This window comes from Kitasatospora sp. NPDC086801 (assembly GCF_044745805.1).
In the GTDB taxonomy this organism is placed as follows: Bacteria; Actinomycetota; Actinomycetes; order Streptomycetales; family Streptomycetaceae; genus Kitasatospora.
Genome location: NZ_JBIVAX010000011.1, coordinates 1 through 113,535 on the forward strand (window position 1 = coordinate 1; position 113,535 = coordinate 113,535).

Below are 113,535 nucleotides of genomic sequence, written 5' to 3' on the forward strand. Positions count from 1 at the left end.
GTGACGACCGTCCGTCCGGTGGTGGCGGTTTCCGTCGTGATGACCGCCCGGGTGGCTTCAACCGTGACCGTGACGACCGTCCGCGTCGTGACGACGGCCCCTCCGGCGGCTTCAACCGCGACGACCGTGGCGACCGCGGTGGCTTCCGTCGTGACGACCGCCCCTCCGGTGGCGGTTTCAACCGTGACCGTGGCGACCGCCCCTCGGGCGGCTTCAACCGCGATGACCGCGGCGACCGCGGCGGCTACCGGGGCAACCGCGACGACCGCCGTGACGACCGTGGCGGCTACGACGACCGTCGTGGCAACTACGAGCCCGTCAAGCGCCTGCCGATCCCGGAGGACGTCACCGGTTTCGAGATCGACGCGGACGTGCGTCAGGAGCTCAAGAGCCTGCCCAAGACGCTCGCCGACGACGTCGCCCGCAACCTGGTGATGGTGGCCAGCCTGCTCGACAGCGAGCCGGAGGAGGCGTACCAGTACTCGCGCGTCGCGCTCCGTCTGGCCTCCCGCGTGCCCGCCGTCCGCGAGGCGGCCGGTTTCGCCTCGTACATGACGCAGCGGTACTCCGAGGCGCTGACCGAGTTCCGTGCCGCCCGTCGGATGACCGGCCGGGCGGACCTGTGGCCGGTGATGGCCGACTGCGAGCGCGGTCTGGGCCGTCCGGAGCGGGCGCTGGCGATGGCCGGTGAGCCCGAGGTGAAGCAGCTGGACAAGGCCGGCCAGGTCGAGATGCGCCTGGTCTCCGCCGGCGCCCGCTCCGACATGGAGCAGTTCGACGCGGCCGTGGTGACCCTCCAGAGCCCGGAGCTGGCCTCCAGCGCGGTGCACCCGTGGACCGCACGCCTTCGGTACGCCTACGGCGAGGCGCTGATCGCGGCCGGCCGTGGCGACGAGGCCCGTGAGTGGTTCGCGAAGGCGGCCGAGGCGGACACCGACGGCACGACCAACGCGGCGGAGCGCCTGGCCGAGATCGACGGAGTGGAGTTCGTGGACGCGCTCGACCCGGAGATGGCGGAGGAGGAGTCCGAGCAGGCCGACGCCCCGGCGAAGAAGCGTGGCGGCGAGGCCTCCGACGACCGCGTGATCTTCGAGGACGAGGAGGACGTCGAGGAGTACTACGACGAGGACGACCTCGAGATCGACGAGGAGTTCGACGGCGTGGCGCCCGCACGTTCCACCGAGGCCAAGGACGAGGCCAAGACCGCGGCCAAGGCTGACGCCGAGGCCGACGGCGGCGAGACCGAGGCCAAGGGCGGCGCCCGCAGCTGAGCGGCTCCGACCGACGAGTGAGGCCCTGCCCGCTTCCCCCGGGAATTCCCGGGGGAAGCGGGCAGGGCCTCTTCGCGTTTGGGGGCGGGGGCCTAGCCCAGTTCGAGGTTGCGCAGCACCAGTCCGGTGGCCGGTTTCGGCCCGAAGGAGGTGGACTTGCGCGGCATGGTGACGCCCTGTTCGGCGAGTCTGCGGACCACGCTCTCCCGGACCGGGTGCAGCAGGACGGCGGTGCCGCCGGTGCGCGCGGCCTCCTGTTCGGCGGCTGCGGCGGTGTGCAGGTAGCCGATGTCGTCCGGGCCGTCGGGGACGTGCCAGGTGCGGTCGAGCAGGGTGGCGTGCAGGACGGTGGCGTCCAGGTGGCGCCACTCCTCGGGCCGGTCGTGCGGCACGGTGGCGTCGAGCAGCGCCTCCTCGGGCTCGCCGAGCAGCCAGTACACGCCGTCCCCGCCGGTCAGTATGAAGCCGTTGCCGCCGTGCCGTTTCTGCTCGGCGAGGGCCTGGAGGGCGGCGGTCAGCGGGCCGGGGACCTCCTTGACCTTCCACTGGTCGCCGAGCTTCTCCAGCGCCTCGGCCGTCGGCAGCCGGTACAGCACGCGGTGGATGGCCCTGACCCGCAGCGGGTAGCGGGCGGTGTCCACCAGGAGCACCAGGCCGCGGTCCCACGGGCTGCGCGGCAGGTGGCGGTGCTCGCGCTGGAGGCGGAGGTACATCTCCCAGCGGTGGTGGCCGTCGGCGATCAGGGCCCGGCAGGTGGCGAGGTCGCGGCCGATCTCGGCGATCTCGGCGGGGTCGGCGACGGCCCAGAGGCGGTGGTGGGTGCCGTCGCTGGTGGCCGTGGAGAGCAGCGGCTCGCCCTGGACGGTCCGCTCGATGACGCCGGAGGCGCCGCCGTTGCCCCGGTAGGTGAGCAGCAGCGGTTCGAGGTTGGCCCGGGTGGTGCGCATCAGGCCGACCCGGTCGGCGACCGGCCGCGGCATCACGTCCTCGTGGGGGAGGACCACACCGGCCTCGCGACCGCTCACCGCGAGGGCGCCGATCAGCCCGCGTTGGAGCAGTTCGGGGGAGTCGCCGGTGGCGGGCACGCGCTGCTCGTAGACGTAGAGCGCGGGCGCCGGGTCGGCGGCGAGGATCCCCTCGCGCTGCCAGGCGGCCAGTAGCCGGGCGGCGTGCCGGTACTTGGTGTCGCGGTCGGGCCGGTCGCCGGCGTCCTCGGGTTCGGGCCTGGGCAGGATCAGCCGGACCACGTTGTGCGGGTCGGCGGTCTCCAGGTCGAGCCGACGGCCGGGGTCGACGACGTCGTACGGCGGTGACATGACCGCGGCCAGGGCGCCGACCCGGTCGGGGACGTAGCGCAGGCCTCGGAAGGGTGACAGGGACAGGCCTGCGGTGGCGACGTGCCCGGGATCGCCGGGGCCGCCCTCGGGAGTCTCGACTCCGTCTTCTGCACTGGGTGTGCTCATTCTGGGCATCGTAACCGGGTACGCGTTGTTGAGAGATCGGAATACCCGTGCTGACCTGTGGGACGGGTGTGTGACCGAGGGCGAGGTACCGCATGGACGAGGGGCAGGAACGGCTGGACGGCGGCGGCCCGGCCGAGCAGGGTGGGCTGGACGGCGCCGCCGGAGGGGGCGCTGCGGCACACGGCGGCGTGCCGGCGCAGGGGCGTCCCGGCGAGCCGACCGGGGACGTGTACGACTGGTTCCGGCGCGGTGGGAGGCTGCTGGCGCAGGGCAACCCGGCGGCCGCCGAGCAGTTGCTGGCCCGGGCGGCGGCGGCCGAGCCGCACTCGCGCAGCATCCGGGAGACGCTGGCGCGGGCCCAGTTCGACACCGGTTCGTACGCGGCGGCGCTGGAGAACTTCCGGGCCGTCGCGCTGGCCGATCCGTCGGACGACTACGCTCAGTTCGGGTGGGGCGTCGCGGCGGCCCGGCTGGGAGACTTCGAGGCGTCCGCCGAGCACCTGGCGCTGGCCGTGGCGATGCGGCCGGGCACCGAGCACTACCAGGCGGCGCTGCGGCAGACCAGGGCGACCCTGGCGGCCCGCGCCGGGGCGTTCGGCCCGCTGCTGCCCGGGGCACCCGGGTACCTGGCGGCCCCGCCGGGCCCGGACGGGGCGGCAGCGGGCGAAGCCGGTGCGGACGACGAGGTCTGACCGGCTGGGCCCACCGACTCCGGGCCCACCGACTCAAGGGCCCACCCGCTCGGGGCACCCGAGGAAGCGAACGACGCAGTGAATGAGGTAGCGCAGCCATGACCGAGACGGCCACCACCGTGCGACGGACCGCCCCCGGCGGCAGCGAGCAGCCGCTGACCGAGGCGTACGACACGGCGCTGCTGGACCTGGACGGCGTGGTCTACGCGGGCCCGCACGCGATCGAGCACGCCGTGGACGCGCTGGCCGCCGCCCGGACGGCCGGGATGCGGCTCGCGTACGTGACCAACAACGCCTCCCGCCCGCCGCGGGTGGTGGCCGAGCACCTGACCGGGCTGGGCGTGCCGGCCGAGCCGGCCGACGTGATCAACTCGGCGCAGGCGGCCGCCCGGGTGGTCGCCGAGCAGGTGCCGGCCGGGGCGAAGGTGCTGGTCGTGGGCGGCCCGGGGCTGGAGGAGGCGCTGGCCGAGCGCGGGCTGGTCGCCGTCCGCTCGCTGGCCGAGGAGCCGCTCGCGGTGGTCCAGGGATACGACCCGTCGGTCGGCTGGGCGCAGCTGGCGGAGGCCGCGTACGCGGTGCAGCAGGGGCTGCCGTGGGTGGCCTCCAACACCGATCTGACCATTCCGACCGCGCGCGGCATCGCGCCCGGCAACGGGACGCTGGTGGCGGCGGTGCGGGCGGCCGCCGGGGTGGACCCGGTGGTGGCGGGCAAGCCGCAGCCGCCGATGCACCGGGAGACCGTGCTGCGGACCGGCGCGCGGCGGCCGCTGGTGGTCGGCGACCGGCTGGACACCGACATCGAGGGCGCGTTCAACGGCGGGGTGGACAGCCTGCTGGTGTTCACCGGGGTGACCACCCCGGCGCAGCTGCTGGCGGCCCCGGCCGAGCACCGGCCGACCTACCTGTCGGCGGACCTGCGCGGGCTGCTGGAGCCGCACCCGGCGGTCACGTCCGGGGCGGACGGCTTCGGTTGCGGCGGCTGGGTCGCGGCGGCCGCCGGCGGTGTGCTGCGGCTGGGCGGCGGCGGGGACCGCTGGGACGGTCTGCGGGCGCTGTGTGCGGCGGCGTGGACGGCGCTGGACGCGGACGGCGCACCGGCCGACGGGCGCAAGGCCCTGGCCGAACTGGGGTTCTGAGCCGCCGCACAGCACTCAAGGCGAGGGCGGTCGGGTCCGGAGCACTCGGGTCCGGAGCACTCGGGTCCAGAGCGTTCGGGTTCAGAGTGTTCGGGTCCAAGAGGGAAGGACCACGGTGGCCGGGTTCAGAGCAGGGTGCGCAGCCGCAGCAGGTCGCGGAAGCCCGCCTCCAGCCGGATCCGGCCGCCCGCCCAGGCGGACGCGAAGTTGAGCCCGCCGAAGACCACGGCGACCAGGTCGTCGCTGCTCATGGTGAGCCGGATCGCCGCCTTCTCGGCCGGGGCACCGGGGGCCGAGGCGAGGTCGTGGATCCGGCCGTCGCGCAGTTGGCCGGTGAAGGTCAGGTCGAGGTCGGTGATCCGGCAGCTGAGCGAGCGGTCGAGAGCGGCCGCCTTGCGGACGTCACCGGTGGACTTCGCCATGTTCCGGCTGAGCTGTTCCAGTGCCTCGCGGCACTCCTCGGCGTTGGCCATGGCGGTGGTTCCCCTCCCTGGGTTCCCTGGTGGTCGCGGCAGGTGACGGCGATGGTCCCTGCCGGGCCACGGTACCGCAGCCGGGTTTTGGCGGTAGCGTCGTCGGTGGGGTGCCCGGATCGGCCCGGGCACCGACGGCGACGGAGCGATGCGCGTAGGCGCTAAGGAGGCACCCGGATGCTGCCGAGGACGGTGCGGGGAGTGGTGGAGGTCGCCGCCGGGCTGGCGGAGGAGGTCGGCAAGCGGGTCGTCGGGACGGCGGCCGTGATCCTGGAGCGGACCGGGGTCGACGTCACCGAGGTCGAGCGTCGGCTCGGCGGGCAGTTCCCGCCGTCGGCCAAGACGCTGCAGACGCTGGCGGAGGAGGCGGTCACCGCCGGGCGGGCCGGGGTGGACCTGGCCGTCGGGGTGGCGCGCGGCGAGGTGGAGAAGGCCTTCGAGAAGGTCGGCGACCAGGTGATGAAGGTCGGCGTGGTGCTCGCCTATCTGGAGAGCAAGCTGCGCGAGGTCGAGGAGGAGGCCGAGCCCGCGGTGCGGTCGGCCGGGTTCGACGGGGCGGCGGAGCCGGCGCCGGCGCCCCGGGCGGACGACCTGTTCGGGCGCGGCTGGGAGCGCGCGGACGAGCAGCCGGTGGCCCGGGCGGCGGGGGAGCCGATCGTGGCCGAACGGGTGGAGGTGGACGAGCCGGTCGAGGTCGACCCGCCCGTCCCGCCGGTACGGTCGTCGCTACCGGGAAAGGCCGCCGCGAAGCGGACCCCGGTGAAGAAGCCCACGGCAGCGGAGCAGACCTCGGCGGAGAAGGCCCCGGCGGCGGGCCGGGCCGGGGCGAAGAAGTCCCCGGCGAAGAAGCCGGTGGCCAAGAAGCCGGTGGCCAAGAAGACGGCCGCCAAGAAAACGGCCACCAAGAAGACGACCGTGCGCAAGACGGCCGTCAAGAAGACCGCCACCGCGCAGCAGGCCGCCGCCGAGCCGGCCGCGCAGCCCAAGGCGCCCGCGAAGCGCACGGCGACGAAGAAGACCACCGTCCGCAAGGCCACCAGCACGAAGAAGCCCGATGACCGGACCAGCTGAAGCCGTTGAACCGCTCGGCGTGGAACTGACCCCGACCGGACACCCCGTCGTGGACGCCGGGCTGGCCCGGCTGGAGGCCCTGGACGGGGTCCCGGCCGAGGCACACGTCGAGGTGTACGAAGATGTTCACCAGCGGCTCGCCGACACGCTGGCCGCGCTCGACCAGGAATGACCCTGGAACGACCCGCAGGACCGGTAGGAGCTGAAACACCAGTGGCAGTGGCACGACGCCGACTCGACGCGGAGCTGGTCCGCCGCAAGCTGGCCCGGTCGCGTGAGCACGCGTCCGAGCTGATCGCGGCCGGCCGGGTGACCGTCGGCGGCACCACCGCGACCAAGCCGGCCACCCAGGTGGAGACCTCGGCGGCGGTCGTGGTGGCCAAGGACGACAACGACCCCGACTACGTCTCGCGCGGCGGGCACAAGCTGGCCGGGGCGTTCGCCGCCTTCGTCCCGCAGGGCCTGGTGGTCGAGGGCCGCCGGGCGCTGGACGCGGGCGCCTCCACCGGCGGCTTCACCGACGTCTTGCTGCGGGCCGGCGCGGCCGGCGTGCTGGCGGTGGACGTCGGCTACGGGCAGCTCGCGTGGTCGCTGCAGAGCGACGAGCGGGTCACGGTGATGGACCGCACCAACGTCCGGGAGCTGACCCTGGACCTGATCGGCGGTACCCCGGTCGACCTGGTGGTGGGTGACCTGTCGTTCATCTCGCTGGGCCTGGTGCTGCCCGCGCTGGCCGCCTGCGCGGCCGAGGACGCGGACCTGGTGCTGATGGTCAAGCCCCAGTTCGAGATCGGCAAGGAGCGCCTGGGCAGCGGCGGGGTGGTGCGCAGCCCGCAGCTGCGCGCCGAGATGGTGCGCCAGGTCGCCGGGCAGGCGTGGGCGCTCGGGCTGGGCGTGCGCGCGGTCACCGCGAGCCCGCTGCCGGGCCCGTCCGGGAACGTGGAGTACTTCCTCTGGCTGCGCCGCGACGCCCCGCAGCTGGATCCCGCGGCGGCGGACCGGGCCGTCGAGGAGGGGCCCCGATAGGGTGCTCTGGGGGCGTCCGGTCCGTCATGCTGTGTGACGCGGCCGTACCGGGGTCGAAGGCGACCCGGCAGGCGTGAGGGAGAGGGCAGCGGCATGAGCGATGAAGAACGTACGGTCTTCCTGATCGCGCACACCGGCCGGGCGGCGGCGCTGCGCAGCGTCGAGGCCCTGGTGCACGGGCTGCTGAAGGCGGGCATCCGGATCAGGCTGCTCGCCTCCGAGGCGTTGGACCTGGACCTGCCGGACGGGGTCGAGAAGGTGGCCGGGGGGCCGGGTGCGGCGGACGGCTGCGAGCTGATCCTGGTCGCCGGCGGAGACGGGACACTGCTGCGCGGGGCGGAGCTGGCCCGCGAGCACGGGCTGCCGATGCTCGGGATCAACCTGGGCCGGGTCGGGTTCCTCGCCGAGGCCGAGCGGGACGATCTGGCCGTGGTGGTCGAGCGGGTGGTCGACGCCGACTACGAGGTCGAGGAGCGGATGACGATCGACGTCATCGTCCGCACCAACGGTGATGTGGTGCACCAGGACTGGGCGTTGAACGAGGCGTCGATAGAGAAGGCCTCCCGGGAGCGGATGTTGGAGGTGGTGACCGAGGTGGACGGCCGCCCGGTCTCCAACTTCGGCTGCGACGGCGTGGTGTGCGCGACGCCGACCGGCTCCACCGCGTACGCGTTCTCCGGCGGCGGGCCGGTGGTGTGGCCGGAGGTGGAGGCGCTGCTGATGGTGCCGATCTCCGCGCACGCGCTGTTCGCCCGCCCACTGGTGACCTCGCCGGACTCGGTGCTGGCCGTCGAGGTGCAGCCCAAGACCCCGCACGGCGTGCTCTGGTGCGACGGGCGGCGCACGGTCGAACTGCCCGCCGGTGCACGGGTGGAGGTCCGTCGGGGGCAGACCCCGGTGCGCCTGGCCAGACTGCACCGGGCGCCGTTCACCGACCGGCTGGTGGCCAAGTTCGCGCTGCCGGTGACGGGTTGGCGCGGCCGGGCGAACACGCACTGCTGACCGCCCGTCGGTTCGCCGGTCAGATCGCCAGCGGCGGGGTGTCGCCGGGCGGCCCGTACCGGCCGCCCGCCGTCGCCCGGGTGGCGGTCTCGGCGAGCCGCTGCACGGCGGCGGGGACGGCCGGGGCCGGCACGGTGAGCGGGATCCGGATGTGGTGCTCGAACGCGCCGTCCGAGCCGAACCGGTTGCCCGAGGCGATCCGCACCCCGGCGCGCTCCCCGGCCCGGGCCAGCGCCGCGCCGGACAGCCCGCCGGTGGACACCCAGAGCGAGAGCCCGCCGGGCGGCGGCGTGAACGACCAGCCCGGCAGGTGCTCGGGCAGTGCGGCGGCGAAGGCGTGCGCGGTCGCCCGCAGCCGGTCCAGCTGGTGCGCCCGGACGGCGGGCAGCGGCTCGCCCAGCAGTTCGGCGGCGATCAGCTGCTCCAGGACCGGCGTGCCGACGTCGCTGTAGACCCGGTCGGAGGCCAGCCGGCGCACCAGCGCGGGCGCGGCCCGGACCCAGCCGATCCGCAGGCCGCCCCAGAGCAGCTTGCTGGCCGAGCCGACGGTGACCACTTGGGCGGACCGGTCCAGCGCGGCCGTCGGGCGCGGCAGCGGGACGGACTCCGGTACGCCCCAGCCGAGTTCGGCGGTGGTCTCGTCGACCAGGACGACGCTGCCGGCGGCCCGGGCGGCGGCCAGCAGCTCGCGGCGCTGGTCCTCGCCGATTAGCGCGCCGGTCGGGTTGTGGAAGTCCGGGATCACGTAGGCGACCTTGGGCGTCGCCCCGCGCAGCACCCCGCGCCACTCGGCGAGGTCCCACTCGGGCTGGGGGCGGTAGCCGTACGGCACCGGCACCAGCCGGGCGCCGGTGATCCGGAGCGCCTGGAGGGTGTGGGCGTAGCTGGGCGCCTCGACGGCGACCCGGTCGCCGCGGCCGATCAGCGCCCGCTGGAGCAGGTGCAGCCCGCCCATCGCGCCGGTGGTGACGAGGATCTGGTCGGGGGTGGTGGGCAGGCCGCGCTCGGTGTAGCGGCGGGCGAGGGCCTCGCGCAGCACCGGGACGCCGGTCGGGTAGTGGCCGTGCCCGGCGGCGTAGCAGGGCAGCTGCTCGACGGCCCGGGCGGCGGCCTCGCCGAGGAAGGGCTGCGGGGCCGGCAGGGCGGCGACGCCGAGGTCCAGGGTGCGGCCCTGCTCGTCCGGCGGGACGGGGTGCAGCGCGTCGCTGGGCGGCGGGGCGCCCTCGGGCAGGGCGGTCCAGCTGCCGGCGCCGCGGCGGCTGAGCAGGTAGCCGTCGGCGCGCAGGGTCTCGTAGGCGGTGGCGACGGTGGTGCGGCTCAGCTCCAGGGCGCCGGCGAGTTCGCGTTCGGCGGGCAGCCGGGCGCCGACCGGCAGGCGGCCCTCGGTGACCAGCAGCCGGATCTGCCCGGCGAGGGTCCGGTAGGCGGGGCGGCGGGCGGTGGCCGGTTCGGGCAGCCGGGCGGCGGCGAGCAGCCGGGCGAGCGCGGGCGGGGTGACGGTGGTGTGCCAGTCGGCCAAGGCTGATCAGTCCACTTGCTCGAAATTGGCCCTGGAGTGGGCCTTATTGGCCTGGCCATCATGGCAGGGCGGCCGTCGAGTCCGCCACCACCGGGGCCGCCCGGGGTGCAGCACCACCCGCAGGAGCGCCCGATGGCCACCACGACCACGCCCACGTCCATGCCCGCGACCACGCCCGCACCCGCCCCGGAGACCGCCCCGCCGCCGTTCGCCGCCCGGGTGCTCGGCGACACCCACGCCCTGGGCCGCCGGATCCCGCAGCTCGCCGTCGGCCTCTACCTGTACGGCGCGAGCATGGCGCTGATGCTGCGCTCCGGCCTCGGCCTCGACCCGTGGGACGTCTTCCACCAGGGCCTGCAACGCGTCGCCGGCCTCTCGGTGGGCACCTGGGTGACCATCTGCGGCGCCCTGGTCCTGCTGCTGTGGATCCCGATCCGCCAGCGCCCGGGCGTCGGCACCGTCGCCAACGTGCTGGTGCTGGGCGCCTCGATGGACCTCACGCTGCGGCTGGTCGACGGCCCGGACGGGCTGCCCGCCCGGATCGCGCTGATGGTCGCCGCGATCGTGCTCAACGGCCTGGCCACCGGCCTCTACATCGGCGCCCGCCTGGGCCCCGGCCCGCGCGACGGCCTGATGACCGGCCTGCACCGGCGCACCGGGCGTTCGCTGCGGCTGATCCGCACCGGCATCGAGGTGACGGTGCTGGTCGCCGGCGTCCTGCTGGGCGGCACCGCCGGGGTCGGCACGGTCGCGTACGCACTGGCGATCGGCCCGCTGGTGCAGATCTTCCTGCCGTGGTGCACGGTGCCTGCACCCGGGCAAACGCCCCGGAAGGGATGAACTTCGGGGCGCGGAGTTGCCGCGCGCCGTTGCCGCTCGTCGCGCGCCGGGGGTGGAACCTCGTAAGGTCGTCTCCGTGTTGGACGAGATGCGGATACGGGATCTTGGGGTCATCGACGACGCGGTGGTCGAACTCGCCCCCGGCTTCACCGCCGTGACCGGTGAGACCGGCGCCGGAAAGACCATGGTCGTGACCAGCCTCGGCCTGCTGCTCGGCGGTCGCGCCGACCCGGGCCTGGTGCGCAACGGGACCGGACGCGCCGTCGTCGAGGGCCGGCTGGAGCTGCCCGCCGGCTCCCCGGCGGCGCTCCGTGCGGCCGAGGCCGGGGCCGAACTGGACGACGGCGCCCTGCTGATCAGCCGGACCGTCTCCGCCGAGGGCCGCTCCCGGGCGTACGTCGGCGGCCGGGCCGTCCCGGTCGGACTGCTCACCGAACTCGGCGAGGACCTGATCGCCGTGCACGGCCAGACCGACCAGCAGCGGCTGCTGCGCCCGGCCCGCCAGCGCGGCGCGCTGGACCGGTACGCGGGCGAGGCGGTGGCCGAGCCGCTGGTCCGCTACCGGGAGACCTACCGGAGCCTGCGCGAGGTCTCGGCGACCCTGGAGGAGCTGACCACCCGGGCCCGTGAGCGCGCCCAGGAGGCCGACCTGCTGCGCTTCGGCCTGGACGAGATCGCCGCCGCCGAGCCGGTGGCCGACGAGGACGCGGAGCTGGGCGCCGAGGCCGAGCGGCTCGGCCACGCCGACGCGCTGTCCTCCGCCGCGACCCTCGCCCACGCCGCCCTGGCCGGCGACCCGGCCGACCCGGAGGCGCTGGACGCGGGCACCCTGCTCGCGCAGTCCCGCCGCGCCCTGGACGCCGTGCGCCACCACGACGAGCGCCTCGCCGCCCTCGCCGACCGCCTCAACGAGGTCGGCTACCTGCTCGCCGACGTGGCCGGTGACCTGGCCGGCTACGCGGACGACCTGGACGCCGACCCCGTCCGGCTCGCCGCCGTCGAGGACCGCCGGGCCGTCCTGGCCCAGCTGCTGCGCAAGTACGGTGGCCCGGAGAACACCCTCGCCGAGGTGCTCGCCTGGGCCGAGGACGGCTCCGCCCGGCTCGCCGAACTCGACGGCGACGACGACCGGATCGACCGGCTCGGCGCCCAGGAGACCGCGCTGCGGGCCGAGTTGGCCGAGCTGGCGGCCGAGGTGTCGGCCGCCCGGCAGGCCGCGGCCGGACGCTTCGCCGAGGCCGTCTCCGCCGAACTCGCCGAACTGGCGATGCCGCACGCCCGGGTGACCTTCTCGATCGCCCAGGTCGACGACCTGTCGGGGATCGAGGTCGACGGCCGCACCGTCGCCTACGGCCCGCACGGCGTGGACGAGGTCGAGGTGCTGCTCGCCCCGCACCCCGGCGCCCAGCCCCGCCCGATCGCCAAGGGCGCCTCCGGCGGTGAGCTGTCCCGCGTGATGCTCGCCGTGGAGGTGGTCTTCGCGGGCGCCGACCCCGTCCCCACCTACCTGTTCGACGAGGTGGACGCGGGCGTCGGCGGCAAGGCCGCAGTCGAGATCGGCCGCCGGCTGGCCAAACTGGCCGAAAGCGCCCAGGTCGTGGTGGTCACCCACCTGCCGCAGGTCGCCGCCTTCGCGGACCGGCACCTGGTGGTGGAGAAGACCAACGACGGCACCGTGACCCGCAGTGGCGTCAAGGTGCTGAACGACGAGGAGCGGGTGCGCGAACTCTCCAGGATGCTGGCCGGTCTGGAGGACTCCGAGCTCGGCCGCGCCCACGCCGAGGAACTGCTGGCCGCCGCCCGGGCCCCGCGCCACCGCTAGGGCGGATCCGGTGATTCCCGCCGGGCGCGCCCTGCGGGACCTGCTGCGACACGCTCTGGCCGGGGTGCCCGACCCACCGACAGGGCCCGGTGGCCCTTGCGGACGGAAGGCGACGCGCCCCTGGTGGCGCCGACTGTCCAAGAGGGCCGCCGACCTGGCATGGTGGCGGCTGGAAACTGGCTTTCCAGTCCCGAGCGCCGCCGACGGGCAACCCTCGCGAAGCGGCGCGCGAACCTGATCGAGTCGGATGCGAGAGAACGTGGACCATTCCGCCGCCCGGGCCGCCGCTGCCACCCCCGAACCGGGGCAGCTGCACGTGGTACTCGTCCTGGCCGCCAGCACCGGCGGTATCGGTGCCCACGTGCGCTCCCTGGCGCAGGGCCTCGTCGCGCACGGCGTGATCGTCACGGTGTGCGCCCCGGCCGGCACGGACGCGCTGTTCGGCTTCTCCCGCACCGGCGCCAGGTTCCACACCGTCGACATCACCCCCACCGCCGGCGCCCGCAGTGACGCCACCGCGATCGGCGAGCTGCGCCGGGCCTTCACCGGCGCCGACGTGGTGCACGCGCACGGGCTGCGTGCCGGACTGCTCGCCGACCTCGCCCTGCGCACCGCCGGCCGCTTCCCGGGCCTGCGCCCGGAGACCCCGTTGGTGGTCACCTCCCACCACGCGCTGCTGGCCACCGGCATGGAGCGCCGCCTGCAGCGGCTGATGGAGCGCCGGGTCGCGCGCGCCGCCGACCTCGTCCTCGGCGCCTCCTCCGACCTGGTCGCCCGGGCCCGCGAGCTGGGCGCCACCGACGCCCGGCTCGGCCCGGTGGCCGCCCCACCGATGCCCGAGGGCCGGCTCGACCGGGCCGCGGCGCGCGCCGCGCTGCTCGGCGACGGCCCGGACCGGCCGCTGGTGCTGGCGGTCGGCCGGCTCGTCCCGCAGAAGGCCTTCGGGCTGCTGCTGGACGCCACCCGCGAGCTGTCCGTGCTGGATCCGGAGCCGCTGCTGCTGCTCGCCGGGGACGGCCCGGAGGCGGCCGGGCTGCGCGAGCGGGTCGCCGCCGAGAAGCTGCCGGTACGGCTGCTCGGCTACCGAACCGACGTGCCCGACCTGCTGGCCGCCGCCGACGTGGTGGTGGTCTCCAGCCGCTGGGAGGCCCGCTCACTGGTGGTGCAGGAGTCGATGCGGGCCGGCGTGCCGGTGGTCGCCACCGCCGTCGGCGGGATCCCCGAGCTGGTCGGCGACGCGGCCGTGCTGGTGCCGGCCGGCGACCCGGTCGCGATCGGCCGGGCGGTGCGCGGACTGCTGGTCGACCCGGCGGGCCGCGAGCGGCTGGTGGCGGCCGGCCGGCAGCAGGCCGAGACCTGGCCGGACGAGGCCGCCACCGTCGCCCAGGTGCTCAGCACCTACGACGAGCTGGTCCAGCGGGACTAGACCGCCGGACCGCCGGGCACCGGACCGCTAGACCGTCGCCTGCTCGACCCGCTCGGCCGCCAGGCCGTCCGGTTGGGTGGACAGGTAGGCGCCGCCGCAGGCGGTCAGCCGCAGTGCGGTGTCGATCAGCGGGACGTGGCTGAAGGCCTGCGGGAAGTTGCCGACCTGGCGCTTGAGCCGCGGGTCCCACTCCTCGGCGAGCAGGCCGAGGTCGTTGCGCAGCGCGAGCAGCCGGTCGAACAGCTCGCGCGCCTCCTGCACCCGGCCGATCATGGCGAGGTCGTCGGCCAGCCAGAACGAGCAGGCCAGGAAGGCGCCCTCGTGGCCGGAGAGGCCGTCCACGTTCTCGACGTGGTCGCCGCTCGAATCGTCGTGGGTCGGGTAGCGCAGGACGAAGCCGTCCTCGGTGGACAGTTCGCGCTGGATCGCCTCGATGGTGCCGATGACGCGCTTGTCGTCCGGCGGCAGGAAGCCGACCTGGGGGATGAGCAGCAGTGAGGCGTCCAGCTCCTTGCCGCCGTAGTACTGGGTGAAGGTGTTGCGCTCCGGGTCGTAGCCCTTCTCGCAGACGTCCCGGTGGATGGTCTCGCGCAGCTCGCGCCAGCGCTCCAGGTGGCCGTCGGAGGGGGCGTCCTCGGGGGTCTGCTCCAGCAGCTTGATCGTCCGGTCGACGGCGACCCAGGCCATCACCTTGGAGTGGACGAAGTGCCGGCGCGGGCCGCGGACCTCCCAGATGCCCTCGTCCGGCTCCTGCCAGTGGTCCTCCAGGTACTCGATCAGGCGCAGCTGGAGGTGGTGGGCGTGGTCGTTGCGGACGAGGCCGGTCATGTGGGCGAGGTGCAGGGCCTCGACGACCTCGCCGTAGACGTCCAGCTGGAGCTGACCGGCCGCGCCGTTGCCGACCCGGACGGGCTGCGAGCCCTCGTAGCCGGGCAGCCAGTCCAGCGAGGACTCGGTGAGTTCGCGCTCGCCGGCGATGCCGTACATGATCTGGAGGTTCTCCGGGTCGCCGGCGACGGCGCGCAGCAGCCACTCGCGCCAGGCCTTGGCCTCGTCGCGGTAGCCGGTGCGCAGCAGCGAGGAGAGGGTGATCGCGGCGTCGCGCAGCCAGGTGTAGCGGTAGTCCCAGTTGCGCTCGCCGCCGATGTCCTCGGGCAGCGAGGTGGTGGGGGCGGCGACGATGCCGCCGGTGGGGGCGTAGGTGAGGCCCTTGAGGGTGATCAGGGAGCGGATCACGGCCTCGCGGTAGGGGCCCTGGTAGGTGCACTGGGCGGCCCACTCGTGCCAGAAGTCGGCGGTGGCGTCGAGCATCTCCTCGGCGTCCGGGGCCTTCGGCGCGTCCAGGTGGGAGGCCTGCCAGGTCAGCGCGAAGGCGATCCGCTCGCCGGCGGTGACGGTGAAGTCGGCGTAGGTGGTGAGGTCGCGGCCGTAGGTCTCGGACTCGCCGTCCAGCCACACCGAGTCGGGCCCGGCCACGGCGACTGTGCGGTGGCCCCCGCCGGCCTGCTCGACCCGGTGCACCCAGGGCACGATGCGCCCGTAGGAGAAGCGCATCCGCAGGGCCGAGCGCATCCGGACGGTGCCGGACACACCTTCGACGATCCGGATCATCTGGGGGACGGCGTCGCGGCCGGCCAGCGGGCGCGGCGGCATGAAGTCGATCACCCGGACGGTGCCGCCCTGGGCGTCCCACTCCTGTTCCAGGATCAGCGAGTCGTCCCGGTAGCGGCGGCGGTCGGCGGGCACCGCCGGGGCGGCCGCGGTGGGCGGCGGGACCCTCAGGTCGCCGGTGTGGGTGAAGCGGGGGAGGCCGAGGGCGGGGGCGGCCGGGGTGGGGGGTGCCGCGGGGGTGGGGACCTCGGTCGCGACGGCTTCGGCCGGACCGATCCGCCAGAAGCCGTGTTCATCGGTGCCGAGCAGGCCGGCGAAAACGGCCGGAGAGTCGAAACGGGGCAGGCAGAGCCAGTCCACCGCTCCGTCCCTGCTGACCAGGGCAGCGGTCTGCATGTCCCCGATGAGTGCGTAGTCCTCGATACGGCCGGCCACGTGGATCTCCAGTTCGCAATGTGGTCACGACGCATCGGCGATCCGGGGGAGCGAGCGGTTTGCGGGGCCGGAGCCCACCCCGGGACGTCCGGCCCGCCGGGGGTGGTGGCGGGCCTTGCTGGAGTGTCCGCGCGGGGCTCGGTCGAGCCCCTGGAGTGGGTGGGGAGGAGCTGGAATACGGGGAGGTCCGGTCGCGCATCGGGGACCGGGAGTGTCCTGACCTCCCACGCCCTCCGCGTGCTCGTGCTGTCGGCGATGCGTCCGTGCAGCTTACGACGGACGAAAGGGGCGAAGCACGCGGGCGCAGCCTCGTGTGGCGCCACAATTCGGCGGAAATGCCGTGCATCGCGAGGACGCCGGGCAGGATGGTCCGGACGGATCAGTTCCGGCTGGTCCCAGTGGAGGGGCTGTCATGGCCCGAACGGAGTGCTCCGAAGTGGCCCGGTCCGGCCGTGGTGCGCCCGGTGTGACTGGTGCGCCTGATGATGCGCCGGTTGTGCGCCCCGCGCACGCCCCCGGTGCGCCGCGAGCGGGCCGGAAGGCGTCCCGGTCGGGTCACTGATACCCTGGTATCCCGTGGACCGGTGGGATCAAACGCCCCGGACCAGCCGAATCGACGACCCCCCGAGTGCCGTGCACCGCACCGCCTCCCGTCGTTCGGCGAGTCGAGAGCATCCCGCCCACGTCACCTTCGACACGCGACCCACGGGAGCCCCCTCTTGGCACAGCCCCATTCCGGCAAGGCAGCGAACGGCCGCGCCGTGACGACCAAGCACCTCTTCGTCACCGGGGGTGTCGCCTCTTCGCTCGGCAAGGGCCTCACCGCCTCCAGCCTCGGCGCGCTCCTCAAGGCCCGCGGCCTGCGCGTCACCATGCAGAAGCTCGACCCGTACCTCAACGTGGACCCGGGCACCATGAACCCGTTCCAGCACGGTGAGGTCTTCGTCACGGACGACGGCGCCGAGACCGACCTGGACATCGGCCACTACGAGCGGTTCCTGGACACCAACCTGCACGGTTCGGCGAACGTCACCACCGGCCAGGTCTACTCCACCGTCATCGCCAAGGAGCGACGCGGCGAGTACCTGGGCGACACCGTCCAGGTCATCCCCCACATCACCAACGAGATCAAGTCCCGGATCCGCCGGATGGCGACCGAGGACGTCGACGTGGTGATCACCGAGGTCGGCGGGACCGTCGGCGACATCGAGTCGCTGCCGTTCCTGGAGGCCGTCCGCCAGGTCCGCCACGAGGTCGGCCGGGACAACGTGTTCTTCGTGCACGTCTCCCTGCTGCCGTACATCGGCCCCTCGGGCGAGCTGAAGACCAAGCCCACCCAGCACTCCGTCGCCGCGCTGCGCAACATCGGCATCCAGCCCGACGCGATCGTGCTGCGCGCCGACCGCGAGGTCCCGCAGGCCATCAAGCGCAAGATCTCGCTGATGTGCGACGTGGACGAGGAGGCCGTGGTCGCGGCCATCGACGCCAAGTCGATCTACGACATCCCCAAGGTCCTGCACGGCGAGGGCCTGGACGCCTACGTGGTGCGCCGGCTCGACCTGCCGTTCCGCGACGTGGACTGGACCACCTGGGACGACCTGCTGCGCCGCGTCCACGAGCCGCAGCACATCGTCAAGGTCGCCCTGGTCGGCAAGTACATCGACCTGCCGGACGCCTACCTGTCGGTGACCGAGGCGCTGCGCGCCGGCGGCTTCGCCAACAATGCCCGGGTCGAGATCAAGTGGGTGACCTCGGACGACTGCGAGACCCCCGAGGGCGCCCAGGCGCAGCTCGGCGACGTGGACGCGATCTGCATCCCTGGCGGCTTCGGCGACCGCGGCGTCAACGGCAAGGTCGGCGCCATCACCTTCGCCCGCGAGAACCGCGTCCCGCTGCTCGGCCTGTGCCTGGGCCTGCAGTGCGTGGTCATCGAGGCGGCCCGCAACCTGGCCGGTCTGCCCGAGGCCAACTCCACCGAGTTCGACGCCGCCGCCAAGCACCCGGTCATCTCGACGATGGCCGAGCAGCTGGCCATCGTCGACGGCAAGGGCGACCTGGGCGGCACCATGCGTCTGGGCCTGTACCCGGCCAAGCTCGCCGAGGGTTCGATCGTCCGTGAGGTCTACGGCGGCGAGCAGTACGTCGAGGAGCGCCACCGCCACCGCTACGAGGTCAACAACGCCTACCGCGCGGACCTGGAGAAGACCGGCCTGCAGTTCTCCGGCCTCTCGCCCAAGGGCGACCTGGTCGAGTACGTCGAGTACCCGCGCGAGGTGCACCCGTACCTGGTGGCCACCCAGGCCCACCCGGAGCTGAAGTCCCGCCCGACCCGCCCGCACCCGCTGTTCGCGGGCCTGGTCAAGGCCGCCATCGAGATCAAGACCAGCGCGGCCGAGTAAGTCGTCGGTCGTTCACCGGACGGCGGCCCCGCGATTCCCGCGGGGCCGCCGTCCGGCGTTAGATTGTGTCGCACTGACGAAAAGGGGAGAGCGATGGACGAGCAGCGCGACCAGGGGATCGCCGACGTGGCCGAGGAGTGGGAGGTCCGGGAGAGCCGGACGCCGTTCCAGGGCAAGGTCACCGGCGTGCGCAGCGAGGAGGTCCGGATGCCCGACGGCAGCTGGGCCCGCCGCGACTACCAGACCCACCCCGGCTCGGTCTCCGTGCTCGCCCTGGACGACGAGCAGCGGGTGCTGGTCCTGCGGCAGTACCGCCACCCCGTCCGCCAGCGCCTGTGGGAGCTGCCCGCCGGCCTGCTCGACGTGCCCGGCGAGAACCCGTGGCACGCCGCGCAGCGCGAGCTGTACGAGGAGGCGCACTGCAAGGCCGACACCTGGCGCGTCCTCGCCGACTACTACACCTCCCCGGGCGGCACCGACGAGGCGCTGCGGATGTTCCTCGCCACCGACCTCGCGGAGGCCGAGGGCGAGCGTTACGCGGCGGAGGGCGAGGAGCAGGAGATCGAGGTCGCCTGGGTGCCGGTGTCCGAACTGATCCGGCTGATCCAGGCCGGGCGGCTGCACAACCCGACCCTGATCACCGGCACGCTCGCCGTGCACGCCGCGCTCACCGGTCCGGCCGGTCTGGACGGGCTGCGCCCGGCGGACTCGCCCTGGCCGGCCCGGCCCTTCGAGGGGTGAGCGAACGGTCCCCACGCCTCCTACGCGCCCCGCTGTTGATCCGCAGGGGTGATTTACCGGTTCGTACGACCGGATGTCACCTCGGCTGAGCCGGACGGTCGAACTACGCTTCGCAGACAGGGCGCCCGTCCCGGGCCGCCTCCGCTGAGGCCGGATGACGTCGGGAGTGGCACGGGTGGCGAGGAAGACGGCGACGATGGACCCCGGCCCCGACGCGCCCGCCGGGGCCGTTCCGGGCCTCGACAGGCTGCCGGCCGGGCCCGCCCTGTTCGTCGGGCGGCGTGCCGAACTGGCCGCGCTGCGGGCGGCCGCCGCACGCCCGGCCACCGGCCGCAGCCCGGTGCTGGTCCTGGCCGGTCGCCCCGGCTCCGGCCGCACCACGCTGGCGGTCCGCTTCGCCCGCACCGCCGCCGTGGACCACCCCGACGGCGTGCTCTTCGCGCGCCTGTCCGCCCCCGACGGCGGCCGGGTGGCGCCCGCCCGGGCCGCCCGCCTGCTGCTGGAGCAGCTCGACCCCGAGGCCCCCGTGCCGCTGCCCGGCGCCACCGAGGACGGCCGGGACGAGCCCGCCTGCGTCGCGCTGCGCGAGGCGCTCGCAGGGCGCAGGGTGCTGCTGGTGCTGGACGACGTTCGGGACGCCGGGCAGCTGTGGCCGTTGCTCGCCGACGAACCCGGCTGCCTGGTGCTCGCCACCACCGCCGGGCCGCTCACCGGCATCGAGGACATCGACCCGGTGATCCTCGGCGGGCTCGACCGGCAGGCCTCCGGCGAACTGCTCGCCGACCTCGTCGGCGGCACCCGGATCTCCTGCGACCCGGTCGGCGGCGCCGACCTGGCCGAGGCCTGCGCCGCCCGGCCGGCCGCCCTGCGGCTGATGGCCGGGTGGCTGCGCGGCGATCCGAAGGCGGCCGTCACCGAGGCGGCGCGCGAGCTCACCCGGGTGGTGGGCGAGGAGTCGGCGCGGTCGGCGGCGCCGAAGGGGGACGGGGAGAAGGCGGAGAAGCCCGCGAAGCCCGTCCAGGGGGCGAAGTCCGGGAAGCCCGGGAAGCCCGGGAAGTCCGCTCAGGGGGTGAAGAGCGCTCAGGCGGCGGTGCCCGGGAAGCCCGTCCAGGGGGTGAAGAGCGCTCAGGCGGCGGTGCCCGGGAAGCCCGTCCAGGGGGCGAAGAGCGCTCAGGCGGCGGTGCCCGCGAAGCCCGGGAAGGCCCCGAAGGCCTCGCCGCCGGGGGAGGGGCCGGCCGAGGGCCTGGCACCGGAGCCCGCCGCCGGTGAAACGGCCGGGGAGCAGGCGGCCTGGGTGAAGCCCGGCCCGGAGCCGGCCGAGCCGGTGCCCGTCCCCGACAGCGACCCGCTGATCGGCGCGTTCACCCTGCTGTACGGCACGCTCCCGGCCGCCCAGGCGCGGATGCTGCGCACCCTCACCCTGGCCCCGGCGCAGACCGCCGACCCGCGCACCGCCTCCGCCCTGGTCGGCTGCCCGGCACCGGAGGCGGCCGCGACGCTCGCCGCGCTGGCCGAACGGGAGCTGCTCGGCCAGGAGGCGCCGGCCGCCGACGGCAGCTCGCGCTACCGGGTGCCCGGCCGCCTCTACCCGAGGCTGGTCCGGCTGCGCGAGCAGGAGGACCGGCCCGCCGAGACCGAACTCGCCCGGGCCCGGCTGCTGGAGCGGCTGGTCCGGCTCACCGAGTCGGCCCGCGCCCTGCTGGACCCCGAGGCCGGCACGGCGCCGGACCCGCTGCCCGCCGCCCTGCGGCTGGGCTCGCCCGAGCACGCCCGGGAGTGGCTGCTGGGCGAGCGGGACCTGCTGCTCGGGGCGGTGGCCGACGCGATCGGCCAGGGCGACCTGGACGGCTCGGCGGGCCGGCTGGTCACCGCGCTGCTGCGGGCCCTGCCGCTGACCGGCGCGGCCGCCCCCGCCGACCTCTACCGGCTGCACGAACTGGTGCTGACCGTCGCCGAGCGGCACGGCAGACCCCGCCGGGCCTCGGCCGCGCTGCTCAACCTGGGCGACCTACAGGCCGCCGCGGGCCGCTGGGAGCAGGCCGTCACGCACTACCGGGCCGCCCTGGAGCACGCCCGCACGGCCGGCGACGAACCGCTCTGCGCCCGGGCCCTGGAGGGTGCGGCCGGCTGCCACCGGGCGCTCGGCGACGCGGTGCGAGCCGCTGACTGGTACGGGCGGGCGCTCGGCCTGCGGCAGTCGATGGGGGAGCCCGCGGCCGAGGCCCGGCTGCTCGCCCGGGTGGCCGAGGCGCACACCGCGCAGCGCCGTTTCGACGAGGCGGACCGCGAGTACCGGGCCGCGCTGGCGGTGCTGCGCAGGCTCGGCGACGAGCGCGGCCGGGAGGCCGTCGGGGCCGCCCTCGCGGACCTGCGGGAACGGGTCGACGCCGGGTGGTGAGGGGTGTTTCGGAGGTATTGTCGAAGATGCCCGGTTAACACACCTTTGGTGGGAAGATCGCAAGGGAAGCCTACGAACCTGCCAATGTGTTCGGCAGATTTATTCACTTTGGAAGGCTGACACGCCGACTGGGCTTCATTACACTCGAACTCAGTCGCGCAGCGATCCCCGCCCCGGGCTGCCCCGGAGGCTCCCCACGTGCGCGTCGCCCGCCGGTCTTCTCCGGTAGGGACCCCCATGGCAAGAGGACGTGTTTAGCCGTGAAGGTCGGCATCCCCCGCGAGGTCAAGAACCACGAGTACCGCGTGGCCATCACGCCCGCCGGCGTGCATGAGCTGGTCCGCAACGGACACGAGGTCTACATCGAGGACAACGCCGGTGTCGGCTCCTCGATCCCCAACGAGGAGTACGTGGCCGCCGGCGCCACCATCCTCCCCACCGCCGACGAGGTGTGGGCCACGGCCGACCTGCTGCTGAAGGTCAAGGAGCCCATCGCCTCCGAGTACCACCGGCTGCGCAAGGGCCAGACCCTCTTCACGTACCTGCACCTGGCGGCCGACCGCGCCGGCACCGACGCGCTGATCGCCTCGGGCACCACCGCCATCGCGTACGAGACCGTGCAGCTCGGCAACGGCGCGCTGCCGCTGCTCGCCCCGATGTCCGAGGTCGCGGGCCGTCTCGCCCCGCAGGTCGGCTCGTACCACCTGATGCGCCCGGCCGGCGGCCGCGGCGTGCTGCCCGGTGGCGTGCCCGGCACCCACCCGGCGAAGGCCGTCGTCATCGGCGGTGGCGTCTCCGGCTGGCACGCGGCCACCATCGCCATCGGCATGGGCTACGAGGTGACCCTGCTCGACCGCGACATCAACAAGCTGCGTGAGGCCGACCGCATCTTCGGCACGAAGATCAAGGCCATCGTCTCCAACACCTTCGAGCTGGAGAAGGCCGTCGTCGAGGCCGACCTGGTCATCGGCGCGGTGCTGATCCCGGGTGCCAAGGCCCCGAAGCTCGTCACCAACGAGCTGGTCTCCCGCATGAAGCCGGGCTCCGTGCTCGTCGACATCGCCATCGACCAGGGCGGCTGCTTCGAGGACTCGCACGCCACCACGCACGCCGAGCCGACCTTCCAGGTCCACAACTCGGTCTTCTACTGCGTGGCCAACATGCCGGGCGCCGTCCCGAACACCTCCACCTACGCGCTGACCAACGCGACGATGCCGTACGTCGTCGAGCTGGCCAACCGCGGTTGGAAGGAGGCGCTGCGCCGTGACCCGGCGCTCGCCAAGGGCCTGAACGTGCACGAGGGCCAGATCACCTTCCCGGCCGTGGCCGAGGCCTTCGGCCTGGAGTCGGTCTCGCTGGAGAGCGTGCTCGCCTGATCCGGTAGACCGCCCGGCGGTCGTTCGCCCCCGACCCGATCCCCTCGGGCCGGGGGCTTCGCCGTGCCCGTGAACGGGTGGTGGAGCGGGCGGGTCGCTCTGTCGTCAATTTCCGTCGGTCGTGTCACCCCACCGCAGAAACGTTAGGGTCAACGGCCTACTCATCCCTTGACATCGGCCCGCCCGATAGTCGACACATCCGGCCCACTACCGTGGATTGTGTTGCTGCGAACGCCTTGAACGGCCTAGAGTCGCAAACCGTCGGCATGCTGCCACGCTGACGAATCGACATAGAGTCCTGGATGCCCAAGGAGGTAAGACGACTTGTGAATGAGTCGACATTTGCTCCCGGGGGTGGTCAGCCAGGACTGGCGGAGCGCACCGCCGGCCAGCCGAGTGAGGAGCCCGGGGCCCGGCAGCCCTCCGTGGGCTCGGCCGAGGTCGGCTCGGTCGCACTCCGTACCTTCGAAGCACGCCAGAACACAGCACAGGTGACCACGGTGACCGATCACGACGCCGACTTGGCGGCCTACGGCCTGGCCTACGGCGAGTTCGCCTACGGCGCCTACGACGACCCGGACGCCGAGTACGAGCCGGACCCGGAGTACGCCGCCACACTGGCCCCCGACGCCGCGCGCCAGCGCCGCGAGCGGGTCGGCCCGACCGGCCGTCCGCTGCCGTACTTCCCGATCCCCGCGCCGGTCGCCGAGCACGGCCCCGCGCAGATCATCGCCATGTGCAACCAGAAGGGCGGCGTCGGCAAGACCACGTCGACCATCAACCTGGGCGCCGCGCTGGCCGAGTACGGCCGCCGGGTGCTGCTCGTCGACTTCGACCCGCAGGGCGCGCTCTCGGTCGGCCTCGGCGTCAACCCGATGGAACTCGACGTCACCGTCTACAACCTGCTCATGGAGCGGGGCCTGACGGCCGATGAGGTGCTGCTCAAGACGGCCGTGCCGGGCATGGACCTGCTGCCGTCCAACATCGACCTCTCCGCCGCCGAGGTGCAGCTGGTCAGCGAGGTGGCCCGGGAGTCCGCGCTGGCCCGCGCGCTCAGGCCGCTGCTGCCCGACTACGACTTCGTCATCATCGACTGCCAGCCCTCGCTGGGCCTGCTGACGGTCAATGCGCTGACCGCCGCTCACAGCGTCATCGTCCCGCTGGAGTGCGAGTTCTTCGCGCTGCGCGGCGTCGCGCTGCTGACCGAGACCATCGAGAAGGTGTGCGAGCGGCTCAACCCCGAGCTGCGCCTGGACGGCATCCTCGCGACCATGTACGACTCGCGCACCGTGCACAGCCGCGAGGTGCTGGCGCGCGTCGTCGAGGCGTTCGGCGAGCACGTCTTCCACACCGTCATCGGGCGGACCGTGCGCTTCCCGGAGACCACCGTCGCCGGCGAGCCCATCACCACGTACGCGACCAACTCGGTCGGTGCCGCCGCCTACCGCCAGCTCGCCAGGGAGGTGCTCGACCGGTGCCGCCCCGCCGAGTGAGTCTCCCGGGGGCCGACGAGCTGTTCCGGACCACCGGCGGGATGGCGCTGTCGCCGTCCCTCGCGCCGCGTCCGGCCGCCGAGGCAGCCAGAGCGGAGACCGCGCGGACCGTCCACGGCACGGACGGCGCCGAAGGCGCCGAGGACGCTCAGGACACCCAGCGCACCGGCGAGGCCGGGCGGCAGCCGTCCCCGGACCAGCAGCCGGCCGTCGGCGTACCGGCGCCCGCACAGCCGCCCGGCCAGCGCTCCGCCACGGCGGCGGGGCCCCAGGGGGCCGCGTCGGTCGGCCGCCAGCACCCCGGCGCCGCCGAGGACCAGGCCGGCGGCACCGGGCGTGCCCGGTCGCGCGGCCGCGCACCGCGCCGCCCCAGCGGGCGCGAGCGGCACGACGAGAAGATCACCGTGTACGTGTCCGCCGAGGAGCTCATGGACCTGGAGCACACCCGGCTGGTGCTGCGCGGTGAGCACGGCCTGGCCGTGGACCGCGGGCGGATCGTCCGGGAGGCCATCGCGGTCGTCCTGGCGGACCTGGAGCAGCGCGGTGAGGCCTCCATCCTGGTCCGGCGGTTGCGCGGCCGCTAGGCCCCCTCCCGGGCTTTGGCGGCGCCTCTGGTGCCGCTGGTGATGGTGCTGCGGCTGGCGTTGCTGGTGTTGCTGGCGTTGCGCCTTCGGTGCGGCGGTTCCGGGGTGGCATCCCTGGGGCGACGACGGCGTGTCGACGGCCTCGGGGCGGGGCGGGCGGCCGGGCCGGGTGAAGATGGACCGTCATGCCGAGCACCGCCGAACCACCTGCCACCGCCGTGAACGCGACCGAAGAACAGCCGCGGGGCGGTTTCCGGGTGCGGTTGGACAACTTCGAAGGCCCCTTCGACCTGCTGCTCGGCCTGATCGCCAAGCACAAGCTCGACGTCACCGAAGTGGCGCTGGCCACCGTCACGGACGATTTCATGGCGCACATCCGGGCGATGGGCCCGGACTGGGACCTGGACGCGGCGACCGAGTTCCTGGTCGTCGCCGCGACCCTGCTCGACCTCAAGGCCGCCCGGCTGCTGCCCGCCGCCGAGGTCGAGGACGAGGAGGACCTGGCGCTGCTGGAGGCCCGCGACCTGCTGTTCGCCCGGCTGCTGCAGTACCGGGCGTACAAGCGGGCGGCGGCTCTCTTCGGCGAGCGTTGGGCCGCCGAGCTGGCCCGGCGCCCGCGCACCGTCGGGCTGGAGCCGCGGCACGCCGAGCTGCTGCCCGAGGTGGTCATCACCATCGGGCCGGAGCGGCTCGCGCAGCTGGCGGCCAAGGCCATGGAGCCCAAGCCGAAGCCCGTCGTGTACGTCGACCACATCCACAGCCCGCCGGTCAGCGTGCGCGAGCAGGCCGGGCTGGTGGTCGGGCTGCTCACCGAGCTCGGTGAGGCGTCGTTCCAGCGGCTGGTCGCGGACGCGCCGGACGAGCTGGTGGTCGTCGCCCGCTTCCTGGCGCTGCTGGAGCTGTACCGGGAGCGGGTGCTGGCCTTCGAGCAGCCGGAGGCGCTGGGCGAGCTGCTGGTGCGCTGGGTGGCGGAGGCGGACCGGGGCGGGGTCGAGGTGACGGACGAGTTCGACCGGCCGGCGGGTGAACGGGAGCGGGAGGAGAGCCGATGAGTGGCGGGAGCGGGAGCGGGAGCGGGAGCGTCGGGGGTGGGGGTGGGGGTGGGGGCGGGGGTGGCGGGCGGCCGGCGCGGCGCCCGCTCGGGCTGCCGGGGCGGCCTCGGGCGGAGGAGTGGCTGGAACCGGCCTTCGAGCTGCTGCCAGAGCCAGCGGCGGAGTCGGTGGCGGGGCCGGTGGTGGCGTCCGTGGCGGTGTCGTCGGAGGGCGGGGCTCGGGTCGTGCACCAGAAGTCGGCCCTGTCGACTTCCGGCGTCGCTGGTTCGGTCGGGGGCGCAGATCCGGATGAGAGCGGGGGCGGGGGCGGGGGCGGGGAGGCGGTCGGGGCCGGGCTGAAGGCCGAGCTGGAGGCGATCCTGATGGTCGTCGACGAGCCCGCCGGTGAGGAGCGGCTGGCCGGCGTGCTGGAGCGGCCCCGGGCGCAGGTGGCCGCGGCGCTGCGCGAACTGTCCGCCGAGTACACCGCCCAGGGCCGCGGATTCGACCTGCGGCTGGTCGCCGGTGGGTGGAGGTTCTACAGCCGGGACACCTGCGCTCCGGCCGTCGACCGCTTCCTGCTGGACGGCCAGCAGGCCCGGCTCACACAGGCCGCATTGGAGACCCTGGCGGTCGTCGCCTACCGGCAGCCGGTGTCCAGATCCAGGGTTTCCGCCGTCCGCGGTGTGAACTGTGACGGTGTGATGCGTACCCTGGTACAGCGAGGACTGGTGGAAGAGGCCGGATCCGAGCCCGAAACAGGTGCGATCCTGTATCGGACGACGAACTACTTCCTGGAACGGATGGGGCTCCGCGGCCTGGACGAGCTGCCGGAGCTTGCTCCCTTCCTGCCCGAGGTCGACGACGTGGAAGCGGAGTCCCTGGAGGGCACGATGATCGCGGAGGCGGTCGCCGCCGCTGCCGTGCTGGCCGCGGACGGCAGTGGCGAGGCCGGTCGGGCTGCGCCTGATCGGTAGGGGGCGGTGAGGTCGGCCGAGACGACCGCACATCCCAGATGGTAACGACGTACGGACACTTTGATGCGTAGCAGTGGCAACGGCAGGAACGGCAGCGGCGGCGGCAGCGGCGGCGGTCGCGGCGGACAGGGCGGGGGCCGGGGCGGCGGCTCCTACGGCGGCAGCGGCGGCGGTCGCAGCGGCTCGGGCTCGGGATCGGGCTCCGGCTCGCGCGGGGGTTCGTACGGCGGTGGCTCGGGCTCGGGTCCGCGGGGCGGCTCCACCGGCGGCAGCGGCAGTGGTGCCGGCTCGCGCGGGGGTTCGTACGGCGGTGGCAGTGGTGCCGGTTCGCGCGGCGGTTCGTACGGCGGCGGTTCGGGTTCGGGTTCGCGGGGCGGTTCGTACGGCGGTGGCTCGGGTTCGGGTTCGCGCGGGGGTTCGTACGGCGGTGGCTCGGGTTCGGGTTCGCGCGGGGGTTCGTACGGCGGTGGCAGCGGTGCCGGTTCGCGCGGCGGCTCCGGCTCGTACGGGCGGGACGACCGGCGTGATGACCGTCGGGACGACCGCCGGGACGACCGCCGGTTCCCGGACCGCCCGCTGCGGCCCGAGGAGCGGCGCTACGACCGCCCCGAGTTCGGCGGTGGCCCCAACGCCACCCCCGCCCGCGGCGGCTACACCGGCCGGCGCCCCAGCCCGGCCCCGCGTCCGCGCCGGGAGGGCCAGGGCGCTCCGGGCGACCCGCGCCGCCAGCCGCAGCGCTCGCGCGAGCTGCAGGCCAAGATCGAGGACGCCGTCCTCGCCCGGCACGACAAGCCGGCCGTCAAGCTGCCCAAGACCTTCGGCGAGCCCGAGGGCGAGCGCCTGCAGAAGGTGCTGGCCCGGGCCGGCATCGGCAGCCGCCGCGCTTGCGAGGAACTGATCGAGCAGGGCCGGGTCGAGGTCAACGGCAAGCGCGTCACCGAGCAGGGCAAGCGGGTCGACCCGCAGAACGACGAGATCAAGGTGGACGGCCTGACCGTCGCCACCCAGTCGTACCTGTTCTTCGCGCTCAACAAGCCGGCCGGCGTGGTCTCCACCATGGAGGACCCGGACGGGCGCCAGTGCCTCGGCGACTACGTGACCAACCGGGAGACCCGGCTGTTCCACGTCGGCCGCCTGGACACCGAGACCGAGGGCATCATCCTGCTCACCAACCACGGCGAGCTGGCCCACCGCCTCACCCACCCCCGGTACGGCGTGACCAAGACCTACCTGGCCGCCATCCAGGGCCCGATCCCGCGCGACCTGGGCAAGCAGCTGGCGCAGGGCGTGGAGCTGGAGGACGGCTACGCGCGCGCCGACAGCTTCAAGGTGATCTCCAACGTCGGCAAGAACTACCTGGTCGAGGTGACCCTGCACGAGGGTCGCAAGCACATCGTCCGCCGGATGCTGGCCGAGGCCGGCTTCCCGGTCGAGAGGCTGGTGCGCACGCACTTCGGTCCGATCGCGCTGGGCGACCAGAAGTCGGGCTGGCTGCGCCGTCTGACCAACCCCGAGGTCGGTCAGCTGATGCACGAGGTCGGTCTGTAGACCGGTCGGTATATTTCTGTAGACCGGTCGGTATATTCCGGTCCGGGTATATAGACCGGTCGGTATATTCCCGCCAGGGTCTGTAGACCGGTCGGCATATTCGGGCTTCTGTTGAGGGCCTCCCCGTCGAAAGGCGGGGAGGCCCTCGGCCGTCCGGTGGGGGTGGGCGGGCTGTGAGGCAGGCCGCAACCCCTGGTCACGGCCTTGTCAGCGTCATGATCCGTGGCAGAGGATTGCCACCGGACCACCACCCGCCCAGTGGCGGGACTGCGCCAGGGTCGGCGCCGGTGGGGGGCGAACGGGGGAGACGGCGTCGTGTCGGATGCACCACTCAGCGCACTGGGACTGGCCGAGCCGGACGGACAGCTCTACGCGGCGCTGGTGGCCAATCCTCAGTCCACCGCGGAGGAACTGGCCGAGGGCTGCGGCCTGACGCTCCAGCAGAGCGTGCGCGCCCTGGACCGGCTGGCGCAGCAGGGCATGGCGACTCGGGCCCCGGTGGACCGGCAGCGCTACCTGCCGGTCGCCCCCGACGTCGCGATCGGTACCCTGATCGGCCACCGCGAGTCCGAACTGCGGCACGCCCGGGCCGAGATGCACCGCCTGATGGACGCCTTCCGGGAGGCCTCGCGGTACACCGACCCGGCGCACTCGGTGGAAGTGCTGACCGGCGGCGAGGCGATCGCGCAGCGGCTGGAGCACATCACCGAGACCAGCCAGTACCAGGTCCGCGGCTTCGACCGTCCGCCGTACATCCAGGACCCGGTGGCCCCGATCCCGTTGCAACGACGGCGGCTGCGGGAGGGGCTGCGGCTGCGGACCATCTACGACCGGGACGCGGTGGCCTGGCCGGGCCGGTTGGAGCGGAACATCCTGGCCGGTGTCGCGGACGGCGAGGAGGCCCGGGTCCGGCCGTCACTGCCGATGAAGATGATCATTTCGGACGACCGGATGGCGATCATCCCGATCAGCGTGGGCGACAGCGTCCTCGACGCCGCGTACGTCATCCACCCCTCCGCGCTGCTCCAGGCGCTGGACACGCTGTTCGAGGCGGAGTGGGAGCGCGCCGTGCAGTTGCAGGCCGCGATCGGCACCGGGGACGCGACGCTGGAGCCGGAGGCCGACCACCGCAAGCTGCTGGGCCTGCTGGCGGCCGGCCTCACCGACGAGTCGATCGCCCGGTCGCTCGGCTGGAGCGCCCGCACCACCCAGCGCCGGTTGCAGAGCCTGATGCGGTCGCTGGGTGCCACCACCCGCTTCCAGGCCGGCATGGCGGCCCGGGAGCGGGGCTGGCTCTGACCGGGGTGACTCTGGTCGGGGGTGACTCTGGCCGCGGTCGACGGTGAGCCGGGGCTGATCGTGCACCGGGGCTGATGGCGAACCGGGGCTGACGGTGAACCGGGGCTGACGGTGAACCGGGCCGGGTGGGCCGCAGGGGCCGTCAGCTCCAGGGGGTGAGGGCGGCCCAGCGGCCGTCCGGACCGCGTTCGACCTTCAGCAGGCCCTTGACGGCGGAGCGGTTGAGCCGCCCGTAGACGTGCGGGAACAGCACGCCGGGCGCGGCCCCGGGCGGCGGTGCGCCGTGCGGGGCCTCCCACTTGACCATCGGTTCCACCTCTGACTCCTCGATCAGCAGCGCCATCAGCGGGTCGGGAGTGTCGGCGAAGAAGGCGTTGGCCACCGCGAGCGCCGTCTGTTCGTCCGCCGAGCAGTGGATGAACCCGTCGGTGAGCAGTGACGCGGTGGTGTACGGCCGGCCGGGGTCGGCCAGCCAGTCGTCCAGGGGTGCGAGGTGGAGGATCATGTTCCTGTTCTACCCGGTTTGGCCCTGAGCGGTCGTCACGAGCGGACCGGTGTTCAGGAGACGGCGGAGGCCGGGCTCCTCAGAGCCCGGCGACCCTGGCGGTGGCGGAGACCTCGTACACCAGCGTGACCGTCCGACGGGCGCCGGGCCCGAGCGGGACGTCCCAGCGGAGGATGCCCTCGGAGTCGAAGGCGTCCGGCGACGGGGAGCACTCCTCCTTGCGCAGCCGCACCTCCACCGCCGACACCTCGGAGACCGGCACCCGCTCGCGGACCGTGACGACCTGCTCGTCCCGCTCCTCCGGGCCGGAGAACCGGGAGAGGTGCAACCGCACCGTCCGGGTGGTCGTCTGGCGGCCGGTGAGCCCGGCGGTGGCCTGGCGCTCCTCGGCCTCGCGGACCACCCGGTAGCCGTCCGAACTGCCGAACGCCAGCTCGGCGTCGGCCCCGGCGGCGGTGAAGCCCAGCTCGCCCCGGCCGGTGAAGCCGCTGCCGCGGACCAGTTCGACCGGACCCGCCAGCAGCGGGTGCCCGGCCGCGTTGCGGAACCGGACCACCTGGGCCACCAGCGGGGACAGCTCCGGCGCGCAGGCGTACTCGCTGCTCGCCGGCCCGGTGAAGGCGCCGAGCGGCACCCGGTGCGCCCGGCCGTCGGAGGGCACGGTGGCCGGGGCGGGCGCGGGCAGCACCCGGACCTCCCCGCCGTCGTCCACCCCCGGCACCCCGGCGGCCGGGTCGAGCGCGCTGATCGTCTCCTCGCGCAGCTCCACCTCGACCGTGCGGCGTTCCTCGGCGGTGCGCTCGCGCAGCATCAGGACGTCCTCGGCGACGGCGGGCGGGTCGGTGGCGAGGGCCGAGCGGGCGGTGGAGAAGGTGAGCCGGACGCCGCTCCAGTCCTCGCCGGTGCGCTGCCAGACCACCGCCTCCGACTCCAGCCGCAGGATTCCGCCGTCCAGGGTGGCCCGGTACGAGGGGCGCCAGAGCGCGCACGGCACCAGGTGGGTGACGGTCAGCCCGCTCGGGCCGGGCTGCGCCGCCTCGACGGTGAGCTCCAGGTGGGCGACCAGTTCGGCCGGTTCCTCCTCGGCCTGGTCGAGGGCGATCAGGGCCTGTGAGCGCTCCTGGTCCAGACGGCGCAGTCGGGAGTGGGTGGCCCGCAGTTCCTCGCCGTGGCGCTCGCGCTCGGCGTCCACCCGGTCCAGTTCGCGGGCCCAGCGGGTGCGTTCGAGCTCGCCGACCCCGGCGCCCTCGCCGACCTCGCGCAGCAGGTCGGCGGAGAGCTGGGCGAGCAGCGCCAGCCGGGCCTCCAGCCGGGCGCGGGTCTGGTCGGCGAGGCGGCTCGCGGTCTCCAGCTCGTGCAGCCGGTGGCGCAGCCGGGAGTCCTCCGGGCCGGGCGGCAGCGGGGCGCGCGGGGCCCAGTCGCGGACGATCCGGGCGTCCAGCACGCGGCTGCCGGGGGCGGTGGTCTCGGCGCGCAGGGTGCGGTCGACGGCGAGCGCGGTGAGCGGGCCCAGGCGCAGCCGCTGGACGCCCGCGGCGAGGTCGACGGTCGCGGTGCGTTCGACCTGGCCGCGGTCCTCCAGGCAGGTGACGGCGGTGACGGGGAGGGGGATGGTCGCTCCGGTCATCGTTCAGTTCCTCCGGTTTCCGCCGACGATGGCCTTTCCGGCCGGGATCTTGATCTGGTAGCCGCCGTCCAGCTCGGTGCGGCCGCCGGGCGGCAGCTCGACCCGCCAGAGCCGGGTGCTGGGCGGGCAGTCCGGCGTGGAGACCGTCGGGGCGTGCCAGTCGGCCCGCTCCTCGATCCGGATCTCGGCGTCGGAGGTGACCGGCACGCGCTCGCGGACCTCCACGGTGACGGTGCGGCCGAGCCGGTTCGCCAGCTGGACGTGCACCCGGTGGTCGAGCACGGTGCTGCTGTTCAGCATGCCCGCGGTGGACTCGTGCAGCTCGGTGCGGCGCGCCACCTCGATGCTCTCGGTGACGCCGATGCCCACGCTCCGCAGCCCGCCGGGGGCGAGGGTGGGCAGGGCGGCGGTGAGCAGGAACTCGTCGTCGACGGTGACCTCGACCGGGCCGGCCAGCACGGCGCGGTCGGTCCGGTTGGCGAGCACCAGGGTGGCGTACACCTTCTCCTCGACGGCGGGGACGGTGACGTACTCCGGGCGGACGGACACCGGGATCTCGTCGATCGTGACGGTGTGCCAGGTGCCGTCGGACGGGATGTCGGCGGGGGCGGTGGAGTCGAAGCGGTGGTCGAAGGAGCCCGCCGACTCGCGGGGCGGGACGGCGTGCCGGGGGAGCGGCAGGTAGCGCACCCGCTCGCCGCCGGTGCCGCCGGGGACCATCACCACCGGCTCCTCGTGGCCGAACCGCTCGGCCCGGGGGCGCAGGGTGCCGCGGTGGGCGGCGGGTGCGTCGGGGCCGGCCAGGACGAGGTCGGGGTAGTCGAGCAGGGTGGCGTCCGGGGCGAAACCGGTACCCGGGGCCTCGGCGCCGCCGCTGCTTCGGCGGGAGCGGCGGGCGAGCGGGCGCAGGTCCGGCGGGGGTGCCCCGCCCGGCGCCACGGGGGCGGGCGGCGGCAGCGGGGCCTGGAACATCGAGGCCTGCGGCATCGGGGCCTGCGGTAGGGGGGTTTGCGGCATCGGGGCTTGGGGCGCCGGGGCGGCGGCGGGGGCCGCGCCGTATCCGGCGAAGCCGCTCGGGGCGGGCGGGGGTGCCGGGACGGGGTCGTCGATGTCCAGGGTGCCGCCGCGCCCGCCGGGGGCGGCCAGCCGGGCGGCGTCCGCCACGAGGTCGGCGTCGGCCGGGCGGGGGCCGGAGGGCCGGGCGCCGCCGAGGTGGTTGAGCCGGGCGGCGGAGCCGTACGGGCCGGGGGCCGAGACGGGGAGCGGGGCCTTGTGGCGCGCGGCCGGGCGGGCTCCGGCGTCGGCCGCGTCGTAGCCGGTGAAGAGGTCGGCTAGGCCGGCCGGGGGCTCGCGCCAGCCGGACGGCGGCGGGGCGGGCTGGCTGCGGCCGATCCGTAGCGAGCGGAGCCGGGGCAGGTCGGTGCGGCGGTCGAGGTCGGCGGTGGAGAGGGCGAGCCGGACGCCGGTCCAGTCCTCGCCGGTCTGCTGGGCGACGGAGGCGCGCAGGACCAGTTGACCGGTGTCGGCGCCGTGGCGGTAGGACAGGCGGTAGGCGGGCACCCAGCGGGCGGCGGGGACGCCGTACTCCAGCTCGATGTCGAGCCGGGCGGGGGGCTCCTCGGGGGCTTGGACCGAGGGCTCCCGGGCGGGTGCCGTGGCGGGTGCCGTGGCGGGCGTGGTGATGGGCGCGGTGGCGGGCGTGGTGATGGGCGCGGTGGCGGGTGTGGTGGTGGGTGTGGTGGTGGGTTTTACGGCGGGTGCGGTGGTGAGGGTGAGCAGGACGGTGGCGGCGGTCTCGACCGGGCGGGTGGGGCCGGCGGTGGACGCGCGGTCCAGCCGGTCGGCGGCCAACTCGCGCTCGTGGTCGGCGAGTTCGATCTCCCGGGTGAGCTCCTCGGCGTGCTGCTGGAGCCGGGTCAGCCGCTCGTCGACGAAGTCGGCCAGCTCCAGCCAGGCGTCGGCGGGCGTACGGCGCAGCGGTTCCTCGCGCCGCCGCTGCGGCGGTACGGCGCGCAGGGCGGAGGTCTCGGCGATCGCCGTCAGGACCAGCCGGTGGCGTTCGTTGAGCGCGCCCTGGCGCTCCATGGCCTCGTCCAACTCGCGGCGGAGCCGGGGGAGTTCGGTCGGCTCGTGGAACTCGGCGAGCAGTTCCAGCCGGGCCTCGGTGACCGCCGTCCCGATCGGGCCGTCGAGCACCCGGGCGCGCAGCGAGCGGCCGTCCAGGGAGGAGGGCAGGCCGGTCAGCCGCAGCCGGCCGTCGGCCGGGAGCGGGACGCTGGCCCGGCGGCGGCACACCGCGCCCTCGGCGTAGACGACGACGGAGTCCAGGACCGACGGGTGGGCGGGGACGGCGGGGGGTTCCGACTGCCCGGCCTCGCTGGGGTGTCGGGCCTCGTCGTCGCGCCCGGCCTCGCCGTTCTGCTGATCGTCGCCGCTGTGCTGATCGTCCATGCGCAACCCCTTCGTTCGCGTGCCGTGTTCCGCGTGTCGCCCGCGCCGTGTCCGGGCGGCCAGTCTGCCCCGCTTCGGTGCGGGCGGCGCCGGATTTCGCGGGGCGCGGCGTGTGTGCCCGTTGGTGGGCCTGTCGCGTCCGCGGTGCCTGTAGTGCCTGTAGTGCCTGCAATGCCTTTGGCGCCTGCGGTGCGCGCCGTGTCCGGAGTGCGTCCGCATGGTGTGGGACGGGGGCGGGCCCGCCGCGGTTGCCCAGCGGGTGGGCGGTGGGGGCGTGGGTGTGGGGGATGCGAGAGGATGGGGCGCGGGTGCTCCCGGCCCGTGCCGGGGCGCCGGCCGGACCGAGAACCGCGAAGCCCCGCGAGGCCGGGCAGCCCGGGAAGCCCAGAACGCGAAGCCCGAGAATTGAGAATTCGAGAAGGAGCGCGACCCGCCATGCGCACTGCCGTCGTCGTCGGTACCGGACTGATCGGCACCTCCGCCGCGCTCGCCCTGGCCGGCCGCGGGCTGACCGTCCACCTGGAGGACGCCGACCCGGATGCCGCCCGGACCGCCGCCTCGCTCGGCGCCGGCACCATCGAGCCGGCCGACGGCCCGGTCGACCTGGCGATCATCGCCGTGCCGCCCGCCCTGGTCGGCAAGGTGCTCGCGGACTGCCAGCGCCGCAACCTGGCCCGCTGGTACACCGATGTCGCCAGCGTCAAGGCCGGCCCGCGCATCGAGGTCGCCGCGCTCGGCTGCGACACCGTCCACTACATCGGCAGCCACCCGATGGCCGGCCGCGAGCGCTCCGGCCCGCTGGCCGCCCGCGCCGACCTGTTCGAGGGCCGCCCCTGGGTGCTCACCCCCACCGACGACACCGACACCGAGACGCTCAACGCCGCCCTGGAACTGGTCGCGCTCTGCGGTGCGATGCCGATCGTGATGGACGCGGCCGCGCACGACCGGGCCGTCGCCCTGGTCTCGCACGCCCCGCAGCTGGTGTCCTCACTGGTCGCCGCCCGGCTGGAGCACGCCGACGAGACGGCCATAAGGCTCTCCGGGCAGGGTGTTCGGGACGTCACCCGGATCGCCGCCTCCAACCCCGGCATGTGGGTCGACATCCTCTCCGCCAACGCGGGCGCGGTCGCCGACGTCCTGGAAGACGTCGTCGCCGACCTCGGTGAGACCGTCACCGCGCTGCGCGCCCTGGACGCCCCCGAGGAGGGCGAGCGCCGGGCGGGCGCGGCCGGGATCGAGGCGGTCATGCGGCGCGGCAACACCGGCCAGGCCCGCATCCCCGGCAAGCACGGTGCGCCGCCCACCCGGTACGAGACGGTCGCCGTCGTGCTCGGCGACCAGCCCGGCGAGCTGGGCCGGCTGTTCGGAGAGGTCGGCGCGGCCGGGGTCAACATCGAGGACGTCGTCATCGAGCACTCGACCGGCCAGCAGGTGGGCTTCGTCCAGCTGTCGGTGGCGCCGGGGGCGGTCAAGCCGCTCACGGTGGCGCTGCGGGCTAGCGGGTGGAGCGTCCGGGACTGATCGGCCTGCGGGGCTGATCGGTTGAGGGGGTTCTGTCGAGGGGTTCTGCCGAGGGGCTGCGCCAAGGGGCTTCGCCGAGGGGTTCGGTTGAGGGGGAACAGGGATGATCATCGAGTTGCCGATGGGCGAGACCCGGCACGGGCCCTACGGCCGGGCGGTGGACCTGGGGAACGAGCGGTTCCTGCGGGCGGTGGTGGGCGGGGACTTCCGGATCCACCACCGCAGCGTCGAGGCGTTGGTCGAACTGCCCCGGACGACGCCGCCGGACCCGGAGTTCGCCGAGCCGGAGCCGACCTGCAGCCTGCTGGTGCGGGCGGTCCACGCCGCCTTCGCGGAGCACCTGCCGCTGAGCCTGTCGCCGGACGTGCTCTGGTACGCGGTGGTGCACGAGGTGGCCGTGCACGCGCGGATGTACGCGCCGAGGTACCGGGCGCTGTTCGGCGGCGCCGACGGGCGCCGGGAAGTGATCGTGGTCCGCGACGACACCCTGGCGGCGCCCGGGCCGGACTGGTCGCGGTCGATCCGGCTGGTGCGGGAACCGCTGGAGGCCGCGGTCGGGGCGGAACTGGTGGAACTGTTCCGGCCGGCCTTCTCGACGACCACGCCCGACGACGCCTCCTCGGCGCTGGTGGCGCTGATGGACGTGGTCAGCCCCTACTACGCCTTCTGCTGGGAGACCCGCTGCGGCATCCCTCGGATCCGGCTGGAGGGCACGGCCGAGGACTGGGCGCTGCTGGCGGCGCGGGTCGCCGGGCTGGCGGAGCGCTTCGACTGGCTCGCGCCGTGGTTCGCCGAGCTGCGCCCGGTGCTCGACGAGATCGCGGCGACGGCGGTGGGCGGGGCGGTCGACGAGGGGTTCTGGCGCTCGCTCTTCAAGTGGCGGTCGATGTCCGGCGGCCCACGGGTGACCGGCTGGCTCACCGCCTTCCTCGCCCACACCCAGACCCCCGACGGGCCCCGGCTGCGCCAGTCCTTCGGCTGGCGGGAGGCGGACGTCAACCCGTACCACCGGGACTCCTTCGCGGTGAACGACTTCCCGTCGCACGTCTCCAAGGTGCCGTTCGTCTGGGACTTCCTCGGCCGCGAGATCCCGATGGCCTTCACCGCAGGCATCCTCGGCATCGAGTGGGACGGGGAGTACCTGCGGCCCCGACTGGGCAACGCCGTCCTGCGGATCCTGGGCTCCGACCAGGCCTGATGCGGGCCCGATGCGGGCCTGATGCGGACCTGATCGGGCAGCGGAGTGGGTAGGGCGGCGGTCCATTAACCTTGAGGGAGACAATCCCCTGCCGTCTGCCTGCCCAGGCCCCGGCTTTCACGCCCAGAGAGAGGTTCGGCCCCGTGGACACTGCCGACCGAGCGCACGCCCCGGTCGTCGTCGCGATCGACGGACCCTCCGGTTCGGGCAAGTCGACCGTCTCGCGGGCGGTGGCGGCCCGGCTGGGCCTGAGCTTCCTGGACACCGGCGCCATGTACCGGGCGATGACCTGGTGGATGCTGGCCAACGACGTCGACGTGGCCGACCCGGAGGCGGTGGCCGTCGCGTGCGGCAAGCCGGTGATCGTGTCGGGCACGGACGCGGACGGCCCCACCATCACGGTGGACGGCCAGGACGTCTCCGGACCGATCCGCGGCCCCGAGGTGACGGCGCAGGTCAGCGCCGTTTCCGCGGTGCCGGCGGTGCGCTCCCGACTGGTGGAGCTGCAGCGCGGCTGCGCCGAGGTCGCCGAGCGCGGCATCGTCGCCGAGGGCCGGGACATGGGGACGGTGGTGTTCCCGAACGCCACCGTCAAGGTGTTCCTGACCGCCTCCGAGCAGGCCCGGGCGGAGCGCAGGACGGCCGAGCTGCGCGCCAAGGGCGTCGACGAGGCGACCATCACCGCGATGGCCGCCGACCTCGCCCGCCGGGACGCTGCCGACTCCTCCCGGAAGACGGCCCCGCTGGCCCAGGCCGCGGACGCCGTCCTGGTGGACACCAGTGAGCTCACCCTGGAGCAGGTGATCGACCGGATCGCCGCGCTGGTGGAGGAGCGGGCCGGGATGTCGTCGGTCTGAAAGGACGGACCGGTCTGAAAGAACGGACCGGTCCGGACGGCCGGTTCGGTCCGGACGGCTGGTTCGTCCTGAACGATCGGATCGGCCCGACGACCGGAATGGTCTGAAAGGACCTGATCAGCCGGATCGGCCGGTATGGCCGGTATGGCCGAATGAGCTGCGGTGCCGCCGAGGTGCCGTGGAGAAACCATCGCGCTGCCCCGAGCGGGGCAGGTACGCACGGCGCGCCCCTGGGAAGGGCCGGGCCGGGAAACGGAACAGACGAACATGACCGCAGAGCACTCCGACACCGGCCACGGTGGACTGGACGCCGCCGACTACGCCGAGTTCATGGCCCTCGCCGCCGAGGAGGGCTTCGACGTCGACGGCGTGGACGGCTTCGACGGCGCCGAGCACGCACCGCTGCCGGTGCTGGCCATCGTCGGCCGCCCGAACGTCGGCAAGTCGACCCTGGTGAACCGCATCATCGGCCGCCGCGAGGCCGTCGTCGAGGACAAGCCGGGCGTCACCCGCGACCGGGTCACCTACGAGGCCAACTGGAACGGCCGCCGCTTCAAGGTCGTCGACACTGGCGGCTGGGAGATCGACGTCCTCGGCCTCGACGCCATGGTGGCCGCGCAGGCCGAGCTCGGCATCGAGCAGGCCGACGCGGTGCTGTTCGTGGTCGACGCCACCGTCGGCGCCACCGACACCGACGAAGCCCTGATCAAGCTCATCCGCCGGGCCGGCAAGCCGACCGTGCTGTGCGCCAACAAGGTCGACGGCCCGTCCACCGAGGCCGAGGCCGCTTACCTGTGGTCGCTGGGCCTGGGCGAGCCGTACCCCGTCTCCGCGCTGCACGGCCGCGGCTCGGGCGACCTGCTCGACGCCGTCATGGACGCGCTGCCCGAGGCCCCGCCGCAGACCTTCGGCGACGCCGCCCCCGGCGGCCCGCGTCGCATCGCGCTGATCGGCCGCCCGAACGTCGGCAAGTCCAGCCTGCTGAACAAGGTCGCCGGCGAGGAGCGGGTGGTCGTCAACGAGCTGGCCGGCACCACCCGCGACCCGGTCGACGAGATGATCGAACTCGCCGGCAAGACCTGGAAGTTCGTCGACACCGCCGGCATCCGCCGCCGGGTCCACCTGACCGCCGGCGCCGACTTCTACGCCTCGCTGCGCACCTCCTCCGCGCTGGAGAAGGCCGAGGTCGCGGTCGTCCTGATCGACGCCAGCGAGACCCTCGCCGAGCAGGACACCCGGATCATCTCGATGGCCGTCGAGGCCGGGCGCGCCGTCGTCATCGCCTACAACAAGTGGGACCAGATGGACGAGGAGCGCCGCTTCTACCTGGAGCGCGAGATCGAGCGCGACCTCGTCCAGGTGCAGTGGGCCCCCCGGGTCAACGTCTCGGCGAAGACCGGCCGGCACATGGAGAGGCTCGTCCCGGCGATCGAGACCGCGCTGGAGGGCTGGGAGACCCGTATCCCGACCGCGCGGCTGAACGCCTTCCTCGGCGAGCTGGTGGCCGCCCACCCGCACCCGATCCGCGGTGGCAAGCAGCCGCGCGTCCTGTTCGGCACCCAGGCGGGCATCCGTCCGCCGCGGTTCGTGCTGTTCGCCTCGGGCTTCCTGGAGGCCGGCTACCGGCGCTTCATCGAGCGCCGGCTGCGCGAGGAGTTCGGCTTCGTCGGGACGCCGATCTCGATCTCGGTGCGGGTCCGGGAGAAGCGCAAGAAGAAGTAGGGCGTCGGGAGGTACCTACCGGTAGTAGTCGGTAGGTACCGGCAGTAGGTGTGGGCGAGGGCCCCGTCACGGTGGTGGCGGGGCCCTCGTCTTGTGCGCGGGTGCCGTGCAGGTTCTGTGCGGGTGCCGTGCGGGGGTGCGCCGATCGTGCGGTTCAGTGGTGGTCGCCGTTGCGGCCCGGGGGGAGGGAGAGCATCTGGCGGTGGCGGCCGCTGGCGGGTGCGGCGGTGGCGACGCCGGTGGCGGTGCCCATCACCGGGGCGGGGGCCGGGGGCGGCGCGGGCATCGAGTGCGGGATCGGGCCGAGGTAGCCGGCGGCCACCCAGCCCTGGCCGTTGGTGAACTGGTGGGCCGGGGGCGGGTTGTGCTGCGGGCTGTGCTGAGGGGCGTGCTGAGGGGTGGTGGCCGCCGGGGCGGCCTGGCCGAAGCCGTCGCTGGTCGGGGCGGCGGGCTCGGGGTGGGAGTGCTGCTGAGGGGCGCTGTGGCCGGTGTGGCCCATCGCGCCGTGGTGGGTGTGGCCGGCGGCGCCGTGGCCGGTGTGGCTGGTGTGACCGGTGTGACCGGTGGCGTGCCCGGCGGAGTGGCCGTGCTGCTGGCTCGGCATGAACTGCGGCAGACCGGGCGCTTGCCCCCCGTAGGTGTGGAAGGCCTGGTGCTGGGGCGGGTACGGGCGCGGCTCGCCGAGCATCGGGTAGCCGTCGCGGACCGCGAAGCCGGTGAACTTCAGGTCCTCCTCGCCCGAGCGGTCGCCCGGAAGCGCGCGGAACAGCCGCCGGTACTCGGAGTACAGCTCGTCGTAGATCGGCGTCGTCGAGTGCGGGTGCTCCGCGTCGTACGACGGGCGCATGCCGGGGATCGAGCGGGGGACGGTGGTGGACCGGCCGGGGGACGCGGAGACGTCGTAGCTGTACACACAGGGGCCAACGAGTGAGGGGGCACGGGGATGCGGGGTGCCGGGGCCCGGCCGGAAGGCGGCTTGTGCCGAGGGGTGAGGCCGCCTTCCGGCGGGTGCGGGGCCCGGGCGCCGACGGGTTGGGGCGCTGTTGGGTCGAAGCGCTGAGGGGTGCGGGTGACGAGGGGCCAGGTGCCGCGGGGGCGCGGCATCGAGGGCCCGGGGCGTCGAGGGGTGCGGGTGTCGGCGGGCCCGGGGCCCGGGCCCGAGCCCCGGGCGTCGGCGGTCTCGGGTGCCGAGGGGCTCAGGTACCGGTGGGCTCAGGTGCCGGCGAGGGGGAGGGAGGCGGCGACCACCTGGCCCAGTGCCACCGCCCGCTCCAGCGCCTGGCGGAGCAGGTCCTCGCGCGGCTGGCGGCCCACCATCCCGGCCGGGACGGCGTACATGGTGACCTCGGAGAGCTGGCTCGCCGCCATCCGCCAGGCGTCGGTGACCTGGAGCGGCTGGTGCGCCTGCCACCAGCCGGTGCTGCCGCCGGCGGCAGCGGGCTGCAGGATCGCGTGCAGCTTGCCCATCGCCACCAGGACCGACCAGCCGCCCAGTTGGTCCGGGGTCTCGTCGAGGTCGGTGATGGCCTGGAAGCCGGCGTCCTGGAGCAGGTCGAGGAACTCGTCCTCGCCCGAGGTGCTGCCGGGGCGCCCGACCGGGCCGGTCGGTTCGACGACCAGTGAGGCGTGCCCGACCTTGCCGTGCAGCACCAGCCCGCAGGTGATGCCGAGGATGGCGGCCTGGCCCGGCGCGCTGGGCTGGGCGGTGGGGGCGGTCGCCGGGGCCGGCGCGGGAACGGGCACCAGCGGGTGCGCGGGCGCGGCCGGGGCGCCGGTCTGGGCCTGGCTGATGCTGCGGACGGCGCCGACCAGCTGCTCCTCGGCCACCGGCACCACCTGGGACGGGATGCAGCGGGCGTGGGCGAAGGCGAGTACGGCGGTCTCGTCGCCGACGAACAGGACGGTGCTGGTGGGCTCCGCGTGGGTGTCGCCGGGCGTGCGGCAGGAGGTGCATTCGTAGCTGTCGGGTGCGCGGTCGCCGCCGAGGAGGCGGTCCGCCTCGTCGTCGCCGATCTCGGACCGGACCTCGTCGCTGACGTCGAGCATGCGCGGCACAGGGTCTCCTCGGGTGGGTGCGGTGGGTGGTTGGGGGCGGATGGGGGAGGTCGCCATGACCAACGGGCCCTTGTGTCAGGCGTCACGGGTGGTCGACGAGGCTGACGGGAATTGCCTCTGATCCGACCGCGCCGCGTGTTCTCGTGGTCGCAATGTGTCGATGTCGGTGGCAGGCCTGCCGGAATGAAACGGTGAGGTGAGTCACGCCGCCATGATGTTTGATCTACGAATTGGCGACTAAAACGGGCATTTCGGGCAAGATTGTGTGGTTATTACCGCCGGTAACCCTTGGCTGAGCTGGGCAGACCGGTGGAGTTTTGGTTTCCCCGCTGACCGGCTCGTAGCTTCATTGGCGGCGCAACGAGCGCCACCCGGGTTCACCCCCGACGCACCGCCCCTCCGGCTTCCCGCCGGGTGCGGCAGGTGCCCGCCGACGCGATCGCTCGAACAGGTCGTCGGTGAGCGGCTGGGTGGCCGGGGCGGCAAGCGGCACGTCCGACACGTGCACGGCCGTCCGATGGACGCGGCAAGCGAACGCGGCCCTCTCCAGGGTCTGGTTCCGCATGCCCGCCCGGGGCTGTCGAGAGGAACCCCATGACCTTCCGTCACGAGACCGCCGCTGCCACCACCTCCACGGTCACCAAGCGCAACCGCGTCCGGATGGCCGTCGTGGCGGGCGCCGCTGTCGCGGCTCTGCCGGTGGCCGGCCTCGTCACGGCCACCTCGGCCTCCGCCGCCTCCGTCTCCACCTGGGACTCCGTCGCCCAGTGCGAGAGCGGCGGCAACTGGGCCATCAACACCGGCAACGGTTTCTACGGCGGACTGCAGTTCACCTCCAGCACCTGGGCCGCCTTCGGTGGCACCGCCTACGCCTCGCAGGCCAACCAGGCCACCAAGGCGCAGCAGATCGCCGTCGCCGAGAAGGTCCTCGCCTCGCAGGGCCCGGGCGCCTGGCCCGTGTGCTCCGTCAAGGCCGGCCTGACCAAGGGCGGCGCCCCGGCCGCGGTCGACACCTCGGCCGCCGGTTCGACCGCCGCCAAGCCGGCCGCCCCGGCTGCCCCGGCCGCCAAGCCGGCGCAGACCCAGGCCCCGAAGGCCGCCGCCGCGCCGAAGACCGAGGTCGCGCCGAAGGTCGCCGCCCCGAAGGCCGCCGCTGCGCCGAAGGCTGACGTCGCGCCGAAGGCCGCGCCGAAGAACGACGCTGCCAAGGGTGCCAAGTCCTGGACCGGCTCGAACGACGCCAAGCCGGCCAAGGGCGACAGCTACACCGTCAAGTCCGGTGACACCCTGAGCTCGATCGCCGCCGCGCAGGGCCTGGACTGGCACGACCTGTACAAGAACAACGCCAAGGTCATCGGTGGCAACCCCGACCTGATCCTCCCGGGCCAGACCCTGAGCATCTGAGCGTCCGAGCATCTGAGCGTCTGACACCGGCTCTCCGGGGCCTGCCGCCCGATGCCGACTGCCCGGCGTCACCTGTTTGATGCTGGTTCGACGTTGCTGGTCCGAGGTCGCCGGGCTGAGGTCGGCTCGGCGGGCCTCCCGGTCCCGGCGGTGTGCTGACACCACGGCCGCTTCTCCGCTGTGCGGGGGAGCGGCCGCCGGCGCGTCCGGCGCGTCCGGCGCGTCCGGCGTGTCCGGCGTGTCCGGAGTGTCGTCGGGGAGGGCGGCGAGGCGGTCCGCCTAGGGTCGGCAGCTGTGCCGGATTCGTGTGACGAGCGTCTGTATCGGGTCGTGCTTCGGCTGGGCATCGCCGTGGTGGTGCTGGTGGGGGTGGCGGCGACGCCCGGCGGGCCGGCCGGAGCGGCGGTCCGGGTCGCGGACATGGTGTGGGACGGACTCGCCGAGTGCGAGAGCGGCGGCGACTGGCAGGCCGACACCGGCAACGGCTACTACGGCGGTCTGCAGATCTGGCCGCCCACCTGGGAGGTCGCCGGTGGCCTGCACTTCGCCGACCGGCCGGACCACGCGAGCCGCCGGGAGCAGACGACCGTCGGCGAGGAGATCCTCCGGCGGCAGGGCTGGGAGGCGTGGCCGGACTGTGCGCGGGAGCTGGGGCTGATCGGCGGAGCGCCAGCACCCGGTGGCGGCCCGGGCTCCTGAGGCCGACCGGTTCCTGAGACCGACCGGCTCCTGATGCCACCCGGCTCCTGCGGCCGCCTGGGCTTCGGCCGCGGCGGTGCGGGAGGATGGTGGGGTGATCCAGGGCGAGCTGTTCGGTGATCTGCCGGGTGACGTCCCGGGAGGCCTGTCGGGGCCCGCTGCCGCGCGCGAGCGCGCCGAGCCCGCCCCCGGTGCTGTCCTCCTCCCCGGCTGGCTGGACGCCGACGCCCAACTGCGCCTGATCGCCGCCTGCCGGGAGTGGGCCCGTCCGCCGGCCGGTCTGCACGCGGTGCGGATGCCCACCGGGGGGATGATGTCCGTACGGATGGTCAGCCTCGGATGGCACTGGTATCCGTACGGTTATCGGAGGGACGCGGAGGACGGCACGCCCGTCAAGCCGTTCCCGTCCGAACTCGACCGCCTCGCTCGCCGGGCCGTCGCCGCCGCCTACGGGACGGACGTTCGGCAGATCGCCGGCGCCGCCTCGTACGAACCCGACATCGCGATCGTCAACCACTACCCGCACGGCGCGAAGATGGGCCTCCACCAGGACCGCGACGAGCGGACCGACGCGCCCGTGGTCTCACTCTCGCTCGGCGACGCCTGCGTGTTCCGGCTCGGGAACACCGAGACCCGGACCCGCCCGTGGACCGACCTGGAGCTGTGCAGCGGGGACCTGCTGGTGTTCGGAGGCCCGGCCCGGTTCGCGTACCACGGCGTGGTGCGCACGCTGCCCGGCACGGCGGATCCGGCGCTGGGGCTGGTCGGCCGGCTCAACATCACCGTGCGGCAGTCGGGGCTGTCGGCGGGGACGGCGGGGACGGAGGGGGAAGCGGGGACGGCGGGGGAGACCGGGGCGGCTGGGGCGGTCGGGGGTGTTTGAACGGGCGGGCGGGGCCTGAACCCGGGCGGGCGGGCGGGCGTTCGTCCGGCGGTCGGTCCGACTGGTGACTGCTCTTCCCTCTCCTCGCTTACTCGTTCGAGTGAATCGGCCTCTTCGGCTCGGTGAGCGGGAATGACCCCGGTCGCCGGAGAATTCGAGTGGGTTGGAGAATTCGATCAGGACGGGCGCCGGAGCCGGGCGGAAGACCTCCGCCCGGGCCGTGGGCCCGGAGAGGAAGCGCACGCATGGGTACCCCCGTCGACGACCTTGTCGACCTGCTTGACCTGGAGCAGATCGAACTGAACATCTTCCGCGGGCGCAGCCCCGAGGAGGCGCTGCAGCGGACGTTCGGCGGCCAGGTCGCCGGGCAGGCGCTGGTCGCGGCCGGGCGCACGGTGGACGGCGACCGGCCGGTCCACTCACTGCACGCCTACTTCCTGCGCCCCGGGGTGCCCGGCGTGCCGATCGTCTACCAGGTCGACCGGATCCGCGACGGCCGGTCCTTCACCACGCGCCGGGTGCTCGCTATCCAGGGCGGCCGGTCGATCTTCGCCCTCACCGCCGACTTCCACCGCCCCGAAGAGGGCGGCATCGAGCACCAGCACCCCATGCCGGACGTCGCCGCGCCCGAGGACCTGCCCAGCGCGCTGGAGGAGGTCGGCTCCAGACTCGGCGAACTCCCCCCGTTCATCAGCCGCCGCCAGCCCTTCGACATCCGCTACGTCGACCGGCTGCGCTGGACCAAGGAGGAACTGGCCGGCGTCGAGGCGCGCAGCGGCGTCTGGCTGCGGACCGACGGCCCGTTGCCGGACGACCCGCTGATCCACGTCTGCGCCCTCACCTACGCCAGCGACATGACGCTGCTCGACGCCGTCCGCGCCCCCGTCGAGCCGCTCTGGGGCACCCGGCACTTCGACATGGCCTCGCTCGACCACGCGATGTGGTTCCACCGCCCGTTCCGTACGGACGACTGGCTGCTGTACCAGCAGGAGTCCCCGATAGCCCACGGCGCGCGCGGCCTCGCGCGCGGGCAGATCTTCGACCGGAACGGGCGGCTGGTGGTGTCCGTGGTGCAGGAGGGGCTGTTCCGGCCGCTGGGTGCCGGCAGTTGACGGGGTGGGTGGGCACGTCGGCGGCCTGGTGTCGGCCGAGCGGGCCGGCCCGCGTCCTGGCGGGCGTCGTGTCCGTGGTGTTGCCGTCGTGACGCCGTGTTGCCGTCCTGTGGCGGTTTCGGCAGGCGGGAATGATCCGTCCGGGTGCGCGGTGTTGTGGTGGGTGACCGAGCTGGACGGCCCGAACGGCGGGCCGTCCGAGGACCACAGTGGGAGGGTGTACCGATGACGGCGACGGCCGCAGAGGACTGGAAGCACTGGAGCGACGGCCGGGCGGCGTCGGTGAGCGCGCTGCACGGCCAGCTCGCACTCACCGGCACGCACTGGCTGGAGCCCGAACCCGTCGAGATCCCCGGCCTGCCCGGGCGCTGGTGGGCCGACGCCGAGGGCGTCCGATTCCGGGCGGCGGGCGAGGACGGCATCACTGTCAGCGGCGCCGGCGGGCCGGTCGACGGCGAGGCGCTGCTCCGTCCCGACACCGATCCGGCCGCCGACACCGCCACCCTCGGCGACGTGCTGCTCGTCCCGATCGAGCGCGAGGGCGAGCTCGCCCTGCGGGTCTTCGACCCGGCCGCGCCGCGCCGGACGGCCTTCGCGGGCATCTCCGCCTACCCGTACTCGCCGGAGTGGGCCGTCCCCGCCGTCTTCACCCCGTTCGAGGAGGACGGCGCCCAGTCCGTGCTCGTCCCCAACGCGGACGGCAAGGAGCGCCCGCTCGCCGTCACCGGGCAGATCGCCTTCACCGTCGCCGGCGAGCACCGCACCCTGACCGTCAGCGGCTCCGGCGACCGCCTCACAGGCGTCATCGCGGACGCGACCAGCGGCATCGACACCTACCGCTTCCGCTTCATCACCCTCCCCGCCCCGGACGAGGACGGCCGCACCGTCCTCGACCTCAACCGGGCCTACCTGCCGCCGTGCGCCTTCGCCGACCACTTCATCTGCCCGTTCCCGCCGCCGGGCAACCGGCTCGACTTCGCGGTGGAGGCAGGGGAGAAGCAGGTCCTGACCAGGTAGGACGGGCCGCTGCCCGGCCCCGGTGCGGGGAGTCGGGAGGCCGGGGCGGACCATGGAGGGTTGTGTCGACCAATCATCCTGCCAATCCCGCCTCGGCGTCTGAGCCTGCCCAGACGCCTGCCGCCGCTGTCGCCGCCTCGGCCTCTGCCCCGGCCCCCGCCCCCGTCTCGGCGTCCGATCCCGCCGCGGCGTCCGACGCTCTCGCGGCGGAGGAGCCGCCCTCCGCCGTCCCCGCGCCGCCGACCGGAACCGAGCCCCTCGTCCTCCCCTGGTACCGGCGGGCCTTCGCCGACCTCAGCCCGTTGCGCGACCACCCCGACTACCGCCGGGTCTGGTTCGGGCAGGCCGTCTCCTCCATAGGCCAGCAGATGACGGCCGTCGCCGTCTCCGTCCAGGTCTACGACGAGACCGGCTCCGCCTTCGCGACCGGCCTGGTCGGCCTCTTCTCCTTCTTCCCGCTCGTCGCCTTCGGCCTGTACGGCGGCGCGATCGCCGACACCGTCGACCGGCGCAAGCTCGGACTGATCGGCTCGGCCGGGCTCGCCGCCGTCTCCGCCGTCCTCGCCGTACAGGCCTTGGCAGGCCTCGGCCAGGTCGCCGTCCTCTACGCCGCCGTCGCCGCCCAGGCCGGTTTCTTCGCTCTCAGCTCGCCCGCCCGCTCCGCGATGATCCCCCGACTGGTCCCCAGCCATCAGCTCCCCGCGGCGAACGCGCTGAACACCGTCAGCATGAACCTCGGCCTCACCGTCGGACCCATGCTCGGCGGCGTCCTCATCGGCGCCTACGGCACCCAGGCCGCCTACCTGGTCGACACCGTCGCCTTCGCCGGCACCCTCTACGCGATGTGGCGCCTGCCCGCCATGCGCCCGCTCGGCGACCGCAAGGGCCGCGCCTCCGTCCTCGACGGCCTCCGCTTCCTGCGCGAGCAGCCCAACCTGCGCACCAGCTTCCTCGCCGACCTGGCCGCGATGATCTTCGGCATGCCGCGCGCCCTCTTCCCCGCCATCGCGGTCACCTTCTACGGCGGCGACGCCCGAACCGTCGGCCTGCTGGTCGCCGCCCCCGCCGTCGGCGCCCTCACCGGCGCCCTCTTCTCCGGCTGGGTCGGCCGCATCCACCGCCAAGGCGCCGCCGTCCTCGTCGCCGTCGCCGCCTGGGGCCTCGCCATCGCCGCCTTCGGCGCGCTCCACAACCTCTGGCTCGGCCTCCTCCTGCTCGCGATCGCCGGCTGCGCCGACACCGTCAGCATGATCTTCCGCAACACGATGATGCAGGTCGCCGCCCCCGACGAGATGCGCGGTCGCCTCCAGGGCATCTTCATCGTCGTCGTCGCCGGCGGCCCCCGCCTCGGTGACTTCGAGTCCGGCGCCGTCGCCGCCCTCACCAACCCCGCCACCTCCGTGATCACCGGCGGCCTTGCCTGCGTCGCCGCCGTCCTCCTCCTCGCCGCCCGCCGCCCCGCCTTCCTCACCTACGACGCCCGCCACCCCACCCCCTGACCCACCCCGACCCACCACCCCCAACCCGGCAGCGAGCACCCCTCCACGTGCTGTATTGTTTTCCACGTCGCCGGGACAACCGGAGACAAGGTCGAGAAGCCCACAGCAGAGCCCCCCCAGGCCCCGCTACCGGGATCGAGACCACGGGACGTGGCGCAGCTTGGTAGCGCACTTGACTGGGGGTCAAGGGGTCGCAGGTTCAAATCCTGTCGTCCCGACGTGAGTCGGAAAGGCCGTTGGCCGGGTTAACGCCCAGGTCAGCGGCCTTTTGCGTGACGGACCGTCAGGGACCAACGGAATTGGTTCGCATACTGTTTGGGACCATTTTGGGACCGGAGGGGCCTGGAGGCCCTTCTGGCGGGTGCGGCTGAGCCTGAAATGCCCGATTCCCTGACTACTCTAAGCGACCGTTACCGAGTTGTAATAGTCGATTTTCGGTCACAATCATGGCGGAAGTCAGGCTTGCGTGGCGGAAGTTGGCCACGCCTGATTGCCGCTCAGGTGGCGTGTTTGTGCCTGGATCGACACAGTCCCCCTCCGCCCGACTATCGCGGGCGCTCCCAGTGGCACGCGGCGTACAGGGGACTGGTGGCTCTCTGTGATGATCTCTTCAACGGACCAGGCGCCGAAGGCGGGGTGGCCGTGGAAGTTGTCGGTAGGCTCGCGGGGGTCTGAGGAGGTGTCAGTGCGACGGTCCAGTGAGGTAACGAGGTACCGGTACTGGTCGGAACGGCAGATCCGCGCCCTTGGACGGGACAATGGCCTGCGCCTGGGGGCCGCGTGGCAGGTTTCCACCGCGAGTACCCCCTCCTCCTTATTCGGAATCTCGCTTCCCGCAGTCGGCCTGCAGCACGCCGAAGGCCGCGAACGGAGTCGGAAGCGCGTGGCCGACCGGCTCGTGCGGGCACTGCGAGATCAGATCGCCGTCACCTACGACGAGCCGCGGGTGCTGCTCGCCAGCGGGCTGGGCAGGGTCGCGTTCTCGGCCTTCACGGACGGGCCCGCCCGGGAGAAGGGTGTCGTGCTCCATGCTCGTACCGAGAGCAGCTCTGGCCGGAGGGTCGACCTGTGCTTGTTCGGCAGCGGACAACACAGTCGACTTCCGGGCCGGCGAGGCGATCGAGGGAAGCTCCTCGTCCGCCTGGTCCGCTGTCGCTGAACTCCTCGAAAGCCGAGGTACCCGGAACACCTCGCAGTGGGACGAGCCAGGACTCGCCATCGAGGCATTGAAGATCGCGCTCGGAGACAGAGGTCGAACCCAGGGCGGCTCGCCGGAAGAACCGTGGACACGCCCGTGGGCGCTCGGCCATGCCACCGACGTCGAATGGCTCGCGGTGATCTACAGCGACGTCACGCTCGACCCCGAGCGGTGGGACTTCAACGGCACCAACCTTGAAGGCACCCAGCGGATCATCGTCGGGGCCCCGCTGTGGGTGCGTACGGCCGGCCCGCAAGTAGTGGTCCGGTACGCCGACCTACGCCAACCGCAGGCCCCTCGGCTGGCTTGGTGGCGCCGTCCATCGACTGGGCTTCGCCAGAGCAGCCGATGACCGCTTACGCGCGGGCGCCTTTCTGGGCAGGCTCGAACCCTGAGCGAGGATGACCGCAGGCCAGCTCGCCGTGAAGTACCTTCTCTGAACTACAGCCCGTGACCGGCTTGCAACTCATCAACCCGGCGCTCTACGATCCGACTTGCAGCGCGCCTGATACGCTGCCGGCTTTTTGAGTCGAGCCTCAAAAAAAAGACTCCGCTAGTCTGCTAGCGTGGTGAGCTTTTTCTCACTGCTGGCGACTGCAGACGGAGCTGACACCGCCATCTGGCGGATTGAGGCTGGCTGTTCGTTGAGCACTGTTCTGCTCAAGCACGCGCTTGTTGGGCTGAAGTTCCTCCCTGTCCTGCTAGTGGTCGCGCTCTCCGCTCCGGCATGGCTGACCTGGCCTTTCCTTTCAGAGCAGCGCCAGCATGTGGTGCTCGACATGGTGAAGGCGTTGGCTGACTGGAGCCGCAACACCCGTTGATCGCTGCGGGCCCGCCCTGTTGATGTGGGCGGGCCCGCAGCCGTCAACTTCGATGACTGGTCAGGTCATTCGGGGTCATCAGGCCGCACCACCCTTTCCGTCGTCGGCCGCGCGCTAACCCTGGCCACTGCCTACCAGTTCGCTGCAGGGCCCAGCTGCGCGAGCAAAGTATCGACTGGCAACTCTGTCTCCCCGGTGCCGAGTGCAGTAACTGGCATGGCGATGTCGGTGCCCGAGGTGAGCCGGTCGGCGATCAGCTGCGGGACGAGCAGGGCCACCGTCCCGGCTGGCCAGTTCGTGGCCACCTGGTACGTGGCGAGAACCCCCGCTTCCCACTGGCTCAGCGGGTCCTGGGAGCGGCCGAGGGAGCTGTCGAACGACGTTGGCAGTACCGACACGGCGAGGAGTCGCCGGGGCCTTGCCTTTTGCGTGGCGGTAACAGCGCGGGCTTGCGCGCACCAGGACGTGAGCAGCTCGTCGAGCGCAGCGTATGCCTCGTCGCGGCCCTTGCGGCGGCGGCCGAAGGCGTAGTGCAGAACCAGCGACGCGGAGGGACGGTTGTCCTCGAGTGCCAGCCATGAGCGGGCCGTGTCCTCGGCCCAGTCAGCCCAGGCCCTTCGCAGCACTGCCTCGGTTTGGTTCCCGAGACCGGCGAAGCCTTCCTGCGTCGAGAGGTCGCGAGGCTGCTCAAGTCGGGTAACAGCTGCGGAATCGAGTAGGGCGTCGGGTGGTAGCAGCGCGGCGAAGGCGCACCGCTCGGATTCGATCACGGCGGCGAGATCGCCGAGGGTTGGCTCCGCCCATGTTGCGAGCCAAGGATGGGCTGCCGCGGCGGAGTTGCTCTCCAGCATGAAGTTGTGGAGGTGGCGCCAGTGTCCGTGGTGACGCTCGCGGATGAAACGGGCGAGGGCGTACCGGTCCGATTCCGCTTGGTCGCGCCCGTCGCGTTTGGGGTAGTTGCCTTGGGCGAGCACTGCAGCGGCGTCAGCTTCGTCGGAGGGGGCGAAGTCCACGTCCGGCGAAGGATCAGGGCCGGAATGCGCCGTCGCTCTCAGTACGTCCCGGACCGAGCTCGTGAACTTAACCAGCGGATCATCGGAAGGCATCGGCCAAAAGCAGGTGCCGCACAACCGCTCCGCCACCTCGCCCAGTTTCACCGTTGTCGCTTCGACGGTTCGGGAGGAACGGAGCAATCCGCACGTCTGCTCCCCGTGGAGCTTCCCGTTCCGGGAAGAAGAAGTCGTGAAGCAGCTCAGAGGGATGCTCGACAAGGGGCCGAGAGGCACGTCGGCGCTGAGGACGCGGCCGAGGTCCAGGCGGTAGGTGCGCGGGTCGGGGGACATGGCTGCAGGCTAGCGAACGGCGTCCACGGTGGAGCGCCAGCTTCTGGGGCACCCGGCTGGCATTCTCCGGTCTGATCGTTCTCTGCGCTCGAGTCGCCGATCACCGGTTGAGTCTGAGATTCATCTGAAAGAGCCCAGAGGGAGCCCTTGTTGCGAACGTGACATAAGCGGACAATGGTGTCGTTCGCGCTGGAAGTTTTGGAAGTGCCGCATGTGAACACAGATCCACCCCCTGGCGAGCCCCAGGGGCCAGGCGACCTGCCGGGCAAGCTCAGCCCGCGGCAGCAGGCCCTGAATGTGCGCGCGTTCAGCGCAGTGGTCGCCAAGTTCAGGGAAGCGCTCCTGGAAGGGCCGGAAGCGCTCGCAGTCGCCCGCGACATCGTCGCCGCCTTCGCGGACAGTGAGGCGTCCGGAGGGCCGACCAAAAGTGACGTCTGGGCCCTGATCGAGGAGAGGCGCTCACCGCAGTACGGTGAGGGCTTCTTCGACGCCCGATGGGCGATCTTCGAGCACTACGGCGCGATCCAGCCCTACCTCGCCAAGAAGCACCAACAGCGCTACGCGCTGCATCCTGCCGTTGGGCCCGCCATCCTGGTCCACGAACGGTTGCGCCGGCACCGGGGGATCGACGAACTGGCGGCGCTGCTCGACGAGACCAGATCCTTGATCAAACAGCGCTCCCGCGACCGGGCCGCCATCGAGGCCGGCATGGCGTACAGCCGGCAGATGCTGAGCCTCTACGCGATTCACCTCGAGCGGCTGGTCGCCGTCGCCGGCATCCGAGAGCTGGCCGAGGAACAGCGGGAACACAACTTCCCGGGCCTGACCGAGAAGGTGGAGTTCCTCAACAAGGAAGTCTCCGATCACTTCCCGAACGATCACGCCCTCGACTACCAGGCAGTAGCCCTGCTGAACGCCGAGCAGCGCTACCAGCGGGCGCTGGCAGCCGCCATCCAGCGGATCGTCGAACAAGGTGGACGCACCCTCGACTTTGCCGTGCTCAGCGCGGAGGAATACCTCGAAGCCGCCCGACACGCCCCGCCGGCCCTCCTCGGTCAGTTCGGTGCCGATCTTGTGGCGGACCCGCCGACCGTGTGGATCGATGCGGGCATGCTGATGAAGGCGGTCGAGGAGTTCGCTCCCTACACCCGGCTCCGGCGCCGCCCGACCATGCCGCAGGTGCCACCGGAGCGCGACCCCGTACAGCGGATCGGCGAGGCCCGGGTCCGCGAACGCAGCCGTCAGGACCACCTGGCCGAACGTGTTCTCGTGGAAGGCGACCGCGCGGACCTCACCGCCGAACTCCAACGATCCCGCTGGCCGGCCGCCGCCCGCCTGCTCGCAGACCTGATCGGGCTCGACGCAGACCCGTACGCGCCGTACCGCCTGGAGATCGGCATCAACCTGATCGTCGACCGCATCGGCTGGGTCACCTACCTCCACCCCGTCTACCTGAACCGGCAGGATGCCAAGGCACCAGAACACCTGCACCGCCGCAGACACGAGGAACACCATGGAAGCGCCTGACACGGCCTGCATCCTCGCCACCGCCCGCGCCCAGGGCCTGGTCGACACCCGCAGCCTGCCGACACAGGCCGTCGAGGCGGCGCAGCGCCGGGCCATCGCGTGCGGTCGGCGCCTCGTGGACTGCGCTGGCCCAGTCCCGCCACCGGCACTTACCTCCGGCCGGCCAGGCGCGATTCGCCAAGTGCGGACCCTGGGATGGTCCGTTCCCCCCGTACCGGAGGAAACGGCCGCCTACCCGGTGAGGCGCCTGAGCCCGACCCAGTCCGTCACCTTCGCCGTGTGCCTCGCGGCAGGATGGCGAGATGTCCGCCAGCCGCCCTACCCCGGCGAGCCGTTCGACCGCGCGCTGATCGTCGACACCCTGGTAGACATCGGCGCCGACTCCAACACGGTCAAGGACACCCTCGACACCGAGCTGCCCCTCCTGCTGCTCATCTACAGCGACGGCACACACCTGCGCCTCGGTCCCGCAGTCGCAGCCCTGCCCGACACCTTCACCGAGGCCGTACGTCGAATGCACGACCACCTGCCCCACCCACCCGAGACGGCCAACCGAGCACCGGACGAGAGCGAACCATGACCGAGACCCTCTCCGACCGGGAGGAGACCCTGGTCCTGGCGGCCGTCGCCGCCCTGGAAACCACCGACGGCCTGGTCCCGGCAGACGCATTCCCCGCCCTCGCCGACGACGCACTGCGAGCCGCCGTCGCCAGCCGCCTGAAGGCCACCGGCCGCACACTCATCGCCCGCGAGCACCGCACCATCGCCGGATACACCAGCGGCTACGACGACACCGTGGCCCGCAAGCTCGCAGCCGACGGGATCGGTCTCCTCCCGGAAGTCGACCGCGCCGTGCTCGCCATCGTCCTGCTGCGCACCGTGGCGATCCCCCGCGCCAGCAGAAAGCACCAGTCCACCTCCTGGCTCAGCGACGGCCCCGGCACTTCCATCACAGAGCTCTACAGGAACGACGATCCCGAGGTCACCTACGCGCTGCTGCGTCCCGCGCTACGACGGCTCAAGGCCCGGCGCCTGCTGCGCACCGGGTACCGCGGGCAGATCCTGCCCGGTCCCGCCCTGCTGCGGCTCACCGACGCGCAGTCGGCCCGTCTGTGGGAGGACCTGGTCCTGGTCACCCTGCCCGACTCCCTGTACGCCGACGTCATCCGACGCCGACGCGAGCGACAGGACACGGCGCCGCAGTCCCGGCCGGCCGAGGAGCTCGAATCATGACCACCCACCCGACCCCCGAAGAACCCACCGGCACCCGAGAGATCGACCTGGGCATCATCGGCGACCGCCAGCTGGTGGCCGTGCAGACCTTCGACATCGCCCGTCACCCCTCGGCTGCCGTCGTCACCGTGCCCGGAAGCTTCGTCGCGGTCACCGGCAAAGGCCCGGAGGACTCCAACGAGAGCGGCAAGACCAGCTGGCTCGCAGCCGTCGCGCTCCTACTCGGCGACCCGGAGTGGCGCATGTACGGAGCAGGCCCGGCATCCGTTGCCCAACTGCTCTTCGAACCCGACACCGCCGGCGTCGCCGCCCAGCGGTACCCGGCAGCCACGTTCGGCTTCATCGCGGGCATGTTCGTCGATCCGAACGACGTCCTGGGCACCGCCCACACCGTATGGATGAGGATCTCCGCCACCGCCCCCTACGTCCAGGTCCGGCACGCCCCCGGGATCCACCTTGCGACCTCCGACGACGACGAGGAACGCCACCAGGCCGCCTCAGCGATCTTCAAGTCACTCCCAGGTCCGCCGCTCGGGGCGATCCAGTACGCCGAACGCCTTTACGGACCGGTCCCGCGCTGTCTCGCCTACCTCACGTCCCGGGGCAAGCGCCGAGGCGGTCCGTCGCTGCTGAAGCTGGAGACCGGGCTGTTCACCCCGGCCGGCATCGGCGCGGCCCTGATCGACCTGACCGGACGGGCCCACCTACTCGAAACCGACGAGAACGTCCGTCGAGACCTCGCAGGCGCCATCGCCCAGCTCGCCGAGCGGACAGCAGAGAACGAGAACGCCCGCGACGAGGAGGAGCAAGCCCTGTACGCAGTTGAACAGCGAGACAAGGCGCGCTCCAACCTGGCCCAGGCCAACGAGTACTGGGAACTGCACTACGCCCGTGGCCTGCTCGACGTCCTCGCCAAACGAGACCAGCTGGAGCAGGGGAAGGAAGATCTCAAGACGCCACTCGACGATGCGAAGCGCGCTGTTGCGCGCGCGACCACCGAGTTGGACGCGGTGCGCGACAGCCAACAGGCCGACGAAGCCCTGCGCGCAGCATCGGAGAAGAGCCAACGGGCTGCCAACCAGCTGGAGGAAGCCCGTACCCGATCGGCGGGTCTGAAGAACGACATCACCCGCACCGAGGAGCGCATCCAGGAGGAAGAACACGAAGCGGCCGGCGCCCACGGCACCCTGGCCGACGCCCGCCCGCTCGCCGACGAAGCACGCCGGAGCACGCTCGCCGCCGAAGTCACACGCACCGCCGCGAACGCCGCCCACGCCGAAGCCGTACGCAACGTCGAGCAGGCCGAACGCGGCCACTACGGCAACGCCGGGCGCGCCGTGCAGATCCTTGATGCCGCCGGCATCGAGGCCGTCGGCCTCCTGGACGGCCTCGACATCCCAGCCGGCCAGCGCGCCCGCTGGGAGGCGCGCCTCGCTCTCTACCGCGACGCGGTCTGCATCGACGCCGGCCAGGCCGACCAGGCCACCGAAGCACTGGCCGATCTGCCCGGCGCGGTCCTGGTCCTTCGCCAACACGGCCGATCAGCACGCTCCCCAGCGTTCGCGCCTTCCGCCCTGCGGCCCTTCCTCCACGCTCTGGCCGAACGACTCCAGACCACGACGGACCCCATCGCCGCGCTCGACGACGAGCTCGGCCTGCGGGTCCTGGGCGGGTTCCCGCAACCCATCACCGGCCGAGACGCCCTGCTCGAACGCCTGCGCCACGTGGCCGACGAGACCGCAGCGGCCCTGGGGACAGCCGAGCAGACCGTGGAACGGGCCCACACCACCCAGGCCGACGCCGAGCTGCTCGTCAGCCGCCTCGAACACGCCGAGCGAGCCGCCACGCTGCGCGAAGCTCGCCAAACGATCGAGGGCGCGCTCGCCCAGGCCGAAGCCCAGCTGCAGAACCTGCTGGAGGCCGCGGAATCGGCCGAGCAGCACATGCGTGCCGCTCTCGTGAAACAACAGACCCTCGTCCTTCAACGCCAGAACGCAGAGCACCAGTTGCGCGACGCGAGGCAACAGCAGGAGGCCGTCACGGCGCAGATGGAGGAGGCCGACCGACAACTCGCCGCTTTGAACACCACGTACTGGCTCGACCGGGCCGGCAGCCGCGAACAGGCCCTCACCGCACTGCGCTGGCCAAGAGACGGCGAGGAACCGGACCCCGACGCACAGCCCCCCGACCGCAGAAGCGAGATCTCACTACGAGACAACGCGGGACGTTACCTCCTGCAAGCCATGGCCGACCTCGGCATCAACTCCATCACCGGCGCCAATGCCCCCACCCCCGCCATCGCGAACGCCATCCACCTGCGCACCAACCAGGCCGGAGACGAAGGCACACGACAGTTCCCGGGCGCCGAAGCATTCGAGGCACCAGCCACAGCGATCCAGGACTGGCTCGACACCCGAGCCGATACCGACCGCGGAACGCGAACCCGCATCACGACCAACCGAGAAGAGCGCGAACTCGGCCTCACCGCCGGCAGGCGGACCGTGGCCGATCTCCAGCAGAGCGTCCACGCCATGCAGGACAGCATTACGCTGCGACTCGACCAAGCTCTCCAGGACATCGAGAACGCACTTGACCGCCTCAACCGCGCAGCCGGCCTCTACGGCGCCGAGCTGCGCCGCAGGCTAACACCGCCGGCGTCACTCTCCGATCTGTGGCGCTGCGAGATCACCCCGTGCTGGCGGCGCACTCCCGCGGGCTCCATGCTCCCGTACGACAACATCACCAACGCCGCGCAGGAGAAGCTGTTCTCCATCCACCTCGTCCTCGCTGCGCTCCTCGCCTCACCCCACCCCCGCGGACGGCTCCTCATCCTCGACGAACTCGGTGACGCGCTGGGCTACCACCACCGCCGGGAGGTCCTCTCGGCGATAGCCGGAACCGCCCAGGAGCACGGCATCACCGTCCTGGGGACCTGCCAGGAGACATTGATGGACGACGCCGCGGACTTCTGCGGCGGCATCCTCTACTTCCACTACCCCAGCCACACCGAGGCCCTCAACACCGCCACCCGGATGTTCGGCTACGACGACAACAACGAGCGTGTCGAGATCACCCTCGAAGCCCTCCTGGCAGGACGCACCTGGTGGTGACCGGCACCGCGGACCAGCCCCACCACGGCCCGGTCGTCCACCTGGCCGGAACACCGGCCGGGCTGGCCGCGCGCTTCGTCCAACGCACCAGCCGCCAGGACGACGGAACCCGTCGCATCGTGCGGCCGAGAGGGAAACGGCTGCGGGATACCCACGTCGACCTCCAACCTGCCGTACCACCTGATCCGGCCGCACTCGATCTCCTCCTCTCCACCCGCCGGCAAGGGGACCGCACCTTCATCTTCGGCGCGACAACCCGCACATGGTCCACCGTCAAAGCACGCTTCAGCGACGAAGCCTGGACACTTGCCGTCGAACTCGTCCGGGCTGGCACCGTGACCCTGCGCTGCGAAGTCACCGCCGACCTCACCCTCGGCGCCCCGACCCGATGGCACCTGACCACCGCAGGCCGCGGCCACGCCCGGGTCCACCTGGAGGCCCGCGACGTACAGGCACAACGTCGCGCCCGCGCGCTCCTCCGAGCCCGCGAAGCCATCGCCAACCCTCAGGAACTGCCCGAAGGCATCGTCGAAGACGACCTACGACGGCTCGACGAAGCACTCACCCGCGAACTGGAAAGGCCCTCACCTGCGAACAAGCGGATCGCCCTTCTCGCAGCACTGGCCCACGACCTGGCTCAAGGCACCCGCCACACCGGCACCCGCGCGTTCTCCCTCGCACACACCCGCAACTCCAAGACCTGGGACGACGCGATCCGCGCGCTGCGCGAGACCGGAGTCCCCACCGCCCTGGCTGAGGCGATCGGCCTTCGCGGGCACAGCAGGATAGGCCTCGGTGGACCCATCACTGCGATGCCGGAAGGCCAACGCCGACCCCTGGACAACCTCGGGATCGTCCTCATCCCGGCCGCGACCCCGGACCTCCACCTTCAGCTGGGCAGTCGAACCCTGGTCGTGATCGAGAACCTCCAAGCCGCGGACGCCGTCTACGAGGTGCTCAGGATGCGCCAGGAAGCACCGGGGATCATCTACCACGCCGGAATGCCGAGCTACGACATCCGCCTGCACGTCTCTGAACTCGCCGAGCAGGCGGACACCGTCATCATCGCCCCCGACGCAGACCTCGGCGGAGTCCGGATCGCAACCGCCATCTGGAACTCGCTGACGCCGTCCGCCCGGGAACGAACCGTCATCTGCGACGTCGGGCTGACACCAGGCCATCTGCCACAGGCCCCCTGGACTCCGGACAGTCCTGTCTGGCGGGATCTTCGAGCCATGCTTGACGGCCCTGCTGCGGCGCTGGCTGACGGTTGCCTCCGCCGTGGTTATCCGGTCGAACAGGAAGGCTGCATCACAGAAGCCGTGGTGGCTCTCATGGACGGCGCCTCGTCATGACCCGGGGATGGGAATCGCTGTCGTCAGCTCCGGGGCTCCGGTCCTGCTACTCAACGGCCTGGGCGGCTGGGCACTTTGGCGGTGGCGCGGCCGTTCACTCCTGGCTCATGCATCGTCGGCCGCATCGAATGCCGCTCGGAACTCCTGGGCGGTCACGAACACCGAGCCGCGGGTTGCGTGGGGGGTTCCGGTGGCGATCCTCTTCGAGACCGCCTCGGCGGCATCCCGCGTTTGGGCCATCTTGTAGCGCTCGACGGCCGCTGCGAACTCCTTGGGGACTTCTCGCTGGTCTAGGACGCCGGCCAGCGCCACGGTCGCGCTGACGGAGCCGTATGTCTGCAGCTTCGACCAGCCGAGTTCTCGCGCCGCCTTGCGCATCGCCGACCGGATGAGCGGGAGACCGCCCAAGTCCTCGACCTCACTCGGCAGAAGACGCAGCTCATAGGTCCCTCCGTAGCCGCCCGCGTCGGGCGGGCAGGCACGGCGCAGCAGCGGGATCAGCACGCCGACCAGCTTCTGGTGGCGCGGGTCATTTGCGAGGGATGACATGCGGCTGAGGATAGTTCGGACCTGCGGCCCGATCACCCCGAGCGGAGCCGGAAGGCAACAGCGGGGGTTGGGTTCCACTACTTCGTGGGAACCCAACCCCGCGCCGTTGCCGGTGCTGATGACGTCAGGCCGAGAGGGCGAGCTGGCGGATCTGCTCGATCTCAACCTTCGGGCCGGGGAGGCCGCGGGAGGCGTTGATGTAGGCGGTGAGCTGGGCGCCGGCGCGCTCGATGGAGCGCAGGTCGGGGTGGAGATACCTCTGAGTCGTGGTCAGTTGGCCGTGTCCGGCGATTCGCATGAGGACATGGGGCGGGACGCCAGCGTCGGCGAACCAGGTCAGAGCGGTGTGGCGGAGGTCGTGGCGGCGCAGGTACTCGTAGCCAAGCCGGACGACGACGTCATCCCAATGGGTGGCGTCGCGCAACACCGCGGTGGTGATCCGGCCGCCGAGAGGGCCGGTGAACAGCCTGGCGTCGGAGCGGTTGCCCACCCGGGAGATCCGCCAGGCGATGTTGGGCCGCAGCTCGGGGATGATCGGAACGAGGCGGGAACGCTTGCCCTTGGTGCCCTTGTCGATCAGTCCGCCGGGGGCGGTGGTGGTCTGTCGGCAGACCCGCCAGATCCACTTGTCGGTGTCGATGTCGCCCGCGCGAACGCCGGAGACCTCGCCGATGCGAGCGCCGGTGCCGCCAGCGAAGCGTACGACGTCGCCCCAGCCGTCGTACTGGTTGTACGAAGCGGCCACCAGGGCGTCGGCGAGGCGGTCGAGGGTGTCCCAGTCGCGCAGCGCGAGACCGCGGGGGTCGTGTTCCTCGTCTTCGGCGGTCTTGATCAGCTTCTGCCAGCCGTTCAGGCGGGCGGGGTTGATCTCGATGATGCCGTCGCGGATGGCCTGCTCCATGACCCTGACCCACACCGCGACCGTGTTCTTGAGGGTGGAGACGCCCGCGCCGTCGGCGATCCAAGAGTTGAGGGCGCGGTCGGCGATGCCAGCAGTGATGCCGACGACCTCAAGGTGGCCAACGGTGGGTTTGACGCGGAGGCGCCAGCCTGCCATGTAAGGGGCGTGGGTCTTGAGTTCGAGACCGCGCATCGCCAGGTCCATCACGGAGTCGCCGTACTCCCCGAGCGAGGCGGTGGCGAGATCGACGCTGACGCCTCGGCCAGCCGCCTTCATGATGCGGTCCAGCCAGTCCTGCGCGGAGTCCTCGGTCGGGAACATGGTGGACCGCGAAAGGCGCATGCGACTGTCGGCCGGGTCGGTCCAACGAACCCTGGCACGGTACGGGTTGGGGTTGCCGGCCCGGTACTCGATGTCGGTGCGGAGCTTGACACCGACCGGGGCGTCGATACGCTCGGGCGCCGTCATCAGGCCGCCACCTTCGGAAGCACGAGGCAGCTGGCCAGGTAGTCGGCGAGGTCCTGGTGCCGGTAGCCGATCCGGCCTCCGACCCTGACGTAGGCCGGCCCCGTGCCCTCGCGTCGCCAGCGACGCAGAGTGGCGGGGCTGACCTTGAGTATCGCGGCGGCCTCGTCGGCGGTGTGCAGAAGTGCGGGAGCGTCCGAGGACGAGCAGACGCAGCCTTGGGTGGACGGAAGCGAAGGGGGAAGCGCACTGCGTGCGGCCCGTGTCTGGGCATACGGCATGATGGGGCGAGCCCTCTCTGGTCGATGGCCAAGGGGTGGCTGGGTCTCCGGGACGGGCGGAAGCTGGCAGGCGAAAGCCGTCTCGGAGACCGTCAGGTGTGACGGAGAGCGGGGAGTTCGGGGGGCGCGGCGGCGATCAGCGTCGCGTCCCGAACGGGGAGTTGGATTCAGTCCAGCGCCGGATTGCTGGGGGCGTCGACGAACTCCAGAGCGGCCAGCAGCGGTGGCGGCTGAAGCCCGTCGGCTCGCATCTGCTCTCGGACGGCCTTGAGTCGGGTGCAGTCCTCGTGGGCCATGCGGTCGAGTTCGTCCGCCTGGCGAGCTAGCTGCTCGTAGCGAGCCGACCCGAGGGCCTGGCGTGCCTGGAGGCGACGGCTGTGGGCTTCGCGGGTGGAGATCAGCGCGGTGCGAACATCGACGTCGTGTTCGCGGAAGACCGCGAGTACGGCTCGGGCCGTCCCTGGCGGTGGTGCTTCGCCGAAGTGGTCCTCGCCGGTGACCCATGCGGCTGCCTCCCAGACGGACAGGGTCACCTCGGGCAGGAGGTCGACATCGGCCTGGCCCTCCAGCGGGATGAGCAGTGCTACGAGCGGCAGATCGAGGGCGTGGGCGAGAACCAGGGCTTCCTCCACCTTGAGCGAGTCCCGCTGACCCTTCTCGATCTTGGTGATGGTGTTGGCGGCGATCGGTACCCCTCGTGCCGCGCATGCTGCCGAGAGGTCGCTGGTCGTCATGCCACGCTGGGCTCGGTGCGTCTTGACTGTTTGGGCGATCCGCGCCGTGAGCGCAGCCGGCCACTGCTCCTTGAATTCTGTCACAAGGGAAGAATACATGAGGCATCTTCTTCGTCCAGGGCAGATGTGATAGATGTTTCTCGCACAGAGAACATCGCTTGGGAGGGAAGTTGCCGTGAACGCAGTCCGGACTGCCCGGTCGGGAAAGTACTCGCCGGAAGCTCTCGCTGCCCTCCCGCCGGCGATACCGCTCTCAATGGCCAACGAGCTCCTCTCGCTCGGCCGGACGGTCGGATACCGCATGGTCAGGGAGGGCCGCTACCCGGTCACCGTCGTGGAAGTCGGCGGCAGCTACCGCGTGATCACCGCGGACCTCCTCCACTTCCTGCGCCCGCGTACCTCGCGGAATGCGGCGTAGATTCCAGGAGAAGGGCGCTTCGGCCGTTACTTCGTTCCAAGGGCGGAGCTCGACCGATGTGGCCTGGGCGGCGGTGGCAGGATGACTGCGTGGCGGAGATGAGTAATGAGCCGGCGGAGCTGTTCGACGGCAGCGCGCCGTACTACGCGGCCTACCGGCCAGGCTACGACGAGCGGATGTTCATCCATGTCGCAGAGCGCCTCGGCCTCGACGGGACCGGGTGCGCACTGGACCTGGGCACCGGCACTGGAGCGGTGGCCCTTCCGCTGGCCCGAATGGTGAACTCGGTGATCGCCGTCGATCCGCAGCCGGGCATGCTCGCCGAGGCCCGAGCGCTTGCCGCCGCGGACAGCGTGACCAACATCGAATGGCGCCTGGGCGAGGCGGCACAACTGGCCAGCATGGACCTGCCGCCGCTCCGGGTGGTGACCGTAGGAGCCGCCTTCCACTGGATGGACCGCGCAGCCGTCGCCCAGGACCTGGATGCCCTCATCGACGACGGAGGCGCGATCGTGCTGGCCTCCGGCGGAGCACCGGGCGACATTGCCCCGCCGCCTTGGTCGGACACGATCAGGGAAGTCCGGGTCCGGTACCTCGGCCCGGAGCGCCGGGCCGGGCGCGGTACCTACACCCACCCGGCCGAGCGCCACCAGGACGTGCTGGCCCGTTCCCCGTTCTCCCGGATCGAGACCGCGTACTGGGACCGGACGATCGCCCGAACCGCGGACGAGGTGGCCGGCCTGCAGCTCTCCTACAGCTACAGCAGCCCGCGCCAACTCGGCCCGGACACGAAGGCGTTCCTGAGCGACGTGCGCGAGGCCCTGCTGGCCTTCGACCCGGCGGGCACCTTTGAGCAGACGATCCGCACGGAGGTGATCATCGCCCGTCGTTCGTGACGGAGCCTCCCGTCAGGTCCGGAAGCGCGAACTCCAACAGCGGGTCCGTCACAACCTCGCGCCAGCGTTCGCGGTGGCCGACGGCGCGCAGCCGGAAGTACACGGTCTCGCGGCGTTCGTCGGCGGCGGTACCGAAGTGCCCGCCGATGTTGTGGGCGAGCAGGTAGTGGACGAGGACCAGGCTTCCGGCCGTGCCGGTCACCTGGAGCGGGGTGGGCAGCTCCACGGGCGGGTAGGGCGTCGCGTCGCGCAGCGCGTCCGCGCCGTGGTGGCGCAGCCACGCTGCCGTGCTCAGGTGCGTGCCTGGCCAGACCCAGAGGTTGCCTCGGTCGATCTCGCGCTGGTCAGTGAGTAGGAGGCCGGCCAGGACGGTGAACGTGCCGGGGCGGCCGTCGTCCTCGGTGGGGGTGAGGCCGTCGATGTGAGGAGCACCGGGGTGGTGCAGGTGCGGCGGCAGGGTGAGCGCCAACTGCGCGACCTCCGGGGCAGGCAAGGTGAGGTCGGACCGCAGAAACGCGCGGACGGCGTCCCCGATGCCGCTCTCCTCGTAGAGGGCACGCAGGTCGGCGTGATCGGCGAGGGTCGGCCACAGGAAGTACGGGCCGGTGCGGCCGGGCTCGGGCGGCTGGGCCGCAACGTGCTGCGCGAGCGCCGAACGCCAGCGGTCCACCTGCTCGGCGGTGAGGACATCGGGCACAACGCAGTAGCCGTCACGGTGAAAGCTGCTGACAGCCAAGGGAGTTGTCGTCTCCATGTGGCCATGGAATCGTTAGCCAGCCCGGGCGGGCAACGGAATTTCTGCTGCCCGCCCGGGGTCCAGCGAGACGGGCCCTGCCGGGTCGGGCAGAAGACCTGCCCTCGGCATCCGGCTAATCCTGAGCCCGCCGACTACTTGCCGTTTCGCTTCTTCTTCGGCTGGCGCTTGGGCTGGACCCGCTTGCCGACCGGGCGCGCCGTGGGCGCCTTCGGCTTCTTGACCGTGGCCACGGCGGCCTGCAGAAGGGTCACGAGCTTGGCCTTGAGAGCCTGGGCTTGTTCGGGCGTGGTGGCGTCGGCGGGGGTCTCCAGCAGGTGTGCCTTGAGGAGGGCCAGCATGTCCCACTCCCAGGGACCGCGGTCACGGGGGCCGGGGATCAGCCGGACGTAGTCCTCGTCATACAGGTCTGCGAGCAGGGCGAGCGCGTCCGCGTCGCTGACGTCGTTGACCTGCTCGCGCTCTGGTGTGCCGGTGGCTACGCTCTCCGCGCGGCGTACCTCCTTCAACAGGGCCAGCCGCAGGTTCTGCAGCATCGCTACGCGCCCGCCCGCGCCGCGAGCGATCCACGCCGCCGCTGCCGCGGCGATGACGTAGTCCACGGGGCCGACTTCCTCTCCGCCGGAGAGGTCCATGGGCTCCGTGCCGGGAGGGAAGGTCGCCAGCTTCTGCAGGGCGGCGTCGCGGAACTCGGCAGGCGCGAACGACTCGATCAGGGGCCGAGCGCCTTCCGCCACTGCCTCGTTGAGGAGGGGGCCGTGCTGTTCGATAGCCGTGAAGCCGTTGTTGACGACGCGCAGGGCCTCGGTGACCGCGAACTTGTAGCGGGGCGATGGGTACGGCGTGCGTCCCGGATCGTCGTCCCAGGTGCCGATCCGGTCCACCAGGGCGGCGAACGTGTCCGGCTCCTCGTCGACCAGCGCGATGATGCCGCGCAGCGCCATGCCGCTCATCCGGCCCATCCGCTCAACCAGCGGACGGGGCAGCTGATTCATCAGATCGTTCACCGAGTTTCCCTCCCGTACCCTTCGGCGGCGCCGTGATGTCCGGCCGAGCTCCTGGGAGCCGGCGACTCCGGAGAGCGGCGTCCGGCGGGCCACGTTGGGGCCAACGCCGAAGCTGACCCTATCGCTCCGTCTGGTCGCCAGCCTGGTCGTTCGTGGTGGCAGGTGGGGAGCCGGGCCGACTGTGCCCGTCCGTGTGGCCGGCGAGCTGGCCGGAGCCGATCTCCACCGCGGCGTCGAGACCGTCGAGGTCGACGATGTATGTGGTGGGGGGCACCTCGATCTGCCAGGTCTCGGGGTCCAGCCTCCAGGCGGGGCGCAGGACGAAGCCAGGGCGGCCCTCGTACGGGCCGGCCGTGACGCGGATGCGCTGATGTTCGGTGAAACCGCCCTCCAGGACGGTGTGGACGGCGGCGGCGGCACGAGGGATGCATGCCCTGATGATCGTGTTGGGTCGGCTGCCGCTGCGGCTGCCCTGTATGTCGGGTCGGGAATCGGGCCTGTGGTCGGGGCCGTCGTATGGTTCGGCTGCGAGCGGGCCCTGCGGATGGCTGGCGTTCCGTGTGCGGTTCAGCCGTTCCCACCGCCGGGCGATGGGGTCAGCTTTCCTCTGGTCGGCTGACCTGAAACTGAGGCGTGGGATCACGTCGTGGCCGCTGTCCTGGAGCGTCTGCTCCACCAGGTCGATGACGTGCTGGTCGTTACGGAGGTGGAACAGCACGGTCCACCACGACACATCGTCAACTGGCTGTCGTTCGCGCAGGTGGAGGGCATAAAGCACCATCGCGATGACGTCCCGGACGCTGGCAGCGTCCGCAGCATCGTCCGGCACCTCCTGGTGGGGCGCGGTGAGGGTAGCGGCCCGGCGAACAGCCTCGCGCCACTGCAGCACCCTCTGACGTGCCGCCCACGGGTCAAGGGACGCGGTCGGCGGGTTGGGCTGCACGGCGGTGGTGATGGCGCCCAGGGTGGCCCAGTCGCAGACCGGGTCCGCCATGAGGTCAGCCAACCGGTACACCTCCGGCGCACCGGCCGGGCTCAGCTCCAGTCGGTCCTGGAGGTCGTCGAACTCCCCGTCCGTCAACGCCACCCGGACGACGCTGCGTCGGGCCGAGGTTAGCTGGCTGTCGTTGCGGAACGCGCTCCCGCGCAGGCGATCGGAGTCGAGGAAAAGGCTGAGCCCTTCCACGAGGAACGACCAGGCGCGGTCGGTGTTGCCTCCGCCGGCGCGCACGTTGTTGATGACGGTGGGTAGGCGAAGGAACTCGCGAGTTTTCCCTCGTGCTGAGGCGGGGCTGGGGAGGAGGACGACCTCGGTGTCCGTCCACGGCTCCCGCGGGTGGTAAACGACCACGCTCATCAGGCCCGGGTGCGCGAGCACGGTCTCCTCGCTGCGCGACCCGTCCCTGTGCCGGAGGCGTGCGCGCAGGATCCACCAGGAGATCGGCTCACCGGCATGCTCCTGACGGCAGACCCACTCCACCCGGGCCTCCTCCAGCACCGTGCGGGTCGTCAGCTGCTCCTCGTACCAGCCGCCGAACGCGGCAGAGCGGGCGACGAGTAGCGGCACCTGCCGATTGCCGCCGGTCCGTCGGTGTCCTCGGCCGATCCGGCTCAGCGCGGCCTCGACCGCCTCGGCGATCGTGGGCGCGACGGCGACGCGGTGGGTTCCGGCCCAGGAAGGCGCGCCTTCGGGGGCCGGGGCGTGCCCGGGCGGGGCGAAGAGGGTCAGGCGCGCAGCGTGGTGGAGGGCGTCGGCCGACTGGCCGAGCGTGAGCTGAGGCGGGGAGGAATGGTCGGTGGGCGCGAGGGCGATGATCTCGTCGGCCCAGGCGGCGGCTTCCTCGACCCACTGCTGTTCCTTGGGGCCCGGCGCCTGGCCGTTGCGCGGCTGGGACAGGAGGACGACCATCCGCCCGTAGCCCTGCCACTGCCGAAGGTGCTCCACGGCGCTGTCGTGCCAGTCCGGCGACGGGCCGGCAGCGGCCAGCAGCACCGAGGCAGCCCACTCGGTGGGCAGCGGCTCGCCCGCGTAGACGACGACGAACCCACGGTCCCACTCGGGCAGCCTCTCGAGGTTGCCGGGGGCGATGTCGGCACTCTCGTGTCGATCGTCGAAGTCGATCCGGTAGACGGCGGGTGTGTCGGTGCAGGTGCGCTGCTCGTCGTCGGTGCCCCACGCGACGGCGCGGAGGCGGCCAGTTCGTCCAGCGTGGACGCCGCCAGTGACCGTGACGTGAGCCCGTAGGCTCAACGCTCCGCTGGCCGGCAGGAGAAGCTGGTCGACTTGTGTCGTCAGCTCGCGTACGGCGTACTCGAAGACGGTCATCCCGCTTGACTGGTACCGGCCGTACACGTCGTCGGTGATCATGTCAGACGGCAGGGTGTCCTCCAGCGGCACGCCGTGCTGGGCGTTCAGCGCGTGCCAGAGCCTCCAGATTGCCCCTTCCACGGGTGGCGGGCCGGTGAACGGGCCGTAGTCCTGAACGCGTTCGGCCAGCCGCGCCTGCGTCAGGTCGGCCAGGCCCTTTTCGACCGGCCTGATCCAATCCTCCTCGCGTGCCGGGCCGGGCAGAAGATCGTGCAGTTCTTGATGCAGGCGTTGTGGATTGGCCAGGCGGTAGCGCACGGACCGGAGCGGGACTTGGTCAGCGTTGCAGCTGTCCTGAGCCGTGACCAGGTAGTAGATCAGGGCGAGGACGTCTCGGACGTTGTGATCAAACCGCTGGAACCCGCGGGCCGTGGCCCGGGCATCGTTCCACCGCCGCCCGCTATCGCTGACCATGCGCCAATCCTAGGCGGTGGGCCCCTGGGGCCCACCGAACACCTCATGCGGCCGGGCGGTTGCGGTAGGCCATGATGTTGGCGTCAGTAATCGACGTTGCCTGTGGCGCCCGCGGTCAGTACGACGTGGACGCTGCCGAGCGCCCCTCGGGCGTCCTCCAGGACGGGCGGCATGCCGGACCACGTCTTCCCGGGCTCCAGGTCGTCCACGGTCAGAAGGGTGGCCGGCCGCAGTGCGGCGGCGCAGTCCGACAGGAACTGCCCGAGACGGCCACGGGTCGTTCTGCCGTGCTCCTCCAGCGCCTGGAGGTTTTCGTGAACCCACTTGAGGTGGTCCTCGTCGACGCGCTTCTGCCTCGCCAGGGCCTCAAGCGCCTCGGGGCTCCAGTACGCCCGGTAGCCGGCCTGCGTCAGCAGATCGGAGGCCACGGAGCACTCACGGTCGCTGAACTGCCACTCGCGACGGTTGAGGGCGTGAGACGCCTCGGCGACATGCGGGTGGACGGCCTGCTGGAGTGGCGTGGGCGGCGTGGCGTCGTGGTCGGCCCGCATCCGCCACAACGGCATACCGGGACCTGGATCCGATGCGCGGGCCAGGCGCACGAGCCTCCGCAGTAGGTCCTCGGGTGAGAGGCCGGGCAGCCGGGGTGTCCAGGAGTGAGCGCACACGCAGGTCAGCCGGGCGGGACTGCCCCAGACCCCGGAGACGGTCAGGCCGCGGTCGGCCATGCAGAGCGGGCAACAGACGTCGAGCTCGGGTGTCCCGTCCGGCAGCGGCGGGGTGCTGAGCCAGAACACCCCGCCGAACCGGTTGCCGTAGTCCGCGCGACGGTGGCAGATCTCCAACGTTAGCTGGCCGGCCCCGTCGTGGCCGATGTGGCTCGTGGTGAAGTTCCAGGTCACGCCGTCCTACCTTTGGCTCGATCGGATAAGGCCACCGTGCTTCGGGGCTGTCCGCCGTGGTGCGAGGGTAGCTGACGGAGAGTCGGACGTCTGGCCGTTGCGGCCTGCAAACTGGGGTGGTGGCGGGAGGGCGGTGCCGGTGCCCATCACGCCGGAGCTTGGGGGCGGACCGGGGCGTGAGCGGCGACGGCATCCAGCAGGATGTGCAACGGCTGGTTGCCGCCCGCGAGGTGCGGTGCTTGTTCAGCGAGGAGGCGGTCCAGCTGCTCGCTATGGAAGCGGATGGCCGAGCTGATGCCCGCTCGGGTGTAGGGGACGGGGGCTGCGGCCAGGCGCTCCGCCCAGGTGTCCCAGACGGTGCCACCGTGGCGGTGGTGGGTCGTCCCGCTCTGGCGGTCACGCAAGATCATCGCTGCGACGAGTAGGTGACGTGCGAGCTGGAGGGCGAGGTGGGAGCCGATCAGAACGTCACCTCGGGCGGTCTTGACGGCGGCGAGGACCGCGTCGAAGCGGAACGCTTCGAGCAGCTCCGCCAGCGGATCCGCCGCCGGGGCAGTCGCACCTGGATCACGGGAGTTGCTGTTGGCGAGGACGGTGACGTCGATGCGGCGCAGGTCGACGAGCACCAGGCGCAGCCCGTAGCCGTTGGCGGTGGCCTCTCGGCTGGCAGTGAAGAGCGGCCCGAGCTGGGACAGCGCCGAGCTGGCGAACTCCTCGGCCACCTGGGCGGGGTGGTGGTCCGCGGTCAGGACCAGGTCGAGGTCGGACCACAGATCCATATCGCCGCCGTCCGCGCCGGCCGAGCCGTGGACCCGCAGGTCGCGGATGCGCGGATCGCGGGCGGTGATCTTCCTGAGCGTCTTCACGGTCGACTGCTGCCAGCCCGGCTCGGGCAACCCGTGGTGCGATGTCCCGATCACAGCAGCTGCACCGGGGGCAACTGGGGTTGGGCGAGCAGGATCGCGGCGAGACTGCCTGCTTCCCGTATCCCGCCGGCGAGGGCCAGCCGCACCGCCTCTGCGGCGGGCACCCAGCGCATCGTCATCCCCGCCTCGGTGGGCTCCCGGTTGACCTGTCCTCGGGCGAGGTCGGTGGCGAGCAGAAGGTGGGTGGTGGTGCGGGCCGCGCCCGGCAGCGGGTCGATGCGGCCGAGCACCTCCAGCCGTCCGGCCCGCCACCCGGTCTCCTGTTCCAGCTCGCGCCCGGCCGCCACCAGCACGCCCTCGCCCTTCTCGACGCCACCGCCGGGGAGGTGGAGGACCGGGTGGGCGGGTTGCAGATAGAAGTGATCCTCCAGCAGGGCGACGTCACCGCTCGCGTTGAGCGCCACGACGCGCACGGTGTCGGCCACCTCGATGTACTCGTACGTGCCCTCGTGCCCGTCAGGCCGACGGACGTCGTCGCGCCGCATGGTCAGGTACGGGCCCTGGTGGATGACCCGGCTGTTCAGCGTCGCCCAGCCCTTGGGTGAGGGGCCCGCCGGGTTGGCGCGGGAGAAGGCGTCGAGCGCCAGCCACGCCTTCTCCAGCGCCGGGCGGGCGTCGTCGAAGGCGGTGACGAGGTCGGCGTACAGCGGCCACCGCCGTTCGCCCGAACCAATGGCGGGCGCCTCGCTCTGGCCGCGCCACTGCTCAAGCGCGGTGCGCAGGGCCAGCACCGGGCGAAGGCCGTCGCGGGCCTGGCCGACGGTGACGGCGACGCTGGCCGGTAGTGCGCCGGTGGGGATGGCGGCCAGCGCCGTGTCGAGGGCGCTCGCATCGTGGACGAGCTGGCCCGGGGTGTCGGCCGCCGGTGTCAGGGGCGCCAGTGGTGGGCGGGTGGTGAGTTCCACGCAGGCGTCCCAGGCCCGCCGCCTGGCCTCGTCGTCGCTGTCCACGGGCATGATCTCCACAGACTCCCTCCGTCTCGTCGCTCGCTTCCCGGCACGCTACCGGTGCCCCACGCGGCTTCGCGGGGCACCGGTAGCGCTCACACGCTGCCGTGGAGCGGAAGTTCGGCCACCGGCTCCCAACGGTAGAAGCCCGCGTCCGGGTCCTGGATCTGCATCACCAGGTGCACGGTATCGACGGTGATGGTGACCCGCTCGGGTCGCAGCTGCCGCAAGGCCCGGTTCAGGAGGTAGTCATCCGCTTGGCCGGCGTCGGCCTTGGCGTAGGCGATTGCGGTGTGCGGCCAGAACCTCTTCTCCTCCGGGCGCAGTTCGAGGCCCTTCACCCGGTCGGCCGCCGCCCGCACCTTCCGGTTGAGCGCGGCCATCGGCTCCTCCGGATACGGGGCGACGGTGACCGCGGTGACGCCCGGCCACGTCGGACCGAGCTGGACCTCGAACGGCACCACGTCGGCGAGTTCCGCGCGGGCCTCCTCCTCCAGCCGCTTCACCTGCTCAGGGCCGGCCGGGTGGTGGACGCCCTGCACGGTGATGTGCAGCCACTGGGCCGGCACCGCCGCCAGGTGCTTGAAGCGGCCGAGGACCTCGGTGTGCTGCCGCGCGTACTCGACGTACTGCGGGTACCGGTCGAGCAGGATCAGGAAGTGCGGGTAGGGGCCGTTCGGCCAAATCCGCTGTACGTCGAAGAAGTTCCTCACAGTGCTCTCCGGTCAGGGCAGGATCTTGGACAGCGCGACGTCTACCACGACCAGCAGGTGGTCGGACGCCGCGAGGGCGGTCGGGCTCCGGTGGACGCGGTAGCCGACCAGCGCCGGGGCCACGGGCCGGGTCGCCAGGGCGAGATCGATCCGGCGCGGCCCCCACGGGTCCGGGTCGCCCTCGCCGTCCTCCCAGTGCCCCACCGTCGGCTCCCACGGCACGCGGAGATGGGCGGCGGCGTCGACCATGAAGCCGCGGCGCAGCAGCATGGCGGTGGGCCGGCGGTCGGCGAGGTTGGTGTCGCCGATCGTCTCGGGGCGGCACTGGTATTCGAGGTCGTCGTGGTCCTGGACGGTGTAGGGCTCGGCGTCGTAGAGCCGTTCCGCACCGTCGATGGTGACGGTGGCGGCGGAGATCGAGTTGAAGTCGCCGAGGACGAGGACGTGCCGGGCGCCGCCGGTGCGGCGGAACGCACCCTTGAGCCGCCGTGCCTCGTCCGCCCGGACGTCCGGTCGGAACGGGTCGCCGTGGTAGCTCGCAATCAACAACGGGGCCTGCGCGCCGATGTCGAGCTGGATCGTCGTGCATCCGTGCCAGTAATCCGGTGATCCGTAGGCACGGAACCCTCCGGGCATCGGGGTGACCGTGGCAGGGCTCCACAACACGGCCGTGAACCAGGGACGATGGCTGTTGCGGGCCATCGCGACAGCCCCGGTGCTGCCGTCGGAGCGCACGGTGGTGGCGGTGAGTCCGCACTCGTGGGCCAGGCGCTCGATGACGGCGGCGGCCTGCGTGTCCCAGCGGTGGTGCCGTTTCGCCTCGTCGACGATCCCGTTCTCGTCGGCGTCCTCGGGTGTGTCCTCGTCGACCAGGATCTCCTGCAGACACAGGACATCCGGGGCGACCTCGCGGATCGCGGTGACCCGGGCCTTCCACCCTTCGGTGCCGACGTCGCGGGGATGCAGCTTGTAGGCGTTGAGGTTCGCGATAGTGACCAGATCGGCGGCGTCCGGGGCGTCTGCGGCCTCCTGCTCACTCACCCGCTCGGCGCCGGTGAACGGCCACCAGGCCAACGCCTTGTCGTCGCCGGCCTTGTAGCGGGGCCAGAGCTGCCCGGCGGGGTCGTCGTGCTCGGCACGGTCGATGGCGTCGGCGACCGCCTGTGGCCCGTCCTCCCGGCACGCGCGGGCGAGTTCCTGCCACGAGTACAGCTCGTACTCCTCGATGCCGGCGGAGATGCCGTCGGTGGCGATCACGACCTCGGCCAGGTCGTCGGTCGGCCACGACGCGGTGATCGCGTTGAGGCCCGCCTCTGGCACGGCCTCGGCGATCCAGTACCCGCCGGGGCGGTTGACCACGCTGCTCTGGAAGTCGCGCAGTTCCTTGAGGATGTGGCGGTGGCGCTCGCCGAAGCCGTGACCGGCGCGCAGGAGGTCGCGGTACTCGCGAACCTGCGGCTGGGCGTTCACCAGCACGGCGAGCCGGTCGTCGCGCACCGGGTGCAGCGAGCCGTCGCGGCCGATGGCGACAACGGGGCTGTCGCCGAGGACCACCGCCTCGATCCGCTGCGCGCGCCGTCGCACGATCGCCACGGTGGAGGCCGGGGACGAGCCGGGGAGGAGCGCGTGCTCGTCGGCCACGGTGCCGATCGCGGTGGCGAGTACCTGGCGCAGGTCCATGCCCGGATCCCGGTTCAGGAGCTGGGCGATGGCGGAGCCGAGGGTGTCGGCGTACCAGCCGCCTCGGGGCTGGTCGTCGGTGACGGTGGAGACGCCGTCCAGGACGATGACGGCGTGGTCGGTGGTGATCACCCGGTCCTCGCTGAGGCGACCGTGGCCGGCGAGTTCGCCGATCCGGACGGCGGAGCCGCCCACCAGGGCTGTACGAGGGCTGGTACCTGGTCTGCTCTTCATGAAGAACTCCGTTCTGGTCAGGCAGTGGCGGCGGTCGAGGTGCTCTGGCGGGGCGGTGGGCGGGGCTGCCGCTGCGGGCTGTCTGTCTGTGCTTGGCCGCGCCCCGGGGCGGTCAGTCCGCGGGGGTGACGGTCTCGGCGAGCCGGTAGTCGAAGACCGGCTGGCGCGCGAGGCCGCTCATGAACGCGTCGGTGTCCCAGACCGAGATGGTGAGCGGGTGGTCGGACACCTCGGGCAGCGGGATGACCTCGAACTTCCGCAGCGCCGGCAGCAGAACGCGGGAAGCACGCTGGAAGTCGATGCGCTGGGGATGCCCCTGACGGCGGGCGACCGCGGGGTACTGGCTGGCGGTCGGCGCGAGGGCATCGGCCTGGCCAAGGCGGGCGGCCGCGTGGAGCGCGATGTCGTCGATGCCGACGGCGGTGAGGATACGGTCGGGCTCGGTGTCGCTCTCGCCGCCGCCACGGGTGCGGTGTTCCTGGTGGCTGCGGTCGACGACGTTCGGCCAGTCCGGGAACGGCTGCAGCTCCTGGCCGGAGCGGCTGTAGGAGTTGAAGTCCCCGCCGAGGAGCACGGCCAGGTTGGGCCGGTGCCAGGTGGTGATGCTGCGGGCCTCCATCTGGCGGCGTTCGGGCGAGCGCGGGCTCAGGTGCACCGAGGCGAGTTGGAGCGGCACGCCGCTCTCGCCGTGCTTCACGGACACGACGCACGGCGGGAGCCACCACTCCTTCTCCTGCGGCCAGACGCCGGTCACCCGGAAGGTGTCTTCCCGGACGAACAGCCCCGGGGGGTTGTACGACTCCGCCGGTGAGGCGGGGGCGAGGAAACCACGCATGCCGAGCAGCCGCTCGGCCTCGTACAGCAGCCGTCCGCCGTCGGCGCCGGAGTGGCTCATCTCCTGCCGGAAGAGGACGTCGAAGGGGTACTTCGCGAGCACCTCGTGGGCCGCCCACCACTTGTCGAAGTGGCCTCCTCCCCTGGGGTTCTTGGTGATGCCGTCGTGTTCGAGGTTGAAACTGCCGATCGTGACCGTGCCCATGGACGCTCCTCTCACCGCGGGGTGGACTTGGGGTGGTAGCGCAGAACCGTCAGAGTCGTACGCCCGCCAGGGCGCCGACGGGGTCGTGACGACGCTGCGCGGGCAGGTGGACGGCGCCGCAGGCGGTCAGCCGCAGTGCGGTGTCGATCAGGGCGAGGTGGCTGAAGGCCTGCGGGAAGTTGCCGACTTGGCGCCCCAGCCGTGGATCCCACTCCTCGGCGAGCAGGCCGAGGTCGTTGCGCAGCGCGAGCAGCCGGTCGAACAGTTCGCGCGCCTCCTGGAGGCGGCCGATCATGGCGAGGCCGTCGGCCAGCCAGAACGAGCAGGCCAGGAAAGCGCCCTCGTGGCCGGACAGCCCATCCACGTTCGCGACGTGGCCCCCGGACCGGTCGTCGTGGGTGGGGTAGCGCAGCACGAAGCCGTCCTCGGTGGACAGTTCACGCTGGATCGCCTCGACGGTGGCGATGACGCGCTTGTCGTCGGCGGGAAGGAACCCGACGGCGGGGATGAGCAGCAGCGAGGCGTCCAGTTCCCGGCTGCCGTAGTACTGGGTGAACACGCCGCGCTCGGGGTCGACGCCGTGGGCGCAGACGTCGGTGTGGATCTCCTCGCGCATCGCGCGCAGGCGTGCCACGGCCCGGCCGGTGCCGGGGCGCCGGGCGAGGAGGGTGGCGGCCCGGTCGAAGAACACCCAGCTCATGACCTTGGAGTGGGTGAAGTGCCGGCGTGGGCCGCGCACTTCCCAGATCCCCTCGTCGGGCTCGCGCCAGCGCCGCTTCAGCTGGTCGGCGAGTGCGAGCAGCAGTTCGTCGGCGTCCCGGTCGCGGGGCAGGCCGGCGTCGTCGGCCAGCAGCAGGGCGTCCGCCAGTTCGCCGTAGACGTCGAGTTGCAACTGGCCGGCGGCGCCGTTGCCGATCCGCACCGGCCGGGAGCTCTCGTAGCCGGGCAGGTGGTGCAGGACCTCCTCGTCGGTGTCCGTCGTGCCGGAGAGCCGGTAGAGCGCCCGCAGGTTGGAGGGGTCCAGGCAACTGGTGAGCCAGTCCCTCCACGCCCCGGCCTCCTGGACGAAGCCCAGCCGCAGCAGGGAGGAGACGGCGAGCGCGGAGTCACGCGGCCAGGTGAAGCGGTAGTCCCAGTTCCGTTCGCCACCGATCTGTTCGGGCAGGGAGGTGGTGGGGGCGGCGATGATCCCGCCGTGCATGTGGCACATGGCCTTGAGGGTGATGGCGGAGCGCACCACGGCCTCGCGGTCCGGCCCGGTGTAGGTGCAGCCGGAGGACCACGCGAGCCAGAACGCGAGGGTGTGGCCGAGGGCGCGGTGGGCGTCGGGCACGGTGGGCGCGGGGTGGCGGGCCTCCTGCCAGGTGAGGACGAGGGCGACGCGCTGCCCGGCGGCGACCGGGAAGTCCGCGCGGCAGGTGCCGTGACGCCCGGGGCTGTGACGCGGGCCGGCCTGCAGCCAGAACGCGTCGGTACCGCTGATGGCGCCGATGGCATGGGGGTGGGCTTGACCGTGTCGCTCGGCGCGCCGGATGTCCGGCTGGTGAGCCCCGTATCCGGGGCGAGGGCGGAACTCGGAGGCGACGCGGACCTCCCCGGACAGGCCCTCGATGATGCGGATGACCTCGGCGGGCGCGTGGTCGGTGTCGTCGGGCGCGGGCATGAAGTCGATGACCCGGATGGATCCCTCAGGGGTATCCCATTCCTGTTCCAGGACGAGGGAGTCGCCCCGGTACCGGCGCCGGGTGCTCGCCGCAGGCGGCGCGCCGTCGTACCCGGCGGGGCCGACGCGCCAGAAGCCGTGCTCCTCACTGCCGAGCAGCGCGGCGAAGACGGCCGGGGAGTCGAACCGGGGCAGGCATAGCCAGTTGAGCGACCCGTCACGGGTCACCAGGGCCGCGCTGCGCGTGTTGCCGATCAGGGCGTGGTCCTCGATCAGCGGGGCCGGCATTGGGCTGGAGAGCATCAGGCTCCTGTCGTGGGAATCGGGGAACTGGGCAGGGATATAGGTCTGGTGGCGTCGCGTTCGGGAGGGTGTCGGCCTTGCGTGTGTTCGATGGCGGGCCCGGCGTGGGCGGGCACGGGTGCCACGTTTCAGTGGGTCCGGCGCGGACGGGCGGTCTCAGCGCGGGCCGGTGGCCGGGGCGCTGAGGTGGTCGAGGGCCGCGCGCACGGTGGCGGCGAGGCCGGTGCCCGAGCCGGCCAGGTACAGCGTCGGGCTGCCGTCGGGGGTGTAGTGCTGCGGGTACTCGGTCAGCTGCACGGTGCACCGCCGGAGGCGGCGACCGGGCCGGGCTTGCCGAGCAGGAGGACCATGACGACGGCGTGGGTGCGGGTCCGGGCCCCGATGGCGGTGGTGGCCCGGGTGATCACGCCGCCGATGGTGTCCTGGTTGATGCCGGTCATCCGTGCGACGGTGCGCACCTCGTGGGTGGCGAGCAGGGTGAGTACCTCCTGGTCGCGTTGGGCGAGTTCCGGGAGCCGGTCGGGCAGCGCCGCGCGCAGCTCGGCGGTGTCGAGCAGCTCCGACATGATGAGGTCGGCGATGGTGCGGGTGCGATCGGCGAGGCCTCGGCGGCGCATCACCCGGGACATGAGGTTGGCGGCGGCGCTGGCGGAGCAGCCGAGCTGCCCGGCGACGCCCTCGTAGGTGTGGCCGAGGGCGAGCTGCAGAGCGACATCGTGCTCGCGTGGGCTGAGTCCATCGGTGGTCTTGGAGGCCACGCTGAGGGATCCGGAGCTGCTGATCAGCACGCGGCGTGCCCTGCTGGCCCGGGCCTCGCGCAGCCAGAGATCGGTCGCGATGATCAGGCAGCTCCCGACCGGGAGCCTGAGAGCACGGGCCGCGGCCCGGTAGGGGTTGGTTCCCTGCTCGCGGTACTCTGCCGCACTCACGGAGGCGGACCACACGTTGGGGATGCGTTGGGCGGCGAGCATGGCGGTCACGTGGCGACCGAGCTGCTCGGTGACCAGGGCGCAGGGGACGGCCATGGAGCCCGCGCGCATCAGCAGCCGCAGCAGCGGGGCGGGCACGGCGGCCGACACGGGGGCACCCGTGGCCAGGAGGAACGGGTCGGCGCCGGACAGACGGGTGGCGGGCAGCTGAGCGAGGGCGGCGGCGTCGACGAGGACGCCCGCATGGTTGATCAGGTGGCGGTCCAGGTCGCGGGCCGCCAGTCCGTCGGCAGGTCGTAAGGTGCTCATCTTCTGTCTCGGTTGTCGGGGTGCGGCCCTGGCCCGAAACGGCCGCCATGGGATGGTGCGGTGGAACGGGTGCTCAGCCGGCCGGCCGGGGCAGATCCTGCTGGGCGATCAGGCGGTCCACGACGGCCAGGGTGCCGAAGGCGGTAAGGGCGAAGACCGCCAGCTAGAGCGGTTGGGAGACGTCGGCCCGGTGTCGGATGAGGTAGAGGACAGCGAATCCGACCTGGACTCCGAGGAGGAAGTAGACCACCCCGAGGCGCGGCGGGAGTTCACGCGGCCTGTCCCTGGGTCACGGCGTGGTGCAGCGGCTCGGAAGGCCAGGACGGGTCGATGTCGCTGAGCAGCACCAGACCGGACAGGACCGCGGCGATGCTCGCCTGCACCTGGGATCGCACCCCCAGCCAGGCACGCAAGTCCCTGCCGTAGCTGCGCACGGTGGTGGTCGCGACGTCGAAGTCCGCCGCGAGCTCCGGGGCGGTGCGCCCGCCGACCCAACCCACCAGGACACGGTGGAGGCGCCGGGGGAGTCGGGATTTGGCGGTGAGCACGGTGCAGGGCTGCGCGGTGTTGGTGATGATGCGGTGCGCGGTGCCCCAGGCGACGAGCTGGGGCGCGGTGCGGGTGCCAGTGACCGTGAGTAGCTCCTTGACGGCTGCGTCGACGTCGGCGCGCTCCCACGGGAGTTCGGGGTCGGCCGCGATCGTTCGGGCGGTGGATTCGGTGGCGATGTGTTCGAGCAGGCGGACCTGCTGTTCGGTCAGGTGGTAGGCGGGCAGGGTGGCGGCGGCCATGGTGGTGGTGTCTCCGGTGGTCGGCGGGCGGTTCACGGGCGGTCGGCGCCCGGGGCGCCGGTCGGGGTGAGGCGGTCCAGCACGCGGGGCCCGAGCCGTTCGGCCTGGCCGGTTCCGACGACCAGCACGAGGTCGCCCTCGGTGGCCATCTCGACGATCCGTTGCTCGGGGCCGGGTTGGCACGGGCCGGAGCGCACGCGGTGGACCGCCCCGTCTCCGAGGACGCGGACGGCGGCCCGCTCGACGGCGTCCAGCGGGTCAGGCCCGTCGTGTCCGGACAGCGGGGTGGCGACCGGCAGGAGCAGTGCTAGGTCGGCGTCGCCGAGGGCGGCGCCGAGTTCGGCGGCGTGGGCGCTGGTGCGGGCGATGCCGTCAGGCTCCAGGGCGACGATCACGTTCCCCTCGGTGAGCATCCGGGCGGCCGTGACGTCCTGGGCGATCTCGCGCGGGTGCCGGGCGCGGGAGTCCGCCACGGTGATGCCGCACTGTGTGCCGAGCATGGCGAGCGAGCGAGTGACGCCGCGGAAGGCGGCGAGGCGCGTCGCCACGGTCTGCGGGTCCTCGCCTGCGACGAGGGCAGTGGCGATGGCGGCGCACGCCGCGAGGGCGTGGTGGCGGCCGATGACTGCAACGGTGAACTGGTGCTGCACGCCCTGGTATCTGAGGGTGAGGAGGTGCTCGACGCCGAGCCACCGGGGTGTGAGGACCCACACGTCGGCGCTCTCGTCGAGGCCGACGGTCACCACCGCCACGTTGGGGTCGGGCCGGTCCGTGAGTCTCTCGTGCACGATGGTGGCGCCCTTGTCCCACAGCGGCAGCACCACCGTGGTGGACGACCGGGCGAGGTTGGTGGCGGCGTTCAGGGCCTCGATGGTGTCCTCGAAGTGCGGCACGGTCCTGGCGACGGCGGTGATCAGCGTCACCGAGGGTTGCGGGCGCTGGTGCGGGTTCGCGGTGCTGGGACGGTAGTTATTCCAGGACCTGAGGGGAGCGGCCTCGTGGGTGGTGGTGTCCGGGCACAGGTCCACCACCAGCCGCCGGTCGCCACCATGCCCCGGCTGGCGGTTCCGGGCGGGGGCGTTGAGGATCCAGCCGGTGCGTCCGTCGTTCAGCGCGGCGGCGAGCACTGCTGCTGCCGTCGCGGTGTCGTGGCTGCCGCCGACGGCCACCAGCTGCCGGCCGAAGCCCGCAGTCAGCGAGGCGAGCGCGTGCGCGCGGGCGAGCACCGGCAGTTTCAGCTCCTGGGCGCGGTCGAATTCGGGTTGCGGAGCGGCCACCACCCCCGACCACACGACACAGGTCCGGTCCTCGCGGACGTTGCGCGCGTCGAAACCGACCACCACGCCGACCCCGGCCTCACGCAACCGGGCGGCAGCGGCGCCGTCCTGGTCGGCGGGCTCGATGCTGCCGGTCACGTCCAGGCCGTGGGAGACCAGCCACAGCGCCAGGCCCTCCATACCGGGCTTCGCCGCATCGACGAGGTGTGCCCGGGCCAGCACGTCGGGCCGATCAGGGGTGGGCTTCGCGTCGCCGTTCGGGCGAGGGCGGGCGGCGGTGTCCACGGTCTCCATGGAGTCCTCCAGCAGGTGAGGGCGAGGGTGAGGGGTGAGGTTGGACCGGGCCGGTCGCGGGCAGGGGGTGTGGCGCCGCGACCGGCCCGGGGCTCATGCCTGGGTGAGACCGCGCTCCAGCTCGGCGTCGGTGACGCGGGCGGCATGGTGGTCCAGGTCCAGGCGGGCGACGCGCGCCAGGTGCGCGACGACCGGCTCGTCGAGCAGTTCGCCGGCCAGTGCGCTGGTCTCGAAGGCGGCGAGTGCCTCGGCCAGGCACTGCGGCACGGGCAGCGCCTCACGGTTCAGGTAGGCGTCGCCGCGGGTGGCGGGCGGGGGCTTGAGGCCGGCCTCGACGCCGTGCCGGACACCGGCCAGGACGGCCGCCAGCGCGAGCATCGGGTTGGCGTCCGCGCCGGGTAGCCGCACCTCCAGCCGCAGGCTGCGGCCGTGCCCGACCAGGCGCACCGCGCATGATCTGTTGTCGTGGCCCCAGGTGAAGCGGGCCGGGGCGAACGAGTGCGGCTGCAGGCGCTTGTAGCTGTTCACGTATGGTGCCCACAGCGGGGCGGTGTCTGGCAGCACGGTCAGTAGCCCGGCCACCGCCTGCTCGCCCAGCTCCGACAGTTCGGTCCCGTCGGCAGGGTCGGAGGCCAGCATTGTCCGGCCGTCGAAGTCGTGCAGCGACACGTGCAGGTGTAGGCCGCTGCCGACCCCGGTGGACGGGGCCGCCATGAACGACGCCGTCAAACCGGCTTCGTCCGCGATCGTCTTCGCGGCGTGCTTGAACAGCACGTGCTGCTCGCACGCGGCCAGCGCCTGCCCGTACGGGAAGGTGACCTCGATCTGGCCGGCACCGCCCTCGCCTTTGACAGCCTCGACCGGCATGTCCGCGCCCGTGAGGACCTCCCGGAGTCGTCGGCCGAACTCCCGTACCACCGGCGGCTGGTCCAGGGCGTAGTCGCGGTTGTCCCACACGGCGGGGCGAAGCCCACGCCACCCGGCCGCAGCCGCATCCCGGGCGGTGCCCTCGTACAGCACGAACTCCGTCTCGATCCCCACCGCCGGCACCACACCGAGCCCGGCGAGCCGGTGCAACTGCTCGTTCAACACCGTGCCCGGACCCAGCGGGTGCGGCCAGCCGCCGCCGATCGGCTCGGCGAGCACCAACGCGGTGCCCGGCAGCCACGGCAGCAGCCGGGCCCGCTTCGTGTCAGGCAGCAGACCGACGTCGCCGAAGCCGCTCGCCCAGGAGAACGGCCCACTGCTCGCCGGAGTCATGGCCAGGTCGGTTCCCAGCACGTACCCGCACATCTCCGGGGCAAGACGGCCCGACCGCAACCGGTCCACCAACCAGGCCGCGTCGTACTCCTTGCCCTTGAGCCGACCCTGCACATCGACGGCCGCCAGCAGCACCGTCGCGATCCCGAAGTCGGCCATCAGCCGGTGCAGCGGCCCGGTGGGAGAGGCTGCCATCGGCGAGTTGCCAGCCACGCGGTACCGGGCTGCCCGCATCGTCGCCGTACGGCCTGCGCGGCGGCGGCTCGTCACACGACCTCCTCGGTCAGCTCGACCAACTCGGCCGACTGCTGGACCGGCGGCGAGTACGAGCGCCCCGCCTTGAGCCACCACAACCACGCCAGCAGCAGCACCACCGCGAGCGCCAGCGGTGCATAGTTGAAGGTGTCAACGGTCACCGGATAGCTCTGGGGCAGGCACACCAGCACGCTCACCACCGCCACCCAGCCCACCGCGATCCACCCGATCAACGGCCCCCGGCGGCCCAGATTCCACGGCCCGGGCCGGAACTTCCGGCCCCTGCGAAGCCGCAGGTAGATCGGCACCGCGTACGCCGGCGTCATCCCCACCACGTTGACGGCGGTCACCGCCCCGTACGCGGTCGTGCTGTACAGCGACGGCAGCGCCAGCACCGCGGCTGCCCCCACCGACAACCACACCCCGGCCACCGGCGTCCCGGTGCGCTCCGACACCCGGCTCCACAGGCCCGAGGCGGGGAGCGCGCCGTCCCGGGAGAACGCGAAGACCATCCGCGCTGACGCCGCCGTCTCCGCGTTGCCGCAGAACACCTGCGCCACGATCACCACCACGAGAAGCACCTTCGCCCCAGTCGTTCCGAGCGCGTCGGCGAAAACCTGCGCCGGGGGCACGCCGGTGGGCGAGTTGAGGACGCCGGAGTAGTCCTGGATGGCGAACAGCATGCCGGCCAGCAGAACGGTGCCGGCGATCCAGCTCACCCAGATCGAACGGACGATCCCGCGCGGCGCGGACACCGCCGCCTTGGTGGTTTCCTCGGCCATGTGCGCGGAGGCGTCGTAGCCCGAGAAGGTGTACTGCGCCAGCAGCAGCCCGATCGCGCTCACGTAGATCGGGTTGCTCCAGCCGGTGTTGTTGACGAAGTGCCCGACGACCCAGCCGGCCTCCTGGTGGTGGCTGGGCACGATCGCGAGCGCGCCGACGATCAGCACAACGCCGCCGATGTGCCACCACACCGAGATCGAATTGAGGAAGGCGACCCGGCGCACGTTCGGCAGGTTCAGCAGCGCGTGGAGCAGCAGGACGGCCGCAAAGATCCCGAACAGGCCGACGGGCGTGGGCTCGTAGCCGAACTGAAGGTTGAGGAAGGCTCCGATGAAGCTGGCGGCGCCGTAGTCGATGCCGCAGATGCCGCCGATCAGACCGAGCAGGTTGAGCCAGCCGACCAGCCAGCCCCACCGCGGGCCACCGAGCTGGTGCGCCATGAAGTACAGGCCCCCGCTCGTCGGGTAGGCCGAGGTCACCTCGGCGAGCGCCAGGCCGACGAAGAGGACCATCGCACCGACGCCGATCCAGCCCCAGAACATCACCGCCGGACCGCCGGTGTTCAGGCCGAACGCGAACATCGTCATGCACCCGGACAGGATGCTGATGACGGAGAACGAGCTGGCGAAGTTGCCGAACTCGCCCATCCGCCTGCTCAGCTTGGGCTCGTAGCCGAGCTGACGCAGCCGATCCTCGTCGGACAGCTCAGCGGCGTGGACGGGGGACATCGAAGTCGACCTCCATGGGGAGAAGGTGGGCAGGGACGGGGTAGTCAGGCCAGGGCGGTCGCCCGGCCAGCGAAGGACTGCTGGCGCGCGGTCAGCAGCAGGTCCTCCGCCTTCTCCGGCGAGTCGGCGACCAGGCTCCACGGGGCCCTGGAAGCGAACTGTCCGAGCGCGGTGAAGACCTCAGCGGCGGTGTCCATCCGGGCCGACGCCCACAACGCATGGGCGAGGTAGCTGAGATCGGCGACCGGCCACGACCCGGGCTCCGAAGCGGACCAGCTCTCGTACGCGCGCAGAGCACGGGAGAAGTGCGGCTCCCGTAGCCACTGCCGGAGCACCACCGCGTTCCGCCGAGGCTCGTTGCGGTACTGCTCGACCGATAAGTACAACGGCAGGGCAGCCAGCGGCGAACCGGCCGGCACCCTCGGCACGACGACGTTCACGAAGTCCGCCGCCGCTGGCCGGTAGACCTGCTGCCAGTAGCGGAGCATGCGGTGATGGGCCTCCCGGTTGCCCGGATCGCGCCTTTGCGCTTCGTCGAGCAGCCCCCACGGGCCGGGCGGCAGCATCGGGTCCGACGAGCGCTGCTGGTGCTCGGGCCGTGCCCTGGGCCGGTCCAACACGGCCAGGGCGAGGAGGCAGACCCACGGCACGGGATCCGGAGGCAGTACGTTGGAGGCGGCCCAGCACGACTCGCGCGCTGCCTGCTCCAAGGCCCCGGCCTTCAGTGAGCCGGCCTCGGCTGCGGCCAGGGCGTGCTCGACCATCACCCTGGTCCGCAGGATGGCGAGCCCAGGGTCGTCCGGCTCCTCGTGTGCCCAGTTGGTCAGCACCGTCGACCGGGCCGCGACCAGCGCCAGCACCTGCGTCCGAGAGGTCCGCCGGCCGGCCTGCGCCGTGGTGGCCAGCAGCCGCTGCGTCGACAGCCAGCGTCCGGTCCGCAGATCGTCCACCGCGGTGCGGAGCGCGCCATCGAACCCGGCAGGGTGGTAGACCGGCACCAGCCGTATCGGACGTGCGGGGTGCATGGTTCGAGTGCTCCATTTCATGGGCATGACAGACTGGTGCGTTCGAAGTCGTAACGCGGATCGAACCGTGATCAACCGGGTTCCGCACGGCGGCGAGCGGGCCCGGGGAGCCGGGGGCGCCACCTGGATTCCTGGTCTCCGGCAGCGAGTCACACCAAAGCAGCACGAAGAGTGGGAGGACAGAGCAGACTTGACGCACTGATGACGCATTGCTGCGGCAAAGTGGATGCTGGGCTGCGTCTTTGGCGCGTGGACAGAGTTTGGGAATCAGCCGATGGCGGTCAAGAGACGCACCGAACTGGCCCTGCAGCGAGCGGCGGCCGGCCATTCACAGGAGACGCTTGCGGCCGCGATGGGTGTCGAGCGAACCACAGTGGCGCGCTGGGAGCAGGGCAAGGCTGAGCCGCGGCCCTGGCAGCGCCCCAGGCTCGCAGAGCTGCTGACCATCGCGGCTGCAGAGCTCGACCGGCTGCTGCGGCTGGCCCGTGAGCAGGCGGCAGCGAAGTCCTCTGCCGTATCTGCGAGTCAGACAGAGTCCCAACCGGGCGGCGATCCCCTGCCGGACGGTGGTGCTGCACACCTCCTCACGATGGACCTGGTAATCGGCGACTGGGCAGCGGCAAGCTCGGCAGGCCACGGGGCCGGGGGCACGCCGTGGGTCACCGGCGAGGAAATCGGCGTCGCCGAGGGCATGCTCGCCATGTTTCGTCAGCTCGACCACACCCACGGCGCCCGCCACTACACCGGACAGGTGCGCCAGTACATCGACACCGAACTCGCCGCGATGCTCCGCCGCCCCGCCGCTAACGGCGAGGCCGCCCGGCGCCGTGCCATGCTCGCCGCGGGATTCTGCGAACTCGCGGGCTACCAGGCCGTCGACACCGGGAACCCGGTTCGCGCTCAGGAGTACTATCAGCGCGCCCTTTCCCTCACCGCCACCACCGACACGGCATACGGCGCCTACCTGGTCGCCGTGAACTGCGCACACCTCGCACTGCACTGTGGACAGCCGGAGGTCGCCCTGCGCTGGGCCTCCTCAGCCCGAGCCGCAGCCGGCACCGCCGCCAGCCCCTCCACCCGGGCGGCTATCACCGCCGTCCTCGCCCGCGCGAACGCCCGCATGCAACGCGAACCCGAGGCGACCCGGGAGATCCGGCAAGCCGAGGAACTTCTCGACGCCGCAGACGGCGACGAACCTGCCTGGATCGGGTACTTCACCCACGCCTACCTGGCCGACGAGATCGCACACTGCCTCCACGATCTCGGCCGCGCACCCGCCGCGAGGACCCAGCTGACAGACGCCCTCCAAGGCGTTGGCAAGGACAAGGTCCGCCGGCGCGCCATCGACGCCGCGTTGCTCGCCGCCACCTGGCTGCGCACCGGAGACCTCGATCAGGCGTGCGCGGCTGGCCGGGAAGCGGTCACGTACGCGGCCAGAACCGGCTCCGGCCGGTGTATCGACCGTGTGGCGGGCATCCTCGTCGACCTGCAGGCCCACGCCGACTACGCGCCCGTGCGCGACCTGCGGGAGTTCACGCGTGCGGTGCTGCCCGAGGCCGACAGCGTCGCCATCACCCTGTCCCGTGGCGCATGATGCGCTGGTAGAAGGCGAGTTCGGCGGCGAGTGCCTGCTCCCGTGACGCGGGGTCCGACAGGTAGTGGTCACCGCCTTCAAGGAACAGGCGCTCGTGGCCTTGGTCCCTGGCGAACAGAGCGTCGGCGAAGTGCCTCGCGTCATCGGCGGAGGTGATCGTGTCGGCGGTGCCGTGGATCACCAGGACAGGAACCCGGACGTCGTCGGTCGCCACCGCGCCCGTAGGCCCGCGCAGCACCGCGGCGTGCGGACGCTGGAACGGCGGCACGGACTTCTCCCATCGGGCCGGGTCGATGATCGCCGACGTGGCCGTAGCCGCGCGGAAGGGACCAGGGCGGCACGCGGAACGGAGCGCGGTGTACCCGCCAGCGCTGGCGCCGCTGATGAACAGGGCTCCGGGCCGTGCGACGCCGGCGGCGAGGAGATGCTCGCCGGCAGCGGCGCAGTCCTCGGCGTCGTACTCACCCCAATGACCGTGCAGCGACTGCCGGAAGTTCCGTCCCTGTCCTGTGCTGCCCCGGTACAGGACCTCGGCGACCGCGAAGCCGTGGCTGACGAAGAACTGCGTCGTCCAGTCCAGCCGCAGGGGGACATCGTCGGTGGGCCCGGGGTGAGCTCGGACGATCAGCGGCGCCGACCCGGTACCGTCCGGGCGGTGCAGCAGGAAGCGCAGCGGCCCGCCGGCCGTCTCCACGACCTCCACCGAGGGCGCTGGAACCGTCCAAGGTGATGGGGATGACAGGTCCGGTGCCGCCGGGCGGGCGCGGCCGTCCGATCCAGCCGCGAGGCCGACCAGCCAGATCGCGGGGGAACTGCTTGCCGTGGAGCCGATCACTGCCGCAGCGGCTTCTGTCGCGGCGACGTAGGGCTTTATCGAAGTGAGGTTCGAGCCTATGCGGCGCCGGTCGGCCCCATTGACGAGGAGCAGCTCGGTGACGATCCCGTCTGTGGCGGTCAGCACGATCTCACCGTGGGGTGTGAAGCCGTACGACTGGTAGCCGCCCTCCCACGGCGCGGGGGCGCAGTCCGCGTCGACCGGGGCGACTGCCTCCGCCATGCCGTTCCACTGGTACAGGTTCCACCAGCCGGTGCGGTCGGACATGAAGTGCAGGCGGCCGTCCGGCCCCCAGGACGGCTGCGTCACGGACTCCTGCCGGCCGCCTGCCACGACCACGTTCGGTGTTGCGGTGCCGGGTTGGACGGCTGCCAGCAGCAGACGAGAGGCGTCCCAGGGCATCTGATCGCGGTCCCACACCAGGTAGGCCAGTCGGCCCTGTGCAAGCCGCGGGCTGGCCAGGAACCCGGAGGAGCGGACGAGGACCTCGATGTGCCCCGTCCTGGAGACGGAGACGATCTCGTCGGCCGCGTCGTCACCACGGACGGCCAGCAGAAGCCCGTCCCAGGACAGCGCGAGGTCCCCGTACTGAACCCCGTCGTCGCCGGGTGCGACGCACACCGCGGTGCCGCCAGTAGGAAGGTGGAAGAGGGAGCCGCCGGAAACGAACCACACACCGTCCGGCGCCACCACGAAACTGCCGCCGCCGTAGGCGTGGAGCCGGCTACCGATTGGGAACTCCGGCGTCGTCACCGGCAGGGTCGACCCGGCGAACCTGCGCATGAGTCGCTGGCGGCCGTCGTTGTCGGGATCGGACTGCAGCCACCACAGCGCGCCCTGTGCGAACCGGAGTTCGTCATAGGACACCGCGGTCTGGGCCACCCACGCGGGCGCCAGCCCGGTGCGGTCGTCGGTCATGCGGTGCAGTCCTCCCGGCATCGCCACTGGCGTGCCCGCAGACTACCGGGCCGGCTCTGGCCGGGACGAACCCGCCGTCCACAGCGGAGGGGCCCATACCCGGCACGTGGCGGCACCGGCCCGGTAAAAGGGTCAGCCAGCCTCGGTCTTGGGCGCGTAGCGCAGCACCACCACGTCGCCGACCTGCTCCGACCCGAGCAGGCGCATCCGCTGACTGCTGCCACCGGGGTAGTCGGCAGGGTGGAGAAAGCGGGGTGCTGCGGCGTCGCCGACAAGCAGCGGCGCGATGGCGAGGTGGATTTCGTCTGCCAGGCCCTGGGAGAGGAACTGGGTGTGGATCTGCCCGCCTCCCTCGACCATGAGGCGCTCGACGCCCCGGGAGGCGAGGTCGTCGAGCAGTGCGCCGAAGTCGACGCTCTCGCCGGTGCTGACGATGTCGGTCAGGCCGTCGAGTTCCTCGCGGAGCTTGGGCGCGGCGGCGTCGGTGGTGTAGACGACCTTCTTGTCACCGAAGTGCCAGAACTTGAGGTCGCGGCTCAGGTCACCGCTGGCGGAGATGGTGACCTTAAGCGGATACTCCGGCTTCCCGCCAGCGATGCGGTCGGCGCGGCGCTTCTCGCTGTTCACGAGAAGCCTCGGGTTGTCGCTGCGCAGGGTGTTGCCGCCGATGAGGATGGCGTCGGACTCCGCCCGGACCTGGTCGACACGGTCGAAGTCGGCCTCGTTCGAGAGTAGGAGGCGCTGCGGCGAGGTGTCATCGATGTGGCCGTCGACGGAGGTGGCGACGCTGAGCAGGACGAAGGGGCGGGTGGCCATTGCGTGTGGTCCGTTCTCTCGGTGGTACGGGCTGTGGTGATCACACTTCATGGAGGAGAAGGCTGTCGAGGGCGTGCCGGAACTGCTTCACCTCGGGGACTCGCCTGCATCGTTGCAGCAGTGCATCGAGCGCGGCCAGCTCGGTGATGATCCGGGCGGAGCCGGTGGTGGAGCCGATGGCCAGCGCCGCCAGGCCGGTTGCCGCGGCCTGCTCAGGGCCGTTGACGGTGACCTGGGAGATGGCCGAGCGGGCGAGGTAGACGCCGCGGTCGCGGCGGAAGTTGGGCGGCAGCGCCCGGATCGCCTGGTCGAAGCCAGCCACCGCCTCGTGATGGCGGCCGAGCAGCGAGAGCGAGCGAGCACGCTGGGCCTCCACGTACGCGGTGTCGAGCCACCGGCCGCGGCCGACCGGAGCCTCGGATGGGTCGGCGAGCATCGCGAGCGCGCGGTCGTAGGTGTGCTGGGCACTCCGCTCGTCACCGAGAAGCGCGTGGCCGTGGGCGCCGTAGACGGCGCCCATCGCGCTCAGCCGGCTTCCGGGGCGGGCTAGGCGCTGGGCGTAGTCTGCGAGGTCGATGGTGTCGGTGGACTCGCGCATATCGCCGGCGAGTTGGGCCTTCCTGGCGGTGATGTAGGCGCTCAGGTCGTGGTCGCCGCAGGCGCCCGCCCAGTCGCTCGCGCGGTCGGCCCAGTACTGGGCGGCCTGGTGGTCGCCGCCGTCCTGGTGTAGCCAGCTGCAGAACTCCGCGTACTCGGCGAGGACTTGCAGCAGGGCACGGCGGTCCTGGCCGGAGGCATCCCGGCGGAGGTCCTGGATCAGCCGGATGTGCTCCTGGGCCGTGGCCACGACCTCGCGCGGCCCGAGGACGTTGTCGCACTCAACGAGGGACCGGCGCAGTGCCCGCAGGTCCTCGACCGGGTGAAGGCCGCCGGTGAGAACGGCTGGTAGAGCCTGTACCACGGGCACCACGAGTCCGGACGGGCGCGAGAGCCCGGAGGATGCCGATGCACCCTGCGTCAACGCCTGGCGCGGCAGGGTGACGAAGACGATCCTGCCGTCTGTCGACCGGCAGCCGACCCGCACGCCGCCGTCCATGAGCGCCATCGTGGCAGCCCCGCGCCCCGCAGCCGAGTCGGCTGTCCAGCCGGTCCCCTCTCGATCTCGGGCGTCCGCCGTGGGTTCACCGCCTCGCCCAGGGGCCGGGGAGGCAGCCAAGGCAGCGGCAAGGTCTTCCTGGCCGATGCCCAGCAAGTCGGCCAGCTTGCCCATCTGCCACGGCCGGGGCGAGTACTCTCCCCGCTCCCACCGGCTGGCCGTCGAGCGCTCGACGTTCATGGCTGCGGCCAGCGACTCCTGGGTGAAGCCGGCCTTCCGCCGAAGCTCGATGAACCGCTCGCGCCGCACCCCCACCATCCGCCCCCTTGACGCGCGGAACTCGTCCTGACCGCGAAGTTTCCTGCTCAGCAGCCGGTTTGCCGCACAGATGCCTCATCAACGCCTCAATTCTGCTCTGTTCGGATGCACTGCGCAGCGATTCCCTGGTGATTGCCGGAAGGCCCGGTGAGCACCAAGGAAGAAAGGCCAACCGCATGGACGACTCCGTGACGGCCGACGACGAGGGCGTGCTGGTCGCCGTCCGCAGCATCCGGGCGGCGCGTTCGCGGGCCGACGTGCCGTCCGACAACACCGGCGGCCGGTCCGACCAGAACGACACCTGAGAGACCGCCCACGATGCCTGAGACCGCCTCATGGGCGGCGCGCCTGGGTGGGGACCAGTTCCTCACCCAGGCGCTGCACCGCTCCTATGCTGTGTTCCCCGCAGAGGACGCCGACACCGCTACCCTCCTGTCCTGGGACGATCTGAACTCGATCCTCGCCACCCACCGCCTCGACCCGCCGCGGCTACGGCTGTCGAAGGACGGGCAGGCTGTCCCGGTGGGCTGGTACTCGACCCCGAGCACCAACCGGCGCGGGGTGGCCTGGAACCGGCTGCACCCCGCCCAACTCCACGCCCAGCTCGCCGAAGGCGCCTCCCTCGTCGTGGACGCGATCGACGAGATCCACCCGCCGATCCGTGCCGCCGCCGACGCGCTGGAGCGCTTCATCGGCACGCCGGTGCAGACCAACGCGTACGCCTCGTGGACAGAGCAGGAGGGCTTCGGCCGGCATTGGGACGACCACGCGGTGGTCGTGGTCCAGCAGTACGGGGCGAAGCGCTGGCGGCTGTGGGAACCGACCCGGCAGGCCCCGACCTTCCGCGACGTGGAATCCCCGGAGGAACCCGAGGGCGAACCGGTTGCGGACTTCGTCCTCCACTCGGGCGACATCCTGTACCTGCCGCGCGGCTGGTGGCACAGCGTCACTGCTGATCAGGGCAGTGAGTCGCTGCACCTCACCTTCGGACTCGTCGCCCAGACCGGCGCCACGCTCCTGGGCTGGCTGGTGGATGAGCTGCACGAGAGCGCGGCCGTACGGACGGACGTCCCACTCCACGCCTCGGCGACCGAGAAGGCCGCCTACCTGGCCGATCTGCGGACCGCGGTGCTCACTGCACTGTCGAACCCCGACCTGATCGACCGCTGGGCCTGGTCCACCGGTACCACCCACTTCGGCCGCCCGGCCCCGTCTCTGCCCTTCGTGAACGCGGTTCCCCCGGACAGGGAGGTCACGGTCCAGATCACCGCCGCGCGCGCCGAACTCACCAGCAGCCCGGGTACCGGGACCGTCACGCTGTCCGCCGCCGGCACCGCGTGGGACTTCGCAGAACGTGCCGTCCCCGCACTGCAGATCCTCCTGACCGGGGATACCGCCAGCATCGGGGATCTCGCCGACGCCGCAGGGCTGGAGGCCAAGGAGGTGGCCGACGTCTTGACCGCCCTCATCCGGGGTCAGGCCCTCGCCGTCGTCGAGGCAAGCCGATGAGCCCGGATCTCGGCCTGGGGACCTACCGGGTGCGCGCCGTCGGCGAAGCGGCGCGCACCGCCCTCACGGCCGGGGCGAAGTGGATCGACACCGCCCCCAACTACGGCCACGGCCGGGCACACCACGACCTCGCCCCGGTGCTCGCCGAGCACCCGACCGCCAAGGTAACGACGAAGACCGGCTTCTATCCGGACGGCCGCCACAGCATCGCCCCCGTGGACGTCCGCGCTCAGACCGAGGAGTCGCTCGCGGCCCTCGGCCGTGCCGACATCGTCTTCGTCCACAACCCCGAACGATCTGACCACGACCGGCAGCAGCTGCATCACAGCCTCCGCGCCGCGTTCGCCGTGCTGGAGGAGTTTGCGCAGGCCGGCCGCATCGGGGGGTACGGCGTGGCCACCTGGGCCGGCTTCACCAACCAGGCGTTCACCGTCGCCGAACTGATCGCGCTGGCCGGTGAAGCGGGCGGGTCGCCGAACCACCACCTCGCTGGCATCCAGCTGCCGGTCAGCCTCGTCATGGCCGAGCCCATCGCCCAGGCCCTCGACGGAGCCGGGCCACTCGTCCACGCACGCGACGCCGGGATCGTGACGTTCGCTTCCGCGCCCCTGCACGGAGGCGAACTGCCGGGCCTGATGACCCCCGAACTAGTGAACCTCATCCAGCCCGGATCGACCCCGCACACCGCCGCATTCCAGCTCATCGGCGCCTGCCCCGCGCTGGACGTCGTCCTCACCTCGACCAGCGCCCTCCAGCACTGGGAGGATTCCCGGGACGCTCTCGCCCAGCCGATCCCCGACGCACGACTCAGGACGGTGCTCGATGCCCTTTCAGCCGGATGACGACACCCGGCACGACCTGACGGCAGCGCACCAGAAGGCCGCCGGATTCCTCAACCTGGTGTGCACCGGACCGCCGGTGTTCGGCACCTCCGGAACCACTATCGGCCGCCGGGCCGAGAACGTCTGGCTCCGGGTCTCCAGAAGCAGCCGCCTCCGGGCGCCCCGGCCGACCGGGCAGGGCGCCCTCGGCGCAGAACAGCTCGTCCCCGCCTCCGTGCCGCGCCCCCGGCTCCACGACACCGTTGACTGGACGGAGGCCGGCTGGTTCTACCAGGCCGATGTCTTCGACCTGGTAGGTTCCGCGGTCTCCTCGACCCCGGACCTCCGCGATGACCCCGGCTTGGACGATGGCTGGTGGACCGGGCTGCGGAACGCGCTGGCCGCCATTGCGGAAGCACCGGGCACGAAGATCACGCTGCGCCAGGCGTGGGTCGAAGAGGTCTTCCCGAAGTACCTCGGCATCCCGGCCCCGGCCGACGTCGAGCGGACCACCGGGCACGGTGATCTCCAGTGGGCCAACCTGACCGCCCGGCCGCTCAGGATCCTCGACTGGGAGCGCTGGGGCCTGGTGCCGGTTGGTTACGACCCTGCGGTCCTGTGGGTCAGCAGCCTCCTCGTGCCCACGGTTGCGGACCGCATCCGCACGGAGTTCGCCGACATCCTCGACACTCCGGCCGGACGCGTCGGTCAGCTCATCGCTATCGCGGAGATGCTCCAGGCCGTTGACCGCGGGTACTACCCGGAACTCGCCCCTCTCCTCACTGACCTGGCACGTGAACTGACCGGTGTCATCCCACCGCAGGGCACCGACGCCGGCCTCGTCCGGTAGACGGTGGACCTCCGGCAGGAGCCCGTCGATCACGTCCTGGACCAGGTGGAGCAGCGCCTCGGCACGAGGCTGGACCGGCGCAGCGTCGCGCGCAAGCGCCGGACGGTCGGAGCCGGCACCGACCGCGGCAGCTGGACCCGGGTCGAACGCCGCCCCTGGGCGCGGGCTCGGGAACAGGGCTGGGGCGGATTCGAAGCCGCAGCGGTGTTGGCCGGCGTGGCGATGCCACGCTGGTACGGGTCGGCGACGTGGCAGGACCCGGACGACGGGGCGATCTGGCACGTGGACGAGACCTCGCTGCTGCCGGAGTTCGCGGTGGGGGCCGCGGTGGTGACCGTGGACCCGGAACTACCGGATGAGTGGTGGTGCTCGCTGAACGCCTCGTTGGCAGCACTGGCCGTTCAGCACACAGCCCGGGTGGCGGCCCCGGACACCGAACGAGTCACGCAGCAGCTGGTCGACGACACAATCAAGGCCGCCTTCCCCGGAGCGCACGAAACTCGGGTGGACCAGTGGTGTCCTGCTCACGCCGACCTGAACTGGGCGAACGTCACCGGCCCTGGTGATTTCTGCATGTTCGACTGGGAGGACTGGGGAATGGCCCCACGAGGACTCGACTCGGCGTCGCTGTACGCTGCGTCCCTCGCCGTACCGGCACTCGCGGAAAGAGTCAGGCGGGAGCGCCGGGCAGACCTTGAGAGCCGGGACGGGACGCTGATGCAGCTGTTCGTGCTGGCGAAGATCGTCGGACCTCACGCCCGTCCGAACGACCCGCGAGTGGAGCCCGCGCAGCGCGAGGCCGCGCGACTGATCCGGACTCTTCAAGCGAGCTGAACGTTAGCCGTACTGCTACTGCACCATCGTCACCGAACTGGGAAGGAGCAGGCATGGACCCCACCACGCGTCCTCCGGGTGGTCACGACGCCGAGGCCATCGCGAGCGCGAAGGAGCGAGGCTGGCGGGATCTGGCGCCCATCGACGACGCGTACCAGGCCGGCGAGATCACGGCGTTCGAGTGGCACTCCGCCGTCCTGGACGTCATCGAACCGGCCTACCTCAACGGCGACAACCCGCGGGCCCAGTCCGGCCACAGCGGCGACGAGACCCGCTGGCGAGAAGCCCGCAGCCTGCTCGTCGACCTGCTCCCGCCCCACGGCGGGACGTTCCTCGACATCGGATGCGCCAACGGCCACCTGATGGAGAGCCTGACCGACTGGGCGGCTGAAACAGGGATCACCATCGAGCCCTACGGAGTGGAGATCTCCACAGCCCTCGCCGACATCGCTCGAACCCGCTGCCCGAAGTGGGCGCATCGGATCTGGACCGCCAACGCGATGGGCTGGAAGCCTCCACATCGCTTCGACGCCGTCCGCACCGGCCTGGACTACGTGCCGACTGACCTGCGTGGAGCGTACGTAGCCCATCTGCTGGACCATGTCGTCGCCCCTGGCGGCCGGCTGATCATCGGTGTCTACAACGAGGAACGAGACCAGACCACAACACAGGACCTGCTGCGGTCCTGCGGCTACACCCCGGCCGGTACCATCACAAGAGAGCACCGGCACCCCGAGATCCAGTACAAGGGTCTATGGCTGGCCAGCGCTTGAGTATGCGTCTTCGCCGCCGGCACCGGGGCGTGCGGTTCCCCGGTGCTCTGACGGGCAGCGCGCTTCCTCAGCAGGCCGAAACTGTCGGCGAAGCGCCAGCCATCGCAAGTAGGGCCGGCACTGAGGCCAGCCCCATATCGGAGTCGAACTCGCCGTCAGCGAGCCCCAGCAGGAACGCCCGCCACTCCTTGGCGTCGTATCGCAGGATGGTGCCCTCTGGATTGGCCGAGTGCCGAAGGGCCACGGCGCCCTCCGGGAGGTACGCCAGTTCCAGGCGGTCGGCGGGATTGCCGCCGGGGGCCGCCAGCCATACTGCGGTGCTGAGGTCGAGGGCGTAGAGGGCTGCCTTGGCGGTGCCTGCGGGGTGGCTCATACCTCGACCAGCTCGCCGGCGAGGAGGGCCGTGGCGAAGTTCTGCATCGACCGGTTGCTGGTCCTGATCGGTTTGATCTGGAGGTTCTTCGAGTCGCGGATGGCGACAGCCGGGAGCGTAGGGACGGGTGCAAGCTCCACGCACTGGCCGTTGTTCGCGGTGTACGTGCTCTTGTGCCAGTCGGCTCCGGTGAGAGGGGCTGCGTACAGCTCCATTGTGTTGATCATTCTGATGCCAGTTTTCTCTCGGTCTGCTCGATCAGTTCGAGGCTCAAGTCGACGCTGAGGGCTGCGTCGGCGAGATAGGTGGATAGGCGATGGAGACGCCGCAGACCCAGTGCATCGTCGATGAAGACGCTACCAGTCACGGCCTCCACGAACGCGGCTTCCGGGGCCTTCTGCCCTTCGTTCGTGAAGGTGTTGAACGCCCCGGTCAACGTGCCCTCTTCGCCCTTGGCGAAGGGGATCACGCGGAGATCAACGTGGGGTTGCGCCATCGCCGCGCGGAGATGGCGCAGCTGCGCGGCTTGGACGGCGGGGCCGCCCACGTGGAATTCGAGGGCGGCCTGGGTGATCACGCCGGAGAACCGCAGCGGCTCGGCCTCGTGCTGGATCCGGCGCTGGCGACGCATCTTGACCTCGACGAGGCTGTCGATCTGGTCGGGGCCCAGGGCGGCGAAGCCAACACCGGTGACCGCACGGGCGTAGTCCTCGGTTTGCAGCAGGGAGGGGATGTAGACGATTTGGTAGTCGAAGATGGCAGCCGCCTCGTGCTCATGGCGGATGAACTCGACGTATCGCGAGCTGAGGACATCGGCGTAGGAGTCCCACCACATGCTGGTCCGTTTCCGGCCGCGTTTGAACAGCGCCTCCAGGTGGCCGCGTTCGGTGTCGGGAACCTGGAACAGCTCCATCAGGGCGTCGAAGTCGTCGGGGGTGGCACTGCGCTGTCCGGTCTCGATCCGGGTGACCTTGGAGACGCTGCACCCGAGGACAACCGCGACGTCTGCGGCTGTGTGGTCGCGGTCTTCGCGCCGGCGCCGGATGTCGGCCCCGAACTGCCGACGTGCGGTGGCCGGGCTGCTGGGGATCGTCGCTGTCATCTGCTCCCCTTCGAAGTCGACGCTTATCTGTCCCGTCAGAGTAGGGCACCCCCACCCAGTCGCGGACAGTCTAGGTGGACATTGCCAGGCACATGACTCGGGTCAGGACTGGCAATTTGCCAGTCACATGCTTGACGAGATGTCACTGAGCGCGAGACGCTAGCGATGTGACGCGGTGCAGTCCGAGAACTCCGGATCGCAATCGCTGTCTGCTTGCGGCGGAGAGCTCACGCCCGAACGCCGACCTCCAACCTTGGCACGAATGAACTGGGTTGTGAGCGACTCACGGCTGTCCTGAGTGTCCGGTACGTGTCCTCGGACCGCAGGCAGTCGCCGAGGTGTGCCTCACTTTGCTCCGCGACACGGACCTGCCGGTGATCGTTAATTGCCGACGACCGCAGCCCCGGGAGGGTTGATGTTCGTCTCTGAGGCCGAGCCCACCAGGCGGTACCACACGGTCCTGTCGGGCATCCAACCCTGCGACATCAGCGTCATGCGCACCATCGCCCGCCTCCACCTTCGACTCTGGGGCCGCGGAGACTTGGAGGAACTGGTTGTCTTGGGCGTGAGCGAGCTCCTCGCCAACGTCCTTCAGCACGCCGACTCGGACAGCTGTGAACTGCTCATGCTCGAGACCGAGCTCGGAGTCGTCGTCGAGGTCACTGATGACTGCGAGGCTCTCCCCGTGATCAACGGGCCGTCCGAGGACGGGACCAGTGGACGCGGGCTCTCCATGCTTTCGGCGCTGGCCGAGAGCCTCGAGTTCTGCCCTCTGCGCACAGGAAAGCGCATCCGCCTCACGCTGCTGAGGTAGGGGGCGCTCGCACCACCTCACCTCACGGGCGTCCAGCACTCTTGCCCTGGCCGCCCGCACACCCCGATACACCGAGGGCGCTTCCCGCCGGCGCCCGATTGCTGGAACTGAGGAGGTACTCATGGCCCAGACTGCTGATCCACCACGCGAAAACAGGATCAGCTCGGCAGCCGCCACAGGCCGGATCGCCTGGTGCGCCTTCAACGACACCACCACCCACTCGCTGAGGGAGCTGGGAGCAGCATTCCAGCAACTGGACGGCGCGGCCGGGATGGGCTCGATGACCGGGCTGCTACTGCGGACCTGCCACCGCGTCGAGTGGTACGAGGCCGAACCCGCGGCAGCTGCCGCCGCGGTGCTCCCGACCCCGCTCAGCCGGAGGCTCACCGGCCACGAGGCCGCTGCCTCCCGACTGGCCCGGATCGCCGCCGGCACGATGTCCCTGGTCCTCGGGGAGCAGTTCGTCTTCCAGCAGGTCCACGCGGCCTTCGAGCGGCTGCCCGTCAGCCACTTGCTCCGCCCGGTGGGCGCGGAGATACTCCTGCTCGCGACCCAGGCGCGGCGCCGGTTCGGCCTTCGGGCCCGGCTCGACTACCGCGACCTCGCCCGCACCCTCCTGGACGCGCCAGCCACGCACCCACGAAACCTGGTGGTCGTCGGGGGCGGCATGCTGGCGCAGGCCGTCGCGCGGGAACTTGGCGATGAGCGCCACGTCTTCCTCCTGACCCGCAGCCCCAAGAAGCTCCGCAGGCTCCTGAGGCCCGGGAACACCCGGCCGACCGTTCTGCGTATCACGGACCTGCCCGACACCGTACGGGACAGCGGCTTCGACCTGGTCCTCGCGACCTCCGGACTCACACCCGACTACCTCGACCATGTCGCCAGCCTTGCGGACGCCCCTGCCCGCTCGCTGGTCGTCGACCTATGCGCGACGCCCGTGCTGAACGGCCGCTCGAAATACCAGCACTTGCACCACCCGGCCGTCATCACCCTCATCGAGGAGGCCAACCGGCCGGCCGTCGAGGCCGCTCGCGCCGCCTCCTCCTGGATCGAGAACCACTATGGAGGCCACAGTTGACCACGATCGTCGACACGCTGGTGATCGGGGCGGGGCCGGCCGGGCTGGTCGCCGCCGACCGGCTCGCGGAAAGCGGAGCCCGGGTGCTGCTGGTCGATGCCGGCCGCCCGCACCGGCGCCGTACCTGCCCGGTGGACCTCATGCGCTCCTGCAACGGCTGCAAGGGCATCTGCAACGTGATCTCCGGTTTCGGCGGCTCCATCCACTACGGCGACGGGGTGAAGCTCTCCCAGTTCCCCAGCGGCCGGCGGCTGGCCGAACTCCTCGGCGCCGAACGGGCCGAAGCCGTCGCAGACCGGGCGATGCGGCGACTGTGCGGGGAGAGTCGGCCGGTGTTCCGCGGCGCCCTCCCCGCCCCTGGGCCGTTCAAGGTCAAGGACTACCCGGTGGCCTCGCTCAGCGCGTCGCAGGTCCGCTCGCTGATCGACCGGCTCCACCGCCGTATCACAACGGCGCCGGGCACCGAGTTACGGATGCAGACACAGGTCGCCTCCCTCAAGCCGCTCGGGCACGCGTGGCACGCCGAGGTCGCCGGGCTGGCCGGTCCCGGCGAGACCGTGCAGGCGAGTTCGGTGGTCGTCGCGGTCGGCCGGCGCGGCCAGCGCTGGTGGCGGCAGACCCTTCGGGGCCTCGGACTCTCGTACTCCGAGCCCGTTCCGTCCGTGGGCGTCCGCTTCGAGGCCCCGACCGCGCTCCTGCGGCGCGGGGCCGACATCCACGAGGACTTCAAGACCACCATCGTCACCAACGGCGTGAAGATCAAGACGTTCTGCTACTGCGCGGGCCCCGGCGGCGGCCGGATCAAGTTCACGGACTACGGCGACCACACCCTCCTCGACGGCCACGTCATCCCCGAAGCGCACACGGGTGGCACCGCGAACTTCGCCCTCCTCGCGCAGCTCCGCGCTCCTGACAGCAGCCCTCGAACCTCGGGCTGGGTCGAGGAGAACCTCCTCGTGCCCTACCGGGCGCTCAGGACCGACCGGCCGGGCAAGCCCGTCCTCCAGTGGTACCCCGACTTCCGCAGCCGCTCCCTCACCTGCACCGGTCTTGACCGCTTCGCCGAGCTCAGCGGCTTCCACCCCTCGCTGCGCGACTACCAGGTGGCCGATCTCGCGGGCATCCTGCCCCGCGACGTCCACAGCGCCCTGTGCAGCGCCTTCGAAGACCTGATGGCCTACTTCACCGGCACCGCCATGAGCGACCCCACCGCCGCCGAAGTCGCCGTGATCGGGCTCGAACTGGAAAACCTGTGGGACGAGTTGACGCTCACCGACTGCCTGGAGACCACGGCTCCCGGTCTGTACGCGGCCGGTGACTGCACTGGACTGGCCCAGGGCATCCTGCAGGCCGCGGTCGGCGGCCTCGTCGTGGCCGAGGCCATCACCGCCGGCCCCGGCCGCACCACCGGGCAGGCGGCATGAGCAGCACCCAAGCCATTGCGGAGGCAGGCCGCGCGGCCGTCGAGACCTTTGGTGCCAACCTCTTGTGCTCGTTCGTCGGGGGCTCGTACGCGCGCGGCACCAACAAGCCGACCAGCGACATCGACCTGTTCGTCATCACCGCCCGCAGTGACCACGACCGCGAGCGGCAGTTCGCCGAGCGCCTGCGCACCGTGCACCGCATCGCCGGCCTCGACTTCGACCACTGCGGCGAAGTCCTCACCCTCGACACCCTGAATACTCTGCTGGACTTCACCGAAACCTGCATTGAGGCCGTGCCTGCGGTTCAGCGATCCGCCTGCTACCTCGCCGACTGCCCGCTGTCGGTGTTCCGCAAGGGTGACGTCGTCTTCAAGTTCCTCAGCGACCCGAAGACCGCCGTCCACGACCCCGCCGGCCTGCTTCCGGCGCTCGAAGCCCGGGCGGCGGCTTACTTCTCCGCCTGGCCGATGCCCCGAATCCAGCAGCACAAGGGCCGGCTGCGCCTGCCTCCCGGCAGTCCGCAGCAGCAGCTCGCCGACCGGTGGGAGTCCCTAGCCAGCACCGACGCCTGGGCCGACACCCCTGTGGGAATCGGCCTGGAGCGCTGGTTCGGGACCGAGCTGTCGGCCCGCGCCGAAGTCCTGCACCCGGGTAGCCCTGTCGCCCAGCCACCCCCGGACGGCACCGCCTGCCCGCTGCCCTCCGCCGCCCACGTCCTCGCCGCACCACTGACCGCCCAGTGCCTCGCCTTCCTCCACTCTGAACCGGAAGGACACCGATGACCACCGTCCCGCTCGGTATGCCCACCACGCGCCTGCCGATCTACCGCCAGACCCGCGAACGATTCGTCTTCCTCTACCCCACCACCGCCTGCGGCCTGCGCTGCAAGACCTGCTATGTGGGCAACGAGCGCCTCAACGCCGCCAACACGATGAGCGTCGAGCAGGCCGTCAAGGTCATGGACTACTTCCGGATCACCGGAGGCCACGACAAGCTCTATCTCCTCGGCGGCGAGCCCACCCTGCACCCCGAACTGCCCGCCATCGTCGCCGCCGGCCGCGAGCGCGGCTACCAGGTCACCATCAGCAGCAACGGCGACTTCGACGACGCCCTGTTCGACAAGATCCCCCCGACCACCCTGAACAGCTTCAACTTCTCCCTGGAGTCCGCCGACCCGCTCATCCACCGCAAGATCCGCGGCAACCCCACCAACTACGACAAGGTCGTCCACCACATCGCCCGGGCACGCGAACTCGGCTACCAGGTCCGCGTGATGTGCACCGTCTCGCAGACCAACCGCGAAGACGTCCTCGACCTCATCCCCTTCCTCGCAGAACTCGGCGCCCACACCCTCAGCTTCCACAACCTCGGCAAAACCGGCAACGGAGGCCGCTTCCTCCAACCGCTCAGCCCCACCGAGTGGATGGACTTCTGCGCCGAGATCGAAGCCTTCCCGCCCGAGCCGCGTCTGGCGGTCTACTACCCGCCGACCTTCGTCAAGGCCGACACCCAGCAGACCTGGTTCGACCGCGGATACCCGGGCTGCCCCGCCCGCACTCTCGACCGCCCGCACGTCTACCCTGACGGCACCGTCTTCGCCTGCCCTGTCTTCATGGACGACGGCCGGCACTACGCCACCTTCGACGGCGACCGGCTCGTCCTGAACCCCGACCCGAACAACGAACTCAACGCCTACCTCACCGCCGACCCGGTGTGCACCGGATGCCCCAAGACGGACACCTGTGGCGGCGGCTGCCCCGCGTACTCCCAGATCCCCGCCTACAAGGACCACGGCTTCTACTCCTGCGACCGCGACACCACCCCGCTGTGCATCCTGTGGACCGTCTCGGCCTGGGGCGCCCGCGAAGCCGACTCGCTGCACGCCCTGCGCTGACAAGGGAGATCGCCACCGTGACCGACACCCTGGTGCACGCCGCCGCACACGCCACCGCGGCCAAGGAACCGTTCCTGTTCCTCTACATCACCGAGAAGTGCCAACTGCGCTGCCAGCACTGCTACATGGGCTCCCGGCTCGATGCCGAGCGACGCATGACCCCCGCCATGGTCGAGGACATCCTCTCCAGCCTCCGCGTCGCCTACGGCCAGTACAAGGTCTACCTGCTCGGCGGCGAGCCGACCACCCACCCCCAGTTCGGCGACATCCTCGACATCTGCAAGGACCAGGGCTACAAGGCCGTCCTGACCTCCAACGGCCTCATCGCCCCGAAGACCTGGCCCCTGCTGAAGGGCCGCCTCGACTCCTTCTCCTTCTCCATGGACGGCGCCCGCCAGGAGACCCACGAGCAGATGCGGGGCGAGAAGACCTGGCGCCCCCTGCTCGCGAGCATGAAGCGCGCCGTCGCCGACGCCTTCCAGACCCGCGCCATCTTCACCGTCACCACCGCGAACCGGGACGACGTGTTCGACGCCATCGACCTCGCCGACTCCATCGGCCTGGAGATGCTCTCCTTCCACTACTTCACCCCCACCGGGCTCGGCCTGGACAAGCCCCACTTCCAGATCCCGCCGGCCGAGTGGGTGCAGCTGTGCGGCCAGATCCGTAAAGCCGCCGCCGGCCGCCGCGTGCGCGTCTTCTACCCGCCCGCGTTCGCCACCGCCGACCAGCTTCCCGCCCTGCGGGCCGCCGGCTACGGCGGCTGCACCGCTCGCAACCTCGAACGCCTCGCGATCTTCCCTGACGGCAGGGTGTACATCTGCTCGGCGTTCTTCGACACCGACCTCCACTACGGCGAGTTCCGCGACGGGGCGATCCACCCCCGCCTCCAGGACGGGATCAGCGAACTCACCCTCGTGAACACCATCTCCGCGAACTGCCGCACCTGCTCACACAGCTCCACCTGCGGAGGAGGCTGCGCGGCGTACGACCACCTGCAGAAGACCCTGACCAGCAGCGACTGCGACCGCACCACCATCCCGGTCTGCCCGCTGTGGTCGATGCCCGCAGAGCCGGAGGGAACCGAGCACCGTCTCGTCGACCTGCGCTGAACAACCAGAAGACGAGCAAGGCCCGCACGCCCACCAGGAGCGTGCGGGCCCTCGGGCATCACGCCAGCTCGGCCAGCGCCTTGTCCAGGCGCGCCATGGTGCGCTCGCGGCCAAGGACCTCCAGCGACTCGAACAGCGGCAGTCCCACCGTCCGCCCGGTTACAGCGACCCGGACCGGCGCCTGGGCCTTGCCCAGCTTCAACCCGAACACCGCGGCCGTCTCCTCCAGAACGGCCTTGAGCGAGGCGGCGTCCCAGCCCGCCCCGGCCAGGCTCTGCCGCGCCTGGCGCAGCAGAGCCGCCGCCCCGTCCTTCATGGCCTTCGCCCACGACGCCTCGTCGCGCACCGGCTCCTCCAGGAACAGGAAGTCGACGTAGGCGGTGATCTCCGACAGCACCGAGATCCGCGTCTGGGCTAGACCGGCCACGGCGGCGAACCGCGCCGGGTCGAACGCTTCCGCACTCCACGGGGCCCGGGGCGCGGACACCCACGGGGCGCACGCCGCCGCGAACTCCTCCACCGGCAGGGCCCGCAGATACTCCCCATTGAACGAGGCCAGCTTCTTCACGTCGAAGAACGCCGACGAGCCGTTCACGTCCTCCACTCGGAACAGCTGCTCCAGCTCGGCGTACGGACGGATCTCGACATCGTCCTTCGGTCCCCACCCCAGCAGCATCAGGTAGTTGACCATGGCCTGCGGCAGGTAGCCCTCGGCCAGGTAGTCCTCCAGCGCCACTTTGTCGCGCCGCTTGGACAGCTTCTGCCGCTTCTCGTTCACGATGACCGGCAGGTGTGCCCACACCGGGGGCTCGGCGCCCAGCGCGCGCCACAGCAGCTGCTGCTTCGGGGTGTTGGACAGGTGCTCCTCGCCGCGGATGACCTGCGTGATTCCCTCGTCGAGGTCGTCGACCACGTTGGCCAGCAGGAAGACCGGGCTGCCGTCGCCCCGGGCGATCACGAAGTCCTCGATCGCCGCGTTGGGGAACTCGGGGTTGCCGCGGATCAGGTCGGCCACCACCGTGACCCCCTCGTCCGGGGTACGGAACCGCAGGGCCCGCCCGGCCTCAAAGCCGAGGCCGCGCTCGCGGCAGAACCCGTCGTAGCCGAGTTGCTGGGAGCCGGTGCGTTCGGTCACCTGCTCGCGCGTGCAGTCGCAGTAGTACGCGAGGCCGGCCTCGTACAACTCGGCGGCGGCTTCGCGGTGACGGGTCACGTTCTCCGACTGGAAGTAGGGGCCTTCGAACGTCGGGTCCGCCTTCGAGATGCCGATGGACGCGAGCGCGCTAATGATCCCTTCGGTCCACTCCTCGCGGTTGCGGGCCGCGTCGGTGTCCTCGATCCGCAGGACGAACTTGCCGCCGCGCTGTCGTGCGGTCGCCCAGTTATAGAGCGCCGAGCGGGCGCCACCGACGTGGAACATGCCGGTAGGGCTCGGAGCGAAGCGGACGCGGACAGGCGCAGGGGCAGCAGTCATGCGAATACGGTAGCCGTGTCGGTCGGTCCGAGTTGCCGTTCACCTTGATCGGTGTTGACCTGATGGTGGGCGAGGGACGGTCCCTGGCTGTCCATAGGCATGTCGCGAGGCCACCCGATCGAAGGACAAGGCGAGGTGGATGTACGGAGAGCGACGGAGGAAGACGCGCTGTCGATAGCCCGCCTTCGCTCGGAGATGGTCAAGGCAGCCCCAACCGGCCGGTGGTTCGAGGAACTCACTGCCTACCTGGCGGATGGACTCGCTCGCGCCGTGGACATGGCGGGTTTCGTCGTCGTCGACGATCCCGCTGGTGACCTCGTCTCCGCCGCACTCGGGAGCATCTACCAGGCGCCACCCGGGCCGACGTACTCCGGCCGAACTGGGTACGTGCACATGGTCCTGACGAAACCGGGCTACCGCCACCAAGGACACGGTAGAGCCGTCACGGTCTGCCTGCTCGCGTGGTTCTGGGGTCAGGGCTGTGGCTTGGTCAACCTCACCGCCAGCGCGGACGGAGAGCGGTTGTACCAATCGCTCGGCTTCAAGGAGAACGCCCGCTCCATGAGGCTCTTCCGGGAGTGAGTAGCTTCGACGGCCGTCCCTCGCCGTGACATCGCTCAGGGTGATCGGCTGAATCTGGAGGGCGATTCTGCGTTGCTCGTGGAACCCGGGCGTTCTATCCTCTTCGGCAACGCGCTGACGGAGACAAGTAGTCGCAGGGCACGCGAGCCGAGAGAGCTGCCGGCAGCTGGGAAGGCAGCCTCGCGCCCTGGGGTGAATCCCCTCCCGAGTGCGGGGAGGAACGGCGGATTGCGGCCCAATGCCCCGCCGGTTCGCTCCCGTTATCGAGCTGTCGAGGCTGGCATCTCCGGGTGCCGGCGAAGGCGTGGTGGCACCGCGAGTTCCCTTCTCGCCCACGCTCCCAAGGGATCACGTCGGACTCCGACTGATCGATGGGACCCGAAATGCTGGACATCACTGTCATCCGCGAGCACCCCCAGCGCGTCGAACGCGCGCTGGCGAGGCGAGCCGTTCACGTCGACCTCGGTGACTTCCTCGCCCTGGACGAGAAGTACCGGCACGGTACGACCGAGGTCGAGACGCTACGCGCCGGGCGCAAGCAGATCTCTCGCGAGATCGCGCGGCTCGACCAGGCGGACCCGGCTGCCGCCGCCAAGCGCGCCGAGGCAACCGAACTCGGTACCCGTCTTGCCGCCCTGGAAGAGCAGCTCACCGCCCTGGCCGGTGAGCGCCAGGCATTCCTCGACCAACTGCCCAACCTGCCCGACGACGACGTGCCGGCCGGAGGCAAGGAACAGAACCAGGTCGTCCGTGAGCACGGCGTCCGGCCGGTCTTCGACTTCGAGCCGTACAACCATGTCGACCTGGCTCGCCGGCTCGGCCTGATCGACTACGAGCGCGGCGTCAAGCTCGGCGGCACCGGCAACTGGGTCTACCGCGGAAACGGCGCTCTGCTCGAATGGGCGCTGCTCAACTTCTTCATCGAGACCCACGTGCAGGACGGCTACGAGCTGATCCTGCCGCCCCACCTGCTGACCTACCAGGCCGGCTACACCGCCGGCCAGTTCCCCAAGTTCGCCGAGGACGTCTTCGCACTCGAAGAGGCCCAAACCGGGCCACAGCGGTTCCTGCTGCCGACCTCGGAGACTGCCCTGGTCAACCTGCACCGAGAGGAGGTCCTGCCGGAGGCCGAACTGCCCCGCAAGTACGTCGCCTACTCGCCCTGCTACCGGCGCGAGGCCGGCAGCTACCGCGCCGCCGGCCGCGGCACCCTTCGCGGCCACCAGTTCAACAAGGTCGAGATGTTCCAGTTCGCACACCCTGACCAGTCCGACACCGCCCACCAGGAACTCCTGGCCAAGGCAGCCGACTTGGTCGAGGCGCTCGGCCTGCACCACCGCATCACCCGCCTCGCCGCCGAGGACACCAGCGCCTCGATGGCCAAGACCTTCGACGTCGAGGTCTGGCTGCCCAGCATCGACGGCTACGTCGAAGTGAGCTCGGTGTCCAACGCCCGGGACTACCAGGCCCGGCGCGGCAACATCCGCTACCGCCCGGCAGCGGGCAAGGCCGCCTACGTGCACACCCTCAACGGCTCCGGCCTGGCCACCAGCCGCCTGGTGCCCGCCCTGCTGGAACAGCACCAGCAGCCGGACGGCACCGTCACGGTACCGGCGGCGCTGCGGCGCTGGCTCGGCCGCGAGTCCTTGGCCCCGGCAACAGCCGGATAGCCGAACCGGACGCCGAAGCTCCACGTCCTGTTCTGCGACACCGGAGAGGATCCTGTCCGGGCCACCGTAGCCGTGGCCCGGATCGTGTGGCTGGCGCCGAGGTGGTGCTGCCAGACCTGACCGACACAGCTGCCTTGCTGGCGACCTTGCGTGTGTTGCTGCCGAACGGGACTGAACTGGAGAGCTGGCCGCATCCATGCAGGTCACCCACGACCCGGTCCCCGAGTTCGTGCCACACGGGTTGCTCGAACCGGTGCGGGCGTACCTGGACGGCAGGCTGCACAACGGCATGTCGTGACACGAGCCCAGGTTCGCCGCTACAGCTGCTGCCTCCTCACCGACGGAACAGCCCGGCTCTGATGCCTGCGAAGAAGTCGGTGATCTCGGGCTGCGCGAAGATCAGGAGGCGCCTGTCCTCGCTGAGGGGGCTGCAGAAGGCGGTGACGGCACGGGGCAGGAAGGCTACGCCGATGCTCTCGCTGCCCCCGAACTGCCATGTGGCCGAGTCGAGGTGAGTGGCCAGCCACTCGGCGGCGAGTTCGTTCTTGCCGGTCGCGGTGACGGGGTTCGAGTCGAGGCCGGGCGGCCTGCGGAACAGGTCGGCGATGACCGCGTCGGCGAACTGCTCGAACGCCGCGTCGGAGAGAACCAGGGGCTGCTGGTCAGGGTTGAGGGAATCGCGTACGGCAGTGATCCCGCGTGGCAGGAGGGCGACCTCGGCGCAGTTCGTACCGCCGGTGCTGGCTGAACGCCACTGGGCCCGGGCAAGGTGCTGGGCCAGCCAGACGGGGTCGGCGTCAGTGCGCGGGACGGTGGGGACGGGCGCGCCGCTGTGCAGGGTCATGCATATTCCTCAGCGAGTTGTTCCAGGAAGGTGAGGGAGTCTTCGGGCGAGAGGGCTTCGTCCATCATGTGCTCGCTGACGGACTTGTACTCGGTGACGACATCGGCCTCGTGGATGTGGAGAGCTGACCGTCTGCCTTCGATGGTGACGCTCGTGCGGCCCGTAGGGAACTCCATCAGCATGAACGGGCCGTCTATCCCTGCGTGCGCGCCGGCGGCGAAGGGGAGCACGAGGATTTTGATGCCGGGGACGGTCCTCGCCAGTTCTGCGAGGTGCCTGGCCTGCTGGCGCGCTCCGGGACGTCCGCCGATCTCCTGCCGGAGCTGGCCCTCGGTAAGGACGGAGGTGATCGTCGGCGGTGGCTGACGGGAGAGGACGCGTTCGCGAAGTTCGGCGCGCATGGTGACGAACCGGTCGATGTCGGCAGGGGTGCTCCAGCCGCGACCGGCCTCGATGATCTCTCGTTCGATGAGGGGGTGCTGGAGGAGGCCGTGCGGGGCGGTCGGGGACCAGAGGAAGGCCGACCTGGCGAGTTCGATGTCGGTGTAGTAGCTGCCGAACGGGTCGTCCGCGTCGCCCGGGAAGCGTTCGTGCCAGTCGTCGCTGTTCGCGCTGACCACCAGTTCCCGCCAGAATTCCTGAGCGGCCGGCTCGGTGACTCCGAGGACGCCGAGGAAGTGGGGGAGCTGCTGGAGAGTGATCTTCTGGTGGCCGGACTCGATCTTGTGGGCGGTGCTTGCCGACCCGTACCCGAGTTGCTTGGCCGATGCCTCCAGCGACCACCCGAGTTCAACGCGACGGTGGCGCACCTCGGCGCCCAGCCTCCGGCGTCGGGGGTTGGGTTCTCCAGGCATCGGCACCTCCCAAGTCAGATCGATCGTAGTGGCTCAACCGAGCAGAGCCCATACAACTTGGCTTGCAGGAAAATTTTTCCTATCGCGAACCCTTGCCAGCGCCCTGACGGCAAGTCATCATCTTGCGTGCGGTCAGTGTCCGGTACGGCACGGACTGCAATGGTCGGTAGTGCGCCTCTTCTTCGGCATGCCCTCGCCCTGGCTGCCGGGTCTCGGCAACTTGCCTGAACCGCAGCTCGGTTGACCACGATGGCTCCAACGCCAGGTATTGCTCCTCCCTCTACGCCGAGGCGCACCTCCGGATCGCGATTCTCGTGATCTTGCCGCGTTCCCCCGCCCCAGCGGCTACGGCACGGTCCTGCCGCGGTGCGGGGACTTGATCACGGAATCGGCTGGGCGCCCTCGCGGCGCGGACATCTACAGCAGGGAGAGCACCATGCACTTCCCGTACGAGGCAGCGGAACTCTCGCCGACCCTGGCGAAGCGGTGGGAGCGGTACGTCAGCCGGCGCGACCGGCCCCGCGACCTGGAAGAGGGCCTGTGGCGGCGCACCCAGGACCCCCGCAACGCTGCGGAATCGGGCTGGACCGGCCCCGACGACGGCCGCCGCCGCATCCTGCACTACCGGTACCGCTACGACACCAAGCGGGCCGGTGGCGGGACGGTGCTCACCGTCCCCGAGCTGTACGTCTTCCACAGCGCCTCCTACCCGGAGGCCGAGCTGGCCCACCATGTCGACCGGGTCCGCAAGGCACTCGCGGACGGCGGCTGGCAGCAGGAGCGGGCGGGGCTGTGGCGGCGCGGGGACTTGGAGTGCACGGTGGTGCCGCACCGGGTTCACCCGCAGGACGAGCTGGCCGGGCGCACGCTCCCGGCCGGGTACGAGAGCCTGGACGTGACGATCACGTCCGCGGGGCACATGCCCGCGCTCCACGACCAGAACATGCCGTGGAAGGTGATGGCAGCCGGCATGCGGATCAAGGAGGAACGGGGCAACCCGACGCTGATCCCGGACTTGTCCATGATCGCGGACTTCCTGCCGTTCCAGGTCGAGGTCGGGTGCGGCATGTCGGTGGAAGCGGGCGTGCCGCCGCTGCACCGGCTGCACGAGGTCTACCGGGTGACGGACATGACCGACCACCGGTTCGTGCTGTCGCCCGGGGAGGACACGTTCCTGCCCGAGATCCTCGGCGCACCGGAGTCGAAGATGCCGGAGCTGACCGAGATGACCCGGGCGTGCCTCCAAGCGGAGCCGACCATCGGTCACCGGACCCTGCGTGGCCTGGCGGACGCCGGGCACCTGGTCGGACCGGTGATCACCAACAACTTCGACGGCCTGATGGCCAGGGCCGGGCTGGACGAGCACTACGTCCGCCGCTACCACGAGCAGATCCCGGACGTCCCCTTCCTCCCGGGAGCGCGGTCGCTGCTGGTGATCGGCAGCCACGCCGACCGCCGCCGGGTGCAGGCCCGGGCCCGCGAGCGCGGCATGAAGGTGTTCTTCCTGGACCGCGAGGGCTTCGAGGAGGGCTCGGTGTTCCGCCCGTACCTGGTCGAGGGCGCGCGGGGCGAGGACTTCATGTGCCGCCGCGAGGCGACCCCCGCGCTGCTCGAACTCGCCGCCCACCTCGACGTCAAGGTGCCGGCCGCGGCCTGACCGCGCTCCCCGCGCGGTGCTGGGTGGCCGACCCGACCGGTCGGCCACCCAGCACCGCCCCCGACCCGGAAGAGAGAAGGACGATGAGCGCCAATATCCCCGAAATGATCTGGCACAACGGGAAGGTGCGGCCCTGGGAGGAAGCCACGATCCACGTCACCAGCGAGACCGCGATGCGGGCGGTGAACGTCTTCGAGGGCCTGCGCGCCTACCGGCAGCCGGACGGCCGCCTCGCCGTCGTGCGGCTGGATGCGCACCTGGAGCGCCTGGAGACCTCCGCCGCCCTGATGAACATCCCCCACCCCGGCCTTGCTGTCGAACTGCGCGACGGGATCCGGCAGTTGCTGGAGGCGCTCGACCCTCAGACCGACGTGTACGTGCGTCCGTCGGTGTACGTCGACACCGGCCGCTACACCGCGGAGCGCACGGAGATGACCACCGGCACGATCGTCACGTGCTATCCGGCACCGGTCCGGCCGGTGGAGCCGATGCGGTGCATCGTCAGCAGACTGCGGCGGATCGGGGACGACGCGCTGCCGACCGCTGCGAAGACCGGCGCCGCCTACTCTGGATTCCGTCTGGCTCGCGTGGAGGCGCTGGAGCGGGGTGCGGACGAGGCGATCCTCCTGAACCAGCACGGCAACGTCGCAGAGACCGGGGGCGCCGCAGTGTTCACCGTGCGGCACGGCCGGATCACCACGCCTCCGCTCACGGACGGCATCCTGCCCAGCATCACCCGTGCCACCGTTCTGGCCCTCGCGGAGCGGCTCGGTATCCCGGCCGTCGAGCAGTCGCTGACCCTCGGTGACCTGCACGGCGCCGACGAGGTCTTCGTCACCGGCACGCTGGACGAGGTCCGCGTCGTCGGCCAGGTGGACGGCCAACACCCCCGCCACGGTGACCACTCGATCGGCAGCGCGCTGCGCGAGGAGTACCTGGCGATGTGCACCGGCACCCGGCCCGCACTCGACAGTTCCTTCCTGACGGTGATCGCATGAGCGTCCGCAAGGCGGTTTTGTTCGACATCGGGATGACCTTCATCCACCCCAGCGGGCAGGTGATGAGCGAGGAACTCACCGCCGCCGGCGCACCCGGCGTCGGCGCCAAGACCGCCGAAGCGGCGCTCGCCACGGCCGCTGAGGCCCACCACCTCGACTTCCCGCAGGGCCTGACCCGGCCGGAGAAGGTCGGCGCGACGTGGGGGCAGCTGCTGGGTGTCGGGGCGGAGACCGGCCGCCGTGCCTGGCAGCGCTGCACCGACCGCACCGACCTGTACCGTGACCTCGACCCGGACGCGGCCGCGGTGCTCGGCGAGATCCGAAGCCGGGGTCTGGCGGTGGCGGCCGTCTCCAACTCGGACGGTACCCTCGTGGAGGAGCTGACCCGCTTCGGCCTGCTCGACTTCTTCGACGTGGTCGTGGACTCCACCATCACCGGAGTCGAGAAGCCGGAGCCCGGGATCTTCGCTGCCGCCCTCGGCCAGCTCGGCTGCGCACCCGCGGACGCGCTGTTCGTGGGGGACGGCCTGATCAACGACATCTTCGGCGCGTTTCGCGCCGGCATCAGCGACACCGTCCTCTACGACCGCCACCGGGTCTACCGGGACCTGCCGGTGCCCGTGATCACCGCCCTGCCCCAGCTCCTGGACCACCTGCCCGCCGCCTGACCAACTCCCCCACTGGAGAAGGAGGTACAGCATGCACGTCGGCCTGGTCAGCACGACCTACCGCCCGCGCCGAGGCGGCATGGAGACCCACGTCACCACCCTTGCCGAACACCTTGCCGGGGCCGGCCACCAGGTGACCGTCCTCACCAACCGCGACTCCCTGGACCAGCCCGCCGCCACTTGGGAGAACGGGGTGCGGGTGCTGCGCGGCGGCGCGCTGCTCCAGCCGCCGGACCCCAACGCGGTGCTGTGGGAGCGGGGCCTGTTCGCCGCCTTGGACGACTTCGCCCCGCTTGCCGACGCGCAGCCGGACGTCGTCCACACCCACACCCAGGCCGCGCTGCTGCTGACGCACATGTCGGGGCTCGCCGAGACGGTGCCCGTCGTCGCGTCGTTCCACGAGACCCGGCCCGAGACAGAGCCCGGCGGCTGGCCCCGCTGCCACTTCGTCGCCAGAACGTGCACGCCCACGCTGGTGCTCGCCGGCAGCCGGGCCTTCGCCCGGCAGGCCGAAGGCTTCGGGTACCCGGCCGAGCGCATCCGAACCGCCCACCTCGGCGTCCCTCACCGGCCGCGCGTCCACGACCGCCGGGCCGCCCGGCACTTCCTCGCTCAGGCCACGGGCGTGCCCAGCGACGGCCTGCTGATCGCCCTCACCGGCCGCTACACCCCGCGCAAGGCCCAGCACCGGCTGCTGGACGCCTACGAGCTGATGGCCACCCGCGCCGAAACGCGGCTGGTTCTGCTCGGCTCCACCAACGGCTCCGATGCCGCCTACCTCCACCACGTTGCCGAACTCGCCGCCCGGTACGGCGACCGGGTCACGCTCCTGACCGACCAGGACGATGAGGTGCGCGACCTGCTCGCCGAGGCCGCCGACCTGGTCACCCAGCCCAGCACCGCCGAAGGGCTGGGGCTCGCCGTCATCGAGTTCATGCAGCACGGCGCCCCGGCGGTCGTCAGCGATATCGACGGCCTCAACGAGGTGGTCACCCCCGACAGCGGCCGGCTCGTCGACACCGCCGACCCCGCCGTCTACGCCGCCGCGCTGGACGAACTCGCCGTCTCCACCACCCTGCGGGCCCACACCGGCCGGGCCGCCACCGACCGCGCCACCCGGTACTTCGGCATCGCCCGCAGCGTCGCCAACACCACCTCCGCCTACATCGAGGCGATCAACGCCGCCTGCCCCGTCGGAGCGGCCCGTGTCTGAGCAACTGCCCACCCTCGGCATCTGGGGCCCCGGCGAGCGCGACAAGAGCGGCGTCGCCGGGTACATCACCCAGTCCCTGCCCCACCTCGCCCGACACTTCACCACCCGCCGGATCGCCGGGCCCGGCTACAACCCGAGCGGCTTCGACCACGTCCTCTACCACCTGGGCAACAACGCCCTCCACCACGGCGCCTTCCGCGCCCTGGCCGCCCGGCCCGGCACGGTCCTGCTCCACGAGTACAACAACCTGGACTACTACTACGAGGCGTGGGACCAGCTGCCCGCCGCCGAGCAGCAAGCTGTCCTGAGCCGGGTCTCCACTGCGGTCGGCACCCACCTGGACGCCCGGGAAGCGATGGAGCGCCACTTCGCCGACCACCTGCACGTCGACCGCTACAGCCTCAACGCCCGCATCGAGGACCTGGCGATCGAAGCGGCCACCCGCGTCCTGGTCCACTCCCCGCTGCTGGCCGAACACCTCGCCGACCGCCACCCGGCCGCCGACATCCGCCACCTGCCCTTCCCCGTCCGCCCGCTCACCCCCGTGGCTGGCACCCGGGCCCGCCACGGCATCCCCGAGCGCGCGTTCGTCTTCGCCACCTTCGGCTTCCTCGGCGCCTACAAACGCATCCCGGTCCTCCTCGACGCCTGGCAGCGCTGGACCGACCGCCCCACGGACGCCCTTCTCCTGCTCGCCGGAGAGGCCCGCGACGGCCTCACCGTCCCCGACGACCCCACCGTCCGCCACACCGGCTACCTCACCGACACGGCGTTCGACGCCCTGCTGCTCGCCGCGGACTGCGGCATCCAGCTGCGCGGCCCCTGGCTGGGCGAGACCTCCGGGCCGGCCAGCGCACTGATCGCCCACCGGCGCCCGACCATCCTCAGTGACGTCCCCGGCATGCACCCCCGCCGGCCCGAGGAGATCCACCTGATCGTCGGCCAGGGCGAAAGTGAGTCCGCCGAGCTGATCGCCGCGATGCGCACCCAGTACCACCGGCCGCGCACCCCCGCTGCCTACGACCCCGCGTTCTCCTGGCCCGCGTGGGGCGAGCACATCGCCGCCGCGCTGACGGGAGCGGCGACGTGACGACCCTGACCGAGCCCGCGTACTGGTCGCGCAGCCTGGTCGCCGCCGTGGACCAGGCCGCCGCCCGGCTGATGAGCACCTGGCCGGGTGCCCACCCGGACGGCCCCGAGGACGTCCGCCGCAAAGCGGACGGCACGCTCGTCTCCGCCGCCGACACCGACGCCGAACAGATCCTCGTCAAGGCGATCACCAGCTTCGACCCCACCGGAGTGATCGTCACCGAGGAGGACCCCGCCACCCACCAGGCTCGCGGGAACCACCGCGCGCTGACCTGGTACATCGACCCGCTCGATGGAACCCGCCAGTACCTCGACGGCTCCACCGACTTCGCCGTCCTCGTCAGCGCCTGGCGCGGCCAGGTGCCCGAGTTCTCCGTCGCCGCCTTCCCCGCCGCGGGCATCCTCGCTCTGGCCGACCGGGACCAGGCGACGTTTCGCCCGCCCATCATCGAACCGACCGACCAGCACCCGGTCTACGCCTGCTACTTCGAACCGGCCGGACTCCGTTCCCTGCTGCCCGCCGGGAACCCGCTGCTCGTCGGCGCCTTCGAGTCCACCCGGGCGCTCACCGAAGTGGCACGGGGCACCGCCGCCGGAGCCGTCGCCGAGATGTGCGGCCACCGGGCCTGGGACATCGCAACCCTCTGCCACCTGATCACCGCCACCGGCCGCCACATCACCGACGAGCACGGCAGACCTGTCCGCCTCGA

At 71.8% G+C, this 113,535-nt stretch carries 100 protein-coding genes, 1 tRNA gene and 1 pseudogene (1 of these 102 only partly in view); 62 read left to right on the forward strand and 40 right to left on the reverse strand.

Annotation, left to right across the window (positions count from 1 at the left end):
* Positions 1-326: 326 nt before the first annotated feature.
* Positions 327-1,017: pseudogene (locus ACIPLC_RS14980) on the forward strand (tetratricopeptide repeat protein); the annotation flags it as partial.
* Positions 1,018-1,363: 346 nt separating this feature from the next.
* Here the strand turns inward: ACIPLC_RS14980 and ACIPLC_RS14985 are convergent.
* Entirely contained in the window at positions 1,364-2,734 is a 1,371-nt protein-coding gene (locus ACIPLC_RS14985; protein WP_400473393.1) for a DUF1015 family protein, read from the reverse strand.
* Between the two features lie 92 nt (positions 2,735-2,826).
* Here ACIPLC_RS14985 and ACIPLC_RS14990 point away from each other — a divergent pair, with 92 nt between their 5' ends.
* Both ACIPLC_RS14990 and ACIPLC_RS14995 read left to right on the forward strand, forming a co-directional pair.
* Complete coding sequence (locus ACIPLC_RS14990) at positions 2,827-3,426, forward strand: tetratricopeptide repeat protein (protein WP_400473394.1); 600 nt, start codon at positions 2,827-2,829, stop codon at positions 3,424-3,426.
* A 98-nt stretch (positions 3,427-3,524) separates the two neighbouring features.
* Positions 3,525-4,562 (forward strand): HAD-IIA family hydrolase, encoded by a 1,038-nt coding sequence (locus ACIPLC_RS14995; protein ID WP_400473395.1) that lies wholly within the window; start codon positions 3,525-3,527, stop codon positions 4,560-4,562.
* 125 nt (positions 4,563-4,687) lie between these two features.
* Here ACIPLC_RS14995 and ACIPLC_RS15000 read toward each other — a convergent pair whose 3' ends face one another.
* Entirely contained in the window at positions 4,688-5,035 is a 348-nt protein-coding gene (locus ACIPLC_RS15000; protein ID WP_380379778.1) for a sterol-binding protein, read from the reverse strand.
* A 177-nt stretch (positions 5,036-5,212) separates the two neighbouring features.
* Between ACIPLC_RS15000 and ACIPLC_RS15005 the strand changes: the two genes are divergently transcribed.
* From ACIPLC_RS15005 to ACIPLC_RS15020, 4 genes are all read left to right on the forward strand, one after another.
* On the forward strand, positions 5,213-6,106 hold the full coding sequence (locus ACIPLC_RS15005; protein ID WP_400473396.1) for a histone H1-like repetitive region-containing protein: 894 nt from the start codon (positions 5,213-5,215) through the stop codon (positions 6,104-6,106).
* A complete protein-coding gene (locus ACIPLC_RS15010; protein WP_280685950.1) occupies positions 6,090-6,278 on the forward strand; it encodes a hypothetical protein in 189 nt (62 codons plus the stop codon). The genes ACIPLC_RS15005 and ACIPLC_RS15010 overlap by 17 nt, the downstream gene beginning before the upstream one ends.
* Positions 6,275-7,132, forward strand: coding sequence for a TlyA family RNA methyltransferase (locus ACIPLC_RS15015; protein WP_400473397.1), 858 nt, complete (start codon positions 6,275-6,277; stop codon positions 7,130-7,132). The genes ACIPLC_RS15010 and ACIPLC_RS15015 overlap by 4 nt, the downstream gene beginning before the upstream one ends.
* A 93-nt stretch (positions 7,133-7,225) precedes the next feature.
* Positions 7,226-8,134 (forward strand): NAD kinase, encoded by a 909-nt coding sequence (locus ACIPLC_RS15020; protein ID WP_063349647.1) that lies wholly within the window; start codon positions 7,226-7,228, stop codon positions 8,132-8,134.
* A 19-nt stretch (positions 8,135-8,153) separates the two neighbouring features.
* Here ACIPLC_RS15020 and ACIPLC_RS15025 read toward each other — a convergent pair whose 3' ends face one another.
* On the reverse strand, positions 8,154-9,653 hold the full coding sequence (locus ACIPLC_RS15025) for a PLP-dependent aminotransferase family protein (RefSeq protein ID WP_400473398.1): 1,500 nt from the start codon (positions 9,651-9,653) through the stop codon (positions 8,154-8,156).
* A gap of 132 nt (positions 9,654-9,785) precedes the next feature.
* On the opposite strand from ACIPLC_RS15025, the gene ACIPLC_RS15030 reads away from it, so the two are divergent.
* From ACIPLC_RS15030 to ACIPLC_RS15040, 3 genes are all read left to right on the forward strand, one after another.
* Complete coding sequence (locus ACIPLC_RS15030) at positions 9,786-10,493, forward strand: YitT family protein (protein ID WP_400473399.1); 708 nt, start codon at positions 9,786-9,788, stop codon at positions 10,491-10,493.
* A gap of 88 nt (positions 10,494-10,581) precedes the next feature.
* Positions 10,582-12,315 carry a DNA repair protein RecN gene (gene recN / locus ACIPLC_RS15035; protein WP_400473567.1) on the forward strand — a complete coding sequence of 578 codons (1,734 nt, stop codon included), beginning with the start codon at positions 10,582-10,584 and terminating at the stop codon, positions 12,313-12,315.
* 247 nt (positions 12,316-12,562) lie between these two features.
* Entirely contained in the window at positions 12,563-13,741 is a 1,179-nt protein-coding gene (locus tag ACIPLC_RS15040; protein WP_400473400.1) for a glycosyltransferase family 4 protein, read from the forward strand.
* Positions 13,742-13,768: 27 nt separating this feature from the next.
* Here the strand turns inward: ACIPLC_RS15040 and ACIPLC_RS15045 are convergent, their stop codons facing one another.
* Positions 13,769-15,787, reverse strand: a complete 2,019-nt coding sequence (locus tag ACIPLC_RS15045; RefSeq protein ID WP_400473401.1) for a glycoside hydrolase family 15 protein — start codon at positions 15,785-15,787, stop codon at positions 13,769-13,771.
* Between the two features lie 719 nt (positions 15,788-16,506).
* Here ACIPLC_RS15045 and ACIPLC_RS15050 point away from each other — a divergent pair.
* The 10 genes from ACIPLC_RS15050 (at position 16,507) to ACIPLC_RS15095 (ending at position 29,633) form a co-directional block, all read left to right on the forward strand.
* The gene (locus ACIPLC_RS15050; protein WP_400473402.1) at positions 16,507-18,186 is read left to right on the forward strand and encodes a CTP synthase; all 1,680 of its coding nucleotides are present in this window, start codon (positions 16,507-16,509) and stop codon (positions 18,184-18,186) included.
* 93 nt (positions 18,187-18,279) lie between these two features.
* Positions 18,280-18,927: an NUDIX domain-containing protein gene (locus ACIPLC_RS15055; RefSeq protein WP_400473403.1), complete on the forward strand. Its 648-nt coding sequence runs from the start codon at positions 18,280-18,282 to the stop codon at positions 18,925-18,927.
* A 175-nt stretch (positions 18,928-19,102) separates the two neighbouring features.
* A complete protein-coding gene (locus ACIPLC_RS15060) occupies positions 19,103-21,325 on the forward strand; it encodes an AAA family ATPase (RefSeq protein ID WP_400473404.1) in 2,223 nt (740 codons plus the stop codon).
* A gap of 260 nt (positions 21,326-21,585) precedes the next feature.
* Positions 21,586-22,701 carry an alanine dehydrogenase gene (gene ald / locus ACIPLC_RS15065; RefSeq protein ID WP_400473405.1) on the forward strand — a complete coding sequence of 372 codons (1,116 nt, stop codon included), beginning with the start codon at positions 21,586-21,588 and terminating at the stop codon, positions 22,699-22,701.
* 425 nt (positions 22,702-23,126) lie between these two features.
* On the forward strand, positions 23,127-24,194 hold the full coding sequence (locus ACIPLC_RS15070; RefSeq protein ID WP_400473568.1) for a ParA family protein: 1,068 nt from the start codon (positions 23,127-23,129) through the stop codon (positions 24,192-24,194).
* On the forward strand, positions 24,191-24,778 hold the full coding sequence (locus ACIPLC_RS15075) for a hypothetical protein (protein WP_400473406.1): 588 nt from the start codon (positions 24,191-24,193) through the stop codon (positions 24,776-24,778). The genes ACIPLC_RS15070 and ACIPLC_RS15075 overlap by 4 nt, the downstream gene beginning before the upstream one ends.
* Positions 24,779-24,963: 185 nt before the next feature.
* Positions 24,964-25,830, forward strand: a complete 867-nt coding sequence (locus ACIPLC_RS15080) for a segregation and condensation protein A (protein ID WP_400473407.1) — start codon at positions 24,964-24,966, stop codon at positions 25,828-25,830.
* Between the two features lie 335 nt (positions 25,831-26,165).
* The gene (scpB, locus tag ACIPLC_RS15085) at positions 26,166-26,786 is read left to right on the forward strand and encodes an SMC-Scp complex subunit ScpB (RefSeq protein WP_400473569.1); all 621 of its coding nucleotides are present in this window, start codon (positions 26,166-26,168) and stop codon (positions 26,784-26,786) included.
* Between the two features lie 63 nt (positions 26,787-26,849).
* Positions 26,850-28,334 (forward strand): pseudouridine synthase, encoded by a 1,485-nt coding sequence (locus ACIPLC_RS15090; protein WP_400473408.1) that lies wholly within the window; start codon positions 26,850-26,852, stop codon positions 28,332-28,334.
* 315 nt (positions 28,335-28,649) lie between these two features.
* Entirely contained in the window at positions 28,650-29,633 is a 984-nt protein-coding gene (locus ACIPLC_RS15095; protein ID WP_400473409.1) for a helix-turn-helix domain-containing protein, read from the forward strand.
* A gap of 142 nt (positions 29,634-29,775) precedes the next feature.
* On the opposite strand, the gene ACIPLC_RS15100 is transcribed toward ACIPLC_RS15095, so the two are convergent.
* The 3 genes from ACIPLC_RS15100 to ACIPLC_RS15110 form a co-directional block, all read right to left on the reverse strand.
* On the reverse strand, positions 29,776-30,138 hold the full coding sequence (locus ACIPLC_RS15100; RefSeq protein ID WP_400473410.1) for a DUF952 domain-containing protein: 363 nt from the start codon (positions 30,136-30,138) through the stop codon (positions 29,776-29,778).
* 79 nt (positions 30,139-30,217) lie between these two features.
* Positions 30,218-31,765: a mucoidy inhibitor MuiA family protein gene (locus tag ACIPLC_RS15105; protein ID WP_400473411.1), complete on the reverse strand. Its 1,548-nt coding sequence runs from the start codon at positions 31,763-31,765 to the stop codon at positions 30,218-30,220.
* Between the two features lie 3 nt (positions 31,766-31,768).
* Positions 31,769-34,216: a DUF4139 domain-containing protein gene (locus ACIPLC_RS15110; RefSeq protein WP_400473412.1), complete on the reverse strand. Its 2,448-nt coding sequence runs from the start codon at positions 34,214-34,216 to the stop codon at positions 31,769-31,771.
* 435 nt (positions 34,217-34,651) lie between these two features.
* On the opposite strand from ACIPLC_RS15110, the gene ACIPLC_RS15115 reads away from it, so the two are divergent.
* The 4 genes from ACIPLC_RS15115 to der all read left to right on the forward strand — a co-directional run bounded on the left by ACIPLC_RS15115 (position 34,652) and on the right by der (position 39,514).
* A complete protein-coding gene (locus ACIPLC_RS15115) occupies positions 34,652-35,737 on the forward strand; it encodes a prephenate dehydrogenase (RefSeq protein WP_400473413.1) in 1,086 nt (361 codons plus the stop codon).
* Positions 35,738-35,840: 103 nt separating this feature from the next.
* On the forward strand, positions 35,841-36,935 hold the full coding sequence (locus ACIPLC_RS15120; protein ID WP_400473414.1) for a DUF4419 domain-containing protein: 1,095 nt from the start codon (positions 35,841-35,843) through the stop codon (positions 36,933-36,935).
* A 143-nt stretch (positions 36,936-37,078) separates the two neighbouring features.
* Positions 37,079-37,792, forward strand: coding sequence for a (d)CMP kinase (gene cmk, locus ACIPLC_RS15125; RefSeq protein WP_400473415.1), 714 nt, complete (start codon positions 37,079-37,081; stop codon positions 37,790-37,792).
* A gap of 267 nt (positions 37,793-38,059) precedes the next feature.
* Positions 38,060-39,514, forward strand: coding sequence for a ribosome biogenesis GTPase Der (der, locus tag ACIPLC_RS15130; RefSeq protein ID WP_400473416.1), 1,455 nt, complete (start codon positions 38,060-38,062; stop codon positions 39,512-39,514).
* Positions 39,515-39,668: 154 nt separating this feature from the next.
* Here the strand turns inward: der and ACIPLC_RS15135 are convergent, their stop codons facing one another.
* Positions 39,669-40,427, reverse strand: coding sequence for a hypothetical protein (locus ACIPLC_RS15135; protein ID WP_400473417.1), 759 nt, complete (start codon positions 40,425-40,427; stop codon positions 39,669-39,671).
* A 299-nt stretch (positions 40,428-40,726) separates the two neighbouring features.
* On the reverse strand, positions 40,727-41,569 hold the full coding sequence (locus ACIPLC_RS15140; protein WP_400473418.1) for a hypothetical protein: 843 nt from the start codon (positions 41,567-41,569) through the stop codon (positions 40,727-40,729).
* Between the two features lie 594 nt (positions 41,570-42,163).
* Here ACIPLC_RS15140 and ACIPLC_RS15145 point away from each other — a divergent pair.
* From ACIPLC_RS15145 to ACIPLC_RS15185, 9 genes are all read left to right on the forward strand, one after another.
* Entirely contained in the window at positions 42,164-42,973 is an 810-nt protein-coding gene (locus ACIPLC_RS15145) for a transglycosylase family protein (RefSeq protein WP_400473419.1), read from the forward strand.
* 330 nt (positions 42,974-43,303) lie between these two features.
* Positions 43,304-43,672: a transglycosylase family protein gene (locus ACIPLC_RS15150; RefSeq protein WP_400473420.1), complete on the forward strand. Its 369-nt coding sequence runs from the start codon at positions 43,304-43,306 to the stop codon at positions 43,670-43,672.
* 145 nt (positions 43,673-43,817) lie between these two features.
* Positions 43,818-44,555: an alpha-ketoglutarate-dependent dioxygenase AlkB gene (locus ACIPLC_RS15155; protein ID WP_400473570.1), complete on the forward strand. Its 738-nt coding sequence runs from the start codon at positions 43,818-43,820 to the stop codon at positions 44,553-44,555.
* Positions 44,556-44,800: 245 nt separating this feature from the next.
* Positions 44,801-45,667: an acyl-CoA thioesterase gene (locus ACIPLC_RS15160; RefSeq protein WP_400473421.1), complete on the forward strand. Its 867-nt coding sequence runs from the start codon at positions 44,801-44,803 to the stop codon at positions 45,665-45,667.
* 225 nt (positions 45,668-45,892) lie between these two features.
* On the forward strand, positions 45,893-46,684 hold the full coding sequence (locus tag ACIPLC_RS15165) for a DUF1684 domain-containing protein (protein ID WP_400473422.1): 792 nt from the start codon (positions 45,893-45,895) through the stop codon (positions 46,682-46,684).
* Positions 46,685-46,986: 302 nt separating this feature from the next.
* Entirely contained in the window at positions 46,987-48,183 is a 1,197-nt protein-coding gene (locus tag ACIPLC_RS15170; protein ID WP_400473571.1) for an MFS transporter, read from the forward strand.
* A 144-nt stretch (positions 48,184-48,327) separates the two neighbouring features.
* Positions 48,328-48,401: transfer RNA gene (locus ACIPLC_RS15175), tRNA-Pro, on the forward strand.
* A gap of 1,008 nt (positions 48,402-49,409) precedes the next feature.
* Positions 49,410-49,733 (forward strand): hypothetical protein, encoded by a 324-nt coding sequence (locus tag ACIPLC_RS15180; RefSeq protein ID WP_400473423.1) that lies wholly within the window; start codon positions 49,410-49,412, stop codon positions 49,731-49,733.
* A 214-nt stretch (positions 49,734-49,947) separates the two neighbouring features.
* Entirely contained in the window at positions 49,948-50,202 is a 255-nt protein-coding gene (locus ACIPLC_RS15185; protein WP_400473424.1) for a hypothetical protein, read from the forward strand.
* 131 nt (positions 50,203-50,333) lie between these two features.
* Here ACIPLC_RS15185 and ACIPLC_RS15190 read toward each other — a convergent pair whose 3' ends face one another.
* A complete protein-coding gene (locus ACIPLC_RS15190; protein WP_400473425.1) occupies positions 50,334-51,545 on the reverse strand; it encodes a hypothetical protein in 1,212 nt (403 codons plus the stop codon).
* A gap of 174 nt (positions 51,546-51,719) precedes the next feature.
* On the opposite strand from ACIPLC_RS15190, the gene ACIPLC_RS15195 reads away from it, so the two are divergent.
* The 5 genes from ACIPLC_RS15195 to ACIPLC_RS15215 are packed head-to-tail and all read left to right on the forward strand — an operon-like array spanning position 51,720 to position 58,770.
* Positions 51,720-53,072, forward strand: coding sequence for a hypothetical protein (locus ACIPLC_RS15195; RefSeq protein WP_400473426.1), 1,353 nt, complete (start codon positions 51,720-51,722; stop codon positions 53,070-53,072).
* Positions 53,059-53,652, forward strand: a complete 594-nt coding sequence (locus tag ACIPLC_RS15200) for a hypothetical protein (RefSeq protein WP_400473427.1) — start codon at positions 53,059-53,061, stop codon at positions 53,650-53,652. Before ACIPLC_RS15195 ends, ACIPLC_RS15200 begins: the two co-directional genes overlap by 14 nt.
* Complete coding sequence (locus ACIPLC_RS15205) at positions 53,649-54,305, forward strand: hypothetical protein (protein ID WP_400473428.1); 657 nt, start codon at positions 53,649-53,651, stop codon at positions 54,303-54,305. The genes ACIPLC_RS15200 and ACIPLC_RS15205 overlap by 4 nt, the downstream gene beginning before the upstream one ends.
* Positions 54,302-57,415, forward strand: coding sequence for a hypothetical protein (locus ACIPLC_RS15210; protein ID WP_400473429.1), 3,114 nt, complete (start codon positions 54,302-54,304; stop codon positions 57,413-57,415). The genes ACIPLC_RS15205 and ACIPLC_RS15210 overlap by 4 nt, the downstream gene beginning before the upstream one ends.
* A complete protein-coding gene (locus tag ACIPLC_RS15215) occupies positions 57,409-58,770 on the forward strand; it encodes a hypothetical protein (protein ID WP_400473430.1) in 1,362 nt (453 codons plus the stop codon). Before ACIPLC_RS15210 ends, ACIPLC_RS15215 begins: the two co-directional genes overlap by 7 nt.
* 105 nt (positions 58,771-58,875) lie before the next feature.
* Here ACIPLC_RS15215 and ACIPLC_RS15220 read toward each other — a convergent pair whose 3' ends face one another.
* From ACIPLC_RS15220 to ACIPLC_RS15235, 4 genes are all read right to left on the reverse strand, one after another.
* Complete coding sequence (locus ACIPLC_RS15220; RefSeq protein WP_400473431.1) at positions 58,876-59,319, reverse strand: hypothetical protein; 444 nt, start codon at positions 59,317-59,319, stop codon at positions 58,876-58,878.
* Positions 59,320-59,443: 124 nt separating this feature from the next.
* Entirely contained in the window at positions 59,444-60,688 is a 1,245-nt protein-coding gene (gene xerC / locus ACIPLC_RS15225) for a tyrosine recombinase XerC (RefSeq protein ID WP_400473432.1), read from the reverse strand.
* A complete protein-coding gene (locus ACIPLC_RS15230; RefSeq protein WP_400473433.1) occupies positions 60,688-60,966 on the reverse strand; it encodes a helix-turn-helix domain-containing protein in 279 nt (92 codons plus the stop codon). The genes xerC and ACIPLC_RS15230 overlap by 1 nt, the downstream gene beginning before the upstream one ends.
* A 167-nt stretch (positions 60,967-61,133) precedes the next feature.
* The gene (locus tag ACIPLC_RS15235) at positions 61,134-61,700 is read right to left on the reverse strand and encodes an XRE family transcriptional regulator (protein WP_400473434.1); all 567 of its coding nucleotides are present in this window, start codon (positions 61,698-61,700) and stop codon (positions 61,134-61,136) included.
* A gap of 256 nt (positions 61,701-61,956) precedes the next feature.
* On the opposite strand from ACIPLC_RS15235, the gene ACIPLC_RS15240 reads away from it, so the two are divergent.
* Together ACIPLC_RS15240 and ACIPLC_RS15245 are read left to right on the forward strand one after the other, a co-directional pair.
* Positions 61,957-62,118, forward strand: a complete 162-nt coding sequence (locus ACIPLC_RS15240) for a hypothetical protein (RefSeq protein WP_256176758.1) — start codon at positions 61,957-61,959, stop codon at positions 62,116-62,118.
* A gap of 98 nt (positions 62,119-62,216) precedes the next feature.
* Complete coding sequence (locus tag ACIPLC_RS15245) at positions 62,217-63,014, forward strand: class I SAM-dependent methyltransferase (RefSeq protein ID WP_400473435.1); 798 nt, start codon at positions 62,217-62,219, stop codon at positions 63,012-63,014.
* Here the strand turns inward: ACIPLC_RS15245 and ACIPLC_RS15250 are convergent.
* The 17 genes from ACIPLC_RS15250 to ACIPLC_RS15330 form a co-directional block, all read right to left on the reverse strand.
* Entirely contained in the window at positions 62,995-63,750 is a 756-nt protein-coding gene (locus tag ACIPLC_RS15250; RefSeq protein ID WP_400473436.1) for a phytanoyl-CoA dioxygenase family protein, read from the reverse strand. The two genes, ACIPLC_RS15245 and ACIPLC_RS15250, sit on opposite strands and share 20 nt — an antisense overlap.
* A gap of 152 nt (positions 63,751-63,902) precedes the next feature.
* On the reverse strand, positions 63,903-64,775 hold the full coding sequence (locus ACIPLC_RS15255) for a hypothetical protein (protein WP_400473437.1): 873 nt from the start codon (positions 64,773-64,775) through the stop codon (positions 63,903-63,905).
* 118 nt (positions 64,776-64,893) lie between these two features.
* Positions 64,894-67,557, reverse strand: a complete 2,664-nt coding sequence (locus ACIPLC_RS15260) for a hypothetical protein (protein ID WP_400473438.1) — start codon at positions 67,555-67,557, stop codon at positions 64,894-64,896.
* An 83-nt stretch (positions 67,558-67,640) separates the two neighbouring features.
* Positions 67,641-68,459, reverse strand: coding sequence for a hypothetical protein (locus tag ACIPLC_RS15265; RefSeq protein ID WP_400473439.1), 819 nt, complete (start codon positions 68,457-68,459; stop codon positions 67,641-67,643).
* Between the two features lie 146 nt (positions 68,460-68,605).
* Complete coding sequence (locus ACIPLC_RS15270) at positions 68,606-69,325, reverse strand: hypothetical protein (protein ID WP_400473440.1); 720 nt, start codon at positions 69,323-69,325, stop codon at positions 68,606-68,608.
* Positions 69,326-69,375: 50 nt separating this feature from the next.
* Positions 69,376-70,341, reverse strand: coding sequence for an NUDIX domain-containing protein (locus tag ACIPLC_RS15275; RefSeq protein ID WP_400473572.1), 966 nt, complete (start codon positions 70,339-70,341; stop codon positions 69,376-69,378).
* An 86-nt stretch (positions 70,342-70,427) separates the two neighbouring features.
* On the reverse strand, positions 70,428-71,045 hold the full coding sequence (locus tag ACIPLC_RS15280) for a 2'-5' RNA ligase family protein (RefSeq protein ID WP_400473441.1): 618 nt from the start codon (positions 71,043-71,045) through the stop codon (positions 70,428-70,430).
* A 12-nt stretch (positions 71,046-71,057) separates the two neighbouring features.
* Positions 71,058-72,959 (reverse strand): endonuclease/exonuclease/phosphatase family protein, encoded by a 1,902-nt coding sequence (locus ACIPLC_RS15285; protein ID WP_400473442.1) that lies wholly within the window; start codon positions 72,957-72,959, stop codon positions 71,058-71,060.
* A gap of 112 nt (positions 72,960-73,071) precedes the next feature.
* On the reverse strand, positions 73,072-73,998 hold the full coding sequence (locus ACIPLC_RS15290) for an endonuclease/exonuclease/phosphatase family protein (RefSeq protein WP_400473443.1): 927 nt from the start codon (positions 73,996-73,998) through the stop codon (positions 73,072-73,074).
* 49 nt (positions 73,999-74,047) lie between these two features.
* On the reverse strand, positions 74,048-75,964 hold the full coding sequence (locus ACIPLC_RS15295) for a glycoside hydrolase family 15 protein (RefSeq protein ID WP_400473444.1): 1,917 nt from the start codon (positions 75,962-75,964) through the stop codon (positions 74,048-74,050).
* Positions 75,965-76,120: 156 nt separating this feature from the next.
* Positions 76,121-76,261, reverse strand: coding sequence for a hypothetical protein (locus ACIPLC_RS15300; RefSeq protein ID WP_400473445.1), 141 nt, complete (start codon positions 76,259-76,261; stop codon positions 76,121-76,123).
* Positions 76,252-77,202 (reverse strand): hypothetical protein, encoded by a 951-nt coding sequence (locus ACIPLC_RS15305; protein ID WP_400473446.1) that lies wholly within the window; start codon positions 77,200-77,202, stop codon positions 76,252-76,254. The genes ACIPLC_RS15300 and ACIPLC_RS15305 overlap by 10 nt, the downstream gene beginning before the upstream one ends.
* A 269-nt stretch (positions 77,203-77,471) precedes the next feature.
* Positions 77,472-78,029 carry a hypothetical protein gene (locus ACIPLC_RS15310; protein ID WP_400473447.1) on the reverse strand — a complete coding sequence of 186 codons (558 nt, stop codon included), beginning with the start codon at positions 78,027-78,029 and terminating at the stop codon, positions 77,472-77,474.
* Positions 78,026-79,564, reverse strand: coding sequence for a Mur ligase domain-containing protein (locus ACIPLC_RS15315; RefSeq protein ID WP_400473448.1), 1,539 nt, complete (start codon positions 79,562-79,564; stop codon positions 78,026-78,028). Before ACIPLC_RS15315 ends, ACIPLC_RS15310 begins: the two co-directional genes overlap by 4 nt.
* Positions 79,565-79,657: 93 nt before the next feature.
* Complete coding sequence (locus ACIPLC_RS15320) at positions 79,658-81,019, reverse strand: glutamine synthetase family protein (protein ID WP_400473449.1); 1,362 nt, start codon at positions 81,017-81,019, stop codon at positions 79,658-79,660.
* A gap of 71 nt (positions 81,020-81,090) precedes the next feature.
* Entirely contained in the window at positions 81,091-82,590 is a 1,500-nt protein-coding gene (locus tag ACIPLC_RS15325) for an amino acid permease (protein ID WP_400473450.1), read from the reverse strand.
* Positions 82,591-82,634: 44 nt separating this feature from the next.
* Complete coding sequence (locus tag ACIPLC_RS15330; RefSeq protein ID WP_400473451.1) at positions 82,635-83,615, reverse strand: hypothetical protein; 981 nt, start codon at positions 83,613-83,615, stop codon at positions 82,635-82,637.
* Between the two features lie 274 nt (positions 83,616-83,889).
* Here ACIPLC_RS15330 and ACIPLC_RS15335 point away from each other — a divergent pair, with 274 nt between their 5' ends.
* Entirely contained in the window at positions 83,890-85,209 is a 1,320-nt protein-coding gene (locus tag ACIPLC_RS15335; RefSeq protein WP_400473452.1) for a helix-turn-helix domain-containing protein, read from the forward strand.
* On the opposite strand, the gene ACIPLC_RS15340 is transcribed toward ACIPLC_RS15335, so the two are convergent.
* From ACIPLC_RS15340 to ACIPLC_RS15350, 3 genes are all read right to left on the reverse strand, one after another.
* On the reverse strand, positions 85,187-86,962 hold the full coding sequence (locus ACIPLC_RS15340; RefSeq protein WP_400473453.1) for an alpha/beta hydrolase family protein: 1,776 nt from the start codon (positions 86,960-86,962) through the stop codon (positions 85,187-85,189). The genes ACIPLC_RS15335 and ACIPLC_RS15340 overlap by 23 nt on opposite strands.
* Before the next feature lie 132 nt (positions 86,963-87,094).
* Positions 87,095-87,778 carry a RibD family protein gene (locus ACIPLC_RS15345; RefSeq protein WP_400473454.1) on the reverse strand — a complete coding sequence of 228 codons (684 nt, stop codon included), beginning with the start codon at positions 87,776-87,778 and terminating at the stop codon, positions 87,095-87,097.
* 40 nt (positions 87,779-87,818) lie between these two features.
* Positions 87,819-89,114 (reverse strand): DNA-binding protein, encoded by a 1,296-nt coding sequence (locus ACIPLC_RS15350; RefSeq protein WP_400473573.1) that lies wholly within the window; start codon positions 89,112-89,114, stop codon positions 87,819-87,821.
* Here ACIPLC_RS15350 and ACIPLC_RS15355 point away from each other — a divergent pair.
* The 7 genes from ACIPLC_RS15355 (at position 89,020) to ACIPLC_RS15385 (ending at position 93,979) form a co-directional block, all read left to right on the forward strand.
* Positions 89,020-89,223 (forward strand): hypothetical protein, encoded by a 204-nt coding sequence (locus ACIPLC_RS15355; protein ID WP_400473580.1) that lies wholly within the window; start codon positions 89,020-89,022, stop codon positions 89,221-89,223. The two genes, ACIPLC_RS15350 and ACIPLC_RS15355, sit on opposite strands and share 95 nt — an antisense overlap.
* Positions 89,224-89,368: 145 nt before the next feature.
* On the forward strand, positions 89,369-89,497 hold the full coding sequence (locus ACIPLC_RS15360; protein ID WP_400473455.1) for a hypothetical protein: 129 nt from the start codon (positions 89,369-89,371) through the stop codon (positions 89,495-89,497).
* A 13-nt stretch (positions 89,498-89,510) separates the two neighbouring features.
* Entirely contained in the window at positions 89,511-90,701 is a 1,191-nt protein-coding gene (locus ACIPLC_RS15365) for a cupin domain-containing protein (protein ID WP_400473456.1), read from the forward strand.
* Complete coding sequence (locus ACIPLC_RS15370) at positions 90,698-91,543, forward strand: aldo/keto reductase (RefSeq protein ID WP_400473457.1); 846 nt, start codon at positions 90,698-90,700, stop codon at positions 91,541-91,543. Before ACIPLC_RS15365 ends, ACIPLC_RS15370 begins: the two co-directional genes overlap by 4 nt.
* The gene (locus tag ACIPLC_RS15375; protein WP_400473458.1) at positions 91,524-92,372 is read left to right on the forward strand and encodes a hypothetical protein; all 849 of its coding nucleotides are present in this window, start codon (positions 91,524-91,526) and stop codon (positions 92,370-92,372) included. The genes ACIPLC_RS15370 and ACIPLC_RS15375 overlap by 20 nt, the downstream gene beginning before the upstream one ends.
* A gap of 3 nt (positions 92,373-92,375) precedes the next feature.
* A complete protein-coding gene (locus tag ACIPLC_RS15380; RefSeq protein ID WP_400473459.1) occupies positions 92,376-93,206 on the forward strand; it encodes a hypothetical protein in 831 nt (276 codons plus the stop codon).
* A gap of 53 nt (positions 93,207-93,259) precedes the next feature.
* On the forward strand, positions 93,260-93,979 hold the full coding sequence (locus ACIPLC_RS15385; protein WP_400473460.1) for a class I SAM-dependent methyltransferase: 720 nt from the start codon (positions 93,260-93,262) through the stop codon (positions 93,977-93,979).
* Positions 93,980-94,046: 67 nt separating this feature from the next.
* On the opposite strand, the gene ACIPLC_RS15390 is transcribed toward ACIPLC_RS15385, so the two are convergent.
* Genes ACIPLC_RS15390 through ACIPLC_RS15400 form a run of 3 tightly spaced genes read right to left on the reverse strand, consistent with a single transcriptional unit; the run spans position 94,047 to position 95,454 of the window.
* A complete protein-coding gene (locus ACIPLC_RS15390; RefSeq protein WP_400473461.1) occupies positions 94,047-94,352 on the reverse strand; it encodes a DUF397 domain-containing protein in 306 nt (101 codons plus the stop codon).
* The gene (locus ACIPLC_RS15395; protein WP_360330668.1) at positions 94,349-94,567 is read right to left on the reverse strand and encodes a DUF397 domain-containing protein; all 219 of its coding nucleotides are present in this window, start codon (positions 94,565-94,567) and stop codon (positions 94,349-94,351) included. Before ACIPLC_RS15395 ends, ACIPLC_RS15390 begins: the two co-directional genes overlap by 4 nt.
* A gap of 8 nt (positions 94,568-94,575) precedes the next feature.
* Positions 94,576-95,454 carry a helix-turn-helix domain-containing protein gene (locus tag ACIPLC_RS15400; protein ID WP_400473462.1) on the reverse strand — a complete coding sequence of 293 codons (879 nt, stop codon included), beginning with the start codon at positions 95,452-95,454 and terminating at the stop codon, positions 94,576-94,578.
* Positions 95,455-95,947: 493 nt separating this feature from the next.
* On the opposite strand from ACIPLC_RS15400, the gene ACIPLC_RS15405 reads away from it, so the two are divergent.
* The 6 genes from ACIPLC_RS15405 (at position 95,948) to ACIPLC_RS15430 (ending at position 101,776) form a co-directional block, all read left to right on the forward strand.
* A complete protein-coding gene (locus tag ACIPLC_RS15405; protein ID WP_400473463.1) occupies positions 95,948-96,268 on the forward strand; it encodes an ATP-binding protein in 321 nt (106 codons plus the stop codon).
* 121 nt (positions 96,269-96,389) lie between these two features.
* Positions 96,390-97,346: a hypothetical protein gene (locus ACIPLC_RS15410; protein WP_400473464.1), complete on the forward strand. Its 957-nt coding sequence runs from the start codon at positions 96,390-96,392 to the stop codon at positions 97,344-97,346.
* The gene (locus ACIPLC_RS15415) at positions 97,343-98,770 is read left to right on the forward strand and encodes an FAD-dependent oxidoreductase (RefSeq protein WP_400473465.1); all 1,428 of its coding nucleotides are present in this window, start codon (positions 97,343-97,345) and stop codon (positions 98,768-98,770) included. The genes ACIPLC_RS15410 and ACIPLC_RS15415 overlap by 4 nt, the downstream gene beginning before the upstream one ends.
* Positions 98,767-99,552: a nucleotidyltransferase domain-containing protein gene (locus ACIPLC_RS15420; RefSeq protein WP_400473466.1), complete on the forward strand. Its 786-nt coding sequence runs from the start codon at positions 98,767-98,769 to the stop codon at positions 99,550-99,552. The genes ACIPLC_RS15415 and ACIPLC_RS15420 overlap by 4 nt, the downstream gene beginning before the upstream one ends.
* Positions 99,549-100,664, forward strand: a complete 1,116-nt coding sequence (locus ACIPLC_RS15425) for a radical SAM protein (RefSeq protein WP_400473467.1) — start codon at positions 99,549-99,551, stop codon at positions 100,662-100,664. The genes ACIPLC_RS15420 and ACIPLC_RS15425 overlap by 4 nt, the downstream gene beginning before the upstream one ends.
* Before the next feature lie 17 nt (positions 100,665-100,681).
* Entirely contained in the window at positions 100,682-101,776 is a 1,095-nt protein-coding gene (locus ACIPLC_RS15430; RefSeq protein WP_400473468.1) for a radical SAM protein, read from the forward strand.
* 58 nt (positions 101,777-101,834) lie between these two features.
* On the opposite strand, the gene gltX is transcribed toward ACIPLC_RS15430, so the two are convergent.
* Entirely contained in the window at positions 101,835-103,196 is a 1,362-nt protein-coding gene (gene gltX / locus ACIPLC_RS15435) for a glutamate--tRNA ligase (RefSeq protein WP_400473574.1), read from the reverse strand.
* Positions 103,197-103,385: 189 nt separating this feature from the next.
* Here gltX and ACIPLC_RS15440 point away from each other — a divergent pair, with 189 nt between their 5' ends.
* Both ACIPLC_RS15440 and serS read left to right on the forward strand, forming a co-directional pair.
* The gene (locus ACIPLC_RS15440; protein ID WP_400473469.1) at positions 103,386-103,832 is read left to right on the forward strand and encodes a GNAT family N-acetyltransferase; all 447 of its coding nucleotides are present in this window, start codon (positions 103,386-103,388) and stop codon (positions 103,830-103,832) included.
* 383 nt (positions 103,833-104,215) lie between these two features.
* On the forward strand, positions 104,216-105,502 hold the full coding sequence (gene serS, locus ACIPLC_RS15445) for a serine--tRNA ligase (protein WP_400473470.1): 1,287 nt from the start codon (positions 104,216-104,218) through the stop codon (positions 105,500-105,502).
* Between the two features lie 334 nt (positions 105,503-105,836).
* Here the strand turns inward: serS and ACIPLC_RS15450 are convergent, their stop codons facing one another.
* Together ACIPLC_RS15450 and ACIPLC_RS15455 are read right to left on the reverse strand one after the other, a co-directional pair.
* The gene (locus tag ACIPLC_RS15450) at positions 105,837-106,346 is read right to left on the reverse strand and encodes a DUF397 domain-containing protein (RefSeq protein ID WP_400473471.1); all 510 of its coding nucleotides are present in this window, start codon (positions 106,344-106,346) and stop codon (positions 105,837-105,839) included.
* Complete coding sequence (locus ACIPLC_RS15455) at positions 106,343-107,200, reverse strand: helix-turn-helix domain-containing protein (protein ID WP_400473472.1); 858 nt, start codon at positions 107,198-107,200, stop codon at positions 106,343-106,345. The genes ACIPLC_RS15450 and ACIPLC_RS15455 overlap by 4 nt, the downstream gene beginning before the upstream one ends.
* Before the next feature lie 436 nt (positions 107,201-107,636).
* Between ACIPLC_RS15455 and ACIPLC_RS15460 the strand changes: the two genes are divergently transcribed.
* From ACIPLC_RS15460 to ACIPLC_RS15485, 6 genes are all read left to right on the forward strand, one after another.
* Positions 107,637-108,857 (forward strand): hypothetical protein, encoded by a 1,221-nt coding sequence (locus ACIPLC_RS15460; RefSeq protein WP_400473473.1) that lies wholly within the window; start codon positions 107,637-107,639, stop codon positions 108,855-108,857.
* A gap of 83 nt (positions 108,858-108,940) precedes the next feature.
* Positions 108,941-109,855: an aminotransferase class IV gene (locus ACIPLC_RS15465; RefSeq protein WP_400473474.1), complete on the forward strand. Its 915-nt coding sequence runs from the start codon at positions 108,941-108,943 to the stop codon at positions 109,853-109,855.
* Positions 109,852-110,523 carry an HAD family hydrolase gene (locus ACIPLC_RS15470; protein WP_400473475.1) on the forward strand — a complete coding sequence of 224 codons (672 nt, stop codon included), beginning with the start codon at positions 109,852-109,854 and terminating at the stop codon, positions 110,521-110,523. Before ACIPLC_RS15465 ends, ACIPLC_RS15470 begins: the two co-directional genes overlap by 4 nt.
* Before the next feature lie 31 nt (positions 110,524-110,554).
* Positions 110,555-111,736 carry a glycosyltransferase family 4 protein gene (locus ACIPLC_RS15475; protein WP_400473476.1) on the forward strand — a complete coding sequence of 394 codons (1,182 nt, stop codon included), beginning with the start codon at positions 110,555-110,557 and terminating at the stop codon, positions 111,734-111,736.
* Positions 111,729-112,826: a hypothetical protein gene (locus tag ACIPLC_RS15480; protein ID WP_400473477.1), complete on the forward strand. Its 1,098-nt coding sequence runs from the start codon at positions 111,729-111,731 to the stop codon at positions 112,824-112,826. The genes ACIPLC_RS15475 and ACIPLC_RS15480 overlap by 8 nt, the downstream gene beginning before the upstream one ends.
* On the forward strand, positions 112,823-113,535 hold the 5' portion of the coding sequence (locus tag ACIPLC_RS15485; protein WP_400473478.1) for an inositol monophosphatase family protein. The gene runs 91 nt beyond the window's last position; 713 of the gene's 804 nt are visible here — the first part of the coding sequence; it begins with the start codon at positions 112,823-112,825; its stop codon lies beyond the right edge, outside the window. Before ACIPLC_RS15480 ends, ACIPLC_RS15485 begins: the two co-directional genes overlap by 4 nt.

Excerpts from the sequence above, each read along its gene's own strand:
- ACIPLC_RS14985 (WP_400473393.1), bottom strand. The coding sequence starts at position 2,734 with ATGAGCACACCCAGTGCAGAAGACGGAGTCGAGACTCCCGAGGGCGGC.
- ACIPLC_RS14990 (WP_400473394.1), top strand. The coding sequence starts at position 2,827 with ATGGACGAGGGGCAGGAACGGCTGGACGGCGGCGGCCCGGCCGAGCAG.
- ACIPLC_RS14995 (WP_400473395.1), top strand. The coding sequence starts at position 3,525 with ATGACCGAGACGGCCACCACCGTGCGACGGACCGCCCCCGGCGGCAGC.
- ACIPLC_RS15000 (WP_380379778.1), bottom strand. The coding sequence starts at position 5,035 with ATGGCCAACGCCGAGGAGTGCCGCGAGGCACTGGAACAGCTCAGCCGG.
- ACIPLC_RS15005 (WP_400473396.1), top strand. The coding sequence starts at position 5,213 with ATGCTGCCGAGGACGGTGCGGGGAGTGGTGGAGGTCGCCGCCGGGCTG.
- ACIPLC_RS15010 (WP_280685950.1), top strand. The coding sequence starts at position 6,090 with ATGACCGGACCAGCTGAAGCCGTTGAACCGCTCGGCGTGGAACTGACC.
- ACIPLC_RS15015 (WP_400473397.1), top strand. The coding sequence starts at position 6,275 with ATGACCCTGGAACGACCCGCAGGACCGGTAGGAGCTGAAACACCAGTG.
- ACIPLC_RS15020 (WP_063349647.1), top strand. The coding sequence starts at position 7,226 with ATGAGCGATGAAGAACGTACGGTCTTCCTGATCGCGCACACCGGCCGG.
- ACIPLC_RS15030 (WP_400473399.1), top strand. The coding sequence starts at position 9,786 with ATGGCCACCACGACCACGCCCACGTCCATGCCCGCGACCACGCCCGCA.
- recN (WP_400473567.1), top strand. The coding sequence starts at position 10,582 with ATGCGGATACGGGATCTTGGGGTCATCGACGACGCGGTGGTCGAACTC.
- ACIPLC_RS15040 (WP_400473400.1), top strand. The coding sequence starts at position 12,563 with ATGCGAGAGAACGTGGACCATTCCGCCGCCCGGGCCGCCGCTGCCACC.
- ACIPLC_RS15055 (WP_400473403.1), top strand. The coding sequence starts at position 18,280 with ATGGACGAGCAGCGCGACCAGGGGATCGCCGACGTGGCCGAGGAGTGG.
- ACIPLC_RS15080 (WP_400473407.1), top strand. The coding sequence starts at position 24,964 with ATGCCGAGCACCGCCGAACCACCTGCCACCGCCGTGAACGCGACCGAA.
- ACIPLC_RS15090 (WP_400473408.1), top strand. The coding sequence starts at position 26,850 with ATGCGTAGCAGTGGCAACGGCAGGAACGGCAGCGGCGGCGGCAGCGGC.
- ACIPLC_RS15100 (WP_400473410.1), bottom strand. The coding sequence starts at position 30,138 with ATGATCCTCCACCTCGCACCCCTGGACGACTGGCTGGCCGACCCCGGC.
- ACIPLC_RS15105 (WP_400473411.1), bottom strand. The coding sequence starts at position 31,765 with ATGACCGGAGCGACCATCCCCCTCCCCGTCACCGCCGTCACCTGCCTG.
- ACIPLC_RS15110 (WP_400473412.1), bottom strand. The coding sequence starts at position 34,216 with ATGGACGATCAGCACAGCGGCGACGATCAGCAGAACGGCGAGGCCGGG.
- ACIPLC_RS15115 (WP_400473413.1), top strand. The coding sequence starts at position 34,652 with ATGCGCACTGCCGTCGTCGTCGGTACCGGACTGATCGGCACCTCCGCC.
- ACIPLC_RS15120 (WP_400473414.1), top strand. The coding sequence starts at position 35,841 with ATGATCATCGAGTTGCCGATGGGCGAGACCCGGCACGGGCCCTACGGC.
- der (WP_400473416.1), top strand. The coding sequence starts at position 38,060 with ATGACCGCAGAGCACTCCGACACCGGCCACGGTGGACTGGACGCCGCC.
- ACIPLC_RS15145 (WP_400473419.1), top strand. The coding sequence starts at position 42,164 with ATGACCTTCCGTCACGAGACCGCCGCTGCCACCACCTCCACGGTCACC.
- ACIPLC_RS15160 (WP_400473421.1), top strand. The coding sequence starts at position 44,801 with ATGGGTACCCCCGTCGACGACCTTGTCGACCTGCTTGACCTGGAGCAG.
- ACIPLC_RS15165 (WP_400473422.1), top strand. The coding sequence starts at position 45,893 with ATGACGGCGACGGCCGCAGAGGACTGGAAGCACTGGAGCGACGGCCGG.
- ACIPLC_RS15190 (WP_400473425.1), bottom strand. The coding sequence starts at position 51,545 with ATGTCCCCCGACCCGCGCACCTACCGCCTGGACCTCGGCCGCGTCCTC.
- ACIPLC_RS15195 (WP_400473426.1), top strand. The coding sequence starts at position 51,720 with ATGGTGTCGTTCGCGCTGGAAGTTTTGGAAGTGCCGCATGTGAACACA.
- ACIPLC_RS15200 (WP_400473427.1), top strand. The coding sequence starts at position 53,059 with ATGGAAGCGCCTGACACGGCCTGCATCCTCGCCACCGCCCGCGCCCAG.
- ACIPLC_RS15205 (WP_400473428.1), top strand. The coding sequence starts at position 53,649 with ATGACCGAGACCCTCTCCGACCGGGAGGAGACCCTGGTCCTGGCGGCC.
- ACIPLC_RS15210 (WP_400473429.1), top strand. The coding sequence starts at position 54,302 with ATGACCACCCACCCGACCCCCGAAGAACCCACCGGCACCCGAGAGATC.
- ACIPLC_RS15220 (WP_400473431.1), bottom strand. The coding sequence starts at position 59,319 with ATGTCATCCCTCGCAAATGACCCGCGCCACCAGAAGCTGGTCGGCGTG.
- xerC (WP_400473432.1), bottom strand. The coding sequence starts at position 60,688 with ATGACGGCGCCCGAGCGTATCGACGCCCCGGTCGGTGTCAAGCTCCGC.
- ACIPLC_RS15230 (WP_400473433.1), bottom strand. The coding sequence starts at position 60,966 with ATGCCGTATGCCCAGACACGGGCCGCACGCAGTGCGCTTCCCCCTTCG.
- ACIPLC_RS15235 (WP_400473434.1), bottom strand. The coding sequence starts at position 61,700 with ATGACGACCAGCGACCTCTCGGCAGCATGCGCGGCACGAGGGGTACCG.
- ACIPLC_RS15240 (WP_256176758.1), top strand. The coding sequence starts at position 61,957 with ATGGCCAACGAGCTCCTCTCGCTCGGCCGGACGGTCGGATACCGCATG.
- ACIPLC_RS15245 (WP_400473435.1), top strand. The coding sequence starts at position 62,217 with ATGAGTAATGAGCCGGCGGAGCTGTTCGACGGCAGCGCGCCGTACTAC.
- ACIPLC_RS15260 (WP_400473438.1), bottom strand. The coding sequence starts at position 67,557 with ATGGTCAGCGATAGCGGGCGGCGGTGGAACGATGCCCGGGCCACGGCC.
- ACIPLC_RS15275 (WP_400473572.1), bottom strand. The coding sequence starts at position 70,341 with ATGCCCGTGGACAGCGACGACGAGGCCAGGCGGCGGGCCTGGGACGCC.
- ACIPLC_RS15285 (WP_400473442.1), bottom strand. The coding sequence starts at position 72,959 with ATGAAGAGCAGACCAGGTACCAGCCCTCGTACAGCCCTGGTGGGCGGC.
- ACIPLC_RS15290 (WP_400473443.1), bottom strand. The coding sequence starts at position 73,998 with ATGGGCACGGTCACGATCGGCAGTTTCAACCTCGAACACGACGGCATC.
- ACIPLC_RS15295 (WP_400473444.1), bottom strand. The coding sequence starts at position 75,964 with ATGCTCTCCAGCCCAATGCCGGCCCCGCTGATCGAGGACCACGCCCTG.
- ACIPLC_RS15305 (WP_400473446.1), bottom strand. The coding sequence starts at position 77,202 with ATGAGCACCTTACGACCTGCCGACGGACTGGCGGCCCGCGACCTGGAC.
- ACIPLC_RS15315 (WP_400473448.1), bottom strand. The coding sequence starts at position 79,564 with ATGGAGACCGTGGACACCGCCGCCCGCCCTCGCCCGAACGGCGACGCG.
- ACIPLC_RS15320 (WP_400473449.1), bottom strand. The coding sequence starts at position 81,019 with ATGGCAGCCTCTCCCACCGGGCCGCTGCACCGGCTGATGGCCGACTTC.
- ACIPLC_RS15325 (WP_400473450.1), bottom strand. The coding sequence starts at position 82,590 with ATGTCCCCCGTCCACGCCGCTGAGCTGTCCGACGAGGATCGGCTGCGT.
- ACIPLC_RS15330 (WP_400473451.1), bottom strand. The coding sequence starts at position 83,615 with ATGCACCCCGCACGTCCGATACGGCTGGTGCCGGTCTACCACCCTGCC.
- ACIPLC_RS15335 (WP_400473452.1), top strand. The coding sequence starts at position 83,890 with ATGGCGGTCAAGAGACGCACCGAACTGGCCCTGCAGCGAGCGGCGGCC.
- ACIPLC_RS15340 (WP_400473453.1), bottom strand. The coding sequence starts at position 86,962 with ATGACCGACGACCGCACCGGGCTGGCGCCCGCGTGGGTGGCCCAGACC.
- ACIPLC_RS15345 (WP_400473454.1), bottom strand. The coding sequence starts at position 87,778 with ATGGCCACCCGCCCCTTCGTCCTGCTCAGCGTCGCCACCTCCGTCGAC.
- ACIPLC_RS15355 (WP_400473580.1), top strand. The coding sequence starts at position 89,020 with ATGCCCAGCAAGTCGGCCAGCTTGCCCATCTGCCACGGCCGGGGCGAG.
- ACIPLC_RS15350 (WP_400473573.1), bottom strand. The coding sequence starts at position 89,114 with ATGAACGTCGAGCGCTCGACGGCCAGCCGGTGGGAGCGGGGAGAGTAC.
- ACIPLC_RS15360 (WP_400473455.1), top strand. The coding sequence starts at position 89,369 with ATGGACGACTCCGTGACGGCCGACGACGAGGGCGTGCTGGTCGCCGTC.
- ACIPLC_RS15365 (WP_400473456.1), top strand. The coding sequence starts at position 89,511 with ATGCCTGAGACCGCCTCATGGGCGGCGCGCCTGGGTGGGGACCAGTTC.
- ACIPLC_RS15370 (WP_400473457.1), top strand. The coding sequence starts at position 90,698 with ATGAGCCCGGATCTCGGCCTGGGGACCTACCGGGTGCGCGCCGTCGGC.
- ACIPLC_RS15375 (WP_400473458.1), top strand. The coding sequence starts at position 91,524 with ATGCCCTTTCAGCCGGATGACGACACCCGGCACGACCTGACGGCAGCG.
- ACIPLC_RS15385 (WP_400473460.1), top strand. The coding sequence starts at position 93,260 with ATGGACCCCACCACGCGTCCTCCGGGTGGTCACGACGCCGAGGCCATC.
- ACIPLC_RS15390 (WP_400473461.1), bottom strand. The coding sequence starts at position 94,352 with ATGAGCCACCCCGCAGGCACCGCCAAGGCAGCCCTCTACGCCCTCGAC.
- ACIPLC_RS15395 (WP_360330668.1), bottom strand. The coding sequence starts at position 94,567 with ATGGAGCTGTACGCAGCCCCTCTCACCGGAGCCGACTGGCACAAGAGC.
- ACIPLC_RS15400 (WP_400473462.1), bottom strand. The coding sequence starts at position 95,454 with ATGACAGCGACGATCCCCAGCAGCCCGGCCACCGCACGTCGGCAGTTC.
- ACIPLC_RS15405 (WP_400473463.1), top strand. The coding sequence starts at position 95,948 with ATGCGCACCATCGCCCGCCTCCACCTTCGACTCTGGGGCCGCGGAGAC.
- ACIPLC_RS15410 (WP_400473464.1), top strand. The coding sequence starts at position 96,390 with ATGGCCCAGACTGCTGATCCACCACGCGAAAACAGGATCAGCTCGGCA.
- ACIPLC_RS15420 (WP_400473466.1), top strand. The coding sequence starts at position 98,767 with ATGAGCAGCACCCAAGCCATTGCGGAGGCAGGCCGCGCGGCCGTCGAG.
- ACIPLC_RS15425 (WP_400473467.1), top strand. The coding sequence starts at position 99,549 with ATGACCACCGTCCCGCTCGGTATGCCCACCACGCGCCTGCCGATCTAC.
- gltX (WP_400473574.1), bottom strand. The coding sequence starts at position 103,196 with ATGTTCCACGTCGGTGGCGCCCGCTCGGCGCTCTATAACTGGGCGACC.
- serS (WP_400473470.1), top strand. The coding sequence starts at position 104,216 with ATGCTGGACATCACTGTCATCCGCGAGCACCCCCAGCGCGTCGAACGC.
- ACIPLC_RS15450 (WP_400473471.1), bottom strand. The coding sequence starts at position 106,346 with ATGACCCTGCACAGCGGCGCGCCCGTCCCCACCGTCCCGCGCACTGAC.
- ACIPLC_RS15455 (WP_400473472.1), bottom strand. The coding sequence starts at position 107,200 with ATGCCTGGAGAACCCAACCCCCGACGCCGGAGGCTGGGCGCCGAGGTG.
- ACIPLC_RS15460 (WP_400473473.1), top strand. The coding sequence starts at position 107,637 with ATGCACTTCCCGTACGAGGCAGCGGAACTCTCGCCGACCCTGGCGAAG.
- ACIPLC_RS15465 (WP_400473474.1), top strand. The coding sequence starts at position 108,941 with ATGAGCGCCAATATCCCCGAAATGATCTGGCACAACGGGAAGGTGCGG.
- ACIPLC_RS15470 (WP_400473475.1), top strand. The coding sequence starts at position 109,852 with ATGAGCGTCCGCAAGGCGGTTTTGTTCGACATCGGGATGACCTTCATC.
- ACIPLC_RS15475 (WP_400473476.1), top strand. The coding sequence starts at position 110,555 with ATGCACGTCGGCCTGGTCAGCACGACCTACCGCCCGCGCCGAGGCGGC.